The sequence below is a fragment of the Agrobacterium sp. LEGMi-208b genome, from assembly GCF_059511785.1.
On the sequence record NZ_CM183446.1, the window covers coordinates 1,287,216 to 1,401,984 of the forward strand.

The 114,769-nt window shown below is 60.1% G+C and carries 101 protein-coding genes and 1 tRNA gene (2 of these 102 only partly in view); 43 read left to right on the forward strand and 59 right to left on the reverse strand.

The window, feature by feature from the left end:
* Positions 1-692: the 3' portion of an MFS transporter gene (locus tag AC5YUO_RS20485; protein WP_496156532.1), read on the forward strand. 613 nt of this gene lie to the left of the window's left edge; 692 of the gene's 1,305 nt are visible here — the last part of the coding sequence; its start codon lies beyond the left edge, outside the window; the stop codon is at positions 690-692.
* Between the two features lie 61 nt (positions 693-753).
* Here the strand turns inward: AC5YUO_RS20485 and AC5YUO_RS20490 are convergent, their stop codons facing one another.
* From AC5YUO_RS20490 to AC5YUO_RS20510, 5 genes are all read right to left on the reverse strand, one after another.
* The gene (locus tag AC5YUO_RS20490; protein WP_496154966.1) at positions 754-2,091 is read right to left on the reverse strand and encodes a sensor histidine kinase; all 1,338 of its coding nucleotides are present in this window, start codon (positions 2,089-2,091) and stop codon (positions 754-756) included.
* Between the two features lie 22 nt (positions 2,092-2,113).
* Positions 2,114-2,767 carry a response regulator transcription factor gene (locus tag AC5YUO_RS20495; protein ID WP_496154967.1) on the reverse strand — a complete coding sequence of 218 codons (654 nt, stop codon included), beginning with the start codon at positions 2,765-2,767 and terminating at the stop codon, positions 2,114-2,116.
* Positions 2,768-2,832: 65 nt separating this feature from the next.
* On the reverse strand, positions 2,833-4,500 hold the full coding sequence (locus AC5YUO_RS20500; protein ID WP_496154969.1) for a phosphoethanolamine transferase: 1,668 nt from the start codon (positions 4,498-4,500) through the stop codon (positions 2,833-2,835).
* Positions 4,501-4,696: 196 nt separating this feature from the next.
* Positions 4,697-4,960: a spike base protein, RCAP_Rcc01079 family gene (locus AC5YUO_RS20505; RefSeq protein WP_496154970.1), complete on the reverse strand. Its 264-nt coding sequence runs from the start codon at positions 4,958-4,960 to the stop codon at positions 4,697-4,699.
* Positions 4,961-5,226: 266 nt separating this feature from the next.
* Positions 5,227-6,138, reverse strand: coding sequence for a LysR family transcriptional regulator (locus AC5YUO_RS20510; RefSeq protein ID WP_496154971.1), 912 nt, complete (start codon positions 6,136-6,138; stop codon positions 5,227-5,229).
* 173 nt (positions 6,139-6,311) lie between these two features.
* Here AC5YUO_RS20510 and AC5YUO_RS20515 point away from each other — a divergent pair, with 173 nt between their 5' ends.
* From AC5YUO_RS20515 to AC5YUO_RS20540, 6 genes are all read left to right on the forward strand, one after another.
* Positions 6,312-8,459, forward strand: a complete 2,148-nt coding sequence (locus AC5YUO_RS20515; RefSeq protein ID WP_496154972.1) for a TonB-dependent siderophore receptor — start codon at positions 6,312-6,314, stop codon at positions 8,457-8,459.
* Positions 8,460-8,487: 28 nt separating this feature from the next.
* Positions 8,488-9,390, forward strand: coding sequence for an iron-siderophore ABC transporter substrate-binding protein (locus AC5YUO_RS20520; RefSeq protein ID WP_496154973.1), 903 nt, complete (start codon positions 8,488-8,490; stop codon positions 9,388-9,390).
* Positions 9,387-11,351: a Fe(3+)-hydroxamate ABC transporter permease FhuB gene (gene fhuB, locus AC5YUO_RS20525; RefSeq protein ID WP_496154974.1), complete on the forward strand. Its 1,965-nt coding sequence runs from the start codon at positions 9,387-9,389 to the stop codon at positions 11,349-11,351. The genes AC5YUO_RS20520 and fhuB overlap by 4 nt, the downstream gene beginning before the upstream one ends.
* A gap of 34 nt (positions 11,352-11,385) precedes the next feature.
* The gene (locus AC5YUO_RS20530; RefSeq protein ID WP_496154975.1) at positions 11,386-12,195 is read left to right on the forward strand and encodes an ATP-binding cassette domain-containing protein; all 810 of its coding nucleotides are present in this window, start codon (positions 11,386-11,388) and stop codon (positions 12,193-12,195) included.
* A gap of 248 nt (positions 12,196-12,443) precedes the next feature.
* Entirely contained in the window at positions 12,444-12,971 is a 528-nt protein-coding gene (locus AC5YUO_RS20535) for a DUF992 domain-containing protein (RefSeq protein ID WP_003522107.1), read from the forward strand.
* Between the two features lie 95 nt (positions 12,972-13,066).
* Positions 13,067-13,465 carry a c-type cytochrome gene (locus tag AC5YUO_RS20540; RefSeq protein ID WP_400819410.1) on the forward strand — a complete coding sequence of 133 codons (399 nt, stop codon included), beginning with the start codon at positions 13,067-13,069 and terminating at the stop codon, positions 13,463-13,465.
* A gap of 3 nt (positions 13,466-13,468) precedes the next feature.
* Here AC5YUO_RS20540 and recX read toward each other — a convergent pair whose 3' ends face one another.
* From recX to AC5YUO_RS20570, 6 genes are all read right to left on the reverse strand, one after another.
* On the reverse strand, positions 13,469-14,059 hold the full coding sequence (gene recX, locus AC5YUO_RS20545; protein WP_496154976.1) for a recombination regulator RecX: 591 nt from the start codon (positions 14,057-14,059) through the stop codon (positions 13,469-13,471).
* 88 nt (positions 14,060-14,147) lie between these two features.
* Positions 14,148-15,068: an SMP-30/gluconolactonase/LRE family protein gene (locus AC5YUO_RS20550; protein ID WP_496154977.1), complete on the reverse strand. Its 921-nt coding sequence runs from the start codon at positions 15,066-15,068 to the stop codon at positions 14,148-14,150.
* Positions 15,069-15,101: 33 nt separating this feature from the next.
* Positions 15,102-16,049 (reverse strand): ABC transporter permease, encoded by a 948-nt coding sequence (locus AC5YUO_RS20555; RefSeq protein WP_496154978.1) that lies wholly within the window; start codon positions 16,047-16,049, stop codon positions 15,102-15,104.
* Positions 16,046-16,987, reverse strand: coding sequence for an ABC transporter permease (locus tag AC5YUO_RS20560; RefSeq protein ID WP_035263606.1), 942 nt, complete (start codon positions 16,985-16,987; stop codon positions 16,046-16,048). Before AC5YUO_RS20560 ends, AC5YUO_RS20555 begins: the two co-directional genes overlap by 4 nt.
* The gene (locus AC5YUO_RS20565) at positions 16,984-18,447 is read right to left on the reverse strand and encodes an ATP-binding cassette domain-containing protein (protein ID WP_496154979.1); all 1,464 of its coding nucleotides are present in this window, start codon (positions 18,445-18,447) and stop codon (positions 16,984-16,986) included. The genes AC5YUO_RS20560 and AC5YUO_RS20565 overlap by 4 nt, the downstream gene beginning before the upstream one ends.
* Before the next feature lie 112 nt (positions 18,448-18,559).
* The gene (locus tag AC5YUO_RS20570; protein ID WP_003522114.1) at positions 18,560-19,576 is read right to left on the reverse strand and encodes an ABC transporter substrate-binding protein; all 1,017 of its coding nucleotides are present in this window, start codon (positions 19,574-19,576) and stop codon (positions 18,560-18,562) included.
* Between the two features lie 304 nt (positions 19,577-19,880).
* Between AC5YUO_RS20570 and AC5YUO_RS20575 the strand changes: the two genes are divergently transcribed.
* Entirely contained in the window at positions 19,881-21,116 is a 1,236-nt protein-coding gene (locus tag AC5YUO_RS20575) for a GAF domain-containing sensor histidine kinase (RefSeq protein ID WP_496154980.1), read from the forward strand.
* A gap of 1 nt (position 21,117) precedes the next feature.
* A complete protein-coding gene (locus tag AC5YUO_RS20580; RefSeq protein WP_149743370.1) occupies positions 21,118-21,840 on the forward strand; it encodes a response regulator transcription factor in 723 nt (240 codons plus the stop codon).
* Positions 21,841-21,843: 3 nt separating this feature from the next.
* On the opposite strand, the gene AC5YUO_RS20585 is transcribed toward AC5YUO_RS20580, so the two are convergent.
* Both AC5YUO_RS20585 and AC5YUO_RS20590 read right to left on the reverse strand, forming a co-directional pair.
* The gene (locus AC5YUO_RS20585) at positions 21,844-22,860 is read right to left on the reverse strand and encodes a DNA topoisomerase IB (protein ID WP_496154981.1); all 1,017 of its coding nucleotides are present in this window, start codon (positions 22,858-22,860) and stop codon (positions 21,844-21,846) included.
* 87 nt (positions 22,861-22,947) lie between these two features.
* The gene (locus tag AC5YUO_RS20590) at positions 22,948-24,177 is read right to left on the reverse strand and encodes a PQQ-dependent sugar dehydrogenase (protein ID WP_496154982.1); all 1,230 of its coding nucleotides are present in this window, start codon (positions 24,175-24,177) and stop codon (positions 22,948-22,950) included.
* Between the two features lie 185 nt (positions 24,178-24,362).
* Here AC5YUO_RS20590 and AC5YUO_RS20595 point away from each other — a divergent pair, with 185 nt between their 5' ends.
* On the forward strand, positions 24,363-24,548 hold the full coding sequence (locus tag AC5YUO_RS20595) for a hypothetical protein (protein ID WP_496154983.1): 186 nt from the start codon (positions 24,363-24,365) through the stop codon (positions 24,546-24,548).
* Here AC5YUO_RS20595 and AC5YUO_RS20600 read toward each other — a convergent pair whose 3' ends face one another.
* The 3 genes from AC5YUO_RS20600 to AC5YUO_RS20610 are packed head-to-tail and all read right to left on the reverse strand — an operon-like array spanning position 24,549 to position 26,489.
* Positions 24,549-25,175 (reverse strand): class I SAM-dependent methyltransferase, encoded by a 627-nt coding sequence (locus AC5YUO_RS20600; protein ID WP_496154984.1) that lies wholly within the window; start codon positions 25,173-25,175, stop codon positions 24,549-24,551. It abuts the gene before it with no gap.
* Positions 25,176-25,183: 8 nt separating this feature from the next.
* Positions 25,184-25,852: a pseudouridine synthase gene (locus AC5YUO_RS20605; protein ID WP_496154985.1), complete on the reverse strand. Its 669-nt coding sequence runs from the start codon at positions 25,850-25,852 to the stop codon at positions 25,184-25,186.
* A gap of 49 nt (positions 25,853-25,901) precedes the next feature.
* Positions 25,902-26,489 carry an IMPACT family protein gene (locus tag AC5YUO_RS20610; RefSeq protein ID WP_496154986.1) on the reverse strand — a complete coding sequence of 196 codons (588 nt, stop codon included), beginning with the start codon at positions 26,487-26,489 and terminating at the stop codon, positions 25,902-25,904.
* A 132-nt stretch (positions 26,490-26,621) separates the two neighbouring features.
* Between AC5YUO_RS20610 and AC5YUO_RS20615 the strand changes: the two genes are divergently transcribed.
* A complete protein-coding gene (locus AC5YUO_RS20615) occupies positions 26,622-27,788 on the forward strand; it encodes a TIGR03862 family flavoprotein (protein ID WP_496156533.1) in 1,167 nt (388 codons plus the stop codon).
* Here the strand turns inward: AC5YUO_RS20615 and AC5YUO_RS20620 are convergent.
* The 3 genes from AC5YUO_RS20620 to AC5YUO_RS20630 all read right to left on the reverse strand — a co-directional run bounded on the left by AC5YUO_RS20620 (position 27,780) and on the right by AC5YUO_RS20630 (position 30,941).
* A complete protein-coding gene (locus AC5YUO_RS20620; protein WP_496154987.1) occupies positions 27,780-28,841 on the reverse strand; it encodes a quaternary amine ABC transporter ATP-binding protein in 1,062 nt (353 codons plus the stop codon). The two genes, AC5YUO_RS20615 and AC5YUO_RS20620, sit on opposite strands and share 9 nt — an antisense overlap.
* Positions 28,834-29,721 carry an ABC transporter permease gene (locus tag AC5YUO_RS20625; protein WP_496154988.1) on the reverse strand — a complete coding sequence of 296 codons (888 nt, stop codon included), beginning with the start codon at positions 29,719-29,721 and terminating at the stop codon, positions 28,834-28,836. Before AC5YUO_RS20625 ends, AC5YUO_RS20620 begins: the two co-directional genes overlap by 8 nt.
* 221 nt (positions 29,722-29,942) lie before the next feature.
* Positions 29,943-30,941, reverse strand: coding sequence for an ABC transporter substrate-binding protein (locus AC5YUO_RS20630; RefSeq protein ID WP_400819368.1), 999 nt, complete (start codon positions 30,939-30,941; stop codon positions 29,943-29,945).
* Between AC5YUO_RS20630 and AC5YUO_RS20635 the strand changes: the two genes are divergently transcribed.
* Both AC5YUO_RS20635 and AC5YUO_RS20640 read left to right on the forward strand, forming a co-directional pair.
* Positions 30,919-31,140, forward strand: a complete 222-nt coding sequence (locus tag AC5YUO_RS20635) for a hypothetical protein (RefSeq protein WP_496154989.1) — start codon at positions 30,919-30,921, stop codon at positions 31,138-31,140. The two genes, AC5YUO_RS20630 and AC5YUO_RS20635, sit on opposite strands and share 23 nt — an antisense overlap.
* Before the next feature lie 165 nt (positions 31,141-31,305).
* Positions 31,306-34,281, forward strand: a complete 2,976-nt coding sequence (locus AC5YUO_RS20640) for a hybrid sensor histidine kinase/response regulator (protein ID WP_496154990.1) — start codon at positions 31,306-31,308, stop codon at positions 34,279-34,281.
* A 17-nt stretch (positions 34,282-34,298) separates the two neighbouring features.
* Here the strand turns inward: AC5YUO_RS20640 and AC5YUO_RS20645 are convergent, their stop codons facing one another.
* From AC5YUO_RS20645 to AC5YUO_RS20690, 10 genes are all read right to left on the reverse strand, one after another.
* Complete coding sequence (locus tag AC5YUO_RS20645; RefSeq protein ID WP_496154991.1) at positions 34,299-35,243, reverse strand: 2-hydroxyacid dehydrogenase; 945 nt, start codon at positions 35,241-35,243, stop codon at positions 34,299-34,301.
* Between the two features lie 264 nt (positions 35,244-35,507).
* Positions 35,508-37,856, reverse strand: a complete 2,349-nt coding sequence (locus tag AC5YUO_RS20650; protein WP_496154992.1) for a polysaccharide biosynthesis tyrosine autokinase — start codon at positions 37,854-37,856, stop codon at positions 35,508-35,510.
* Between the two features lie 108 nt (positions 37,857-37,964).
* Positions 37,965-38,870: a UTP--glucose-1-phosphate uridylyltransferase gene (locus AC5YUO_RS20655; protein WP_400819356.1), complete on the reverse strand. Its 906-nt coding sequence runs from the start codon at positions 38,868-38,870 to the stop codon at positions 37,965-37,967.
* Positions 38,871-38,937: 67 nt separating this feature from the next.
* Positions 38,938-39,933, reverse strand: a complete 996-nt coding sequence (locus tag AC5YUO_RS20660; protein WP_496154993.1) for a glycosyltransferase family 2 protein — start codon at positions 39,931-39,933, stop codon at positions 38,938-38,940.
* Positions 39,933-40,877: a glycosyltransferase family 2 protein gene (locus tag AC5YUO_RS20665; RefSeq protein WP_496154994.1), complete on the reverse strand. Its 945-nt coding sequence runs from the start codon at positions 40,875-40,877 to the stop codon at positions 39,933-39,935. The genes AC5YUO_RS20660 and AC5YUO_RS20665 overlap by 1 nt, the downstream gene beginning before the upstream one ends.
* Positions 40,874-41,872 carry a glycosyltransferase family 2 protein gene (locus tag AC5YUO_RS20670; protein WP_496154995.1) on the reverse strand — a complete coding sequence of 333 codons (999 nt, stop codon included), beginning with the start codon at positions 41,870-41,872 and terminating at the stop codon, positions 40,874-40,876. Before AC5YUO_RS20670 ends, AC5YUO_RS20665 begins: the two co-directional genes overlap by 4 nt.
* A 17-nt stretch (positions 41,873-41,889) precedes the next feature.
* Positions 41,890-43,071, reverse strand: coding sequence for a glycosyltransferase family protein (locus AC5YUO_RS20675; RefSeq protein ID WP_496154996.1), 1,182 nt, complete (start codon positions 43,069-43,071; stop codon positions 41,890-41,892).
* An 84-nt stretch (positions 43,072-43,155) separates the two neighbouring features.
* The gene (gene exoK, locus AC5YUO_RS20680; RefSeq protein WP_496154997.1) at positions 43,156-43,947 is read right to left on the reverse strand and encodes an endo-1,3-1,4-beta-glycanase ExoK; all 792 of its coding nucleotides are present in this window, start codon (positions 43,945-43,947) and stop codon (positions 43,156-43,158) included.
* A gap of 4 nt (positions 43,948-43,951) precedes the next feature.
* Positions 43,952-45,100, reverse strand: coding sequence for an acyltransferase family protein (locus AC5YUO_RS20685; RefSeq protein WP_496154998.1), 1,149 nt, complete (start codon positions 45,098-45,100; stop codon positions 43,952-43,954).
* Between the two features lie 371 nt (positions 45,101-45,471).
* Positions 45,472-46,950: a lipopolysaccharide biosynthesis protein gene (locus AC5YUO_RS20690; RefSeq protein ID WP_496154999.1), complete on the reverse strand. Its 1,479-nt coding sequence runs from the start codon at positions 46,948-46,950 to the stop codon at positions 45,472-45,474.
* Between the two features lie 117 nt (positions 46,951-47,067).
* Here AC5YUO_RS20690 and AC5YUO_RS20695 point away from each other — a divergent pair, with 117 nt between their 5' ends.
* Together AC5YUO_RS20695 and AC5YUO_RS20700 are read left to right on the forward strand one after the other, a co-directional pair.
* Positions 47,068-48,033, forward strand: coding sequence for a glycosyltransferase family 2 protein (locus tag AC5YUO_RS20695; protein ID WP_496155000.1), 966 nt, complete (start codon positions 47,068-47,070; stop codon positions 48,031-48,033).
* Positions 48,034-48,086: 53 nt separating this feature from the next.
* Positions 48,087-49,055, forward strand: a complete 969-nt coding sequence (locus tag AC5YUO_RS20700; RefSeq protein ID WP_496155001.1) for a polysaccharide pyruvyl transferase family protein — start codon at positions 48,087-48,089, stop codon at positions 49,053-49,055.
* A 443-nt stretch (positions 49,056-49,498) separates the two neighbouring features.
* Here the strand turns inward: AC5YUO_RS20700 and AC5YUO_RS20705 are convergent, their stop codons facing one another.
* Both AC5YUO_RS20705 and AC5YUO_RS20710 read right to left on the reverse strand, forming a co-directional pair.
* Positions 49,499-50,488, reverse strand: coding sequence for a glycosyltransferase family 2 protein (locus AC5YUO_RS20705; RefSeq protein WP_496155002.1), 990 nt, complete (start codon positions 50,486-50,488; stop codon positions 49,499-49,501).
* A gap of 110 nt (positions 50,489-50,598) precedes the next feature.
* The gene (locus tag AC5YUO_RS20710; RefSeq protein ID WP_496156534.1) at positions 50,599-50,877 is read right to left on the reverse strand and encodes an exopolysaccharide production repressor protein; all 279 of its coding nucleotides are present in this window, start codon (positions 50,875-50,877) and stop codon (positions 50,599-50,601) included.
* 340 nt (positions 50,878-51,217) lie between these two features.
* Here AC5YUO_RS20710 and AC5YUO_RS20715 point away from each other — a divergent pair, with 340 nt between their 5' ends.
* On the forward strand, positions 51,218-51,484 hold the full coding sequence (locus AC5YUO_RS20715) for a DUF6074 family protein (RefSeq protein WP_020812422.1): 267 nt from the start codon (positions 51,218-51,220) through the stop codon (positions 51,482-51,484).
* Positions 51,485-51,556: 72 nt separating this feature from the next.
* Here the strand turns inward: AC5YUO_RS20715 and AC5YUO_RS20720 are convergent, their stop codons facing one another.
* Together AC5YUO_RS20720 and rpsU are read right to left on the reverse strand one after the other, a co-directional pair.
* Positions 51,557-52,453 (reverse strand): tetratricopeptide repeat protein, encoded by an 897-nt coding sequence (locus AC5YUO_RS20720; RefSeq protein ID WP_496155003.1) that lies wholly within the window; start codon positions 52,451-52,453, stop codon positions 51,557-51,559.
* Positions 52,454-52,586: 133 nt separating this feature from the next.
* Positions 52,587-52,814, reverse strand: coding sequence for a 30S ribosomal protein S21 (gene rpsU / locus AC5YUO_RS20725; protein WP_003508541.1), 228 nt, complete (start codon positions 52,812-52,814; stop codon positions 52,587-52,589).
* 317 nt (positions 52,815-53,131) lie between these two features.
* Here rpsU and AC5YUO_RS20730 point away from each other — a divergent pair, with 317 nt between their 5' ends.
* From AC5YUO_RS20730 to AC5YUO_RS20750, 5 genes are read left to right on the forward strand one after another with little or no spacing between them, the layout of a single operon-like run.
* Positions 53,132-54,385, forward strand: a complete 1,254-nt coding sequence (locus AC5YUO_RS20730) for a sarcosine oxidase subunit beta family protein (protein WP_059756984.1) — start codon at positions 53,132-53,134, stop codon at positions 54,383-54,385.
* Positions 54,385-54,795 carry a hypothetical protein gene (locus AC5YUO_RS20735; protein WP_496155004.1) on the forward strand — a complete coding sequence of 137 codons (411 nt, stop codon included), beginning with the start codon at positions 54,385-54,387 and terminating at the stop codon, positions 54,793-54,795. Before AC5YUO_RS20730 ends, AC5YUO_RS20735 begins: the two co-directional genes overlap by 1 nt.
* Before the next feature lie 11 nt (positions 54,796-54,806).
* Positions 54,807-55,121, forward strand: coding sequence for a sarcosine oxidase subunit delta (locus tag AC5YUO_RS20740; protein WP_400819319.1), 315 nt, complete (start codon positions 54,807-54,809; stop codon positions 55,119-55,121).
* A complete protein-coding gene (locus AC5YUO_RS20745; RefSeq protein ID WP_496155005.1) occupies positions 55,118-58,078 on the forward strand; it encodes a sarcosine oxidase subunit alpha in 2,961 nt (986 codons plus the stop codon). Before AC5YUO_RS20740 ends, AC5YUO_RS20745 begins: the two co-directional genes overlap by 4 nt.
* Complete coding sequence (locus AC5YUO_RS20750; protein WP_496155006.1) at positions 58,071-58,625, forward strand: sarcosine oxidase subunit gamma; 555 nt, start codon at positions 58,071-58,073, stop codon at positions 58,623-58,625. Before AC5YUO_RS20745 ends, AC5YUO_RS20750 begins: the two co-directional genes overlap by 8 nt.
* Here AC5YUO_RS20750 and AC5YUO_RS20755 read toward each other — a convergent pair.
* The 10 genes from AC5YUO_RS20755 to AC5YUO_RS20800 form a co-directional block, all read right to left on the reverse strand.
* The gene (locus AC5YUO_RS20755) at positions 58,622-59,662 is read right to left on the reverse strand and encodes a DUF2332 domain-containing protein (protein WP_496155007.1); all 1,041 of its coding nucleotides are present in this window, start codon (positions 59,660-59,662) and stop codon (positions 58,622-58,624) included. The two genes, AC5YUO_RS20750 and AC5YUO_RS20755, sit on opposite strands and share 4 nt — an antisense overlap.
* 22 nt (positions 59,663-59,684) lie before the next feature.
* On the reverse strand, positions 59,685-60,173 hold the full coding sequence (locus AC5YUO_RS20760) for a MaoC family dehydratase (RefSeq protein ID WP_496155008.1): 489 nt from the start codon (positions 60,171-60,173) through the stop codon (positions 59,685-59,687).
* A gap of 54 nt (positions 60,174-60,227) precedes the next feature.
* Positions 60,228-62,183 carry a glycogen debranching protein GlgX gene (gene glgX, locus AC5YUO_RS20765; protein WP_496155009.1) on the reverse strand — a complete coding sequence of 652 codons (1,956 nt, stop codon included), beginning with the start codon at positions 62,181-62,183 and terminating at the stop codon, positions 60,228-60,230.
* 310 nt (positions 62,184-62,493) lie between these two features.
* Entirely contained in the window at positions 62,494-64,122 is a 1,629-nt protein-coding gene (locus tag AC5YUO_RS20770) for an alpha-D-glucose phosphate-specific phosphoglucomutase (RefSeq protein WP_496155010.1), read from the reverse strand.
* A 4-nt stretch (positions 64,123-64,126) separates the two neighbouring features.
* On the reverse strand, positions 64,127-65,569 hold the full coding sequence (glgA, locus tag AC5YUO_RS20775; RefSeq protein WP_496155011.1) for a glycogen synthase GlgA: 1,443 nt from the start codon (positions 65,567-65,569) through the stop codon (positions 64,127-64,129).
* 5 nt (positions 65,570-65,574) lie between these two features.
* Complete coding sequence (gene glgC, locus AC5YUO_RS20780) at positions 65,575-66,837, reverse strand: glucose-1-phosphate adenylyltransferase (RefSeq protein WP_400819300.1); 1,263 nt, start codon at positions 66,835-66,837, stop codon at positions 65,575-65,577.
* Positions 66,838-66,858: 21 nt separating this feature from the next.
* Complete coding sequence (gene glgB / locus AC5YUO_RS20785) at positions 66,859-69,066, reverse strand: 1,4-alpha-glucan branching protein GlgB (protein ID WP_496155012.1); 2,208 nt, start codon at positions 69,064-69,066, stop codon at positions 66,859-66,861.
* Positions 69,066-71,528, reverse strand: a complete 2,463-nt coding sequence (locus tag AC5YUO_RS20790) for a glycogen/starch/alpha-glucan phosphorylase (RefSeq protein WP_496155013.1) — start codon at positions 71,526-71,528, stop codon at positions 69,066-69,068. The genes glgB and AC5YUO_RS20790 overlap by 1 nt, the downstream gene beginning before the upstream one ends.
* A 493-nt stretch (positions 71,529-72,021) precedes the next feature.
* Entirely contained in the window at positions 72,022-72,792 is a 771-nt protein-coding gene (locus AC5YUO_RS20795; RefSeq protein ID WP_496155014.1) for a class II glutamine amidotransferase, read from the reverse strand.
* Complete coding sequence (locus AC5YUO_RS20800; RefSeq protein ID WP_496155015.1) at positions 72,793-73,506, reverse strand: aspartate/glutamate racemase family protein; 714 nt, start codon at positions 73,504-73,506, stop codon at positions 72,793-72,795. It lies immediately after the preceding gene.
* A 167-nt stretch (positions 73,507-73,673) separates the two neighbouring features.
* Here AC5YUO_RS20800 and AC5YUO_RS20805 point away from each other — a divergent pair, with 167 nt between their 5' ends.
* A complete protein-coding gene (locus tag AC5YUO_RS20805; protein ID WP_110759078.1) occupies positions 73,674-74,135 on the forward strand; it encodes an Lrp/AsnC family transcriptional regulator in 462 nt (153 codons plus the stop codon).
* Positions 74,136-74,153: 18 nt separating this feature from the next.
* On the opposite strand, the gene AC5YUO_RS20810 is transcribed toward AC5YUO_RS20805, so the two are convergent.
* The 3 genes from AC5YUO_RS20810 to AC5YUO_RS20820 all read right to left on the reverse strand — a co-directional run bounded on the left by AC5YUO_RS20810 (position 74,154) and on the right by AC5YUO_RS20820 (position 77,025).
* Positions 74,154-75,137, reverse strand: a complete 984-nt coding sequence (locus AC5YUO_RS20810; protein ID WP_496155016.1) for an aldose 1-epimerase — start codon at positions 75,135-75,137, stop codon at positions 74,154-74,156.
* Between the two features lie 150 nt (positions 75,138-75,287).
* Entirely contained in the window at positions 75,288-76,181 is an 894-nt protein-coding gene (locus AC5YUO_RS20815) for an NAD(P)-dependent oxidoreductase (RefSeq protein WP_496156535.1), read from the reverse strand.
* A gap of 88 nt (positions 76,182-76,269) precedes the next feature.
* Positions 76,270-77,025, reverse strand: a complete 756-nt coding sequence (locus AC5YUO_RS20820; RefSeq protein WP_046801696.1) for an SDR family oxidoreductase — start codon at positions 77,023-77,025, stop codon at positions 76,270-76,272.
* Between the two features lie 220 nt (positions 77,026-77,245).
* On the opposite strand from AC5YUO_RS20820, the gene AC5YUO_RS20825 reads away from it, so the two are divergent.
* The 7 genes from AC5YUO_RS20825 (at position 77,246) to cydX (ending at position 85,771) form a co-directional block, all read left to right on the forward strand.
* Positions 77,246-78,277, forward strand: a complete 1,032-nt coding sequence (locus AC5YUO_RS20825) for an L-idonate 5-dehydrogenase (RefSeq protein WP_496155017.1) — start codon at positions 77,246-77,248, stop codon at positions 78,275-78,277.
* A gap of 458 nt (positions 78,278-78,735) precedes the next feature.
* A complete protein-coding gene (locus AC5YUO_RS20830; protein ID WP_400819280.1) occupies positions 78,736-79,314 on the forward strand; it encodes a GbsR/MarR family transcriptional regulator in 579 nt (192 codons plus the stop codon).
* Positions 79,315-79,331: 17 nt separating this feature from the next.
* Positions 79,332-81,128, forward strand: coding sequence for a thiol reductant ABC exporter subunit CydD (cydD, locus tag AC5YUO_RS20835; protein WP_496156536.1), 1,797 nt, complete (start codon positions 79,332-79,334; stop codon positions 81,126-81,128).
* On the forward strand, positions 81,125-82,816 hold the full coding sequence (cydC, locus tag AC5YUO_RS20840) for a thiol reductant ABC exporter subunit CydC (protein WP_496155018.1): 1,692 nt from the start codon (positions 81,125-81,127) through the stop codon (positions 82,814-82,816). The genes cydD and cydC overlap by 4 nt, the downstream gene beginning before the upstream one ends.
* Positions 82,817-82,884: 68 nt before the next feature.
* Positions 82,885-84,462, forward strand: a complete 1,578-nt coding sequence (locus AC5YUO_RS20845; RefSeq protein WP_496155019.1) for a cytochrome ubiquinol oxidase subunit I — start codon at positions 82,885-82,887, stop codon at positions 84,460-84,462.
* A gap of 6 nt (positions 84,463-84,468) precedes the next feature.
* Positions 84,469-85,626, forward strand: coding sequence for a cytochrome d ubiquinol oxidase subunit II (cydB, locus tag AC5YUO_RS20850; RefSeq protein ID WP_496155020.1), 1,158 nt, complete (start codon positions 84,469-84,471; stop codon positions 85,624-85,626).
* A 22-nt stretch (positions 85,627-85,648) separates the two neighbouring features.
* A complete protein-coding gene (cydX, locus tag AC5YUO_RS20855; protein WP_045015706.1) occupies positions 85,649-85,771 on the forward strand; it encodes a cytochrome bd-I oxidase subunit CydX in 123 nt (40 codons plus the stop codon).
* 235 nt (positions 85,772-86,006) lie between these two features.
* Here the strand turns inward: cydX and AC5YUO_RS20860 are convergent, their stop codons facing one another.
* The 7 genes from AC5YUO_RS20860 to AC5YUO_RS20890 all read right to left on the reverse strand — a co-directional run bounded on the left by AC5YUO_RS20860 (position 86,007) and on the right by AC5YUO_RS20890 (position 91,413).
* Complete coding sequence (locus tag AC5YUO_RS20860; protein WP_496155021.1) at positions 86,007-86,195, reverse strand: hypothetical protein; 189 nt, start codon at positions 86,193-86,195, stop codon at positions 86,007-86,009.
* A gap of 22 nt (positions 86,196-86,217) precedes the next feature.
* The gene (locus AC5YUO_RS20865) at positions 86,218-86,628 is read right to left on the reverse strand and encodes a DUF3597 domain-containing protein (RefSeq protein ID WP_496155022.1); all 411 of its coding nucleotides are present in this window, start codon (positions 86,626-86,628) and stop codon (positions 86,218-86,220) included.
* A 12-nt stretch (positions 86,629-86,640) separates the two neighbouring features.
* On the reverse strand, positions 86,641-86,892 hold the full coding sequence (locus AC5YUO_RS20870) for a GlsB/YeaQ/YmgE family stress response membrane protein (protein WP_004437812.1): 252 nt from the start codon (positions 86,890-86,892) through the stop codon (positions 86,641-86,643).
* Positions 86,893-87,042: 150 nt separating this feature from the next.
* A complete protein-coding gene (gene nadC, locus AC5YUO_RS20875) occupies positions 87,043-87,900 on the reverse strand; it encodes a carboxylating nicotinate-nucleotide diphosphorylase (RefSeq protein WP_496155023.1) in 858 nt (285 codons plus the stop codon).
* Position 87,901: 1 nt separating this feature from the next.
* The gene (locus tag AC5YUO_RS20880; protein WP_496155024.1) at positions 87,902-89,473 is read right to left on the reverse strand and encodes an L-aspartate oxidase; all 1,572 of its coding nucleotides are present in this window, start codon (positions 89,471-89,473) and stop codon (positions 87,902-87,904) included.
* On the reverse strand, positions 89,470-90,441 hold the full coding sequence (nadA, locus tag AC5YUO_RS20885; RefSeq protein ID WP_400819259.1) for a quinolinate synthase NadA: 972 nt from the start codon (positions 90,439-90,441) through the stop codon (positions 89,470-89,472). Before nadA ends, AC5YUO_RS20880 begins: the two co-directional genes overlap by 4 nt.
* 69 nt (positions 90,442-90,510) lie before the next feature.
* On the reverse strand, positions 90,511-91,413 hold the full coding sequence (locus AC5YUO_RS20890) for an NUDIX hydrolase (protein ID WP_496155025.1): 903 nt from the start codon (positions 91,411-91,413) through the stop codon (positions 90,511-90,513).
* 208 nt (positions 91,414-91,621) lie between these two features.
* Here AC5YUO_RS20890 and AC5YUO_RS20895 point away from each other — a divergent pair, with 208 nt between their 5' ends.
* The 5 genes from AC5YUO_RS20895 (at position 91,622) to AC5YUO_RS20915 (ending at position 96,629) form a co-directional block, all read left to right on the forward strand.
* Complete coding sequence (locus AC5YUO_RS20895) at positions 91,622-91,996, forward strand: PAS domain-containing protein (protein ID WP_496155026.1); 375 nt, start codon at positions 91,622-91,624, stop codon at positions 91,994-91,996.
* 74 nt (positions 91,997-92,070) lie between these two features.
* The gene (locus AC5YUO_RS20900; RefSeq protein WP_496155027.1) at positions 92,071-92,574 is read left to right on the forward strand and encodes a thermonuclease family protein; all 504 of its coding nucleotides are present in this window, start codon (positions 92,071-92,073) and stop codon (positions 92,572-92,574) included.
* A 212-nt stretch (positions 92,575-92,786) separates the two neighbouring features.
* Positions 92,787-94,217 (forward strand): site-specific integrase, encoded by a 1,431-nt coding sequence (locus AC5YUO_RS20905; protein WP_496155028.1) that lies wholly within the window; start codon positions 92,787-92,789, stop codon positions 94,215-94,217.
* A 127-nt stretch (positions 94,218-94,344) separates the two neighbouring features.
* Positions 94,345-95,385, forward strand: a complete 1,041-nt coding sequence (locus AC5YUO_RS20910) for a hypothetical protein (protein ID WP_496155029.1) — start codon at positions 94,345-94,347, stop codon at positions 95,383-95,385.
* Positions 95,386-95,543: 158 nt separating this feature from the next.
* Positions 95,544-96,629 (forward strand): hypothetical protein, encoded by a 1,086-nt coding sequence (locus AC5YUO_RS20915; protein ID WP_496155030.1) that lies wholly within the window; start codon positions 95,544-95,546, stop codon positions 96,627-96,629.
* Positions 96,630-96,639: 10 nt separating this feature from the next.
* On the opposite strand, the gene AC5YUO_RS20920 is transcribed toward AC5YUO_RS20915, so the two are convergent.
* Both AC5YUO_RS20920 and AC5YUO_RS20925 read right to left on the reverse strand, forming a co-directional pair.
* Positions 96,640-97,194 carry a hypothetical protein gene (locus tag AC5YUO_RS20920; protein WP_496155031.1) on the reverse strand — a complete coding sequence of 185 codons (555 nt, stop codon included), beginning with the start codon at positions 97,192-97,194 and terminating at the stop codon, positions 96,640-96,642.
* A 154-nt stretch (positions 97,195-97,348) separates the two neighbouring features.
* A complete protein-coding gene (locus AC5YUO_RS20925) occupies positions 97,349-97,846 on the reverse strand; it encodes a hypothetical protein (RefSeq protein ID WP_496155032.1) in 498 nt (165 codons plus the stop codon).
* A 474-nt stretch (positions 97,847-98,320) separates the two neighbouring features.
* On the opposite strand from AC5YUO_RS20925, the gene AC5YUO_RS20930 reads away from it, so the two are divergent.
* Entirely contained in the window at positions 98,321-99,082 is a 762-nt protein-coding gene (locus AC5YUO_RS20930; protein ID WP_496155033.1) for an MltR family transcriptional regulator, read from the forward strand.
* Between the two features lie 96 nt (positions 99,083-99,178).
* Positions 99,179-99,838, forward strand: coding sequence for a recombinase family protein (locus tag AC5YUO_RS20935; protein ID WP_496155034.1), 660 nt, complete (start codon positions 99,179-99,181; stop codon positions 99,836-99,838).
* Positions 99,839-99,963: 125 nt separating this feature from the next.
* Here the strand turns inward: AC5YUO_RS20935 and AC5YUO_RS20940 are convergent, their stop codons facing one another.
* Positions 99,964-100,695: a nucleotide-binding protein gene (locus tag AC5YUO_RS20940; protein ID WP_496155035.1), complete on the reverse strand. Its 732-nt coding sequence runs from the start codon at positions 100,693-100,695 to the stop codon at positions 99,964-99,966.
* Between the two features lie 1,237 nt (positions 100,696-101,932).
* On the opposite strand from AC5YUO_RS20940, the gene AC5YUO_RS20945 reads away from it, so the two are divergent.
* From AC5YUO_RS20945 to AC5YUO_RS20960, 4 genes are read left to right on the forward strand one after another with little or no spacing between them, the layout of a single operon-like run.
* The gene (locus AC5YUO_RS20945; RefSeq protein WP_496155036.1) at positions 101,933-104,734 is read left to right on the forward strand and encodes a D-Ala-D-Ala carboxypeptidase family metallohydrolase; all 2,802 of its coding nucleotides are present in this window, start codon (positions 101,933-101,935) and stop codon (positions 104,732-104,734) included.
* Between the two features lie 10 nt (positions 104,735-104,744).
* Positions 104,745-108,485 (forward strand): hypothetical protein, encoded by a 3,741-nt coding sequence (locus AC5YUO_RS20950; protein ID WP_496155037.1) that lies wholly within the window; start codon positions 104,745-104,747, stop codon positions 108,483-108,485.
* Positions 108,486-108,505: 20 nt separating this feature from the next.
* Positions 108,506-109,120 (forward strand): hypothetical protein, encoded by a 615-nt coding sequence (locus tag AC5YUO_RS20955; RefSeq protein ID WP_496155038.1) that lies wholly within the window; start codon positions 108,506-108,508, stop codon positions 109,118-109,120.
* Positions 109,121-109,122: 2 nt separating this feature from the next.
* Positions 109,123-110,472 (forward strand): hypothetical protein, encoded by a 1,350-nt coding sequence (locus AC5YUO_RS20960; RefSeq protein WP_496155039.1) that lies wholly within the window; start codon positions 109,123-109,125, stop codon positions 110,470-110,472.
* 343 nt (positions 110,473-110,815) lie between these two features.
* On the opposite strand, the gene AC5YUO_RS20965 is transcribed toward AC5YUO_RS20960, so the two are convergent.
* Entirely contained in the window at positions 110,816-111,007 is a 192-nt protein-coding gene (locus tag AC5YUO_RS20965) for a hypothetical protein (protein ID WP_496155040.1), read from the reverse strand.
* 573 nt (positions 111,008-111,580) lie between these two features.
* On the opposite strand from AC5YUO_RS20965, the gene AC5YUO_RS20970 reads away from it, so the two are divergent.
* Positions 111,581-112,009 carry a hypothetical protein gene (locus AC5YUO_RS20970; protein ID WP_496155041.1) on the forward strand — a complete coding sequence of 143 codons (429 nt, stop codon included), beginning with the start codon at positions 111,581-111,583 and terminating at the stop codon, positions 112,007-112,009.
* A gap of 110 nt (positions 112,010-112,119) precedes the next feature.
* Here the strand turns inward: AC5YUO_RS20970 and AC5YUO_RS20975 are convergent.
* Positions 112,120-112,195 (reverse strand) — tRNA-Ala (locus AC5YUO_RS20975).
* A 152-nt stretch (positions 112,196-112,347) separates the two neighbouring features.
* A complete protein-coding gene (locus AC5YUO_RS20980; protein ID WP_400819247.1) occupies positions 112,348-112,734 on the reverse strand; it encodes a TIGR02300 family protein in 387 nt (128 codons plus the stop codon).
* 199 nt (positions 112,735-112,933) lie between these two features.
* Here AC5YUO_RS20980 and cmk point away from each other — a divergent pair, with 199 nt between their 5' ends.
* Together cmk and rpsA are read left to right on the forward strand one after the other, a co-directional pair.
* Positions 112,934-113,614 (forward strand): (d)CMP kinase, encoded by a 681-nt coding sequence (cmk, locus tag AC5YUO_RS20985; RefSeq protein ID WP_496155042.1) that lies wholly within the window; start codon positions 112,934-112,936, stop codon positions 113,612-113,614.
* 231 nt (positions 113,615-113,845) lie between these two features.
* Positions 113,846-114,769: the 5' portion of a 30S ribosomal protein S1 gene (rpsA, locus tag AC5YUO_RS20990; RefSeq protein WP_400819243.1), read on the forward strand. Its footprint extends 777 nt past the window's final position; 924 of the gene's 1,701 nt are visible here — the first part of the coding sequence; its start codon is at positions 113,846-113,848; the stop codon falls past the right edge of the window.

The window sequence follows — 114,769 nt, forward strand, 5'->3', positions numbered from 1 at the left end:
TGTTTTATATCCGTCGCGGCCTTGTCGAGACGCAGTCCTTCGAAAATGCCAAAGCCGGTGAGGCCGACAAACCGAAGTCCAGCGGATGGGCGCTGTTCAAGCACTATCCAAGGGAAGCGCTGATGGTGATGGCGCTCACATCAGGCGGCACGCTCGCCTTTTATGCCTATACGACCTATCTGCAGAAATTCCTCGTCAACACGTCAGGTTTCAGCAAGGAAAGCGCCACCGAAATCACCACGGCGGCGCTCTTCGTCTTCATGTTGTGCCAGCCGATTGCCGGCGCGCTGTCCGACAAGATCGGCCGCAAGCCGCTGATGGTGGGCTTCGGCATTCTCGGCACGCTGTTCACCTATGCGATCTTCAGCACGCTTTCGACGACGACCGATCCGATCATGGCTTTCGCCCTCGTTTTGGTTGGCCTGCTGATCGTCACCGGCTATACCTCCATCAATGCGGTGGTGAAGGCGGAAATGTTCCCCGCCCATATCCGCGCGCTTGGCGTGGCTCTGCCCTATGCGCTGGCGAACACCATATTCGGCGGAACGGCGGAATTCGTGGCCCTGAAGTTCAAGCAGATCGGCCACGAAAACTGGTTCTTCTGGTATGTGACGATCATGATCGCCCTGTCGCTGGTGGTCTATGTAAAGATGCGCGATACGCGCGATCACAGCCATATCCACGAGGATTGAGCGACCGCCATCCAGGTCAGCGAAAGCCCCGTCCTTCCGGCGGGGCTTTTTCTTTTGGCATTCAGGCAGCTTCGGCGGGAAGCACCACGCGGGCCTCAAAACCATCCTGCCGGCCCGGTGCCGGAGAGGAAAGCACCAGCTCTCCGCCGGCCTGCTCCACCAGGCTCTTGACGATGGCAAGGCCAAGCCCGGTACCATCGGCCGTGGTCTGGCCCCTGGTAAAACGTGTCGTCAGCTTGGGCAGTAGCGCCGCGTCGATCGCCGGACCGGAATTGACGACGCGGATCGTACCGTCCGCTTCGGCAACGACCTGCACCGGGCTTTCCGCCGGGCTGTGGATCAGCGCGTTTTCGAGCAGGTTACGGATGATGATGCCGAAGGCATCCGCGCCGATCCTGCAGGACAGACTGCCCTCACAGCGATTGGTGAAGCGGATGCGGGATGAACCGATGGCCGTTCTCATCATGTCGTCGATGACAAGCTCGAGAACGGGAATGAGATCGTTTGCCGTGTCGGTGACCCCGATTCTTGCTTCCGCGCGCGACATCTGCAGCAGTTTTTCGGCGAGATGGGCGAGATGCTGCAGGGATTTTTCGATGTTTTCCACACGCGGCGCAAGTTCCGGCGGAATGTCGGCATGCAGCCGCTGCGCCTGCGCCAGCGCGCCGGCAATCGGCGTGCGCAATTCATGGGCGCTGTTGGCGGTGAATTCCCGCTCCGCCTCGATTGCCGAGCGCAAACGTCCGAGCAGCAGATTGACCGAACGGGCGATGGGATGGAGTTCGCCCGGAAAGGGCTGCGTTGGCAGCGGCGCGAGATTGCCGCCGTCCTTTTTGCCGATGTCGTCGCGCAGGGTCTGTATCGGTCGCAGCGTCCTGCGCACCACGACAATGACGGCGAAAATGCTGGCGGGAATGAGGATGAGAACGGGAAGCAGCAGCGCGGTGCCAGCCTCTACGATCGCCTCGCGGCGATTGGCGAAGGCATCGGCGACCTGCAGGAAATAATTGCCGTCCGGCGTCGCGACCGTAAAGATGCGCTGGGTCGCGGTTTCGGAAAAACCGGGTTCGAGCGAGACCTCAAAGGGCTCCGTCGAACTGTCATGCGAATGCAGCACCACCTGTCCTTCCCGGTCGCGAACCTGATAGGTCAGATATTCCGCCCGTTCCGACGTCTGGTTGAGCTTTTGCGCGGCAGGCGCGGTGTTGTTTTCCCTGAGATCGTCCACCAGCAGCGGCAGCAGTCTTTCGGCGGTTTCCTCAACGCCGGCATCGAAAATCTCGGCGAATTCGTCCTGCATCACCATGACGCCCAGCCCGCAGGCGAGAAGCCAGGATATGGCGACAACGCTCGTCAGCGCCGTCACGAGCTTGCGGGTCATGCTGGTCGGTCTGGCCATTTCTGCCTGCTTGTAATTCTGATTACCTGATGGTGTAACCCACGCCGCGCACGGTCTCGACGCGGTCATGGCCGATTTTCTTGCGCAGCCGGCTGATATAGACCTCGACCGTGTTGCTTTCTATTTCCGCGCCGAATTCGTAAAGCGTGTCGTGCAATTGCGCTTTCGAGATGACCGCGCCGGGATGTTCGACGAGTTTTTCCAGCACGGCCCATTCCCGGGCGCTCAGCGTCTGTGCCGTTCCATCGACCGTGATATTGCGCGCCACCTGGTTGATCTCGATGCCGGGCAGACGGATGACGGGAGCAGAACGCCCTTCGTAACGGCGCGAGACCGCCAGCATGCGCGCTGAAAGCTCGTTGAGATCGAAGGGCTTGACCAGATAGTCGTCGGCCCCGGCATTCAGCCCGGCAATCCGGTCGGAGACCTGGTCATGGGCCGTCAGAATGATCACGGGCGTTGCGTCATCGCGCTGGCGCAGGCCTTGTAGCAGGGTGATGCCCTCGCCATCCGGCAGGCGCATGTCGAGCAGGATCAGGCCATAGGCCATGGTCAACGTCGCCGCCATGGCGTCGCCCAGTGTCTTGAACCAGTCGACAGCATGACCCGCCGCCGCGACATGGTCCCGCAGCGCTTCGCCCAGCACATGATCGTCTTCAACAAGCAGAACCCGCAAGACAGCTCCCTCTATCGCTTCGTCCTGCGTATCTCTTTCTCCGGATAAGCGTCAAGCACAGTGTTTCAGCTGTTCTGACGCTGGGTGCAGCCGCCGAACACATCGAGCGAGGGATCGTAGACCGATGTGGAGACGTTCATCATGCCGAGGATGCTGTGGAAATAATTGTCGTGCGAGCGCCCGCCCTCCGCCGCGGTTTTTGCCAGGCAGGCTTTATCGAGACCCATGGATTTGGCGAAGTCGTCGTCGAACCAGACGAGAAACGGCACGTGGGTCTGCTGATCGGGCGCCAGCAGATAGGGCGCGCCATGCAGGTAGACACCGTTCTCGCCAAGCGATTCGCCGTGGTCCGACGCATAGATCATGCCCGTCGCCAGCCTGTCGGAACGCGCCTTCAGCTTGTCGATCACGGTGGAGAGGAAGTGGTCGGTATAAAGCAGCGTGTTGTCGTAGGAGTTGACGATCTCCGCGTCGGAGCAGTTGCCAAGCTCGGCCGTGCGGCAATCCGGGGTGAATTTGCGGAATTCGTCGGTGTAGCGCAGATAATAGGTCGGCCCATGGCTGCCCATCTGGTGCAGCACGATGACACTGTCCTTGGTGACGTTATTGAGCCAGGCGTCGAGCTTGTCGAAGAAGATATCGTCGCGGCATTCCCCGCCGGTGCAGAAGCGGCTGTCATTGGTGGAGGGCAGATCGAAATAGGCGATGCGGTCGGCGACGTTCTTGCTGCCGGTATTGTTGTCCAGCCATGTCGCGCCCACCCCTGCATGGACGAGAACATCCATGACGTTTTCATTGGCGAGCGCCTTGTTGTGGCTATATTGCGAGCGCGGAAACTTCGAGAACATGCAGGGAATGGAAATCGCCGTCGCTGTGCCGCAGCTCGTCGTGTTCGGAAAATAGACCACGCCGCGTTTTGCGAGTTCGGGATTGGTATCACGCCCGTAGCCATTCAGGGAAAAATTTGCGGCCCGCGCGGTCTCGCCCGCCACGATGACGGTGATGCGGGGCTTGTGGACCCCGCCCAATGCGGGCAGAACCTTCGCATCCCTGCCGACCGGGCTTACCTGTATATCGACTTCCTTGCCAGCCAGCGTGAAATAATGAATGGCCGACATGATCGGCGACAAGGGATTGACGCTTTTGACGATATCCTTGTGCTGGCGCACGGCGGTGGTGAAGGTCTTGGAATTGGCGAAGCTGATGATGCCGGCAATGGAAAGACAGATCAGGATGCTGATCGTGTTCCACAACAGCTTGTCGAGGATCGGCCGGTGCCGCACACGCACGGTGACGATGAGGAGGGACGGCACCAGCCCGTAAATCGCCATATGCCAGAGAAAGCCGGGCGTTATCAGATTGCCGGCCTCCGCCTGCGTCGTTTCCATGGCGTTGCGGATCATGTCGCTGTCGATGACGATGCCGTAGCGATCCATGAACCAGGAGCCGGCCGCCGCCGCGAAGACCAGGAAGATCAAAAACGGCTTGATGAGATATTTGGCGGAAAAAATGATGATGAGCGCGCCGAAAAGGGCGGCCATAGCGGCATAAAGCGCGACGATGGCAACCGGATAGGCGGAAAGATAGGTGTGCACCTTCGACCAGAATGTCCGGTTCGTGAAAAACAGCAGATAGGCCGCCGTCAGCAGGCTGAGCGGCACGCTGCCGATTTCCGGACGATATGTTATTGTTCCCGTCGATTTCGCGGTAAAAAGAGCCACTGTCAGATCCACCAGATTTCCGATAGGCCGGCGGCAACGAAGAAGGGGCGAAAACGCCGCCGTCCAGACTGCCGCATGGGCCGGTCAATGGCGGATGCGTCATTTTGCTGACATCAACCTGAAAGCTTGTCATGAAAGTGTCACACTCCGTGGTGGCCGTTGGTGGTGGTGGCGTTTCACATCGTTTATCGGACAACGATACAGCCCTTTAATTGAGGCCCACGATGCCTGTGGCGGTGGTGCGTGTTGAAAATATGCGCGTGGCCCTGACCGGCAGCAGGCTACCTGCGGGCAGGTTCTGGAAGGTCACCGTCGCCCCGGAAAGCAGGGTCAGGCAGAGGTGACCGGCATTGCCCACATAAACGGCGCGTGTTGGGGAAGGAAGCGGGTTCGTATCATGCGGAACGACCTCAAAAGCGTGGGATGCCGGGGATTCGAGGCCGGCGGCGTGGTGTTCGTAAGTCTCAGCCATTGCTGTCTCCCGTAAATCGAAATCTGCCGCGATTATGCGCTGCGCCGGGGCCATGGGGAAAATCGGGGGACAGGAAATATCCGGACGGGATTTCGGCCTTGCTTTCGGCTTGCCGGGGAGAGCGCCATTCTTTTGCAATCTCATGCGGTTGCCTCGCACCGGGCCGTTGCCGTCGATGCCGCCCCAGCGGATACTGACGGATTTGTCGTCCACGGCTCCGGCAGGTGGGCGGGGGAGATTCAGCGGAAGGGGCGGGTGCCGCCGCTTCAATTGCGGGCGTGGAGAATAAAGGCCCTGACGGCGGGCGAGGCTTCCGTTTTCCGGTGGGCGATGGCGAGGTCCGAGGTCGTGGCGCTTGCCGCAAGCGGCACGTAGCGCACACCGGGCACCCTCAGGCAATCGAGCGAGCGCGGCACCAGCGCGACGCCGAGGCCGATCGCCACCATGCTGGCAATGGTGGTGTAATCCCGGCCTTCCGGGCTGATCGCCGGCTGGAACCCGGCTTCATTGCAGGCCTCTATCGTATTGTAATGAAAGCCGACATCCGGCGGCTGCCGCGGGGTAATGAAAGTCTCGCCAGCAAGGTTCCTGAGATCAAGCTGAAGCGCATAGGCCAGGGGATGGTTCTCCGGCAGGGCGGCCATCAGCGGTTCGCGCAGAACCACATGGGTCGTAACCCCTTCCGGAATGGGGGCCGGCGGGCGAATGAAGGCGAAATCCAGATTGCCATCGGCAATCTTGGCCAGTTGCAGCCGCATCTCCATCTCGATCAATTGCAGTTCCACATCGGGATGGGAGGCGCGGAAACTGGCGATGGAGCGGATCATCAGGCCGGAATAGGCCGCCGAGGCGACATAACCGATGGAGATGCGGCCCGTCTCGCCGCGGTCCACACGTTTGAGCGCCGCAAGCGTTGCTTCGGCATTGGCGAGAATTTTCCGGGCATCCTCATAGAGCAGCTGGCCGGGCGTCGTCAGCTTCACCGACCGGCGTGTCCGGTCGAGCAGCGGCATGCCGACAATATCCTCTAGCGCCATGATCTGCTGGCTCAAACCCGGCTGGGCAATGCCGAGGCGGGCGGCGGCGCGCTCGAAATTGCGCTCATCCACCAGCGTGGTGAAATAGCGCAGGTGCCGCAACTCGAATGTGTCCGCCCGGCCTGCCGGTTTCCTGCCCATCGTCTCGACCCCTTCCCGGTAGATTTGAATAATTCCAAGCTATTATCGATGCGAATTTTCATAATCAATAATTATGAAAAAAACCGGCTGCACTTATTGGATCACAATCCGTACCTTGCGTAATAAGATGACTTAAATTCTCCAGAAAAATAACCGCTTCATAGAGGCGGGTGATGAAGGGTCTTGGCGTGCAGGGAAAAACCAAACACATTTCCGTTCTGGCGGGCGGTTGCGCCGTCATCGCCTATGTGGCGTTTTTGGCCCCGGTTTCCGCCCTTGCGCAGGAGGCCGGCACGACGGTGCTGCAGACCATCACCGTCGACGGCGCCAAAAATCAGGATCCCAAGGCGCCGGTGAAGGGCTATGTGGCGAAAACCAGCGCCAGCGCCACCAAGACGGGGCGATCCCTGATCGAGACGCCGCAATCGGTCTCCGTCATCACCAAGGATCAGATGGATGCGCAGAATGTTCGCAATCTCAGCGAGGCGCTGAATTATGTTCCGGGCGTGGTCGCGCAGCCGTTCGGCGCCGATCCGCGTTTCGATGCGCCGCGCATTCGCGGGTTCCAGGGAAACCAGCTGCAGTTCCTGAATGGTCTGCGGCTGATGCGCACGGCCGGCGCGCCCTCCTATGAGGTTTACGGACTGGAGCGCGTGGAAGTCATTCGCGGGCCTGCTTCCGTTCTTTTCGGGCAGGGCAATCCAGGCGGCCTCATCAATCTCATCAGCAAGCGGCCGACTTTCGAGCGGTTCGGCGAAGTCGGTGCGCAGATCGGCAGCTTCGATTATTACCAGTCGATGTTCGATATTGGCGGCCCGGTGGCGGATAGCGACAGTTTCGCCTATCGCCTGACCGGTCTTGCGCGCAACGCCCATGCCCAGACGGACAATCTGCAGAACGACCGTTATTTCATCGCCCCGGCGCTCACCTGGCAGCCCGATGAAGATACGAAGCTGACGGTTCTTGCCTCCTATCAGCGCGATAACCCCAGTTCGCCCTCCGGCCTGCCGCCGGCGCTGACCTATCTCAGACCCGGCAATATGCTGGACCGCAGCTTTTATGTCGGCGATCCGTCCTTCGATACGTCGAACCGCAAATTCACCAATATCGGCTATGAATTCGAGCACCGTTTCGACGAGACCTTCACCTTCCGGCAGAATGCGCGTTATTCCAATTTCGACTGGTCCTACCGCGCGCTCGGCATGTCTTCGACCAGCGGCGGCATGATCGGCAATCTCATCCGCCGCAATGCGACGTTCCAGGACGAACTGCTGAACACCTTCAACATCGACAACAGCCTGCAGGCGGATTTCTCCACGGGGCCAATCGATCACACCCTGCTTGTCGGGCTGGACTACCGTTATTTCGACAATAACGTCAAAACCGAATTCTGGGCCGCGACGCCGCTCAATCCCGTCAACCCGGTCTATGGCGGGCCGATCAGCCTCACGTCGCGCACGCTTTATGCCGATGTGAAGACGGATATTTCCCAGATCGGTCTTTATGCGCAGGACGAGATGGCCTTCGAGAACTGGCGCGTCACCGCCGGCCTGCGGCAGGACTGGGCAAGCACCAGCGGCACGACCTTCAACGGCACCACCTACCGCTCGCTCGACAAGGACGATCACAAGCTGACCGGTCGCGTCGGCGTCAGCTATCTGTTCGATGGCGGTATTGCGCCCTATGTCAGCTACGCGACCTCCTTCGAGCCGGTGCCGCAGCCCGCTGTCGGCGATGCGCCGAAACCGACCACCGGCGAACAATGGGAAGCGGGCGTCAAATACCAGCCCGAAGGTTTCGACGGTTTCTTCTCCGCCGCGATCTACGATCTGAAACAGAAAAACGTCACGACGACGGTGGGCGGCGTGACGCAGCAGATGGACGAGGCGCATGTGAAAGGCCTCGAGCTTGAAGGCGTTGCAAGCCTTGCCGACGGGCTCGACCTGCGCGCGGCCTACACCTACATGGACAGCGAGGTCTCCGGCCGTGTGAATGACGGCAAGGAGCTGGATAGCACGCCCCGGCACGCCGCAAGCCTATGGCTGGATTATACTTTCCCGGAAGATACCGCACTTGAGGGTTTCGGTATCGGCGGCGGGGTCCGTTATGTCGGAAAACGTTATGGCGATGCCGCCAATACCTTCGAGATGAAGGGCCTCGCTTTGCTCGATCTCGGTGTGCATTACGAAAAGAACGGCTACCGCGCCTCGCTTCTGGTGCAAAACTTGACTGATAAAGAATATATTTCTAGTTGCTCCACTTTCGGATGCTATTACGGTGACGGAAGAACGGTTATGGGCAAGCTGACCTATCGTTGGTGACGCCATATCAAAGTGAAGCAGCAGGGGCATGACGCGCAAGGATCGATGGATGTCCCCCCTTTGGGGGCGGCGGGAATTTTTAGGCCTGCTCGCTGCTTCGGCTCTTGCTGGCAAGGCGCGCGCGGCGGTCACGCCACGCATTGCCGCCATCGACTGGGCGATGCTCGAAACCTCGGTGGCGCTCGGCATCATGCCGGTGGCGGCGACCGAGCTCATCCAGTTCCGGTTGGACGCGGTCGAACCGGAAATCCCTGCAACCGTCGCCGATCTCGGCCTGCGCGGTGCGCCGAATTTCGAGCTTCTGCAGCTGACCCGGCCCGATCTCATTCTGATTTCGCCCTTCTATACCCGTTATACCGGCAGGCTGGAAGCGATCGCCCCGGTCTTCTCGCTGCCCTTTTACGTGAAGGGCGAGCCGCCTTTCGCAAAGGCGCTGGCGGCGGTCTCAGCCCTTGGCGACAAGCTCGGCAGGGCAGACGAAGCGCGCAGGGTTCTGGACGAAACGGAAGCGGCGCTGCAAGCCATGCGGACCCGCCTTGCCGGTTTTTCGGCGCGGCCGACCTATGTGATCAATATCGGCGACGCCCGGCATTTTCGCGCTTTCGGTGCGGACAGCATGTTCGGGGATGTTCTTGGCCGGCTGGGGCTTGCCAATGCCTGGGTGGATCGTTCGCAATTCACCTTCGCGGCCCCGGTGCCGCTTGAAAACCTCGCCGCTTCGCCCGATGCGCGCATCGTCATCGTCTCCGATATTCCGGTCGAGGCGCGGGAAACCTTGCGCAGCAGCGCCATCTGGCGCGCGCTGCCTGCCGTGCGGGAAAACCGGGTGGTCACGCTCGGCAATATCGGCCCCTATGGTGGCATCATCGCCGGCATGCGTTTTGCGCGGCTTCTGACCGAAGCGCTCTCGGCGCAAGGAGAAGCCCTGTGACGGCGCGGCCTCTTCAGCTTTTCTTCGGGCTGCTGTTCGTTTTGGCCTGCGGGCTTTCCCTGCATGCCGGGCTGCTGCGGCTGCCTTTCGGTGCATGGCCCGGCCTGCCGTTCAATGCCGCTGCCATGTCGATGGATCAGGTGATTTTCGCCTTCAGCCTGATGCCGCGCGTGGCGGTCGCCATTCTGGCGGGGGCGATGCTCGGCCTTTCGGGTGCGCTTTTCCAGCAATTGCTGCGCAACCCGATTGCCGATCCTTCGACGCTCGGCATCTCGGCCGGCGCTCAACTGTCCATCGTCATCGCCACCCTGTTCTTTCCGTCGGTGCTGGATGGCAACCGCGCTCTGGTGGCGCTCGCCGGCGCGGCCGGTGCGGCCGGCATCGTGTTCCTTCTCGGCTGGCGACGCTCCTTCGAGCCCGTGACCATGGTGGTGTCAGGGCTGCTGGTCGGCATCACCGCCGCGTCCGTTTCCGCCGCGCTGACGCTGGCGCAGGGCGAATATCTGATGTCGCTGGTCGTCTGGAACGGCGGTTCGCTCAGCCAGCAGGACTGGTCGAATGCCTTGTTCCTCGCTTTCCAGCTTGTTGCCGGGCTCGTCCTGACCGGTCTGCTGATAAGGCCGCTGACGGTGCTTGGTCTCGGCGATGCCGGTGCGCGATCGCTCGGCGTCTCGCTGTTTTCGATCAGGCTGGCGGTCGCCGCCGTCGCGGTCATGCTGGCCGCCTTCGTTGCTTCGGCGGTCGGTCTCGTCAGCTTCATCGGCCTTGCAGCGCCGGCGCTCACCCGGGCGCTCGGCGTCAGGCGTTCGTCGTCGGTGCTCTTGGTTTCGCCGCTTCTGGGCGGCCTGCTCCTGTGGTTCTGCGACGGTCTCGTGCAGCTTCTGGCAAGCACGACGGCCGAAGTGTTTCCAACCGGCGCGGTAACGGCCCTGATCGGCGGGCCGCTGCTTCTGTGGCTGCTGCCGAAAATCCGGCCGACCGATGTGCAGCGCGGTGAAGGCGTCGAGCTCGCGACAAGACGCCGGCTTACGGCCCTGCTGCCGATACTGGCCATCATGGCGGGGCTGGTTTTTGCGGCACTCGCCATCGGCAAGGGGCCGGATGGCTGGACGGTGCTGAAGGCTGGCGATCTGCAGAGCCTGCTGCCGTTCCGCTGGCCGCGGCTGGTGGCGGCCGTGGCCGCGGGCGGTCTTCTGGCCATGGCGGGCGCGCTTCTCCAGCGGCTTACCGGCAATCCCATGGCAAGCCCGGAGGTGATCGGCGTCAGCGGCGGTGCAGGCCTCGGTTTTGCCGCCGCCATCACGATTTTTCCGGCCGCCGGTCTTTTCGAACTGTTTTGCGGCGCCGGCATCGGTTCTGCGGCCGTCATGATCCTCGTCCTGTTCTTTTCCATGCGCCGGCACCTCGCGCCGGAAAAAATCCTGCTCGCGGGCATTGCCATCAGTTCGCTCTGCTCGGCCGTTCTCTCGGCGCTGCTTGCCATCGGCGACCAGCGGGCATGGCAGATCCTCGCCTGGCTCAGCGGCTCGGGTTCGACGGCGACGCCGGCTTCGGCGATCTTTCTCGCCATTCTTTCCATCGTGCTGCTGGCGGGCGCGCTATCGATCACGCGCTGGCTGACGATCCTGCCGCTCGGGCGGGATGTGCCGCTCTCCCTCGGCCTGCCGCTCAGCGCGGCGCGCATCGCCGTCATCGTGGTGGCGGGCGTTGCCACCGGGGCCGCGTCGCTTTTGGTCGGGCCCTTGAGTTTCGTCGGCTTGATGGCGCCGCATATTGCGCTTCGCGCCGGGTTCACCACGCCGCGCGACCATCTCTTCGCCTCCTTCCTGTTCGGCGCGGTGCTGATGGCGCTTTCCGATCTCGGCGCACGGACAGTCACCTTTCCCTATGAACTGCCGCTTGGGCTTTTTGCGGCGCTTGCCGGCGCGCCCTATCTGATCTGGCTCTCAGGCAGGCGGTGATGAATTTTTTGAACGATGTACGGAGATGAGAACAATGGGTCAGGCAGCACTTGCCGTCGATTACGACGATATTCCGCTTTTTTCTCTCGCCGGCGTTACGATGGAAGTGCCGGGCAGGACATTGCTGCAGCCGCTGACGGCCAGTTTCGCGGCCGGCAAAACCATCGGCCTGATCGGCCATAATGGTTCGGGAAAATCCACGCTGCTCAAGATTCTCGCACGGATTCAGGAGCCGACGGCGGGCAGGGTCTCCTTCGAAGGTAAGACGCTCGGGGCCTGGGGCAATCGTGAATTTGCGCGAAAGCTCGCTTATCTGCCGCAATATACCCCGGCCGCCTCCGGCATGCTGGCCAAGGAACTGGTGGCGCTCGGCCGTTATCCCTGGCACGGCGCGCTTGGGCAGTTCACCAAAGCGGACCAGGAGAAGGTGGATGAAGCCATCGAACTCACCGACACCGTCGCCTTCCGCGACCGGCTTGTGGATACGCTTTCGGGCGGCGAGCGTCAGCGCGTGTGGCTTGCCATGCTGGTGGCCCAGAATGCCGAAAGCCTGCTTCTCGACGAACCCATCTCCGCACTCGACATGGCGCACCAGATCGAAGTGCTTTCGCTGGTGCAGAGACTGTCGCGCGAAAAGGGGCTCGGCGTCATCGTCGTGCTGCACGACGTCAACATGGCGGCGCGGTTCTGCGATGAGATCGTCGCGCTTCATTCCGGCCAGCTGATCGCACGGGGAACGCCGCAGGAGATCATGACGCCGGAGACGCTGCAGCGCATCTACGGCGTTCGCATGGATGTCATGACCCATGCCGCCACCGGCTTTCCCGTCGCCCTGCCGCTCTGAGGTTGTTGCAGCAAAACAACGACCGTCAACGCTGGCTGTTGACGGCGATTCCGCACGCATTTCCCGCCCTAACAATGTCTTAATGGCGTCCTACCGCCATCAGACATTGTTAACCGTTCCGCTTTCATCGCCTCCAATTAAGTTGTTTTGGATCGATTTCTGGGAACAAACGTTAACAGTGCGGAATTCAATATCCGGAGAGGGCAAGAAGGGCTGCTGCGGGTAGGAATAAAACAGGAGAAAATCAGATGAAAAAGGCTGTTGCCGTAACTTTTGCCGCATTGACGATGGGCCTCGGCGGAACCGCATCCGCGCTTGCTGCCGACCTTGCAAGATATGAGCCGGCTCCGCAGGAGCAGGACGATCGCAACGGCGTCAAGATCGGTTACCTCACCTGCGATATCGGCGGCGGCGTCGGTTACGTTCTCGGCTCGGCCAAGGAACTGGATTGCACCTTCCAGTCCACCATGGGCGCCCGTCGTACCGACCATTACACCGGCGCCATCCGCAAGATGGGTGTCGACCTCGGTTTCACCACGCAGGGCCGTCTGGTCTGGGCCGTTTTCGCCCCGACCGCCGGTTACCACCGCGGTTCGCTCGGCGGCCTCTATCAGGGCGCAACGGCTGAAGTCACCGTCGGTCTCGGCGTCGGCACCAACGTTCTCGTTGGCGGCACCTCCGGCTCCATCCAGCTTCAGACGGTCAGCGTGACGGGCCAGGTTGGTCTCAACCTTGCCGCCACCGGCACCTCCGTGACGCTGACGGCCATGAACTGATCGGCGAATTGCCCGGCTGAGGCCGGGCATTCTGTCGCATGTCAAAAAACGCCCTCTTCGTTGTCAGACGGAGAGGGCGTTGTATTATCCGGACCATGATTTCCGTGTCTCGACAAATTGCGGCCGCGACCGCTTTTTTCCTCCTGCTTGCGGCCTCTGCCCTTGCCGAAGGCGATGCGGCCCATGGCGAAAAGGTCTTCAGCCGTTGTTCCACCTGTCACAGCGTCGATGCGCCGCGCACCCGCATGGGGCCGCATCTGATGGGCGTGGTCGGCAGGCCGATGGCTTCCGTGGCCGATTATGGCCATTATTCGCAGGCGCTGAAGGATGCCGGCGCGGCTGGCCGGGTCTGGACGGAAGACGAGTTGCAGAAGTTCATCGCCAGCCCGAAGAAGGCGATCCCGGGAAATGCGATGCGCTTTTTCGGTCTGTGGAGCGAAACCGATATTGCGGACCTGATCGCCTATCTGAAAACGCATCCCCTGCCGCAATAGCTGTCAGAGCGGCGCTTCGGCGATAATCTCTTCGGCTTCTTCGAAGGTCATCGCCATGACTTTCGCGCCGATCTCGAAGCTGAAGCCGTTGCGGGCGAAGGCGGAGAATTCCTTCGCCTTGCGCTTCTCGTTCAGTTCGACACGGCGAAACGGCCCGAAGGCGCGCTTGCGCGCGAAGATGACGGCGGCGACGAGATCGTTGGTTTCCTGCAACGCGGCCGTTGCCGTTTCGCGGGCTATGCCCTTGACCTGAAGTTTCTGCGCGAGCCCGCGTTTCGACTTGCCGCTGCGCTGGCCGCTTCGCACGGTTATTTCCGCATAAGCGGTGTCATCGAGCGCCTTGATGCCATAAGCGAAGGTCACGGCAAAGTCGCCGAGCGCCTTCACCTGTTGCCGGCTGATATCCTCGAATTTTTCCCGCGCCTTGCGGGTGATGGCGTCGCGCAGCTGCTTTTCCGTCATCATGCGCTGTTCCAGCCGGTAGAGCGCGGAGTTGCGCGCCCAGGAAAGCATCCGGCTGGTGGGCTCAACGGCCGGCGTGTCGCCGTCTTCGGCCATGTCGTCGGTCAGGAAGGGGCTGGAATCGTCGTTCATTCCGCTTTTATAGCGCGGCGAAGCCGTCTTGCCAGTTCCTTCCCGGCCTGGGTCCTCCGGTTTCTGGGTCCTCCGGTTTTTCAGCACCTCAAGGCGTTTGCGCGCCGGTTGCGGCGACATAGACCGAATAAAGCGATTTCGTCGCGGTGATGAACAGCCGGTTCTTTTTCGGCCCGCCGAAGGTGAGGTTCGCGACCGTCTGCGGCACCCTGATCTTGCCGAGAAGCGTGCCTTCGGGGGAAAAGCAGTGAACGCCGTCACCGGCGCTGGTCCAGAGGTTGCCGGCCGTATCCAGGCGAAAGCCATCCGGCAGGCCATTGTCGAGATTGCAGAATTCCCGGCCATTGGCGAGCTTCACGCCATCCACCACGTCGAAGACGCGGATATGGCGCGGGCGGGAGACGTCGTGGCTATAGGAACTGTCGGCGACGTAGAGCTTCGTTTCATCCGGTGAGAAGGCAAGCCCGTTCGGCTGCACGAAGTCGTCGATGGCGATGTCGATTTTTCCGGTTGCGGGGTCGAGCCGATAGACGTTGCGCGTCTTCTGCTCCGGTTCGGCCTTGTATCCCTCATAGTCGGAAAGAATGCCGTAGGTCGGATCGGTGAACCAGACGCTGCCATCGGATTTCACCACCACGTCATTGGGTGAGTTCAATCTTTTCCCGCCGTAGCTGTCGGCAAGAACGGTGATCGAGCCGTCGACCTCGGTGCGGGTGACGCGGCGGCCGCCATGTTCGCAGGAGACAAGCCGCCCCTGCCGGTCGCGGGTATTGCCGTTGGTGAAATTGGAGGGCTGGCGGAACACCGAAATCCCGCCATCCGGCACCCAGCGCAACATGCGCTGATTGGGAATATCGCTGAACAGCAGGCAGTTGAGATCGGCGAACCACACCGGGCCTTCGGCCCAGCGGCAGCCGGAATAGAGCTCTTCCAGTTCGGCATTGCCGACGATCAGATGGCGGAAGCGGTCATCGTGGATTTCGTAAGGGGAGGTCTTGTCTATGGTCATGAGCGTGGTCCGCTTGAGGCTTGTCGTTTGGGGTCAGCGCGTGGCCTTGGGGCCGCTTGCCAGAAGAATGACTGATATGATGATGAGGCCGGTGAGGATGAGGCGGATGCCGGCGCCGAAACCATAGGTGTTCAGCATCGACACCACCAGGAACATGAAGAGCGAAGCGCCCCAGATGCCGGGGACGTTGGAATCGCCGCCCGCCACCGCCGTGCCGCCGATGACGACGACGGCGATGGACATCAGCAGATATTCCGAGCCCATGTTGAGCGCAGCACCTCCGGAAAAGCTGGCGAGCAGGTAACCGGCAATGGCCGCCAGCACCCCACAGAGCACATAGGTGACGAAACGGGCGCCATCCACGGGAATGCCGGTCATGCGGGCGGCAAAGGTGCTCTGGCCGATGGCGGAAATCCAGCGTCCGTAAAACGAGCGGTCGAGCAGCAGCCAGGCGATGACCGAGAGCAGCAGGGCGACGAGCGCCACGTTCGGGATGCCGAAAGAGCTCGATATCGCGAATGTCGCCAATGTTTCCGGCGGCTTGATGCGCAGGCCGCGGTTCGACCAGATGGCGACGGACTGCACGATAAAGCTCATGGAAAGCGTCGCGATGATGGGCGGGATGCGCAGGAGCTTGATCAGCGCATAATTGCCGATGCCGATGGCAATGCCGATCAGGATGGCGATCAGCAGTCCGGGCAGGATGAGGCTGTCCGACACATCCATGAATTTCAGGGCCAGAGTGCCCGATAGTGTCATTGTGGCGGGAACGCAGAGGTCGATATTACCGGGCCCGAGCGTGATGACGAACATCTGGCCGATGCCGACGATGACCGAAAAGGCCGCGAAGGTGAGTGCGGCATGGGACAGGCCGAAGGAGCTTGCGCCGCCGGTGAAGAGCACGGTGACGATCCAGACCGCAGCCGTTGCGGCAAAAGACCACATCCATGGTTTTTTGGTGAGCGACGAAAGCCCGTTCATTGGTTTTTCTCCCGCTTTTCGAGACGGTTGAGCAGGATGCGCAGTGCCAGCACGATGATGAGGATCGCCCCCTGTGCTCCGATCTGCCAGTCCGGCGAAATACGCATGAAGGACAGGAACGAGCCGGCAAGGGTGAGCGTCAGCGCGCCGATGACGGCACCGATGGGCGATACCCTTCCGCCGACGAATTCACCGCCGCCGAGGATGACGCCGGCAATCGACAGCAATGTGTAACGCAGGGCGATATTGGCGTCGGCCGATGTCGTCAGCCCGACAAGGGCGATACCGGACAGCACCGCGAAGAAACCGGCGAGCGCAAAGGTGGCGGCGCGAATGCCGACCACCGACCAGCCGGAGCGCTCGACCGAGCGGAAATTGCCGCCGACGCCGCGCATCAGCACACCGAAGGAAGAGCGCATGACGATATAGTGCGCGACGACCGCGATCAGGATGCTGGCGACGATGGCGATTGGCACGAGCGGTGGCTTCGCCGTCATCAGCGCCCGGATGAAGGCGGGGGCCTGGCCACCGGGCGAGGGGAGAATGAGGACGGCGAGGCCGCCCCAGACGAAGCTCATGCCGAGCGTGACGACGATGGATGGCAGGGCGCGGATATGGATGATGGCGCCCAGCAATGCATAAACCGCAATCGCACCGGCAAAAATCGCAATTCCGAGGATGGGCGTGGTTTGCAGGAAAGTGGCGGTCACACAGGCGCAGAAACTGACGAAGGTGCCCATCGACAGGTCGAGATCGTTGACCGACATGATCAGCATCTGCGCAATGGTGGCGAGCGCGATCGGCACCGCCAGATTGAACAGCAGGTTCATGCCGGTATAGCTCATGGCGCGCGGCTGCATGTAGAAGACGGCGGCGAGCAGGAAGGCGAGCGAGGCGGCGGGAATGATGAGGCGGAGCGCGTTTGCCGAGAGTTTCATGCGTGATCTTCTCCGGCAAAGGAAGCGGCCAGCACATTCTGCTCGGTAATATCGTCGCCGACGAGTTCCGCCTGGATGGCGCCGTCGCGGAACACATAGACCCGGTCGCAGAGGCGGATTTCGTCCATTTCGGTGGAGTACCAGATGAAGGTGCGGCCGTGGGAGGCTTCGGTTCTCAAGATGTCATAGACCTCCTGTTTGGTGCCGATATCGACGCCGCGCATCGGGTCGTCCATCAAAACGGTGCTGGCGGTGGTGGCGAGCGCGCGGGCGAAAAGCACCTTCTGCTGGTTGCCGCCGGAGAGGGAGAGGATCTTGTTGCCCATATCGGGCGTGCGGATTTCGATGCGCTTTTTCCATTGCGCCCCAAGCTCGGTTTCCTTGGCTCTGTCCACCATGCCTGCGGATGAAATATCCCTGAGCGAGGCGACGGACAGGTTTTTGAGGATGCTCCACAGCGGAAAGGTGCCGTTCAGGCTGCGATCGCCCGCCACGAAGGCGATATCGATCTTGCGCGCGGGCAGCCAGCTGTTGTTCTGCGCGAGATAAAGATCGAGCAGCGCTTCGGTCTGGCCATGGCCGCCGAGACCGGCAAGGCCGATGATCTCGCCGCGAAAGGCTTCGAAGGCAAGGCCTTCGCCCCGGCGCGCCGGCATGGAAAGCACTTTTTCGCCTGCCTTGCGGCTTTGACCCCGTCGCCCGTCCTGTTCCTTGACGACGCTGCCCATGGCTTCCACCAGCGATCGGGTGGTGAAGTCGGCGGCCTTCCGGTCGGCCACCACCCGGCCATCCTTCATCACCACGATACGGGTGGCGGTAGACAGGATTTCTCCGAGAATATGCGAGATCAGCAGAACCGAGCCGCCCTCACGCACGAAACGGCGAACATAATCCATCAGCTGCTCGGCGAGACCGGCATCCAGCGAAGAGGTGGGCTCATCGAGGATCACCAGTCTCGGCGCGTCCGGTATGCGGCAGAAATTGATGGCGATTTCCACCATCTGCCGCTCGGCGATGGAAAGTTCGGCGACGGTCAACTCGCAATCGATACCGTGGCCGGGAAAAATCTCGTCCAGTGTCTGCCGGATCGTCGTCAGCGCACGGCCACGCCAGTTTCGCCCACCCGTGGCGGCATGCATGATGCGGAGATTTTCGCTGATCGTCAGGTTCGGGCAGAGCGACAGTTCCTGAAACACGCAGCGAACGCCGTTCGCGCGCGCGGCGGCAATGCCGTGGCGGCTGTCGTTGCCGCCATAGGAAACGGAACCCTCGTGCGGCGTCAGCCCGCCATTGATGACGTTGACGATGGTGGATTTTCCCGCGCCGTTATGGCCGACGAGCCCGAGGCATTCCCCCGTGCGGATGACGAGATCGGCCCCGTCAAGCGCTCGTACCGCGCCGAACACGACCTTCACGCCGCGTGCCGCGACGACCTCTTCCGCCTCGATGATGTCATTCATGAGCAATTACGCCATTGATGTGAAAAAGTGATCTGAAAATCGGATATATCGGTGATTATTGCGGCGCCCGTTCCGGGAGCGCCGCAATAGTCAGGCTTAAAGCCGATCTGGCCTATTTGGCCGATGCGATGGCCTTCTGGGCGTCTTCCTGCGAATATTCCACATTCGCCACGCCGCCCTTCTGGGTCGTCTTCAGATTTTCTTCAAGGTTGGCCTGGTCGATGCGCAGGAAGGGCACGGTCAGGTCCTTCTTCACATCCTTGCCGTCGAGGATTTGCTGCGCCACCCAGAAAGCGAGCGTCGAGACGCCGGGAGCGATGGAGACGGACATGGTCTCGTAACCGCTTGCGTCCTTCTGCTGTTTCCACCATTGCAGCTCGTCTTCACGGTTGCCCATGACGATGGTGGGTGTCGGGCGCTTGGCGGCGGCGAAAGCCTGTGCCGCGCCGTAACCGTCGCCGCCCTGCGTCACGACGGCCGCGACTTCGGGAAGGCTCGGCAGGATGCCGGCGACGGCGCGTTGCGCGACATCCTGCGCCCAGTCGCCATTGACGGAACCGACTATCTTGAACTGCGGGTTCTTGGCGACGCCTGCGGCAATGCCGGCGTGGATTTCGTCATCCACCGAAACCCCGGCGAGACCGCGGATTTCAAGCAGGTTGCCGCCCTTCGGCATGGCCTTGGCGAGATAGTCGATCTGGCTTTCGCCCATCGCCTTGAAATCGACAGCGATGCGCCATGCGCAGGGCTCGGTGACAATACCATCGAAGGACACGACGGTGATGCCGGCATCGCAGGCTTCCTTCACCGCGCCGTTAAGCGCGGTGGGCGAAGCGGCGTTGATGACGATGGCGTCGTAACCCTGAAGAATGAGGTTCTGGATCTGTGCCGCCTGTTCGGTCGCCTGGTTTTCGGCCGTCGTGAAGGCGTCAGCGGCGGCGACCTGCTTGTCGGCCACGGCCTGCTTGGTGATCTTGTCCCAGCTCGTCAGCATTGCCTGACGCCAGGAATTGCCGGCATAATTGTTTGAAAGCGCAATTTTTTTGGCCGACGTGTCGGCATGAGCGGTGATCGGCAGAGCTGCGCATGCGACAGCGGCCGATGCCAGAAGCATCTTCCTGAAAGCCATTTGATTTCCTCCCTCGTGGCTTGCCCTTTTCGAGCCCGGAATTCCGGCGTGCCGCAAATCTCCTCGGCGGCAGGTGGAATTCCTTTGCACTGGAGCTCCTTTCCCCAGTAGAAGCGAGAATGACCAAGAAGATTTGGCTTGTACAGGCGGATCGCGGCAATCTTCCTGCGGGTTTCCGCAGAAAGCTTGCGGGAACCCGCAGGACGAAACGCCACCGTCGGGCGCAGAATGGATGATGCGGCACCAAACGGGTTGAATCTTCGCCGCAATGGTTGAAGGCTGGCGCTTGGGAGGGCGTCCGCACATGCTGGATACGCCGAAAAGCGCTCTTTTTCACCATTATATGGGCATTTCGCGGCTGCTTGCCGGGCAGCTGGAATTTAACGCCATCATCCAGGCGGTCGCCACCGAGATCAGCCACATCATTCCGCATGACCATATGGATGTCTGCATCAAGCAGCTGGATGACAAATATCACATCGCCTATGAGAGCGGCCTCGTCAGCGCCTGGAGCCGGCAGCCGCCCGCCCTTCTGACGGGTAGTCCGATCCGTTCTCTGCTGTCAGGCGCGGTCGAATATCTTCTGAGCGGTGACGCCTGCTCTGATCCTCGCTTCCACTTCGAGGGGTCGTTTTCGAGCCCGATCATCGAGCTTAATCTGCATAGCCGCCTGCATGTGCCGATGAAGGTGCACGGTGACATTATCGGCGCGCTCAGTTGTTCCTCCCATCAGTCGAACGCCTATACGATGGAGGATGTGACGAACGCCCGCGCGGTCGCCGATCTGCTGGCGCCTTATTTCTACGCTATCCGCGCCGCCGAACAGGCCAAACGCTCGGCCATCGAGGAAGCGCGCGCCAATGCCCGCGAGGAGGGCCTGCGTTTAGGCGCGCTGCAATTGACCGAGGCGCTGGAGGCCGAACGGCAGCGCATTGGCATGGATCTGCATGACCAGACGCTGGCGGACCTGACGCGGCTGGCGCGGCGCATCGAGCGCATGAGCCACACCCCCGACCTGTCAGGCGAGATGCTGGAGCCGGTGGTGCGCAGCCTGCAATATTGCATGCAGGATCTGCGCGAGATCATCGAGGAGGCGAAACCCTCGATCCTGCAACTGTTCGGCGTCGTTGAGGCCATCGAGACCTATGTGGACCGTTCCGTGCGCGACAGCGGCTCGGCAATCGACTGGTCGGTGACGGATGAGACGGACGGGCTGGTGGAGACGCTCGACAAGACGGTCGCCATATCGCTGTTCCGCATCGTGCAGGAGGCCGTCAATAACGCCATTCGCCATGCCCAGCCCGAAGCGATTGCCGTGAAATTGACCGCAATCGACGGCGGGCTGCGGGTGACGGTCAGCGACGACGGCAGCGGCGGTGGTGAAGGCGGGGCCTCCGGCGGCCTCGGCATCGGCAACATGAAGACGCGGGCGCGGCTGATTTCGGCCAGATTCGATATTGGCGGCAATGGCAAAGGGGCTGGAACCCGCATCACCGTGACCCTGCCGGCAAGTGCTTTCGACCGGCGGGAGGAGTTGTGACATGGACGTGCTGATCGTCGAGGACGATGCGCTGCATCGCGCCTATCTGAACGAGGCGGTAAGAGCCGCCCTCCCGGAATGCGACAAGGTGCTGGAGGCGGCAAACGGCAGAACCGGCGAGAAGCTCGCGCGGGAAAACCGGGCCGCCCACATCGTCATGGATTTGCAGATGAATGAGCGCAACGGCATCGAGGCGGCGCGCACCATCTGGAAGGAAAGACCGGATACCCGCATCCTGTTCTGGTCCAACTATTCCGACGAAGCCTATGTGCGCGGTGTCTCCCGCATCGTGCCTGAAGGCGCCGCTTATGGTTATGTGCTGAAATCGGCCTCCGATGACCGCCTGCGGCTGGCGCTGCGCAGCATCTTCATCGAGGCGCAATGCGTGATCGACCGGGAAGTGCGCGGGTTGCAGGAAAAGAGCCTCGGCAAGGCGCATGGTTTTACCGATTCCGAATATGAAATCCTCGTCGATGTCGCGCTCGGCCTTACTGACAAGGCGATTGCGCGCCGCCGTAACCTGTCGCTGCGCAGCGTGCAGAACCGGCTGCAAAGTCTCTATGAGAAACTGAACGTGCATCAGGCGGCCGGCGATGACGAGGCGGAAGGCCGGTATAATCTCAGAACCCGCGCGGTTACCGTCGCTTTCCTGCGCAAGCTGTTGAATTACAGCGCGCTGGAAAGGGCCGAGCGGGAACTGGCGGAATGGGCGGCAAGCCGCTGATCTCTAGGGCAGGAAGGCAAGCAACCGTCTTTCATCCGCCCTGAGGCCGGAGACGGGTTTTGCCCCGACCTTCAGGATGCGGCCAAGCTTTTTCTGCGCTTTTTCCTCCGTCGCTATGTCGAGGACGGCCGGGTGCACATAGCTCTTGCGGCAGATGGCGGGCGTGTTGGAAAGCTCTGCGGCCGCTGCCTGGCACATGCCCTTTATGCTCGGTTTTTCACCCGCCGCCACATGTTCCATCGCGTTGCAGAAGGCTGCGAGCGTCCCGCCCCAGGTGCGGAAGGTCTTGGCGGAAATGCCTTGCCCGCCGATGCGCGAGAGATAGGCGTTGAGGTCGCTGGAATCGACGGAATGGACCCGGTTTTCGCTATCCTGCCAGACGAAGAGTTCCTTGCCGGGCAGATCGGCGATCTCCTCAAGGATTTTCTGGAGGCGCGGGTGGCGCAATTGCCGTTTCACCTTCTGCCCGCCCTTGGCGGCAAACCGCAGCTCGATGGTTTCACCGAAGGACACATGCCGCTTGAGCAATGTCGTTGCGCCATAGGTGCCGTTGGTTTCGAGATAGGAGCGGTTGCCGACGCGCAGATAGGCGGCGTCGAGCAGCAGCGTGAGTGCCGCAAGCGTCATCTCCTGCCCGTGATCCTGCTTTTCGATATCGGCAATGGCGCGGCGGCGGATGGCGGGCAGCGCCTTGCCGAAGCTCTTGAGCTGGAAGAATTTCGTCTCGCCCCGGAGCGCGTGCCAGTCGGGGTGATAACGATATTGTTTGCGCCCGCGCGCATCGAAACCCGTGGCCTGCAGATGGCCCGATGGGTCGATGCATATCCAGACATCTTTATAGGCGGGCGGCACGCCGAGCGACTTGATGCGCTTCAGTTCGACGCTGTCGGAGAGGAGATCGCCGCCCGGCAGACGGTAACAGAAACCGCGCCCGCGCTTTTCGCGGGCAATACCCGGCTCCTGATCATTGACATAGGCAAGTCCGATTTTGGCAAGAAGGCGGGTCGGCGGTTGTGGCATTGTTTTTCCCGGCAGGTTTCACGCTGCGGCAAACGAAAAACAGGCCGCCTTCGTTCCGGCGGCCTGTCATTCCGATCATGGGTTTTCTTAAACAGCCTTGGCGATCCGCAGAATCTGCGATTCACCGCCGCCCCGCTCTTCCGTCACGGCATAAACCGCGCCATCCGGCCCGATCTTCACGTCGCGGATGCGTGCCTCGAGCGGCAGGCGGCTCTCGGTCGCGACCCTGTCACCATCGATGTGCAGGATAACGAGGCCCTGGCTCACCAGACCACCAACGATGAAGGCGCCTTTCCATTCGGGAATCTGGTCGTCGTCATAATAGGCCATGCCGGAGGGGCCGATGACCGGGTCCCAATAATAGACTGGCTGCTCCATGCCTTCCCTGGCGGTGACACCGTCGCCGACGGACCGGCCGCTATATTCGACGCCATAGGTGATGACGGGCCAGCCGTAGTTCAGGCCCGCTTTCGGCAGGTTCAGCTCATCGCCGCCCTTGGGGCCATGTTCCACGGTCCAGAGCCTGCCCTGACCATCGAGCGCTGCTGCTTGCAGGTTGCGGTGGCCGTAGCTCCAGATTTCGGGGAGAGCATTCTGCTGGCTGGCGAAGGGGTTGCCTTCAAAGGCCTTGCCTTCGGTATCGATGCGGAAAACCTTGCCGAGGCCGCTCGACAGGTCCTGCGCCTGCACGCGCGGCTTTGCGTCCGAACGTTCGCCGACGGTAACGTAAAGCTCGTTGTTCGGGCCAAAAACGAGGCGGGAGCCGAAATGTTTGTCGCCGTCATAGGTCGGCATCTGGCGGAAAATCACCGAGACGTCTTCCAGCTTCGCCGTGCCTCCCTCTTCGGTCAGTTTGGCCGAGGCCACGGAGGTGCCGTTGCCGCCATCACGCGGTTCGGAGAAGGAGAAGAATATCTTGCGCGATGTCTCGAAATCCGGCGCGAGCGCTATGTCGAGAAGGCCGCCCTGCCCATCGGAGGCGACCTCAGGCACGCCTTCTATCGCCGGGCTGGCCTTGCCATCGGCGACGATATGCATGGCACCTTCCTTGGCGGCGACGATCATGCGGCCATCGGGCAGGAATTCCATGGACCACAGATGGGGCAGACCCTCGGCGATAACGGTTTTTTCGACGTTCGGCTGGGCAGCGGCCTGCGGCGCGCGGGTCTGGCCCTCAAAAGCCGGTTTCTGATCCGGCGCATTCGGCCGTTTCGTTTCGGCAGCCGGGGCGGTCTGGGCGTGCGCTGCGCCGGAAAGCGGCACGGCAAGCAGCGCGCACAGGATCGTCGAATTCAGAAATCGGTTGTTATGGAACATGGGTCTCCCTTCCTTCGTTAAGGTCACGCAGGAAACCATTTGGGGAGGATTTCGTTTCCTTCGAGAGTTTCAAGAAAACTTGATCATTGCGTGTGCAGGTGCCACGCTCTTTTCTCATCCATGCGAATTCATAAGGAACCGCATGCATGCAATCACGTTTTCCCCTTTGTTACACGGAGGGCGCCATGCAGATCATCGACAACAAGGCGATAGACGGGAACAGACCGAAGCCGATCCTCAACGTCGCGGAATTCTGCCGGCGTTACCGGCTGGATAAGGCCGAGGAGGTCAGGCTCAGAAAGCTGTTCGGCGAGTTTGCCTCGAGGCACGAGCTTTTGATGAATGCGCAGCGCAAGCCGAGCTTCCGCTGATCATTCATCCTGATCGAGAGATTTTCCGAAGATCATGAAGACATCATAACGGGTATTTTTGCCCATTATCTGATGCGAAGGCTTGCGAATACCCGGCAGTGGCTCGGCCCGCAGCGGCCATTTCAGCACCACCCGCTTTGTTGCATGGGCAAGCGCCACCTCCATCAGCTCCACCTGATCGGGATCGGAGCCCACCAGTTCCCGCAGCACCCGCATTTCCTTTTTCACCAGCGCCGTATTATGGCGGGGCGGATGCATGGGGTCGATGACCACCACTTCGGGTGAAAGCTCTTTCAGCAACTGACGGGAATCACCATGCAACAGCGTCATGCGCGACGCCGCCTCGGCATAAGCGCCGCCTGCTTCCAAGGCGCGGCTGATACCATCGGCGAGATGGGCATGCATGGCAGGCGAACGTTCGATGAGGGTAACGTCAGCCCCGAGCGATGCGAGCAGGAAGGCATCCCGCCCCAGCCCGGCCGTGGCATCGACGATTTTCGGCGTGCGGCCTTTGGTGAAACCGGCGGCTTTCGGCAGGGCCTGTCCGCGTCCTTCGCCGGAACGGAAACGGTGGCCGACGGCGCCGCCGACAAAATCCACCACCAAACTCTCGTTTTCTTCCTTCATCTGCGACCTCAGAACGGGCAGGGCACGGTATAGGTGACGTCACGGCCATCCGGATGGCGAAAGCCCACCTCCTGCGCATGCAGCATCAGGCGCGGCGCGGCGGCGAGCGCTTCGCCCTCGGCATAAAATTCATCGCCGAGAATGGGGTGGCCCAGCGCCTTCATATGCACCCGCAATTGGTGGGTACGGCCGGTGAGGGGCGTAAGCGCCAACCTCGTCGCGGGAAGCGGCAATCGCTCCATGACGCGCCAAAGGCTTTGCGCCGGTTTGCCGTTTTCATGGTCCACGCGGTGGCGGGGTTTGTTTTCGGGATCGATGGCCAGCGGCAGGTCCACTTCGCCCTCTTCGCCCGCGACCGTTCCCCACACGACGGCCACATAGGATTTGCGCGTTTCACGCTTCTCGAACTGCGCGGCGATCATCGCATGTGCCTTGCGGTTCAGGGACATCAGCACGATGCCTGACGTATCCTTGTCCAGCCGGTTGATCATCAGCGCTTTCGGGAACTGTTGCTGCACCCGCGTCATCAGGCTGTCGGAAAGCGCCGGATCGCGCCCCGGCACGGAGAGAAGCCCGCTCGGCTTGTCCAGAACCAACAGGTCGTCATCGCGGTGCACGATGGTGAGCCAGGGGTCGAGCGGCGGATTATAGATGGGGTTGGAAAGCTCAAGTGACATATCGCTTCCTTAGCACGAATTGCGCATTCGGACAGTCGCTGGAGATGTTCTAGTCCGGAATGTGAAGACTGACGCGCCCGCTGGTCAGGTCGCTCAGAAGCCGGGTCAGCCGTTCGGCTTCTTCGGCCGGAACGGAGAGCAGCATATCCGCGCCGGTGCCGGTGAAATCTTCCCTCTCCAGCCGCAGGTTCGGCGTGGCGGAGAGCCGCGATTTCACCAGCGCCAGATCGGAGAAGGGGCAGCTCAAGGTCGCGCTGACATAGGCGATGACGGGCGAGGTTTCGCCGAGCCGAAGGCAGGCCGCCGCCGTGCCGCCATAGGCGCGCATCAGCCCGCCACTGCCGAGCAGGATGCCGCCGAACCAGCGGATGACGAGAACCGCGACATTATCCAGCGCCTGACCGTCTATCGCCTGAAGGATCGGTTTGCCGGCCGTGCCGGAAGGCTCGCCGTCATCGCTGAAACGATAGGTCTGGCCTGTTCGCCACGCCCAGCAATTATGGTTGGCGTCCGGGTCGGAATGCGCCGCGAGGAAATTTTTCGCATCTTCCTCGCCGGTCACCGGTGCGGCGAAGGCGATGAAGCGGCTTTTTTTGATATCCTGCGAAAAGGTAACGGGGCGGTCGAGCGTGAACATCCGCGTTCAATATCGCATATATTCGCGCCCGGAAATCGGTATAAGGCTCTCAACGGCAAAGATGGCTAAGGAGAGAGGGTTTTGAGCGAGGCGAGGCAGGTCGCGATTATCGGCGGCGGGCCGGCGGGGCTGATGGCGGCCGAGGTGCTCTCGGCGGCGGGCCATGCCGTGACGGTGTTCGAGGCGATGCCGACCGTGGCGCGCAAATTGCTGATGGCCGGAAAATCCGGCCTCAACATCACCCATGCCGAAGATTACGACAGTTTCCGCCACCGTTTTGGCGAGGCGGAACCGCGGCTGCGTGTGGCTCTCGATGATTTCACGCCTGATATGCTGCGCGACTGGGCGCAAGGGCTGGGACAGGAAACCTTCATCGGCACCTCGGGCCGGGTGTTTCCCACCGTCATGAAGGCCTCGCCGCTGCTGCGGGCGTGGCTCGCCCGGCTGGAGACGCAGGGTGTGACCATCAGGACGCGGCATCGCTGGACGGGCTTCTCGGGCGAGCGGCTGGTTTTCGCGACCCCGGAGGGTGAAGTCGCCGTCGAAAGAGATGCCGTTCTCCTGGCGTTCGGCGGCGCAAGCTGGCCGCGTCTGGGTTCCGATGCCGCATGGGTTCCGGCGCTTGTGGCCAGAGGCGTGGAGATTGCCCCGTTCCGCCCGGCCAATTGTGGTTTCGATGTCGATTGGAGCGATATATTCCGCCAGCGTTTCGCAGGCGAAGCGGTGAAATCCACCGTGACCATTTCTCCGGCCGGGGCCTTCCAGGGCGAGTTCGTGATAACGAAACACGGCATTGAAGGCAGCGTCATCTATGCCCATTCCGCCGCGCTGCGTGACCGGCTGGAACAGGCGGGCGGAGCAGCGCTTGCCGTTGATCTTGCGCCCGGACGCACGGTGGAACGGCTCAGCCGCGACCTTGCGAAGCTGGGCCGGAAGGAGAGTTTCGCAAACCGCATGCGCAAGGCCGCCGGTCTCTCCGCCGTCAAGGTCGGGTTGCTGCGGGAGATATTCTCCGATATTGCGGCCATGCCGGATGATTTCGTCGCAGCGAGAATAAAACACACGGAGATACCGCTTGTGCGGCCGCGGCCGATTGCCGAGGCGATTTCGGCAGCCGGCGGCGTCGCCTGGAGCGGTGTTGATGGCAACCACATGCTGAAAAACATCCCCGGTATATTCGTTGCCGGGGAAATGCTGGACTGGGAAGCCCCGACAGGCGGTTATCTCCTGACCGCCTGTTTCGCCACCGGCAAGGCGGCGGCGAAGGGCATGAACCGCTGGCTTGAGGGTTCAGCCTGAAAGCCGTTCCGCCATGCCACCGTCTTCACCATGCGCGGTCCTGACGAGGCAGCGCATGATTGCATCGGTGGTGACAGCGCCGAGCGACTTGCCGTTTTCTCCGACAACCGTGGCGCTGCCGACATCTTCCCGGACCAGCGCCCGCAGGCCCTCCTCGACCGTCATATCCGCATCGAGCTGAAGCCGCGACTGGCCGGAAAATTCCGGCTGCACGATGGCGCCGAGGCGGATGACCCTGCCGCGATTGACCTCTTCGACAAAGGCCTCGATATAGCTGTCGGCCGGCGACATGACGATTTCGGCCGCCGTGCCCTGCTGGATGATTTCACCATCACGCAGAATGGCGATCTTGTCGCCGAGCCGCAACGCCTCGTCGAGATCGTGGGTGATGAAGACCACGGTCTTCTTCAGCTCCTTCTGCAGTTCCAGCAGCACCGTCTGCATGTCGACGCGGATGAGCGGATCGAGCGCCGAATAGGCTTCGTCCATCAGCAGAATTTCGGCATTGTTGGTCAAGGCGCGCGCCAGACCCACACGCTGCTGCATGCCGCCGGAAAGCTGGTTGGGGTAATGGCTGGAGAAGCCCTCCAGCCCCACGCGCCTGATCCAGACTTCCGCCCGCTCCTCACGCTCGCGTTTGTCGATGCCCTGCACCTCAAGGCCGTAGACGACATTCTGCAGCACGTTGCGATGGGGCAGGAGGCCGAACTTCTGGAACACCATCGCCGTCTTGTGGCGGCGGAATTCCAGAAGATCCGCTTCGTTGAGGCGACAGACATCGGTACCGCCATAGAGAATTTCGCCGGCGGTCGGGTCGATAAGCCGATTGACGTGGCGGATCAGCGTCGATTTGCCCGAGCCGGAAAGGCCCATGATGACGGTGATCTGCCCGCCCGGCATGGTGATGTTGATATCCCGCAGGCCGAGCACATGGCCATGTTTGGCGTTGAGCTCAGCCTTGGACATGCCGGCCTTGACGGCTTCGACGTGATCGGCCGCCTTGGAGCCGAAAATCTTGTAGAGACTGCGGATTTCGATCGATTGACTAGCCATGCGCCACTTCCCGGTGTTTTTGCAGGCGAAGGCCATAGGCCTGGCTGATGCGGTCGAAGATGATGGCGATGCCGACAATGGCAAGCCCGTTGAACACGCCGAGCGTGAAATACTGGTTGGCGATGGCCTTCAGCACCGGCTGTCCAAGGCCCTGCACGCCGATCATGGAGGCGATGACGACCATGGCGAGCGCCATCATGATGGTCTGGTTGATGCCGGCCATGATGGTGGGGAGTGCCAGCGGCAGCTGCACCTTGAAAAGCTTCTGGCGCTTGGATGAGCCGAAAGCATCGGCCGCCTCCAGCACGTCGCGGTCAACCATGCGGATGCCGAGATTGGTGAGCCGGATCATCGGTGGAATGGCGTAGATGACGACGGCGATGACACCGGGCACGCGGCCGATGCCGAGCAGCATGACGACGGGAATGAGATAGACGAAACTCGGCATCGTCTGCATCACGTCGAGAATGGGGTTGACCACGTTCTGCAGGCGGTTGGAGCGCGCCATGGCGATGCCGATGGGCAGGCCGATGACGATGGACAGCACGGCGCAGACGAAGATCATCGAAATCGTCTTCATCGTGTCTTCCCACATGCCGAACCAGCCGATGGCGAAGAGAATGCCGCAACAGAGGGCTACAATGGTGGCGCTGCGGCTGGCGAACCAGGCGAGCGCGCCGACAATAAGAATAACGACCGGCCAGGGTGCGCCGATCAAAAGCCTTTCCGCCCAGATGAGAAAGCCCTGCAGGGGCGTGAACAGCCCCTCTATCGCGCCGCCATAGGTTCGGGTGAATGCCCGGAATCCCTCGTCGATGACTTTTTTCAAGCCGCGCAGAGCATCGTCATTCATGGTCGGAAATTTGAAAAGCCATTCCATATCCTGTTCTCCATGACGAACCGGAGGCGGGGATCGATATCCTCCGCGCTCCGGGAGTAAAATCGCCAGAGCGCCGCGCATCCTTCCGGACGAAAAAGCGGAACGCTCCGTTGAACTGGCGCATCGTCACCGGAAAGCCGGAAGGCATTCAGGAGCCGATGCGGGCACGGCGTCGCCGCTGGCGGACGCCGTTTGCCGGGCAGATATGCGATGACCGGCCTTTAAAGGGCGGCCTTGACCTTTTCAGCGACCTCTGGAGATACCCAGCCCGTCCACAGCGCTTCGTTTTCCTTCAGGAAGTGCTTGGCGCCATCTTCACCGGTCGCCTGGTTGTCCGTCATCCAGGCTATCAGCTTGTTGACGGTGTCGTTGGTCCAGGCGCGCTTGTTCAGATAGTCCATGGCCGGGCCGGCACGGTCGGCAAAGGTCTTGCTCACCAGCGTCTGCACGTCATCCACCTGCCATGCGTTCGGCTTTGGGTCCGCGCAGTCGGCGACGGATGTGCAGCGCTTCCATTCCGCCGCGTCATAATCCGCGCCGAAACCGAGCTTCACCATCTCATATTTGCCGAGCAGCGAGGTGGGAGCCCAATAATAGCCGACCCAAGGCTGCTTGGCTTCGTAAGCCTTGGCGATGGAGCCATCGAGGCCCGCGGCAGAGCCGGTGTCGACAAGGGTGAAGCCGGCTTTTTCACCGCCGAAGGCCTTGAACAATTGCGCGGTGACGACGGTGCCGCCCCAGCCCTGCGGGCCGTTGAACACGGCGCCCTTGGATTTGTCTTCCGGCGAAGGGAAAAGTTCGGGATGTTTGAAGAGGTCCGGAATGGTCTTGAGATCGGGATTGGCGTCGGCGACATATTTCGGGATCCACCAGCCCTGCACAGCCCCGTCGGAGAGGATTTTTGCGGCCGCGACCACTTTGCCGCCTTCCAGCCCCTGCTTGACGATTTCCGGTTGCAGGCTCACCCAGGCTTCCGGGGCGATATCCGGCTGGCCCTTTTCGGCCATGGAGGTCAAGGTCGGCACGGTGTCGCCGGTGACGATTTCGGCGGAGCAACCATAGCCCTTTTCGAGAATGAGCTTGTCCAGATTGGCGGCGACTTCGGCGGATTGCCAGTTCATGCTGGCGATCGTCACGTTTCCACAGTCGGCGGCATAGGCGGCACCGCCTGAAAAGGCGAAGCCGGCGGAAAGAATTGTGGCACCCAAAAGTATTTTCATTGTTGTTCCCTCTGGTCGCGGTGTGGCGAAGACCCGGGTGCTGGCGGCACCGCGACCGCCAGCACCCGTATTGAGGCTTAATAATTCCTTTGTGGCCGTTCCGTTTGCGGCAGATTCTGGCGTATTGAGGATGGCAATTATCAATCAATTACCCGATCCGGCGGATGGGATTTCCAAATTTGTGATGCCGGGATACTGAATGCGCGTGACCGATCCGGCAAGGCATCCGAATATTTCCCGAGAATGGAACTTTTTCGAAATTTGAAAAAGGCCGGGAACAATAAACGGAAGTTTTTGTTTTCTTGGACTTTTATCCTGTTCTGTATTACGGGAGATTTTCTCTCGATTTTTGTGGTGATGTTGAATGACCAATCTTCGTGCTGCCCCGGTATGGCCGATCGGTGGCGGTGAAACGGGTGAGCTTGTGCGCCGCTTCGACTGGTCGAAGACATCGCTCGGTCCTATTTGCGACTGGCCGCAAAATCTGAGGCAGAAAGCCAATTCCGTCGTCAATTCCCCCATTCCGCAGGTGCTGATGTGGGGCAAGGATCATGTGATGATCTATAATGACGGCTATTCGGAAATCGCCGGCAATTATCACCCGCGGGCGCTGGGCGGAACGGTGCCCGGCATCTGGCCGGAAATATGGGACTGGAACAGCCGCATTCTCGAAGCCGGTTTTCGCGGTGAGGTCATGGCCTATCGCGATCAGCCGATGACGCTGATGCGACATGGCCTGCCCGAAGAGGTGATCTTCGATCTGTTCTACACGCCGATCTATAACGAGGGCGGCACGGTGGACGGTGTTTTATGCACCGTGCTTGAAAATACCGACAAGGTGAAGGCCGTGGAGGCGCTGGAGCAGAGCCGCAAGGAGCTTACCCGGCTTACCAATGCCCTGCCGATTCTGGTCGGATATGTCGACCGCGATTACGTTTATAAATTCGCCAATGATGGCTATCTGGAATGGTTCGGCCGCCGCGCGGAGGAAGTGATCGGCCGCAGTGTTCCCGAAATCGTCGGCGAGGCATTTTTCGAGGCCCGCAGGGCCTATCTCGACCGCGCACTCAGCGGTGAGAAAATCGTTTCGGATACCATGGTCAGCAGGCCTGACGGCACCACGCGCGCCGCCGAAATCCGTTATGTTCCGCGTTACATTGCCGACGGCTCCATCGACGGCATCTATGTGCTGATCATCGATATCGAGGAGCGCAAGCGCTCGGAGCGGGAAATCCTCATCAGCAACAATCGTTTCCGCGCCGCGGTGGATGCCGTGCACGGCGTGCTGTGGACCAATAGCGCCGACGGCAGGATGATGGGCGAACAGCCGGCCTGGGCCGCGCTGACGGGACAGACTCCGGAAGAATATCGGGGTTTTGGCTGGGCGGATGCCGTTCATCCCGAGGACAGGCAGGGATCTGTCGACAGCTGGAACAAGGCGGTTGCGGAAAAGTCGACCTATATCTGGGAACATCGGGTGCGTCGTCATGACGGCGTCTACCGCACTTTTTCGATCCGTGGCGTACCGATTTTCGACAAGTCGGGTGCTATTGCCGAATGGGTTGGCGTTCACACCGATATCACCGAACAGCGGCGGGCCGAAAACACCCTCAAGGAACATGCGAGCAATCTCGAGCGCGAGATCCGCCACCGCATCCGGGCGGAGGAGCAGCTTCGGCAATTGAACGAGAGCCTCGAAGCCCGTGTCGAGGCGGAAATGGCCGAGCGCCGCCAGACCGAAAAGGCGCTGCAGCAGGCGCAGAAAATGGAATCCATCGGCCAGCTTACCGGCGGCGTGGCGCATGATTTCAACAATCTGCTGCAGGTGATCGCCGGCAATCTGCAATTGCTGTCGAAGGATGTGATCGGCAATGAACGTGCGGAGCGGCGGCTGGAGAACGCGCTTGCGGGCGTTCACCGCGGCGCAAAGCTGGCCAGCCAACTGCTTGCCTTCGGTCGCCGGCAGGCGCTTGAGCCGCGCGTCATCAACATCGCCCGTTTCGTGACCGGCATGGACGATCTGCTGCGCCGTTCGCTCGGCGAGGCAATCGAGGTGGAGGTCATTACATCGGGCGGCCTCTGGAACACCTATGCCGACCCTAATCAGGTGGAGAACGCGCTCCTCAATCTGGCCATCAATGCGCGCGACGCCATGGAAGGACACGGCAAGCTGACCATCGAAGTGGGCAATGCGGTTCTCGACCGCGATTATGCCCGCAAGCACTCGGAGGTCTCGGCGGGGCAATATGTGATGCTCGCCGTCACCGATACCGGCTCCGGCATGTCGCCGGAGATTCTCGAAAAGGTTTTCGAGCCGTTCTTTTCGACGAAGCCGGAGGGCAAGGGCACCGGCCTCGGCCTGTCGATGGTCTATGGTTTCGCAAAACAGTCCAGCGGCCACGTCAACATCTATAGCGAGCTGGGGCAGGGCACGACGGTGAAGATGTATCTGCCCCGCTCCGCCGCCGATGAGGACAGGGAAGTGGTGATGCCGACCGGCCCCGTGGAGGGCGGAACGGAAACCATTCTTGTGGTGGAGGATGACGAGGAAGTGCGCAACACCGTCGTCGAGACCTTGAGCGACCTCGGTTACCGCGTGCTCACCGCCCGTGATGCGCAGGCTGGGCTGACGGTGGTGGAAAGCGGCATTCCGATCGATGTCATCTTCACTGACGTGGTGATGCCGGGGCCTTTGAAAAGCCGGGAAATGGCGCGCCGAGCGCAGGAACGGCTGCCTAATCTCGCCGTTCTCTTCACCTCGGGTTATACGGAAAACTCCATCGTGCATGGCGGCAAGCTGGATGCCGGGGTGGAACTGCTTTCCAAACCCTATACGCGTGAAGCGCTGGCGCGGCGCATCCGCCATGTGATCGCCAACCGCAAACAGGTCTCGCTGTCGCGCGCGCGGCCGGCATCTGCGCCGGGTTCTTCGAAATCTTCCGAACCGGTCAGGGCGGTCGAAAATCAAAACCGGTCCATACGTGTCCTTCTGGTCGAGGATGACGAGTTGATCCGGATGAATTCGACGGAGATGTTGTCGGAGAGCGGCTTTGCGGTCGTCGAGGCCGGCAATGCGGCGCAGGCGCTGAAGGTTATCGAGGCAGGCCAGATCGACGTTCTCGTCACCGATATCGGCCTGCCCGACATGAAGGGCGGCGAGCTGGCGGTGGAGGCCCTGCGCCGCAAGCCGGGGCTTGCCATTGTTTTTGCGACGGGCGACAGCCATCTGCCGGAGGGCGCACCGGAAAGCGCGGTGCTGCTGACCAAGCCCTATGACGAACAGCAGATCATCTCGGCCGTTGAACAGGCTCATACGGGCAGGTCTGTGGCGGCCGAATAGGCCGCCCTGTCGCCGGTTCAGTAACCGCGGGCCATATCGACCGTTTCCGGCAGCTTGCCCGTTTCCCGCCATGTGCGGACATTGCCGGCAACGATCCGGGCGGAACTTTCCCGGCTTGTCGGCGCGGAAATATGCGGCAGGACGGTGACGCCGGGATGCTGCCAGAATGGCGAAGCCGCAGGTAGCGGTTCCTGTTCGAAGACATCGAGAACGGCATGCGAAAGCCTGCCGGAATCGAGTGCTGCGATCAGGTCGTCGGCGACGATGACCGCGCCGCGGGCGAAATTGATGAGTGCGGCCCCCTGCTTCATCGTGGCGAGACGGCCGGCATTCAGAAGACCGCGTGTCGCATCGGTGAGCGGCACGAGGCAGACGAGGATGTCGCTCTTTTCCAGCAATGCCCGCAGCCCGTCGTCACCGGTCAGCGTTTCCACGCCCCCGATTGCCTTGGCCGAGCGGCTCCAGCCGGCGACGTTGAACCCGGCATGGGTGAGGCGTTCCGCTGCGGCCGTGCCGAGCGCCCCAAGGCCGAGAAGACCGATGGTCATCTCGCCGGGATGGCGGTAGTCCAGCTCTTGCCACAGCGCCTTTTCTTGGTTGGCGCGATAGGCGGGCATGTCCCTCTGCAGATAATAGGTCCATGCCAGCACCGCCTCCGCCATCACGCGGGAAAGCTCGGGATCCTTCAATCGAACGATGGGCGGAGCTTTCTCACCCAGTTCCAGCACCAGCCGCTCGACGCCGGCCCACAGGCTGTGGATCCACGTCAGGCCCGGCAATGCGGCAATATCGGCAGGATCGGGATTGGCGACGATGGCGAAATCCACTGCCTGTTTCTGGTCGGCGGACAATTCAGAAAAGGAGAGGATTTCCTCCCGCGGCATGGCGGCGCGCAGCGCCTCTTTCCAGACGGCTTCCGCTTCCGCATTCATCCGTGAAACAAAGGCGATGGGTGATGGCATGGGACTGATCCTGCTTGCGATTTTAGCTTCGCGCCATCAATGCGCAATTTCGGCGGGCAATACCATGGGTGGAATGGGGGAATTTGTGATTCTTCCGTCATGCCGGTCCCCGGAACAAGTCCGAGGATGATCCGGCATCCAGCCGTCGCGCGTCTGCGCGGCGCCAAGACTTCTTTTCCGCCCAAGGACTTGGGCTGGCTGGACCCCGGCTCGGGGGCCGGGGTGACGGAGTGTGGATGCAACCGGCCTGTTAAATCTCCACCATTACGCATCTTCCTTCACCGGCGGCTTCGCATCGCCGTAATAGGCCGAGAAGCTCTCATGATAGTGCTCCGAACCGCCCGGGCCGGCATAGCGCTGCAGTTCCGTCATGTCGGTCTTGTTGAGCACGATGCCGAGCGTCTTGTTGGCGATCTGCGGTTCGTTGGCCATCAGGTTCTGCACCATCTGGATCGGCGTCTTGCCCCATTCGGTGACGAAGACGAAGCCGTCCACCTGCGGCGCAAAGGCCTTGGCATCGATGACGGGAACCACGGGCGCGAGGTCGACGATGATGTAATCGCAGGCTTCGCGGGCGGAATCGATGAATTTGCGCATGCCGGAGGACGAGAGGAGTTCGCTCGAATGGGCGAACTGATTGCTGGTGGAAACCGGCAGGATACCCATCTTCGTGCGCGTATCGACCTTCACCGCCTGCGTCCACGGAACTTCATCAAGCACCACTTCGACGAGGCCGGCGGATTGCCGTGTCGTCAGCATGCGGCTGAGGCCGGGATTGCGGATATCCGCATCCACCACCAGCGTGCGTTTGCCGGTCGAGGCGATCAGCCCGGCGAGATTGAGCGCCACGACCGATTTGCCTTCGTTCGGCAGGCAGGAAATCACACCGATGACCCGGCACTGGCGTTCCTGAATGACGACATCCGCCGTCAGTTTCACGTTGCGCAGCGTTTCCGCAAAGCTGGAGCGCGGGCTGTCGACGGCAAGGCGCAGCATTTTCTGGAACGAGACCTGTCCGCTTTCGTCAAGCGTGGCGTTCTCGCCGCCGGGGGTGGCGGCGCTGTTGCCCGCCTTGGCGTTTTCGACGCCCCTTTCACCGATGAAGGGCAGGTAACCGAGAAACCGCATGCGCAGATTGTCGCGCACATCGTTGCCGGTGTGGAAGAAGCGATCCCGGAATTCAAGAAGTGCGGCAATACCCCCACCCAGCATCAGGCCGAGAACGACCGAAAGCGCCATGGTCATGGTCTTTTTCGGGCTGGAAGGCGATGTCGGCAGGCCCGCTTCGGAGATGATACGCGCCTTGGCGATGGGCAGCGACTGCTTCTGTGAAGCCTCCTCGAAGCGACCGAGATAGGACTGGTAGAGGGTGCGCAGCGCCGTTGCCCGCTGCTCGAGTTCGCGCAGCTGGACCATGGTGATGTTGGCCTCGGAATTGCGGCCTGCCACACGGTCGATATTGTCGCGCAGCGACTGCACGCGGGAATTGGTGACGTCGTATTCGTTTTTCAGACTGCCGGTCAGCTGCTGCAGTTCCTGATAGATCTGCCGCGAAACCTCTTTCTTTTCGGCGTCCAGCGCCACCGCCTGCGGGTGGTCGGCGCCAAATTGCTGGACGATGCCCTGCTGCCGGTCGGAAATGGTGATGTAGCGCTTGCGCAGATCCTGAATGACCGAGTTGTCGGTGTCGCGCGCCGAAACGACGGCGTTGTCGACAGCCGCCTCAGGGCCCCGGTCGATGATCGATTTATACTGGTTGTAACGGGCAGACGCCGTCGCGGCATCGGCCTGCGCGGCGATCAGCTGGCCGTTCAGGTCGGCAAGCTGGCCTTCGGACATCAGCTCGCCGCGCGAGGAAACGATGTTGTTGTCCGACTTGAATTTCTGCACCGCCAGTTCAGCCGCCTGGGCGCGCTGGTTGAGGTCGGTCATGCGCTCCTGCAACCATACCGAGGCGCGCTCGCTGGCATCGAAATTGGCGTTCAGCTGTTCGGTGAGATAGGCCTGCGCATAGGTCTTGGCGATCTGCGCGGCAAGCTGGCGGTCGGTCGAACGGGTGGAGATGGCGATGACCGAGCTGCGGCCGACACGTTCCACCGTCAGCGACTGCTGCAGCACGGCTGCGGCCTTTTCACGGCGTCCGGCGCGGATTGCGGCTTCTGAGACCGGCGGATCGCCCGGCAGGACGAGGTTGAGGATACCGCGCACGGAGGTCTTGACGAGTTCCACCGGCGACATCGGCGGATTGACGATGGTGTCGTTCTCATCGAGCTTGGCCTTGTCGACCACGGTCAGCGCCATTTCCTTGGATTTCAGGATTTCCACGGCGCTGGCGATGCGGTTGTCGACGATCTGCGCGGCGGGCACCGGCGATTCCTCTTCCGCGTAGCGGGAAAGGCTTTCATCCAGAAGCACCTGCGTCATCGCGGTGTAAACGGGGGTCGCAAGCACCAGATAAAGGCCGGCCAGCACCACGGCGGCGATGACCGCGGCGGCAATGACATTGGCGCGGCGCACCACGGCGGCCCACAGGCGGTCGAGGTCGATGAACGTGTCGGAATCCTTGCCGGACTCCGGAAAACCGATATTGGATTTAAAGGTCTTGTGGTGCATGGACCTACCTTGTGAACTAAAAATGGTACGCGGGAAGCCGAACAATGCTCGCCTTCCCGCCTCCCGTTATTGGTGCGCCGGCCGCCTCCCCCGGCGGCGCGATGAAAGTCAGGCCGCCTGAACGCGGCTTTCGTGGTTTGCCACCAGCTCCTTCACGGAAGCGAGAACCTGCGCCTCCATGTCGGCGCGCAGCAGCGAAAAGGCGACGTTGGCGGCGATGAAACCCTGCTTGCTGCCGCAGTCGAAGGTGCGACCGGTGTATTTCTGCGCATGGAAAGACTGCTTTTCGGCAAGCCGCTTCATGCCGTCGGTCAGCTGGATTTCATTGCCCGCGCCGCGTTCCTGCCTGGCGAGAATATCGAAGATTTCCGGCTGCAGGATGTAACGGCCGTTCAGGTAATAATTCGAAGGCGCCTTGGATGGTTCCGGCTTTTCGACCATTTCGGTGACGGCAAAGCCGTGATTGACCTTCTGGCCGACACCAACGACGCCATAGGACGACACTTCTTCCGGCAGGCATTCCTCGACACCGAGAATATTGCCGCCAACCTCGTCGTAAAGTTCCATCAGGCCGGCAATGCAGCCGCGCGCGCCATAGGACACCATGTCAGGCAGAAGCAGGGCGAAAGGTTCCTTGCCCACCAGTTCGCGTGCGCACCAGACGGCGTGGCCGAGACCGAGCGGCACCTGCTGGCGTGTGTAGCTCACCGTGCCGGCAACCGGCAGCATCTTTTCCAACTGAAGCACCTGCACGGTCTTGCCGGAGCGGGTGAGCGTATTGATGAGTTCAGGCGCGCTGTCGAAATAGTCCTCGATGGCGGTCTTGTTGCGGCTCGTGACGAAAATAATGTGTTCGATGCCGGCCTGCATGGCCTCGTCAACGGCATATTGCACGACCGGTCGGTCGACGATCGTCAGCATTTCCTTTGGCATCGCCTTGGTGGCGGGCAAAAACCGCGTGCCGTTGCCGGCTACCGGAATGACGGCTTTTCTGACAGTTTTGTTCAGGTCCATCGCGTTCTCCTTCATCAAGGTTTGATCTGTCCCCAGTCCCCGCGCAGATTTCGTCCACGCGTCGATTTCACGAAATCTGTCTTTTCACCCCTGTATTCGCCGCGGGCGCAAACATCGCGTCCCGCAGCCTCCTCAGCCGCACTGCAATGGGCATTCTTAAGTGTCCCAGCACGGCAGGATCCCTTATCGTGGTCTTCAAGGCGCCGAGTACCGAACGGCGCTTGATGTTTTCCACCAATGTCAAAAAATTATGCGCCAGCCGCAGGCTGCGGCTTCTCGCCTGCTGCGCATCCATGGCGGCGGGCAGCAAAGTGTAATGGCTCAGGAATTCCTGATCCGCCCGCATCATCGCCTCGACGTGATGAAGTTCGAGCACACGCGAAATCGAGCCCTCGCGGATATTGTAGATATAACCCGGCTTCGGTTCGATGACGCAGAGGCCGCCGGCGGCAAGTGCCGAGGCGAGCAGGATGTAATCCTCGCCGATGCGGATATCCTCGCGGAAGCGCAATCCCTCATCGTTCAGGAAATCGCGCCGGAACATCGGTTTCATGTAGCCGAAATTGAAGGTGGAGCGGAACAGGATGTTGGAGGAAATGAAGTCCTCAAGGGTGAGAACCGCTCGTTCCTCCAGAAATTCTTGTGGAAACATCGTCTCCATCGGCCTGCCGTCGGTATAGACGACATCGAGATTATCGACGGCAATCGCCGCACTGGCGGCTTCCGCCCGGCACATCATGCAGGCGGAGCGCTCCGGGCGAATGACATCGTCGGAATCGAGCACGGCGATCCAGCGCCCGGTCGCGGCTTCGATGCCGGCATTGCGCGCACCGCCCGGACCGCGGTTTTCGGCAAGAGCAAGCAGGCGTACACGCGGATCGATGGCGGCAATCGCCTCCACGAAGGGGACGGTGTCATCGGCGGAACGGTCGTCGACGACGATCACCTCCAGCGTCACACCCCGCTGGTCGAGCGCACTTTGGATGGCCGCTTCAATGGTGTCGGCGGCATTATAGGCGGCGATGACGAAGCTGATATCGGGCGGTGAGGTGAGATTCTCCATCAGGTCGCCTCCACCGCACCATATTGGCGGATTTCACGCACGCCAAAGGCGCCGCTCATCGAGCCCATATGCAGCGCGCCACGCAGCGCATAACGATTGCGGCGCACGGCGTTGAAGCCATTGAGTGCGGCAAAAACGCCGCAATAAAGCACCTTCGAGCCGGCCTTGATGACCTGAACCACGCGGCGAGCACCGGGCTTCTTTTCCGCCAGCACGCGGCCATGGGTCTGGCCGGAACGGAAGCGGCGCTTGGCAAGCCACATGAAGCTTGCCCGATTTTCAGGCACCGGTTCGGAAAGCATGGCATCTTCCGCAAAGACGATACGGCCGCCTGCGGCGTGAAGATGCGAGAAGAAATGCGTATCTTCGCCGCCGCTCTGGCCGAGCGCCAGCGCAAAACGCCGGCCCTTCACCGAGGGCGCTTCCATCCTGAGCAGCGTATTGCAGGTATAGCCGGTGATGATTTCGCCATTCACCCAGACGGGGACTGTCGAGTGGAAATCACCGCGTTTCATCCAGCCCGGTGCATTATCCCGGTAAACTGCCGTCACCGGGCCGAGAACGGTTTCCGCACCCGTCTCGTCGGCTTTTTCCAGAAGCGCGGCCAGCCAGTGCGGCGGGGCGGTTTCGTCATCGTCGATGAAGGCCAGATAATCCGCTTTGCATTCCGACAGGCAGGCATTGCGGGCAATCGAAATATTCGACTTCGGGCAATGGACATAGGTGATGTCGAAGGGGGCGGTTTCGCGCAGGCGGTCCACACTGGCCTTGGCGCTCGGCTCCTCGTCATTATCGGCGACGATCAGGCGAACTTTCACACCTTCCGGCACGTCCAGCTCGAAGAGTGACAGAAGTGTGGCAACCAGCGCCGGGCGTCTGTAGGTGCAGATGCCGATATCGACGGTTTTCGAATCATGCGGGCGGGTGACGGTGTTGTCGGTCATGAGACAGCCTTTCTTCCCCGGAATTTCAGGAGTTCCAGCCAGAAGCCGGTGGACCAGGCCAGATGCATCACCATTGCCGAAAAGGCGGCGAGCGGGCCGTATGGGTTTTTCTGACCTATTGCCATCCACAAGCCATAACCCACACATGCGGCGATCCAGAGGCCAAGCGGAATAAGTGCGGCCCAGTGCACAAGCGACAGCAAGGCGAAGATGAAGACCGGCAACACGGCGAGCGGAATCATCTGGCGGATTTTCGGGATCGAGCGATGTTTCAAAAGGTTCTTCGCGCGGCCGCGGCCATAAGCGAGATATTGCCGGAAGAGCGGCATGACGCTGGCGCGCGGATAATAGGTCATGCGGGTCTTGTCGGTCATCCAGATGCGGAAACCGGATTTGCGCAGCCGGAAGTCCAGCTCGGCATCCTCATTGTGGCTGAAGCTCTCGTCATAACCGCCGACCGCATCGAAAGCGGCGATCCGCATCAATGCGTGGTGGCCATGGTCGATCCAGTGACCCTTTGAACCTTCGCGGTGCTTGGAGCCGCCATTGCCGAGCTTGGAATTCTGGGCGATGGCCGTCGCCTTTTGAAACAGGCCGTGGCCGACCGTATCCATGGCGACGACGACGGAATCCGCGCCGGTGCGCTCGGCATCCTCGACCAGCCGCTGGCAATAATCATCGGGATAATCGCCATGGGCGTCGATGCGGATGAGATAATCGTAATCCTCGCCGAAGGTGGCGACGGCAAGGTTGATGCCAGCGCTCTGAATGCGCTTCGGATTGGCAAGAAGCGTGACGCGCTCGTCCTTCGCCGCAAAGGCGGAAACGATATCGCGGGTTCCATCCGTACTGCCGCCATCGGCAACGACGATGCGGAAAAGACGCCCATCCATTGCGCCGGTGAATTTGACAAGCAGTCCTTCGATCGTCTTTGCCTCATTGAGGCAGGGAATGACGATCAGCGTTCTGATGCCGGAATTGCTACGACCTTCCATGATTTGCCCCCTACGCGCTACACGGGTGAAAACTGCGCTTCGCGGGCATGGCCGGAGGCGGATTTGGCAAGCGAGGACAAGTGCTGGACCAGCTGACGGCAATCGTCGCGGTCAGTCAGCCATTGTTTCCTGTCTGTTGCCGAGAGGGTGTTGAAGGCATCCGCATAGGTTTGCGGGTTCATCTGGCTAAACAGGGCGACGAGATCCTCCGGACGGGCATTCGGGAGGACGAAGCCGATATCGCGCCTTTCGATGAAGCGGGCGGTTTCCGTGCCGGCAAGCGCAATTGGCAGGGTGCCATAAAGGCAGCCTTCGTAGAGCCGGTTGGGCAGCAGCCAGCTGGAATTCTGACCTTCCTCGAAAAAATCGATCGCCCAGGTGAACTGCACCTCGTTATAGATAGCGGCAAGGTCCTCGGGGTTCTTATATGGCCCATGGAAATGCACATGCGGGGCGGCGGCTACGAAGCCGTCGAAATCGGTAAATTCCGAATAGGCCGGCCGGCCGCGCAGGATGATTTCGACCTTGCCTTCCATGCGCTTTGCAAAATCGGCGAGGATTTCGAGCGACTTGCGGCAGCGAAGCGCACCGAACCAGCCGATCTTCCATGGCTCACCGGGGGCGGGTGCGCGCGGTTGCGGCGTGGCGGCAACGGTGGCGTCGAGTGCCAGCACCTTGTTTTCCTGCAGCAGGACTGGAAGGTCGAGGCCGGATACGGGCTTGAAATAATGCTCCACGAAAGCGGGGGAACTCGTCACCAGCAGCTTGGCGTCGCGGGCGAAATAACGCTGCGCGGCATTCAGCAGCTGTCCGGGCCTGCCCGTGTTGAGAAGCAGGCGGTGAATGTCGAGACATTCGTAAACCAGCGCCGGCTGCCCGGCATAGATCGACATGGCGCGCTTTGCCAGCGCCAGCATCTCCAGGTTTCTGGCAAGAATGACATCGGGTGCGGAGATGCCGCTCAAGAGCTTGCCCAGCGAGAGGCTCGCTTTCGCCACCGCCGCCATACGCTGCAGAAACTGCCCGTCGGCGGTTTCCCCGAGCACGACGGGTACGACGCCTTCGATCTCTGCCAGCCGGTTCTGTCCGCGCCGGAAACCCGCCAGCGTGACGCGCGCGCCACCCGCAAGCAGGGTCAGCACCCGCCGGCGAATGGCGGGGTCCGACAGATCATGCGCGAGATAAAGAACATGGGTCATGCAGGGTTCCGGTTGTTTTCACGCGTCAAAGACGCAGCAGATTCCGTTTGGTTCAAAAAAAAGCGGATCGATTCAGAAATGCTGTCAGTTAAGCGCGCAGGCGATGGATTCCGGGAACTGGCATTTGTCGCCGAGCGCCGTGAAGGCAAACCGGTCGACGATCATCTGCGTTGCGCCGGAATAGGAAAAGGCGCCCATCCAGTCCTTCAGCGTATCGGTGCCCCACAGGCTGAAGAAAATCTTCTGGGCACTCTGCGGGATTTTCGACTCATCCGTCACTTCATGGACGAGCTTGCCGTTGACGTAATAACGCAGGCGCTGCGGCTCCCAGACGAAGGCGTAATCGTTGAAGCCGGCATCCGCGCCGCCTTCCACCGGCACCAGCTTCTCATTGCCGCCCTTGGCGGAAATATACTGGTTGAGCTGCACCTTGCCGGTATTTTTGCCCAGCACTTCGAAGTCGATTTCATCGTGCGGTTTCTTGTCGGTCGGGCCGATATAGGTGAAGAAGGCGGAGTTCAGGCCAGAGCCGGTGGCGGCCTTCATGCGCGCTTCATAGGTGCCGTAGCGATAACGCCCCTTGGTCTGGATTTCACCGCAGGCGAATTTGCGGTCGCCGGCCTTGGCTTCTTCGAAACCGAGTGTCAGCTGGCCATTTTCCACCGTCGCCAGTTTCTTCGACCAGGTGCAATTCTGATGCGCGCCATTGTTCCAGCCGTCGGAAACGTACCAGAAGCTTCTGTCCATGGAATCGAAGTTCTCGATGAAGGATGCGCCATTGCCTTCCTGCGCCTGGCCCGGAGTGGCAAAAGGGGCGGCCAGAAGGGCCGCGGCGAGAAGAATGCGTGTCTGAACGCGGGTGACAAATGTTGTCATTGGTTCACCTCTGTCGTTGCGAATAAAGCGTTTCGGATGTCGGCGGGCCGATCATGGCGGCCCGTTTTGCAGCAAAATCGGCCTTCGCCTTGCCTTTGCCGCTGCGGCTTCCGGTCAGCACGGCATAAACGGCCGGCAGGTATTTGCGGGTCTGGGCATTGCTGACCACCAGAATGACGAAGGCGGAAAGCGTCGCGCTGATATAGAAAGCCGGGTAAAAATCCGGCCCGCCCTTGTTCCACACCATCCACATGATCACGAGCAGCGGATAATGGGCGCAGAAAATCCAGAAGCTCAGGCTGCCGGTTTCGGCAAGCCGCTGGCCAAGCCTGCTGCGGATCAACAGCGCGGAAGATGCCCAGAAACCGAGCGCGCCGAAGACGGCAAGCAGGTTGCGTGACATGTTGAGCCAGAAGGTGAATTCCGGACCGGTGAAATAAAGCCCGGTCGCCAACATGGCCGAGGCCGCAAAGGTCAGCGCCATGATCGGCACGGCGTAGGGATCGAGAGCCTTGACGTCGACGCGGTGGAGCGCAAGCGCAATGCCGAGCGAGAAGCTGAAAAGAATGGATTTCTTCTGGACGATGAAAATCGTCAGATCAGGCATGGCGGTGATGAAGAGCAGGATGGCGAGCGTCGGCAGGGCGAAACGGCGCATCAGAAAGGCGAGCACCGGCGACAGCAGGATGCAGACGAAGAGATCGCGCAGGAAATACAGCGGCACATTCACCGGCAGCTCTTCAAGCGCCGTTCCATGGCTGATGATTTCACGCGGGCTGGCGTTCCAGAGGTCAGGAAAATAACCGACGCCGACATCGAAAAGCTGGATCAGCAGCACGGCGGCAAACAGCGCGCCATTCCACAGCAGGAAGGGCAGCAGCACGGTTTTCGACTTGGAACGGATCGTCGCCGGATAATCGAAACCGCTCATGCCGCGACGAAACAGCAGGTAACCGGAAATGGCGCTGAGACAGGGCACACCGATGCGAAAGAGCGCATCGCCCAGAAAAACCCGCAGCCAGTCAAAGAAGCCATAAAGGCCAAGAAACGGGCTGGTTTCGGCATCGTGCGGCACATGGACGAACACGATCCCTGATATCAGCAATATGCGCATCAAGTTGATACGGGAGGATAGGTTCTGATCGACAGTCACATCAGTCACCCCTATTGGGCGGCGTCTCCCCACGCCGCGTTGCAACCAGAGCGAACTTAAGCCCGCACTGGAAAGTCTGGTTTCGACTTTGGGATAAAATGTGGCGACGCGGGAAAAACACAAGCTTAGATTTTGCGGGTGAATGTCTGGCGTTCGCTACATTTCCGCGCCCATGAAAAATCAAGATGTTGAAATTAATGTATTTTTTCTAAATTTGCGCGTCGTTAAAAATCGCAGAAGCGTGTGAATTTGTCATTTGTCGTGATGCTGCATCGCAAAAAAGATAGGTGACGCGACCTTGCCGCGGTGAAGGAAAACACCGTGGCAAGGCCGCTTAACGGCGGAAATGAGGCGCATTTTCCGCGAGATTTCTAACCTTGGGTTGCAGTATCCCGCATACGCCGCGATTTGACCATGCCGAAGATTTTCGCAAGCAAGGCGCGTTCGGTCAGCAGGATCAGCACCGCATAGATGACGCCACCCACGGCAGCACCGATGAGAACCTGAAGGGTGGCATTGGGAATGCGCTCGGCCAGAACGTGAAGCAGGTAGCGCACCGCAACGGCCATAACCAGCGCCGCGATCATCGGCCTGCTGCTGACATAGAGGCCGCGGAAAAACGGTGTGTCGCTTGCCTTGAACACGGCCCAGGAATAGGCGACCAGCGTTACCGCATTGACGATGCAGAGCCACACCATCGCGTCGATCAGGGTGCCATAAAGTGCTGCGAGCCAGACTGCGACCGTGGTGACGATGGCGCGGATCGTCGCGGACCAGAACAATACGCGGCCGTAACCCGCACCTTTTAGATAAGGGATGAAGGTGCTGCACGGTGTCAGAATGGCCTTCGATAGCGCCAGCAGCCCGAGAACCGGCCAGGCATAGGCCCAGTTCTGCCCGAAAATGACAAGCATGGCCGGTTCGGCCACGGCCCAGAGGCCGAACATCATCGGTGCAAGCAGCACGGTCAGCACCTGCGTGCTGAACATCAGCGCGTCGCGACGGCGCTGCGGATCGTCCATCATGCGGCTGAAGGCGGGAAACAGGACACCCATGACGGCGGACAGAACCACCTGGTTGGGAATGCTGGCAAAACGGTTGGAGGCGGAATAGGCGCCGGCATCCGCCAGACCGAGATGCCGGGCAATGACCACCATCGGCGACTGGAAGGTAACGAAATTGGCGATTTCCGAACCCATCAACCCGGAGCTGAAGCCGAGGAGCGGCACCAGCCGGCGCGGTTTCATGACGAAGCGTGGGCAATAACGCGAAACCGCGTAAAGCCCGACAAGCCGGATGAGGGCGGCGGCAAAAAGCTGGATGATGAGCGCCCAGACGCCGAAGCCCATAAAGGCGAGCGCCACCGCGACGATGGCCGCAATGCTTTCCGACGCCATGCTCCAGAGGGCGTCCTTGCTGAAATTCATGCGCCGGGCGAGCAGCGAATAGGCGACATCGCCGGCAAGCTGCAGCGGAATGAGGAAGGCCATGATGCGCAGCAGGTAGGCGCTTTCCACCGCGCCCAGCAGCCCGCCGAAAAATTCCGCGAAGATGTAGAGAACGGCGGCCATGGTGCAGGAGATCGCGAGATTGGCCCAGAAGACGGTATGGATCGTATCCATATCCTCTTCCTTCTCGACGATCAGCGCAGAGGTGAGCCCCGCGCCGGCGATCATCGTCAGAAACTGTACAACCGTTAGTCCTACTGCCACCACCCCGAATTCCTCCGGGGAAAGCAGTCTTGCGAGAATCGGGACCGTGACAAATTTAAGCCCGAATGTCCCTGTTTTTGATAAAACGCTCCAGCCGACATTCGTGGTGATGGTCTTTACATTTGGCGCTGGGGGCATACAAGCATCCTGTTTCTGGAGGCCGGCGGGAGGAAGCCGGTTGGGAGTTGCCGATACCATCGGGGCCGCTTTTAGGATCGGGCCCGACACTTCTTGATCAACGCAAGGGGCGAAACAATGGCAAGATTTACTGTCGTCATTCCCTACTACCAAAAGCAGCACGGTGTCCTGGGACGTGCACTCGCATCGGTTTTTGCGCAGACTTACCAGGATTTCGATCTTGTCATCGTCGATGACGAATCGCCATACCCGATCGATCAGGAACTTGCGGAACTTTCGCAGGTTGAGAAAGACCGGATTATCGTCATTAAACAGGCCAATGCCGGCCCGGGCGGTGCCCGCAACACCGGTCTCGACCATGTGCCCGACGGCAGCGACTATGTCGCCTTTCTCGATTCCGACGATATCTGGACACCCGATCATCTCCAGAATGCGGCCTTCGCGCTAGAGACTTACGGCGGCGAGTGCTATTGGGCCTCCATGCAGGCAAGTGACGAATTTTATTATCATTTCGCCATTTCCGAGCTGGAGAAGAATGAGGGTGCGGCACGGCTTTCCGAGAAACCTCTGGTGATCGAGCTGCCGGATCTGGCCAGTGTGATGCTGCGCAACTGGAGCTTCCTGCATCTCTCCTGCATGGTGATCGGCCGTCCTCTTTTTGAAAAGATCCGCTTCGACCCGGCGCTTCGTCTGGCGGCGGAAGACGTGCTGTTTTTCTGTGATTCCATCCTTGCGTCGAAGCGCACGCTTCTGTGTGACGACGCCGGCGCGATGCGTGGAATGGGCGTCAATATCTTCCACAGCATCGACAATACCTCGCCGGAGTTCCTGCGCCAGCAGTTCAATACCTGGGTGGCGCTCGATACGCTGGAGGGGCGTTTTTCACGCCGGCCGGACGATGTCGCCTCCATCGCTTCCTATAAAAACACGGCGCGCAAACAGGCGCTGTGGAGCCAGGCGGGCAATCTGAAACGGCGCAAGGCACCCGAATTCGGGCTGCTCCTGAAATGGGCGATGCGCGATCCCGCACTGCTGCGCGCCGCTTTCGAACTCGGCGCAGGAAAAATCGTCCGCTCCAGATGAGCGAATTCTCGCCCGCAAGAATTTATATGTTTTTTTCACCCAGGAGTGACCTCATGAAACCTTACCACTGGGAATCTCATCACGGAAATTTCGGTGACGATCTCAACCTGTGGCTGTGGGATTTTCTGCTTCCGGGCCTGCGCGATGTGCATGACGACGTCATGCTGGTCGGCGTCGGCACAGTGTTGAACGACGTTCTTTTGCCCGCAAAGCAGCGCAAGCTGGTGATTGGCAGCGGTTATGGTTATGGCGCGGTGCCGGATACCAGCACCGAGTTCTGGGATATTCGCTGCGTGCGCGGCGAAAAAACCGCCGCCAAGCTCGGGCTCGCCCCCGAAAAGGGTATTGTCGATCCGGCTGTGATGGTCACGGAGATGCCTGACTTCAAGGGCCTGCCTAAGCTCTACAAGAAGACCTTCGTTCCGCATTGGGAATCGGCGGAATTCGGCATGTGGGAAACGGTGTGCGAACCGGCGGGGCTGACCTATCTCGACCCGCGCGGCGAGGCGAAAGCGGTCATCCGCGCCATCGCCCAGTCGGAATTCATCGTTGCCGAATCCATGCATGGCGCGATCCTTGCCGATGCCTTCCGCGTGCCGTGGGTCGCGGTCAGCACCTCGCCCTCGATCAACAGCTTTAAATGGAGCGACTGGGCCGGCAGCGTGGGTGTCGACTATCAGCCGCGTTATGTGCCGGTTTCGACACGCGCCGAGGCGGCAAAAAAAGGCTCGCGCTTCTGGGGCATGAGCTTCCCGCCGCCGCCCGGCCCCGTCATTGCCGAGACCGGTTCCGTTCCGGCGCATGAGGGCCCGACGCATGAGGGTGACGTGCTGGTGCGGCCGCAGGAAACGCAGTCCCGGTCATTGCGCAAACTGGCCAAGCAGGTGCTGGCCGCGCCTTCCACACTGGCGCTCTGGCAGGCAAGCCGCGCGGAGCCGCGTCTCAGCCCGGATGGTCGGCTGGAAGAGCGCAAGGAGCGCTTCGCCGCCGTTCTGGAAACGGTGAAGCGGGATTATCTCTGAGCGTGAGAAGTGGATGCGGCAGGGAGTTTTCTGCCGCCTTCTCTTGAGGATGGCCATCCTCTAAGGTTTCTATCGTCATGCTCGGGCCTGTCCCACTGGTGTCCGGTTTAAATTTCTGGACAAGGTTTGCGACATTGATTCTACTTGTTTTTAGCTGTTTTTCCGCGATTTGGACATGAATTGGGAATGGCGTCGTCAGGTGAATAGCGAAGGGCGCCAAACACTCTAACGTCATCCTCGGGCTTGTCCCGAGGATCTACAACCGATTGATTTTATTCAACGTGATTAGATCCTCGGCACAGGGCCGAGGATGACGTCGAGGGGATGCGCATCCTTCGCAACCGGCTTCAGGGGCATTGCCGCCGGTATGAAAATTCAAATCGGACAGTAGTGGGCCTGCCCCGAGGATGACGGCGAGGAATTGGCTGAAGTCGTCTTTTCTCTTACGAAACCGGCGTACCGTCCAGCAGATAACGCACATCCCGCACCGGCGGCGCTTTACGGAATCGGGCGGTCTTGTCGCTCCAGATGCCGCGCGTGATGGCGGGCAGGGCGGGGAGCCGTGCGAGGGCATGGCTCAGCGCGCCGCCCATGCCCTTCTGCTTTTTCGTATCGAGAAAATGGCGAAGCTCGAATTTGGCGCGGATGTGTTTTTCATGTTCGCGCAGGATCGTCGTTTCCTCTGCCGAGAGCCGGCAGCCGGCGAGAATGGCCTTGTCCGCCTCGTATAAACGGCGAAGATCTTCGGTGCGGTGGCGGCCGCTCAGCGAATTGCCGCGCACGATCGCGCCGTATCCGCAATGGCGGATGACCTTGTAACGCGCGCCGGCGGCCAGCGCCCGCACGTAAAGCTCGTAATCTTCGCCGAGCCGCAGGCCGTCATCGTAACGCAGCGCATGTTTATCCAGAAAAGCGCGGCGTATGACCGGCTTCAGAAACCCGGTTTCCCCGCGTTCGACGCCGGGCCTGGAAATATTACCCTCCACGAATTCCGTAAGCGACAGAAACCGTGCCTGCGGTTCGAAGCGGGCCGGCTGCATGGAGGAGGCGCCGGGAACCGATTGCTGGATGAAGGCGATGTTGTCGGCCACCAGATCCCAGTCGTCATCGGCCAGCATGGCGGCGAAACGGCCCCTGAAAAAGAAGTCGTCCGCATCGAGAATGGCGATGAGCGGCGCCGATGAAATCGAGATGGCGTGGTTGCGCGCAGCCGAAGGGCCTCGATTGACCTCGAATCGCACGACCCGCAGACGGCCCGTGCCGTCATCCGCCGCATGCGCCACATCGCTCGTCGTGTCGGTGGAACCATCGTCGATCACCACGACTTCGCCGACCTCCGGCTCCACAAGGGCGGAACGTATGGCGATATCGATCGTCTCGGATGCATTTTTCGCAGCGATGATGACGCAAATGGGCTGTGAACCGCTCACCATGGATTGTCCTTCTGCTTTGACCAACCGTCAGGATTTGGCCAGCAGAAAGTGTCACGGGTGTGGATGCAAGCGATTTTTTTGCGACGCAATAAATGAAGCTGCGTGAAAGCTTACATATCGGTCAGTTTGGCGCCATGTGGCGGCGGGCTTTTTACGGCGTCCGTCTGGATTGCCTCGGCGCCACGGTCCCGCGCGAAGGTTTCGCGCATACGCCGCTTTTCGCGGGCGACCAGAACGAGAATCCCAATAAAATAACCGACTTGCAGAATGACCGCGCAGATGAGGGTCTGGATGAATGCCGTATAGAACGAGCCGTGGATGAAATATGTGGCAACCGCAAAGGTAAGCAATGCACCGATCATGCTGAAAAAAACACGAGGTGCATACATGGTGCTCTCCTCCCGAGAACGATTTCTCCATTTTTGACTGCGCTGCGGCATTTTTCTTCTTTGCAAGAAATATACGATGAGACCGGTGCTGTTTCAACACACATATACTTCTTCTAACGGTTGCGGCATGAAATTTCGGTAATCTTGATTGGTAAATTCCTCGGTAATCGATGACTTCCCCCAATAGGGGCTGCCTTACCAGACGATTTCATGCTTTTGAGAGGCGTAAAATCATTCTCTTGCAGCCATTGCCGGCTGTCTTACGCCCTCTGCAGACTTCGTTAACCATCTCGCCTTTAAAAAGTCGGTATTGATTCCTCAGCAAGAGCAGGGTGCCCGCGTGACAACGAGTTCAGAAGTAATCGCCTTTCCGGCAAAGAACCGTATTGCCGACGTCAAAAGATGTGCAACGATGCTTGACCGGCTGCATGGTGTGGAGGCGAATGATTTCTGGCGCAGGGAGTGCCGCGAGCTGGCCGCCTATCTGACAGAGCTTGGTTATGAGGACGCCGCCATGCGGCGTGAAGTCATGGAATTTCAAAACGCCGTGCAGGCGGAATTATGGGCGGGTGACGCCACGCCCGAGGCGCGCCGCGACAGCCATTGAAGGCTTAAGGGTTTCCATTAAAAAAGCCGGCGGGTGTCTAACCTGCCGGCTTTTTTGTTCATGCCTGTTTTATCAGGAAGCGCTGGCGCCGCGTGTGCGGGCGACGCCGTCAAGTGCCGGCTTGTATTTCGGGTCGAGCCGGGCCGCATGCCCATAGGACTTGGCGGCCTTGGCCATCTCGCCGCGACGCTCATAAACAAGCGCCTGGTTGGCCCAGGATTCCGCCACATTGCCGTCAAGCGAAATGGCGTGGTTGAAATCGGCAAAGGCGTTTTCATCGTCATTCAGCGCGACATAAGAAAGGCCGCGGCCGTTATAGGGCTCGGGCGAGGTCGACGACAGCGAGATTGCCTTGGAGAAGTCCTCGATGGCCTGGGCATGCTGGTTGCGCAGCTGGTAGATCAGGCCGCGATTGTGCCAGGCGCGTCCATCGGTGGTTTCAAGTTCGATGGCGCGGGAGAAATCGTTGAAGGCTTCGTTCACACGGCCGGACTGGCGGTAAAGATTGCCACGACCGATCAGCGCTACATCATAGCTCGGATTGATCTGCAGAGCGGCGTTGTAATCCTGCAGGGCCTGCTGCTGCTGCCCGGAGTTGCGGTAGACCAGCGCGCGGTTGGCGTAGGCCTGGTAAAAGCGCGGGTTGAGCTGCAGCGCCTTGTTGAAATCCTCGATGGCACGGCGCGAATCGCCGGCGCGGCCGTAAGCCGAGCCACGGACGTTATAGCCTTCGGGATCCTGCGGATTGGCGTTGATGACCGAGGTGAGCGAGGCGATGTTTTCCTGCGAGCCCTGGGCACGGTCGATCCTGAACACATCTTCCGTCTGGTTGGATGTCGCGCAGCCGGAAAGACCGGCAAGCACGGTGCAGATGACCAGAGAAGCGCGGAACCCTCTGTTGTTTTTTAATAGCACCCGGCGCTTGGAGGCATCGGCGTTTTTCACAACACAGGCGTCGACAGCGATCATTCGGTGTGGGTTCCCTCGCAGGCCGGTCTCACGGTCGTTCTCAAGAACATTCTCCGGCCACAAACACAAAGAGCGGCGGCGAATTGATCGCCCCCGCCCAACAAGCATTCAAAAACGTCCAAAAGACGGCCTATTAACGGCCTGCGCGGGGGCCTGCAACCAGACCTTCGCGCTGTGCACGCTTGCGTGCCAGCTTGCGAACGCGGCGAACGGCTTCAGCCTTTTCGCGAGCGCGCTTCTGGGAGGGCTTTTCGTAATAATCGCGCATTTTCATTTCACGGAAAATGCCTTCGCGCTGCATCTTTTTCTTCAGGGCGCGGAGCGCCTGATCAACGTTATTGTCGCGGACTAGTACCTGCACGTGAATCCCGTTCCTTTAGTTTGGTTATCTTGCTGCGCGAATAAAGGCATTCGCACGCAAACAAAAAATGGTCCGTCCGGCTGTCGAGCTGGGCGATTGGTGACGTGCAATAACAGATCATTTGCAGCAAGTCCAGCCGCTAGCGCATAATCAGCCTGCAAAATGCAGCGTGTCCCCCATTCTTCCCGCAATGTCGAAACAAAATCATTGCGACGTCGCAAAATGGATATTGCCTCCCATCCCGATTTGCCATGTGTATGATACGGGCCGGGCGTATGTTTACGGCCTCTGGCCGGTTCTTGAGGAGCAGATTGCGAATGCGCAAATATTCCGTTTTTGCCGTGGCGCGTGAGGCGCTCAGGGGTCATAAAGGGTGGGATGCGCAATGGGCCTCACCCGAGCCGCGCAAGGATTATGATGTCATCATCATCGGCGGCGGCGGCCACGGGCTGGGCGCTGCCTATTATCTGGCCAAGGAACACGGCATCACCAATGTCGCGGTTCTGGAAAAAGGCTGGCTCGGGGGCGGCAATACCGGCCGCAACACCACCATCATCCGCTCCAACTATCTCTATGAAGAGAGCATGGATATTTACGAGCATTCCCTGAAGCTGTGGGAAGGCTTGAGCCAGGATCTCAATTATAACGTCATGTATTCGGCGCGCGGCGTGATGATGCTGTCGCACAATATCCATGACCGGCAATCCTTCAGCCGCCATATCAATGCCAATCGTCTCTATGGCATCGACAATGAGTGGCTGACGCCGGAGCAGGCGAAGGCCTATTGCCCGCCACTCGATATATCGGGCAATGCGCGCTATCCCATTAATGGCGCGGCCCTTCAGCGCCGCGGCGGCACGGCGCGCCACGATGCGGTGGCCTGGGGTTATGCGCGCGCGGCCTCAGATCGGGGCGTGCACATCATCCAGAACTGCGAAGTCACCGGCATTCGCCGCGGACCTGATGGCGCGGTGACGGGTGTGGAGACCAATCGCGGTTTCATTGGTGCCAAGAAAATCGGCGTTTCCGCCGCCGGCCACTCCTCCGTCATCATGAAAATGGCTGACGTGCGCGTTCCCCTGCATTCCAATCCGTTGCAGGCGCTGGTGTCGGAACCGCTGAAGCCGATCTTCCCCTGCGTCGTCATGTCCAACACGGTACATGCCTATATTTCCCAATCCGACAAGGGCGAGCTAGTTATCGGTGCGGGTACGGACCAGTATAATTCCTATTCCCAGACCGGTGGTCTACAGATCATCACCCACACGCTGGACGCCATCTGCGAGCTTTTCCCAATCTTCCGCCGCGTGAAGATGATGCGCCAGTGGGGCGGCATCACCGACAACACGCCTGATCGTTCCGCCATTCAGAGCGTGACGCCGGTGCAAAACCTCTTCGTCAATTGCGGCTGGGGCACGGGCGGCTTCAAGGCAACGCCGGGTTCGGCCAATCTTTTCGCGCATCTCATCGCCCGTGGCGAACCGCATCGTCTGGCGGCGGGGCTGACGCTCGACCGGTTCCGCACCGGCCGTCTTATCGACGAGGCTGCCGCTGCCGCGGTGGCGCATTGATGCTGGCGGCGGCCATGCTTGCTATCACCATATCAGGTGCGGCCGCGGCCGTGCCCGTCGGCAGCGTCATTCCCGAGGCCAGGGATTTTCGCAGCCAGAAGATTGCGAAAATGCAGGGCGAGAAAGACTGGCCCTTCATGGCGGAAAAAGGCCTGCTTCTCTGCGCGCCCAGCCTTACGACGAAGATGGTTTATTTCGTCGGCGAGAAGGAGGATGGCGAGCAGGATTACCCCTTCGCGATCGACACCGACATGATGGCGGTTGCCATCGTCAATATGGGGCGGGCCTCGGCGCTGCGTCCTTTCGATAATTTCGAGCAGCTTTTAAAGCGGCTTTCCCCCTTCGTAGCCATGGGGAAGCGGCTGTGTGACCAACCCGCCGGAACAGCACTTCCGGAAAATTCTCTCTAGGTGGAGCGACGATGCTTCTGATCCATTGCCCCTATTGCGGGGAAGACCGTTCCGAACTGGAATTCCGCTGGGCGGGCGAAGCCCATATCGCCCGGCCGGAAAACATCGCCGATATCTCCGACGAGGCCTTCGCGGAATATTTCTTCATTCGCGACAATGACAAGGGCCTCGTTTTCGAGCGTTGGCGGCATATTCACGGCTGCGGCCGTTTCTTCAACGCTGCCCGCGATTCCGTCAGCGACAAATTCCTGATGACCTACAAGGCCGGCGAACCGAAGCCGGATACTGAGGCGGTCCTTTCCGCAGAAAAGGGAGCCGGGCAATGAGCGGCGACTATCGTATCAAGGGTGCCGGCCGCCTCACGCCGGCCAGAACCGCGCGTTTTACCTTCGACGACAAGATCTATCCGGCGCTGGAGGGCGACACCGTCGCGTCAGCGCTTCTGGCCAATGGCGTGCATCTGATTGGCCGCTCGTTCAAATATCATCGCCCGCGTGGTTTCCTGTCCGCCGGGCCGGAAGAGCCCAACGCGCTGATCGACGTGTCGCGAGACAGCCTGCGCAAGCAGCCCAATGTGCGCGCCACGGTGCAGGAAGTGTTCGACGGCGCCATCATTGCCTCGCAGAATCGTTTTCCGTCGCTGTCCTTCGATCTCAGCGCCATTAACGACCTCCTGTCGCCGATGTTCGCGGCCGGCTTTTATTATAAGACCTTCATGTGGCCGAAGGCCGCCTGGCACAAGATTTACGAACCGCTGATCCGCCGCGCCGCCGGTCTCGGCAAGGCGCCGAGCGAGCCGGATGCGGATCATTATTCCGGCCGTTATGCCCATTGCGACGTGCTGGTGGCCGGTGCCGGCGTTGCCGGCCTGACGGCCGCGCTGTCGGCGGCGAAAACCGGGGCAAGCGTCATTCTGGTGGATGAAAATGCCGAAGTCGGCGGCGTGCTGCGCTTCGATACCGGTGCAATCATCGATGGTCTGCCCGGTTACGAGTGGGCGCAGAAGGTTCTCGCCGAGCTGCAATCCATGCCGAATGTGCGGGTTCTGACGCGCACGACGGCCTTCGGTTATTACAACCACAATTTCGTCGCGCTGGCGGAGCGCGTTACCGATCATCTCGCCACGCCGGCCAGACACCAGCCGCGCGAGCGGCTGTGGCAGGTGCGCGCGAAAAAGGTCGTGCTGGCGGCGGGCGCAATCGAGCGCCACATGGTCTTCGCTAACAACGACCGGCCGGGCATCATGCTGGCTGCGGCGGCCCGCACGTATCTCAACCAGTACGGCGTTGCGGTGGGCCATAATGTCGGTGTCTACACCGCCCATGATTCGGCCTATGAGACGGCCTTCGACCTCAAGAAGGCCGGCGTGAAGATCGCCGCCATCGTCGATTGCCGCGAAAACCCGGATCAGCGCCTGCTGGACGAAGCGCGGGTGCTCGGCATCGAAGTGCTGGCGGGCCACAGCGTTTACAACACCGCCGGCCGCCTGCGCGTTTCTTCCATGACGGTTGGCCGCAATGGCGGCTCCAACAAGCGCAAGATCGCCATCGATGCGCTGGTCGTTTCGGCCGGCTGGACGCCATCCGTGCATCTCTTCTCGCAATCGCGCGGCAAGCTGAAGTTTGACGCGGCTAACCAGCGTTTCCTGCCTGATATCCATGTGCAGAACTGCGTTTCCATCGGCGCCTGCAACGGCACGGATGATCTTGCCGCGATCATTGCCGAAGCGGCCGCTGCCGGCGGCGGTTCGGTGGAATTCTCCGGCGAAAATGCCCGGGCCTGGACGGGCGGCATGATCGGTGAGGCCGAAGGCGCGGGTGAGGGCACCGGGGTCAAGGCCTTCATCGATTTCCAGCACGATGTCTGCGCCAAGGATATCCGCCTTGCCGTGCGTGAAGGCATGCATTCCGTCGAGCATATCAAGCGCTTCACCACCAATGGCATGGCGTCGGATCAGGGCAAGATGTCGAACATGCATGGTCTTGCCATCGCATCGGAAGCGCTCGGCCGGGATTTGCCCAAGGTCGGTCTCACCACCTTCCGCCAGCCCTATACGCCGGTCACCTTCGGCACGCTCATCAACCATTCGCGCGGCGCGCTGTTCGACCCGGCCCGCAAGACGCCGATGCACGAGGAAGAACTGGCAGCCGGTGCGGTGTTCGAGGATGTCGGCAACTGGAAGCGCGCCTGGTTCTTCCCCCGCGCTGGCGAGGACATGCATGAGGCGATCAACCGTGAATGCAAGACGGTTCGGACAAGCGTCGGCGTGTTCGATGCCTCGACCCTCGGCAAGATCGAAGTGGTCGGCCCGGATGCGGCGAAGTTCCTGAACCTCATCTACACCAACGCCTGGGACACGCTGAAGCCCGGCCGCTGCCGTTATGGCATCATGACCCGCGAAGACGGTTTCGTTTACGATGACGGCGTTGTCGGGCGTCTGGCCGAAGACCGTTTCCATGTGACGACGACCACGGGCGGCGCGCCGCGTGTTCTCCAGCATATGGAAGATTATCTCCAGACCGAATTCCCCGATCTCAATGTCTGGCTCACATCGGCGACCGAACAATGGGCTGTCATTGCTGTGCAGGGCCCGAAGGCACGCGAGGTGATCGCGCCTTTCGTCGAGGGCATCGATCTTTCGCCGGAAGCCTTTCCGCATATGGCGGTGGCCGAGGGCAAGTTCTGCGGCGTGCCGACGCGACTTTTCCGCGTCTCTTTCACCGGCGAACTCGGTTTCGAAATCAATGTGCCTGCCGATTATGGCGCTGCCGTCTGGTCCGCGATCCGCGATAGGGCGGAAGCCGTGGGCGGTTGCCTTTACGGCACGGAGACCATGCACATTCTCCGTGCGGAAAAGGGCTATATTATCGTCGGTCAGGATACGGACGGCACGGTGACGCCTGACGATGCTGGGCTCGCCTGGGCCGTTTCCAAGACGAAGACGGATTTCGTCGGCATTCGTGGCCTGAAACGCATCGATCTGACGCGCAGCGGCCGCAAGCAGCTCGTCGGTCTGAAAACGAAGGACAGGCTGACCGTGCCCGACGAAGGCGGCCAGATCGTCGCCGACCCGAACCAGCCGAAGCCCATGACCATGCTCGGCCATGTGACCTCAGCCTATTGGTCGGAAAATCTCGGCCATTCCATCGCCTTTGCGCTGGTGGCGGATGGCAGGGCGCGCATGGGCGAAACGCTCTACATTCCGCTTGCCGATAAAACCATTGCCGTCGAAGTGACCGACATGGTCTTCCTCGACAAGGAAGGAGCCCGTCTCAATGGCTGACATGCTGCACGCAAAACGCAAATCCGTGCTTGAGGATTTCCACGGCGGCTCGCCCTTCGTTTCGCTGAAACCCGCCGCTTCCGCCTCGCGGCTGTCGCTGCGGGCGCGGGAAAGCGCCGTACCGGCGCTCTCGGAAGCGCTGGGCCTTGCTTTGCCCACCAGCCCGAAAGGCTCCGTCACATCGGGTCTGCGCTCGGCCCTGTGGCTTGGTCCGGACGAATGGCTGGTGATCGATCAGGGCGAAAGCGACCTGGTGGCGGCGCTTGCCGGCGTCTCCGGGCTGTTTTCCGCAACCGATGTTTCCCACCGCAACACGGCGGTCATCGTTTCCGGCCCGGGCGCGGAGGCTGCACTCAATGCCGGCTGCCCGCAGGATCTGTCTCCGGCGCGGTTCCCGGTGGGTGCCTGCTCGCGCACGGTTTTCGGCAAAGCGGAAGTGGTGCTGTTGCGCACGGCGGATGATACGTTCCGGGTGGAATGCTGGCGCTCCTTTGCCGAATATGTCGGTGGGCTATTGCAGGAAGCGGCGGCCGACGTGGCGGTTTAGCGCCTCCACCCCCGCCATTCGACCCATCGCCCATGGAAATCGGCACGGCCGATCTCCTGTTTCTCGCCGGTGGGCCAGATTTGCAGGGTAATGGCGGCACCACCCGGTGTCGCATCCGCCTCCATCTGCAGGCGGGCAAGCGGGGCATCCAGCGTGGCGCGGGCGCCGGCCTCGGCGATCAATGCCTCGCCCGCTTGTTTCAGGGCATCCGGCAGATATTGCCAGGCGATGGAGTGATAAACGACATGGGCCGCGCCGGGATATTGCGTGGAAAGGCGGCATTTCAGCCAGTCGATCGCATCGGCTTTTTCCACCCGCAGGCCGTTCTCCACCGCGATCCGTAACGCAGCAGCGGTGCGCTCCAGCCTGTCGGTCTGGTCGGCCCAGATATAGGACATCAGCCGCAGGCGATCCTCGGTCGAAGAGGGGTCGAGCGGGTTGAGATCGCATCCGGCGCGTTCGATGACCTCGATCCGCCCATCCGGCGGTGCGCTGCCGCGCCATTCCGGCGACTGGAAGACATCGGATTGTTCGCCCCATGCAAAATCACCGAGGCGATACCGGTATCGGTCGAATTGCAGGTTGAGCCCGGCGCTCGCTCCCACCTCGGACAGCACGAGCGGCTTGCCGGTGCGCTCTGCTATCGAAAGAAAGCCCGGTAACAGCACGGCTGAACGGCGGACCTCGTTGGTCTGCGGCGGTGATTTCAGCCTTTCGAGGATGAAGACCTGATGGAACCGCAGGGCGCTGGCACAGGCCTGCCACAGCGCTTCCTCGTCATCGGGCGCGATATCGACAAGCGGCGCGATTTTTTCCTTGATGGCCAGCGCATGCAGGGCACCCGCGAGCCGCAGGGGAACGGAATCACCGGAGGGGCCGACATCGCCGGGCCAGGACAAGATTGTCTCGCCGACTTCCGTCTGGCGGTCGAGCCTTGCGGCCACAGCGCGACAAAGCCGTGCGGTAAAGGGAGAGCCGAGGCTGTCGCAGGCCTTTGCCTGCACGAGAAACGCATTCCTTACGGCTTCGTCATGCATGCGATCTCTCCCTTGCCATATCTCAGGCGTCTTCCGGCCTGTCTTCCGGGTTGAACTGGCTGATGGTGATCCAGCGCGCGGTGAGCGCCGGCTTTTTCTCGTTTTCGATTTCCACCGCCACGTCATAGGTCGTCATCAGCATCGCCGCGCCGCGAAAACGCGCTTCCGCCAGCGTAAAACGGCCGCGCACCCGCGCACCGCTTTTTACCGGCGTGACGAAACGGACGGCATCGAAACCGTAATTGATGCCCATGGTCTGCTCACGAATGCGCGGCAGGGCGTCGTAATTCAGCGCCGAAAGCAGCGAGAGCGTCAGGAAGCCATGGGCGATGGTGCCACCGAAGGGGCTTTCCGCCTTGGCGCGCTCCGGGTCCGTGTGGATGAACTGTTCATCCAGTGTCGCTTTCGCGAAGGCGTTAATCATCGTCTGGTCAACGGTGATCCAGTCGGAAACACCCATTTCCGTGCCGACGCGGTCCTTCATCTCCGCCAGCGCAATTTCTTTTGTCATGGTACCTCGTCCGCATTATTTCCAGCGACTTATACGGCTCGTGACGCGAAGGGATCAACCGCGCAGATAAAACACCACGGAACGGGCGGGCAGGAAGGCGGGATTGCCGAAATCCGTGCCGATGGCGCTCCAGCCATCGCCGGGCAGGGTGAAGGGAACGATCCCGCGGCCGCGATTGATGAGAATGGCAAGCTCGGCGTCTTTGCCGGTCTCCTGGTCCGGGGTGGAAAGCAGCATGGCGAAGGCCTGTCCATCCGGCCTTTCCCAGTCCGCAACCGTCATCGGTTCTCCGCCCGGGGCAAGCCATGTCACGTCGCCTTTGCCGGAAAAGAATCCTGTCTGCGAAAACAAGCTGAAACGTTTGCGCAGTGCGGCGAGAAATGCGGTGTGGTCAATCAGTTCCGGGACAAGCGATGACCAGTCGATCCAGTTGATTTCATTGTCCTGGCAATAGGCATTGTTGTTGCCCTGCTGGCTACGGCCGCCCTCGTCGCCAGCCGTCAGCATCAGGGTGCCGCGGCTGACGAAGAGCGTGGAAAGCAGCGCTTTTACATCCGCAAGGCGGGCGGCGACAATTGTGGGGTCGTTGGTCAAGCCTTCAAAACCATTGTTCCAGGAATGGTTGTCATTATGGCCATCGCGATTGTTCTCGCCGTTCTTTTCATTGTGCTTGCGTTCATGGCTGACGAGATCGAACAGGGTGAAACCATCATGGGCGGCAAGGAAATTGACGCTGCGGCTTTTTAGGCGGCCATGCCGGGAAAAGATCGGCGAGGAGCCGGACAGCGCATTGGCCAGCGCCCCGGTCGTGCCGGCATCGCCACGCCAGAAACGGCGCAGGTCATCGCGGGCGCGGTCGTTCCACTCCAGGAAGCTTTCGGGGAAATTGCCGAGCTGATAACCGCCGGGGCCGATATCCCAGGGTTCGGCAATCAATACCCGGTCGTAAAGTACCGGGTCCGAATGCATGGCGGCAAGCGTTTCGCTCGCCATGTCGAAACCCGCAGCCGTTCTCCCGAGCACGGGCGCGAGATCGAAACGGAAGCCATCCACGCCGGCATGGAGAACGAAATGCCGCAGCGAATCGATGATGAGCTGGCGAATATAGGGGTGGTCGCAGGCGACCGTATTGCCGGTGCCTGTGTCATTGACCAGCACACCCGGCTTTCCCGGCGGGTGGCGGAAGGCGGTGAGATTATCGAGCCCGCGCAGCGACAGGATCGAGCCTTCGATATCGCTTTCACCCGTATGGTTGAAGACCAGATCGAGAATGACGCCGATGCCTTGTGCATGCAGCGCTGCAACCGTGTCGCGCAGTTCCCGCACCCCGCCGGGGCAGAGGCGCGGATCGAGCGCCATGAAACCGACCGGATTGTAACCCCAGGCATTGGAAAGCCCGAGCGGCGGCAGGTGGCGTTCGTCGATCCAGGCGGTGATGGGCATTAATTCCACCGCATCGACGCCGATTTTTTTCAGATGCGCGAGAATGGCGGGATGAGCAAGTGCGGCGACGGTGCCCCTGATATCTTCAGGCACGTCAGGATGCCGTTCAGTGAAGGATTTGACGGCGAGCTCGTAAATCAGCCCGCCTTCGGCAAAAAGCGGCGCCTGGCGTTTGACCGGCTCATGCTCGCAAAGGATTGCCTTCGGCATGATCGCGCCAGTCTCCGCACCAAAGGCATAAAGCGAGGGATCATGCCGGAAGGGGCGGTCGATTTCGGTGGCATAGGGGTCGAGCAGCAACTTTGCGGGATCGAACCAGAGGCCGTGTTCGGGGGCGTAAATGCCGTGGGCGCGAAAGCCGTATCGCGTGCCGGGGCCGGCCTCGGCGTGCGTCAGCCGATGAACATCGTCTTCGCCGCGGACCATCGGCAGGCGCGCCGTCTCTTTCTCGCCGGTGTCATCGAAGAGGCAGAGATCGATGTGGGAGGCATGCCGGGAATAGACCGTGAACTCCATTCCGTTTTCCGTTCGGGTTGCGCCTTTGGGGAAAACGGGTGGTGTCTGCATGGTCTGTCTCCGATAGACTATTGTTTCTTCTCAAAGGCATCGCAGGCTTGGAGCATGCTGCTCCGGTCACCCCAAACTTCGAAAAGGGCTGAAACCTCTCCTCCGTCATCCTCGGGCTTGACCCGAGGACCCACAACCCGGCCGCACCATGGATCCTCGGGTCAAGCCCGAGGATGACGCCAGGTTTGGCGGGGGTTGCGTCACACCGACAAGCTGCCCTGCAAACGCAGATACCTTGCTAGCGCCGATGCCTTGCAAGCGCATTGTATGCGCGTCACGTCTCTCCAGACGAAACCAACGCGCGACAACCTCACGTAATAACGCTCGGTTCGCTGCGGCCGGTATGGGCCTTGATGCCGGCGATCGTATCGGCAACGGCAATCAGGTCGGCGAGTGCCGTCTGCGTTTCGATGCCGTGACGGGCTGCATCCGGCTCGTAACGCTCGACATAAAGGCGAAGCGTGGCGCCCGCCGTGCCGGTGCCGGAAAGGCGCAGCACGATGCGCGAGCCGCCCTCGAACAGGATGCGGATACCCTGGTTCTTGCTGACCGACTGATCGACCGGGTCGTTATAGGCAAAATCATCCGCCGCCGCGACCTTCAGATTGCCGTAGCTGGTGCCCGGCAGCGTCGCGAGCTTTTCGCGCAGGGCGGCGACCAGCGTGTTGGCGGCGTCCGAATCCACTTCTTCATAGTCGTGGCGGGAATAATAGTTGCGGCCATATTCGGCCCAGTGCTTGGTGACGATGTCCTTCACGCTTTCCTTGCGCGCCGCGACGATGTTCAGCCAATAAAGCACGGCCCACAGGCCATCCTTTTCACGCACATGGTTCGAGCCGGTGCCGAAGCTTTCTTCGCCGCAGATGGTAACCTTGCCGGCATCCATGAGATTGCCGAAGAATTTCCAGCCGGTCGGCGTCTCGTACATGCCAAGGCCGAGCTTTTCGGCGACACGATCCGCTGCCGCACTTGTCGGCATGGAGCGGGCGATGCCGGAAATGCCGGCGGCATAACCGGGCGCCAGTCTGGCATTGGCGGCGATGATCGCGAGGCTGTCGGAAGGCGTGACGAACATGCCCTTGCCGACCACCATGTTGCGGTCGCCATCGCCATCGGAAGCCGCGCCGAAATCGGGGCCTTCAGGGCTCATGACGTCGTCATAAAGCTCCTTGGCATGAACCAGGTTCGGATCGGGATGGTGGCCGCCGAAATCCGGCAGCGGTGTTGCGTTGCGGACAGAACCCTTGGGAGCGCCGAGGCGCTTTTCGAGAATCTCGACGGCATAGGGGCCAGTGACCGCGCTCATGGAATCGATGACGACCTTGAAGCCGCCGGCGATGAGGGCACGAATGGCGTCGAAATCGAACAACTCTTCCATCAGGGCGGCATAATCGGCAACCGGGTCGATCACCTCGACCGTCAGCTCGTCCACCTTGAAGCTGCCGATCTTGTCGAGATCGATATCGGCGGCATCGGAAATTTTATAGCTGTCGATGACCTTCGAGCGGGCATAGATCGCATCGGTGATCTTTTCCGGCGCGGGGCCGCCATTGCCGATATTGTATTTGATGCCGAAATCTTCGTTCGGGCCGCCGGGATTGTGGCTGGCGGAAAGCACGATGCCGCCGAAGGCCTTGTATTTGCGGATGACGTTGGAGGCGGCAGGCGTGGAAAGAATGCCGCCCTGGCCGACCAGCACCTTGCCGAAACCGGCAGCGGCGGCCATCTTGATCGCCTTCTGGATGACTTCGCGGTTGTAATAACGGCCGTCGCCGCCGATCACCAGCGTCTGGCCCTCAAAGCCCTCAAGCGCGTCGAAGATCGACTGGATGAAGTTCTCGGCGTAATTTTCCTGGGCGAAAACCGGCACCTTCTTGCGCAGGCCGGATGTGCCCGGCTTCTGGTCCTGATAGGGCTTGGTCTGAACGGTCTTGATCATTGTTTCAATGGCCTTTCGAAATAAGCTGGCTGTAAAGCGCGGCGTAAAGACCGGCGCTCTTTTCCCAGGAAACATCGGATTTCATTCCGAGTTTCTGCATTTGTGTCCATAGTTTCGGGTCGTGGTAATAACGGACGGTCCGGCGGATCGCCTGTTTCAGACCATCAAGCGTGACGGGCGAAAATTGCACGCCGGTTGCCGATTTACTGGCGATGGCAGCGTGGTTGGCGTCGATCACGGTGTCGGCAAGGCCGCCGGTGCGGGCAACCACCGGAATGCAGCCATAGCGCAGCGCATAAAGCTGGGTGAGGCCACAGGGTTCGAAGCGCGAGGGAATGATGATCGCGTCGCAACCCGCCTGCATCAGATGCGACAGCGGTTCGTTGTAACCGATGGCGACACCGACACGGCCATGGTGGCGGGATGCCGCCGCCAGAAGCGCGCCTTCCAGCGCCACATCGCCGGCTCCCAGCACCACCAGACGGCCGCCGAGGGAAACGATCTCGTCCACGGCTTCGGCCATGAGGTCGATGCCCTTTTGCCAGGTGAGGCGGGAGATGACGCAGAATAGCGGGCTGTCATCGTCATCGATGCGGAAATGCTCGGCGACCGCCTTCTTGTTCAGGGCGCGGTTCTTGAGATTGGCGGCGGAATAATTGTCGTGGATCAGGTGATCGGTGGCCGGGTTCCAGACGTCCGCATCGATGCCGTTGACGATGCCGTGCAGCACATGGGCGCGGCTGCCGATGACGCCGTGCAGGCCCATGCCGAATTGCGGCGTGAGGATTTCCTCGGCATAGGACGGGCTGACGGTGCTGAGCGCCCATGCCGTCTGCAGGCCACCCTTGAGGAAACTCACATCGTTATAATATTCGACGCCCTCCATGCCGAAGGCATGGGCGGGAAGGCCAAGCTTGCTGAAGATATTGGCGCCGAACTGGCCCTGAAAAGCGATGTTGTGAATGGTGAGAAGGCTCGGAATCTCCGGCGTTTCGGCATAACGCATATAGACCGGCGCGAGCGCAGCCTGCCAGTCATGCGCATGCACCATGTCCGGCCGCCAGCCGGGAAGGGCACCGGCGGCAATGCGGGCGGCCGCCAGCGACAATGCCGCAAAGCGCTTCCAGTTGTCAGGATAATCCTTGCCGGTCTGGTCGAGATAGGGGCCGCCGGAGCGCTCGTAATAGGCGGGCGCATCCAGAATGAGGAGGTCGAGCCCCTCATGCCTCACTTCGAGAACATCAGCTTTTTCGCCGAGCAGATCGGTGAATTCGAAACATTTGACGGGGTCCGTCACGGCGGCTTTCACCGCCGGATATCCGGGTATCAATGTGCGCGTCGTGACGCCATGGGCTTCGAGCGCGATGGGGAGCGCGCCGGCAACGTCGGCGAGCCCTCCGGTCTTGATCAGGGGATAGATTTCGGATGAAACCGAAAGGACATTCATGGGCTCTACAGGTCCAGCTTGTCGATCATCGATTGGGTGATAAGGCAAATGCCGTTTTCAGTGCGGCGGAAACGTTTGGCATCCAGTTCTGGGTCTTCTCCTACAATCAGTCCTTCCGGAATGACCACGCCATGGTCGATGACGACATTGCTGAGCTGGGCATGACGCCCGATCTTCACACTCGGCAGTACTACGGCATTCTCAAGGCGGGAGTATGAATTGGCGCGCACGCCTGTGAACAAGAGGCTGCGATTGAGCGACGCGCCGGAAATGATGCAGTCGCCGGAGACGACCGAAGACACGGCCGAACCGCGACGGTTCTCGTCATCATGCACGAATTTCGCCGGCGGGGTGATTTCCGCATAGGTCCAGATTGGCCAGGACTTGTCGTAAATGTCGAGGTCAGGCACCACATCCGTGAGGTCGATATTGGCCTGCCAATAGGCATCGATGGTGCCGACGTCGCGCCAGTAAGGGCCATGCTCGAAATCCGAACGCACGCAGGAATCAGCGAAGCGGTGGGCAACGGCCTTACCGTGCTCAACGATATAGGGAATGATGTCCTTGCCGAAATCGCGGCTGGAGGTCGGGTCGGCGGCGTCGCGGCGCAGCGCTTCCATCAGGAACTTCGTGTGGAAGACATAAATGCCCATGGAGGCGAGCGCAAAACCTTCGTTGCCGGGAATGCCGGGCGGATCGGCCGGCTTTTCGATGAAATCGATGATCTCGTCTTTTTCGTTCACATGCATCACACCGAAGCCGGTCGCTTCCATGCGCGGCACTTCCAGGCAACCGATCGTCACGTCGGCGCCGGAATCGACATGCTGCTGCAGCATGTATTCGTAATCCATCTTATAAATATGATCGCCGGCCAGAATGACCATATATTCCGGCGCATAGGGCTCGATGATGTCGATATTCTGGTAGACGGCGTCGGCGGTACCTTCATACCATTGCGTTTCGGAAACGCGCTGGGAGGCCGGCAGAATGTCGAAACTCTCGTTACGTTCAGGGCGGAAGAAATCCCAACCGCGCTGCAGGTGGCGGATGAGGGAGTGCGCCTTGTATTGCGTGGCGACGCCGATGCGGCGAATCCCGGAATTGAGCGCGTTGGAAAGCGCGAAATCGATGATGCGCGCCTTACCGCCGAAATAGACGGCGGGTTTTGCCCGGCGGTCCGTCAGCTCCTTCAGGCGGCTTCCTCTGCCGCCCGCGAGGACATAGGCCATTGCATCACGCGCCAAAGGCTGAACTCTTTTTTCCGACATGGTGTCCTCCCTTTCTGTCTGTCAGTTTTCCGGCTCGAGCATGATCGTTGCGAGCGGCGGCAGGACGAGCATCGTGCCGATTTCTCCTCCGGCATCGACCGCCTGAACGCGTCCGCCATTTCCCTTGCCGCTGCCGCCGTAAATTTCGGCATCGGTGTTGAGAATCTCCCGCCACCGCCCGGCAATGGGAAGCGGCACATAATAATTTTCCCTGTAAACCGGGGTGAGATTGCAGATGACGGCCACGGGCTTTTCACCCGGCGCCATGCGCAGCCAGGCGAAGACCGAATTGTCGTGGTCATCCACCACCAGCCAGCGGAAACCCTCCGGCTCGCAATCGCGGGCATGCAGGGCGGCTTTGGATCGATAGGTGAGGTTGAGATCGCGCACGAGGCGGCGCATGCCCTCATGCATCGGATATTGGCGCAGGTTCCAGTCGAGAGCGCCCTTTTCGCTCCATTCGCTCCATTGCGCGAATTCCTGGCCCATGAACAGCAGCTTCTTGCCGGGATAACCCCACATGAAGGCGTAGTAGGAACGCAGATTGGCGAATTTCTGCCAGTCGTCGCCGGCCATCTTGGCGATCAGCGATCCCTTGCCGTGCACCACCTCATCATGGGAGAGCGGCAGCACGAAATTTTCGCTGAAGGCGTAAAGCAGGCCGAAGGTCAGCTCCTGATGGTGGAACTTCCTATGCACAGGCTCGCGCGAGAAATAACTCAGCGTGTCGTGCATGAAACCCATGTTCCATTTGAAACCGAAACCGAGGCCGCCTTCGTGGACCGGTTGCGATACTTTCGGCCAGGAGGTGGATTCCTCGGCAATCGTCATGACGCCCGGATGGGTGCCGTAGACGAGGGAATTCATCTTCTGCAGGAAACGAACGGATTCGAGATTTTCCCGCCCGCCATATTCGTTGGGGATCCACTCACCTTCCTTGCGGGAATAGTCGAGATAGAGCATCGAGGCGACCGCATCCACGCGCAGGCCGTCGAGATGGAATTTCTCGGCCCAATAGAGCGCATTGTTGATGAGATAGGACATCACCTCGATGCGGCCGAAATTGTAGATGGCCGTGTTCCAGTCGGGGTGGAAACCCTGGCGCGGATCGGCATGTTCGTAAAGCGCAGTGCCATCGAACCAGCGCAGCCCGTGCTCGTCAGTGGGGAAATGCGCGGGAACCCAGTCAAGCAGAACGCCGATGCCGACCTTGTGGGCGCCGTTGACGAAACGGGCAAAACCCTCCGGATCGCCGAAACGGGCGGATGGCGCATAAAGCCCCGTCGTCTGGTAACCCCAGGAGGGATCATAGGGATGTTCGGTGACCGGCAGGAATTCGATATGGGTGAAGCCCATATCCGTACAATAGGGAATGAGCTGGGCGGCGAGTTCATCCCAGCTGAGGAAGGTGCCGTCCTCGCGGCGCTGCCAGGAACCGGCATGCACCTCGTAAATGCTGATCGGCTGGCGGCGCTGGTCCACCTGCGCCCAATGTTCGCGGTGGGCCTGATCTTCCCATTTCTGCGTCAGTTCCGGCGCGGTGACGGAAGCGTTCTTCGGCCGCAACTCGGCACGGCGGGCATAGGGATCGGCCTTCAGCGGCAGAATCTCGCCGTTCGCACCGAGGATTTCGAATTTATAAGCGCAGCCGGCATAGACGTCAGGCGCGAAGATTTCCCAGATGCCGGTATCCTTGCGGAACCGCATGACATGCCGGCGGCCATCCCAATTGTTGAAATCGCCGACGACCGAGACGCGCCGGGCGTTGGGCGCCCAGACGGCGAAGTGGAAACCTTCGACGCCCTCGAGCTTCAGCGGATGCGCGCCCATCCTGTCGAAGAGCCGCAGATGCGATCCTTCTCGGACGAAATAATCGTCCATGGGACCGAGAACCGGGCCGAAACTGTAAGGGTCGGTCACCGCCCATTCCGCATCATCGCGAGCCGCGCGGTAACGCACCGGCTGGCGCTTTGAAAGATCGATCCGGCCTTCGAAAAAGCCGTCCGGATCGAGCCGCTTCAACTCGCCCACGAAATTTCCGTCCAGCGTCAGGACGGAAACCTCTTCGGCGCCGGGAATGAAACAGCGGGCGGAAAACCCTTCCGGCGTTTCGTGAACGCCGAGAAGGGCAAAGGGATTGGAATGCAAACCGCTCTTGATCGCCTCGATTTCAGCCTTCGTGATGTCGCCAGTCTTTTTCTCTTCGGCCGAATTGAGCGGTTTTTTCATCAGGCTCTCCAGATATCGGTGGCATATTGGCGGATCGTCCTGTCGGACGAGAACCAGCCCATACGCGCCGTGTTGCGCACTGTCTTGGCATACCAGCTATCCGGATCGCTCCAGATCGTGTCCACTTCGCGCTGCGCATTGGCATAGGCGTCGAAGTCGGCGGCGACCATGAACCAGTCGCTGTTGTAAATACCGTCGATCAGCCCGGCGAAACGGGAGCGGTCATCCGGCGAGAAGACGCCGGAAGCGATGGAAGACAGCGCCTGCGACAGCTCGGCCGATCCTTCGATGATCGCGCGGGGATTATGGCCTTCGGCACGCGCCTTGGCCACTTCATCCGCCGTCATGCCGAAGATGACGATGTTGTCAGCGCCGACATGTTCGAGCATTTCCACATTGGCGCCATCGAGCGTGCCGATGGTCAGCGCGCCGTTGAGCGCGAATTTCATGTTGCCGGTGCCGGAAGCTTCCATCCCGGCCGTCGAAATCTGTTCCGAAAGATCGGCGGCGGGAACCATGATTTCCGCAAGCGAAACGTTGTAGTTCGGAATAAACACCACCTTCAGAAGCCCGCGCACGGCCGGGTCGTTGTTGATGACCCGGGCAATATCGTTGGCAAGCTTGATGATCAGCTTCGCGTTGTGATAACTCGGCGCCGCCTTGCCTGCGAAGAACTTAACGCGCGGTACCCAATCCAGTTCCGGATGGGAACGGATCTGGTCGTAAAGCGCCACCGTTTCCACGAGGTTCAGAAGCTGGCGCTTATATTCGTGGATACGCTTGATCTGGATGTCGAACATGGCCGAGGGATCGACGCGGATACCCATGCGCTGCGCCACGGTGTTCGCCAACCGCACCTTGTTCAGACGCTTCACCTCGGCGAATTTTTCGCGGAAACCGGCATCGTCGGCAAAACGGTCGAGTGCTGTCAGTTTTTCCGCATCATCGAGGAAATCGTCGCCGATTGCTTCGCGCAGCAGGCTGGTGAGACCCGGATTGCACTGCATCAGCCAGCGGCGCGGTGTGATGCCATTGGTCTTGTTGTTGATGCGCTCGGGATAGAGGCTGTGCAGGTCGGCAAAGACCGTTTCCTTCATCAGATCCGTATGAAGGGCGGAAACGCCGTTGATGGAATGCGAGCCGATGAAGGCGAGATTGCCCATGCGCACGCGCCGCTCGCCGCCTTCATCGATCAGCGAGATCGAGCGGATCTGCTGATCCGCCATCTTCTTTTCCTTGCGGGCATAAACCAGCGTATTGGCGTTGATGGCGTAAACGATCTGCATATGTCTTGGCAGAAGACGTTCCAGCAGCGGCACCGGCCAGCTTTCCAGCGCCTCCGGCAGCAGCGTGTGGTTGGTATAGGAGAAGGTGCCCTGCGTGATCTTCCACGCTTCCTCGAATTCCAGGCCGTGTACATCGCAGAGAAGACGCATCATTTCGGCGATGGAAATGGCGGGATGCGTATCGTTGAGCTGGATCGAGACCTTCTCGGGCAGCGAGGTGAAGTCAGGATATTGCTGCAGATGGCGGCGCAGAATGTCCTGCAGCGAGGCGGAGGAGAAGAAGAACTCCTGTCTGAGGCGCAGTTCCTGACCGGCGGGTGTGGCGTCCGCAGGGTAGAGAACGCGTGTCAGGCTTTCCGCCTTGTTGCTCTCGCGCAGGGCGCCGATATGGTCGCCGGCGTTGAAGGCGGCCAGAAGAATGGGGTCGATCGGCTGTGCCGACCAGAGGCGGAGCGTGTTGACGCGGGTGCCGCGCCAGCCGACCACCGGCGTGTCGTAAGCCATGGCGATGACGCGTTCGGCCGGTTTCCAGACGAAACGCTGCGGATCTTCATAACCGCCGATGGTCTCCACCGATCCGCCGAAGCCGATTTCATAGGAGCTTTCGCGGCGCTCGAATTCCCAGGGGTTGCCGTGCGCCAGCCAGGTCTCCGGCAGTTCCACCTGCCATCCATCCGCCATCTGCTGGCGGAAGAGGCCGTGTACGTAACGGATGCCGTAACCATAGGCGGGAATATCGACGGTCGCCATGGATTCCATGAAGCAGGCGGCGAGACGGCCAAGGCCGCCATTGCCAAGCGCGGCATCCGGCTCCAGCCCGGCGATGACGTCAAGGTCGACGCCGAGCGAAGACAGCGCGTCGCGGATTTCGTGCATCAGGCCGATATTGGAGATGGCGTCGCGCATCAGGCGGCCGATCAGGAATTCCAGCGACAGGTAATAAACGCGCTTGGAATTGTTGGCATAGGCCTTGCGGGTGGATTCCATCCACTTGTCGATGATGCGGTCGCGCACGACGAGGATGGTTGCGGTCAGCCAGTCGTGCGGTTTTGCAACCTTGACGTCCTTGCCGATGCGGTAGGTGAGGCGTTCGATGATTTCCGACGCCATGATTTCCGGGTTGGAACTGCGCGGGGCGGGGCGGGGAAGATCGGCGGCGTTGAGATTATTGATCATTGGTCGGTCAGCACCTTGGTGGGAGGAGAGGGTCTGAGAGGTCGATCCGTGTTGCCTTTGCTGATGCCAGTTTATGCATCGATATGGAGGTGTGGCAACAGCAATTTTTCCGGAAAGTTGAAGAGCGTAGGTTTATGAAAAATAAGACTTTTTCTTCTGCGTTCCAAGGATCGCCGAAGGCATTGCCGGCCCGTTATGCGCCGTTCCCGAACGGGTTTGCATGGTCGTTGCGATGGCGGGCATCGTTCAAGAAAGGGAAAGGGCTTGCAACACTTTTAAATGGTTCACCGGTCCTGAAATCTGTTTCGCTCTAATATTCTGTTTTCCACATCGAACCGAAGATCGCGCATATTTCGATCCGACGCCATGGATCACACACTAGCCTTCGCGGCTGCGAAAATTCAATGAAAATAAATGGGGCGTTGCCGCGACTGCACCGGTCGCGGTCTGTGGCGGTGTGAAAACCGGAAAATACGGTGGTGAAAGCGGATATTTACGGCAGGAAAAAAGGTTGCGTCGTCATTTCCCCGGCGCGGATCGTCACGCTGGTATTCGGCGGAACGGCGCACCAGGGAGCGCAATCGAAGGAAAAGGGTTCCGAACTCAATGCAATGCCGTCTTCCAGACCGCGCCAGTAGAGCGTCGGCGGCTTGTCATCGCTCGACCAGCGGAAGGCGTGCACGCAATCGCCATCCATCAGCACGGCGCTGAACCGCAGCGCGGAGGAGACGCCAGCTGCGATCATCTTTTCCTGACAGAGGCGAAGGGCGGTGGAAATGGCGCGTACCGGATCGGTATCGAGGCCAAGGCCGGCGGCGATGAGGAAGATCGCCTCGCTGTCGCCGGTGCCGCGCCGGGATGCATAGATATCGTCGGGAATAAGGGAATCGATATCGCGCCGGATCTGCTCATAACCGCCGATCTGGCCGTTATGCATGAACAGATACTGGCCATGGGAGAAGGGGTGGCAATTGGCGCGGGAAACCTCGCCTGACGTGGCGGAGCGGACATGGGCCATGAACATGCCCGAGCGGAGCTGATGGCAAAGTGCCGCCAGATTGGCGTCGGACCAAGCCGGCCTTGTGTCGCGAAAAACGCCGGGCGTTCCCCGTTCGCCATACCAGCCAAGGCCGCAACCATCGCCATTGACAACGGTTTTTGCTTCCCTTGCGGCCATGGACTGGCTGACCAGCGATGCTTCCGGCTCGATCAGCAGGCTGTCGAGCCAGACCGGTTTACCGGAATAGGCAAAGAGGCGGCACATTCATGCGGCTCTGTCGAATGCCTTGTTTCCGAGCGCGAAGCCGACGGCGGCCTTCGCGTGAATGGCGGTCGAATCGTAACCCGGCAACGGCAGGGCGTCGGGGTCGATCAGCAGGGAAATTTCGGTGCAGCCGAGAATGACGGAATCGACGCTGAGTGCGCGGGCCTTCTCGATGACCGCGAGATAACGCTCGCGCGAGCAGGACTTGATTTCGCCCTGGCAGAGTTCACCGAAGATGATGTCGTGGATCGCTGCCCGGTCTTCCGCATCGGGCACGACCACCTCGACACCGTGGCGACGCATGCGGTCGGTATAGAAGCCATGTTCCATCGTGTAGCGGGTGGCGAGCAGCAGCGGCTTGCGGCGTCCATCCGCCTTCAGGGCTGCGGCGGTTTCCTCGATGATGTCGATTAGCGCGACGCCCGACATTTTCGCCACTTGGTCAGCGACGAGATGCATGGTGTTGGTGCAGATCAGCACGCAATCGGCACCCGCATTGGCAAGGCGCGCACCGGCAGCACCCAGAAGCGCACCGGCTTCATCCCAGCGATCGGCCTTCTGCAGGGCGACGACTTCGGAAAAATCGAGCGAATGCATGACGATATCGGCCGAGACCAGCCCGCCGCGGCTGTCGCGCACGGCCTCGTTGATCATGCGGTAATAGGTGGCGGTGGATTCCCAGCTCATGCCGCCGATCAGGCCGATGCGTTTCATAAGAGTTCCCTTATCAAGTTTGATTGAAGACAAGAATGCCATCACGGGCGCGAAAACGGCATGCGTTTTTTAGAGGATTGCGCAGCAATAATGCAAAGATAACGCGCCTTATTGGGGAATATCGCAAATTTCTTGCGCCATCACGTTAACCGGTGCATTCTTGAGGGATGATTGACGACCGTGACCGCCGAATCCTTGCGATTCTCCAGGAAAATGCCGAAACGCCGCTCACTGACATCGCGGAGGAGGTTTCGCTGTCTTTGTCCGCCTGTTCGCGCCGCATCACGCGGCTGCGGGCGGAAGGTTATGTGACGGGCACGATGGCGTTGCTTGACCGGCGGAAGATCAACCTGCCGACCACGGTTTTCCTGCTGGTGAGAACCGGCCTGCATGCGGAGGACTGGCTGGACCAGTTCCATGCCGCCGTCAGCACGATACCGGAAATCGTCGAGGTTCATCGGCTGACCGGCAATTTCGATTATATTCTGAAACTCGTGCTGCCGAATGTCGAATATTACGACACGATCTACAAACAGATCCTGCGCCGCGTACAACTCTACGACATGTCGGCCTATATCTCCATGGAGACGGTGAAGCTGTCGTCCTCGCTGCCGACGACGCATATCTGAGGGCTTATCGAACCTTGATCAGCGTGCTGCCTGGAAACGAACGCCGAAGCGGAAGCTTCGCGTCTCGCCCGGTTGCAGGGTAATCGCATCCGCAAGTTCCTGATGGTTGAAGGCATTGGTGGGCGTTTCCACCGGTTCGAGCGCGATGGAGTGCCGCCTGTCGCGGGCCAGCGTGTCGCCGGTGAAGACATGCATGTGGCCACGCTCCTGCCAGACCGTGAGGCTCGAACCGTCATGACGGTTCTCCAGCCTCGTCTCGTAAAGCCCGTTTTCGGATGCGACCAGATCGGTGAAGCAGACATCGAGCACATGGCCCGATAGCGGCGCGTAGAGAAAGCGGGTGTCGTCCCGTTTGACCATCCCGCCCTGTGGGTCCCGAAGGGGGATCAGGTCTTCGTCTGTTTCAATCGCCGTTCGCGAGGGCAGAGCGAGAAGAAGATCGTCGATGGAGGTTATGCCGGGCAGGTGAAAATAGGGATGCCAGCCGGCGGCGAAAGGCAAGGAGCGGTCGCCGCAATTGATGCCGCGTATTTCGAGAGTAAGCTCATGTCCGGAGAAGCGATATTCCACCTCGATGGCGAGACGGTAAGGATAGCCGCTGAAATCCGCAGGCGATATTTCGGTGCGGAAGATGAGGATATGAGCGCCGTCTTCTTCGAAAGATTGCGCGAGGGCGAAGGGCAGGGCTCTGGCAAATCCGTGGAAGACGAGGGTTTCATGGGCAAGCACGGGTTCGATGCGGTGCATCTCCCCGCCAAAACTGAACCGGCCATCCGGGATGCGGTTGGTGAAGGGCGCGAGAATGCCGTTTCTGACGCCGTTTTGCGATTGCAGTTCGGCAGGCGTCGAATATCCGTCGACAAGATTTTCGCCTTCGCCGCCATCGGCGGAGAGCGGCCGCCAGCTTAGAAGCGTCGCGCCCTCATAAGCGATTTCGGCAGTAAAACCGTTTCCGGAAACGGTCAGACCGGCAATCCCCGTGCCTGTCGTGGAGGTAGTCATCGGGAAATTGTCCTTTGCATGCCTGCGTCTGCGGTCATCGGGGGCAATTGCCGTGCCGATTCGCCCGATCATCTGCGCTGAAGGACAATTTCGCAATGGCCCGTGGGAACTGTATCAACAGGCTCCTGCCATTCCATGTCTGCCGGGCGATCAGTCTGGAAAGGTACGTTTTGCGCCGCTGAAAAACTCCATCAGCGCGGCCTGATCCTCTCCGCCCAGCCCTGCCGCCGTCAGCATGCGGTGCACTTCGGCGCAAACCGCCGTCAGCGGCATGGCCGTGTTGGTGCGCCGGGCGAGATCCTGCGCACCGTTGAGGTCTTTCACCATATTGTCGATGCGGCCGGTGCGGCGGTAATCCTTCGCCACGTAACGCGGCATGTATTCCTGCAGGATGGCGCTGTCGGCGCGGCCACCCTTCAGCGCCTGCGGGATTTTGGCGGCATCGACGCCGGCATCCAGTGCAAGCTGCGTTGCTTCCGCCACGGCAAGGAAGTTCAGCCCGCACAGAACCTGGTTGATGAGTTTTGTTGTCTGCCCCGCGCCGCAGGGTCCCATATGTGTGTAGTTGCTGGCGACATGCTGCAGCACGCGGTGCGCATCGGCCACATCCTTTTCGCTGCCGCCGGCCATCAGCGTCAATTGCCCGATGAGCGCCTTGGGCGCACCGCCCGAAAGCGGGCTGTCCACCCAGCGCAGGCCCTTTTCGGCAGCATCGGCCGCCAGTTCCTTGGTCGCTTCCGGATCGATGGAGGACATGTCGATGATGAGCGTGCCGGGCTTCGCGCCGGCCGCGACACCATCCTTGCCGAAGACGGCGATGCGGACGATTTTCGGCGAATTGAGGCTGAGGATGACCACGTCGGAAACCGAAGCCGCCTCTGCGGCCGTACCGGCGCTCCGCGCGCCGAGGCTGGTCAGCGCCGCCACCTTTTCCGCATCCAGATCGAAAACCGTCAGATGATTGCCGGTTTCGATGAGCCGTGTGCCGATCGCCCCGCCCATGGCGCCGGCGCCGATCAGGGCGACTTTGTTCTTCTCGGTCATGGTGTTCACGGCCTCCTCCCAAAGTGTCGTGGTGTCGTCGGTTCAAAACCGGATGGCGGCCGCAGCCGGCCATCCGGTTTCGGCATTTTTAAAGCGAAGCGGTGATACCGCCGTCGACGTAGAGAATATGCCCGTTCACGAAGGACGAAGCATCGGACGACAGGAAAATGCAGGCGCCGACAAGCTCTTCGACCTTGCCCCAGCGACCGGCGGGCGTGCGCTTTTCAAGCCATGCCGAGAAGGTCTCGTCCGCCACCAGAGCCGCGTTGAGCGGCGTATCGAAATAGCCGGGTGCGATGGCGTTGCATTGCAGGCCATATTTGGCCCAGTCCGTCGCCATGCCTTTCGTCAGATTGCCGACGGCGCCCTTGGTGGCGGTGTAGGGTGCGATGCCGGGGCGGGCAAGGGCGGTCTGGACGCTGGCGATGTTGATGATCTTGCCGCGGCCGCGGCTGATCATATGGCGTGCGGCAGCCTGTCCGGCGTGGAATACCGAGGCTATGTTGGTCTGCAGCAGGCGCTCGAAGGCATCCGCCGGAAAATCCTCGAGCGGCGTGCGGTGTTGCATGCCGGCATTGTTGACCAGAATATCGATGGGGCCGACTTCCGCCTCGAAACCGTCGATAGCCTTGCGCACCGCCTCATGATCGGTGGCATCGAAGGCAAGCGTTTTCGCACCCTTGATGCCGGCGGCGGCGGCTTTCAGCTTGGCTTCGTCGCGCCCGTTCAGCACCACTTCCGCTCCTGCTTCCGCCAGCCCTTGCGCCAGCGCGAAGCCGATGCCCTGGGACGAACCCGTGATCAGGGCGCGGCGGCCGGAAAGATCGAACAAATTAAGGCCCACTGTTTCCTCCAGTCTCTCGACATTGCATTCATACGGGTTTATGTTATCGATAACATTCATCCCTTTCAGACGTGGATGTCAAGGCTTAAACGCCCGGTTTCGGTACGGATCGGGCGGGTGGGGAGGCCGCACGGCGTGCAAATGCATGGCAGGCGGCGGTGAGAGGGATGCGGATTATTTTGTCGCGCCGTTGAGGTGCGATGTCGAACGGGAGATATTTATGAGAGCGATTGTTGCCCATGGGGCAAAGGATGTGCGCATCGAGGAGCGGCCCGAGGAAGCGCCGGGGCCGGGAGAAGTGCGGCTTCGTCTGGTCCGGGGCGGAATTTGCGGCAGCGATCTGCATTATTACAACCATGGCGGCTTCGGTGCGGTGCGGCTTCGCGAGCCGATGGTGCTCGGCCATGAGGTTTCCGCCGTCATCGAAGAGCTGGGCGAAGGTGTGGAAGGGCTGAAGGTCGGCGGTCTGGTTGCCATTTCGCCGTCGCGCCCTTGCCGAACCTGCCGCTTCTGCCAGGAAGGCCTGCACAACCAGTGCCTGAACATGCGCTTTTATGGCAGCGCCATGCCTTTCCCGCATATTCAGGGCGCTTTCCGTGAGGTTCTGGTGGCCGATGCCCTGCAATGCGTGCCGGCCGACGGCCTGAGCGCTGGCGAGGCGGCCATGGCGGAGCCACTGGCGGTAACGCTGCATGCCACGCGCCGCGCCGGCGATTTGCTGGGAAAACGCGTGCTCGTCACGGGCTGCGGCCCGATCGGCATCCTCTCCATTCTGGCTGCCCGCCGTGCCGGTGCAGCCGAAATCGTCGCGACCGATCTTTCCGATTTCACGCTCGCCAAGGCGCGTGAGGCGGGGGCGGATCGCGTCATCAACAGCAAGGATGAGCCTGACGCGCTTGCCGCCTATGGCGCGAACAAGGGAACCTTCGACGTTCTCTATGAGTGCTCTGGCGCCGCCGTGGCGCTTGCCGGCGGCATTTCGGCGCTTCGTCCGCGCGGCATCATCGTCCAGCTCGGTCTCGGCGGCGACATGAGCCTGCCGATGATGGCGATCACCGCCAAGGAACTGGATCTGCGCGGCTCTTTCCGCTTCCACGAGGAATTCGCCACCGGCGTCGAATTGATGCGCAAGGGGCTGATCGACGTCAAGCCGTTCATCACCCAGACCGTCGATCTCGATGACGCCATCTCGGCCTTCGAATTCGCCTCGGACCGCAGCCGTGCCATGAAGGTCCAGATCGCTTTTTCGTAAGCGTTTTTGCCGCATGCGAATGTGCCGACGTTTCGATCGGCGGCGGGTCATTCCGCCGCCGATTTTTTTATGGGTGGATTTTTGCCCGTGGCGACGTGCGGTGATGTTATCGATATCATCAACGGCTTCGGGTACGTCATTCCGGCCTCGAGCCGGAATCCAGCCGTCGCGCGTCTGCGCGGCGAGAGAGTCCTTTCAGCCCAAGGACTTGGGCTGGCTGGATTCCGGCTCAAGGCCGGAATGACGAAGGAGGGTGACGGACCCGCAAACGCCAGGGCTGTCATAAAGCCCCAACACCACTGCTGCATTTTTACCTGGGCTGCACCCACGACGGTCTTTACCGGCGTCGTCTCTGCCCATTTGCACATTTTGACGCAGGTCAAAAAGGTGATTTGCCGCCTGCCGTTTTTTGCGTTATCGAAATTTCAGAAATTACTGAAAATTCAGGAAGTGAAGAAATGCCAACCAGCCTGTCCCCGCTCGTTCAGTCCTTCGTGCTGCATTTCGGTGAGATGGGCAGCCGCTGGGGCATCAACCGCACCGTCGGCCAAGTCTATGCTTTGCTTTACATATCGCCGCAGCCGCTCTGCGCGGACGAGATTGTCGAGGCGCTCGGCATTTCCCGTTCCAACGTCTCGATGAGCCTGAAGGAACTGCAGGCGTGGAACCTTGCAATTCTCAAGCATTTTCCCGGCGACCGGCGGGATTTTTTCACCACGCCCGACGATGTCTGGCAAATTCTCCGCACCCTTGCCGAAGAGCGCAAGAAGCGCGAGATCGATCCCACGCTCAGCGTGCTGCGTGAAATTCTGATGGAGACGCCGGAAAACGAAGATGAGCGGCATGCGCAACGGCGCATTGACGAGATGAAGACGCTGATCGAGCAGCTTACCGGCTGGTATGACGATGTGAAGCGGCTGGAGACCGAAAGGCTGGCCTCGCTTCTGGCACTCGGTTCCAAGGTCACGAAACTTCTGGAGGCGAAGGACAAGATCGTTTCCTTTGCCAGACCCCGTGGCACGAAGAAGGACGGGTGAGGAGATCGGCCGTGAGCATATCCGTGGAAATCCGCCAATCGGCCGATGGTGACGGCGCAGTCTGTCCCGGGCCAATTACGATCCCGCCCGATGCGACGCGGCGGCGCTTCTTCAGCAATGCCAACCGCAAAACCTCCCGCGGCAGGGTTGCCGGGCGGGTGAAAATGACACATGCGCCGGCGCTGGGGAGATCCGTGGCCCTGCTCCATGTCCTGGCGGCTTTGCTGTGGCTGCCGCAGGCGGGTTTGCTTGCCTTTTCCGTCGGAAGAATTGCCGCTGGCGCGCCGATGATGGCAATCGTGCCGGCCGCCGCCGCCGTTCTCGTCCTTGGCCTCATCAAGGCTTTCCTGGAAAAGATGGCGGCGCGGCTGTCGTTTCGCGCTGCCCGCACGGCGTTGTCGCAGCGGCGGCTGGAAGCGCTGCAGGCCGTGGCGAAGGTTTCCCCACTCGATCTGTCGCGCACCGCCTCCGGTGAGGCGGCAGGCGTCATCGCCGAGTCGGCGGAAGCGCTGGTGCCCTATCTTTCCCGTTTCCAGCCGGCGCGCATGAAGGCCACCATCGTGCCGCTGGTTTTCGTGCTGGCGGTCCTGCCCTTTACCTGGATTGCGGCGCTGGTGCTGCTGCTCTCCATGCCCACCATCCCGCTTTTCATGGCGCTCATCGGCTGGCAGGCCAAGGCCGCCAGTGAAAAGCAGCTTGCCGAGACGGGCAATATGAATGCCTTCCTGCTCGATCGCCTGCGCGGGTTGGAAACGATCCGCACGCTTGAAGCCGTCGATCTGACGGCGGAACGCCTGAGCGCCGATGCGCAGAACCTGAAGAAACGGACGATGGCGGTGCTCAGGATCGCCTTTCTCTCCTCAGCGGTGCTGGAGCTTTTCGCGGCGCTCGGCGTTGCCATGACCGCCGTTTATATCGGTTTTCATCTGCTCGGCTTTCTGGATTTCGGGGCCTGGGGTCACAAACTGACGCTTGCCGAAGGCCTCTTCATCCTGCTTCTGGCACCGGCCTTTTTCGAGCCGCTGCGGGAACTTTCCGCCGTCTGGCACGACCGCGCGGCCGGCGAAGCGGCGATTGATGCGCTCGGAAAATTGACGGAGGGCGGTGCGGCCATAGCAGGCGAGGGCGTGGATGTGGCGTCTTTCTCATGCCCGACGCCCGGCCTTCTGGAGATAAACAACCTCTCCTTCGCTTACCCGAACGCCCCGCCGGTCATCCAAAATCTCAACCTGACGGTTCAGCAGGGCGAGCGCGTTGCGATTCTTGGGCCTTCCGGTTGTGGCAAATCCACTATACTCTCCTTGATTGCCGGGTTGGCCGAGGCTGGAGAGGGCACGATCGGGATCGGCGGCGTAACGCTCGATAATGCGACGGCGGATGGACTGCGCAGGACGCTCGGCTGGGTCAGCCAGAAGCCGTTCTTTTTTGCCGGTTCGCTGAAGGCGAATGTTCGGTTTGGCCGTTCGGTCGTTAGCGACGGCATGGTGGAAGAGACGCTGCGCCGCACCGGGCTCGATGGCTTGACGCATGCGCGCCGGAATCTGCAGATCGGCGATGGCGGATATGGAGTCTCGGGCGGGGAGGCGGTGCGGCTTGCCATTGCGCGTGCTTTCGCAGACCCCGCGACGCAGCTTGTTCTGGCCGATGAGCCGACAGCCCATCTCGACCGGGAAACGGCGGCCCTCGTCACGGAAAACCTGCTGCAACTGGCAAATGGCAGGACATTGATCGTCGCGACCCATGATCCGGTGCTTGCGGCGCGCATGGACAGGATCGTGGATATGACGGCGATCCATTCGAGGGGGCAGCCATGATTACGCGTTTTGCGATATTGAGACCCATTATCGGCCTTTTCTGGTCGGCCCGGCGCGGCATGCTGCTGGCGGGTGCGGCTCTTGCAGTGACGACGGTGCTGGCGGGCATTGGCCTTCTCGGCGTTTCCGGCTGGTTCATCACCGCAACGGCGATCGCCGGTCTTCTGCCGGCGACGGCCTATGCCTTCGATGTCTTTGCGCCTTCGTCCGCCATTCGTCTTCTGGCGCTGGCGCGCACCGCCGCCCGTTACGGCGAACGCATGACGACGCATGAGGCAACACTTTCCGTGCTCGCCGCACTTCGCGAAAGGCTGTTTCGCGGCTTTGCCGCCCCGCAGGCTGCGAAATCCCTGGAGGCAAGGCCTGCCCGCCTGCTAAACCGGCTGACGGCGGATATCGACGCGCTGGATTCGCTTTATCTGCGCGTGCTGGTTCCCGCCGCCGTCGCGATCCTTGCCGCACTCGCGACAGGTTTCGGACTTGCTTTTCTCCACCCTCTGGCCGGCATTCTGGCGGCGGTTTTCCTCATCGCGGCGGGGCTTGGAATTTCGCTGCGCGCCGCCTTGCAGGCGGAAACATTCTCGCGCCGCCGGGCAGTCGGGCTCGAGGCCCTTCGTGCCCGCACGGCCGATCTCGTAAGCGGACAGACGGAGCTCTTAACCACCGGCCGCCTTTCCGCGCAGGTCGCGGCGGTGAAACGGGCAGATGACTACCTCTCCGCCTGCGACGGCACCCTGAACCGTATCGAGACCAATGCCGGTTTTTCCTTCGGGGTTTCAGCGGCCGTTCTTTTGAGCGCAGCCCTTCTCGGCATGGCCTGGCTTGCGGAGAAGGGGGCGGTGAGCGCGCCGGCTGCGGCGCTCGGGCTGCTGGTCTGTTTTGCCGCGCTGGAGCCGTTCGCGGCGCTGCGCCGTGGGGCGATGGAACTTGGGCGCACGCTGTTTTCCGCACGGCGCATAGCGCCGCGTCTTGCGGCAGCGGTGGAAACTCACTGTCCCGCTACGCCGGTCAGCGGCATGGCGGCAGAGCTCAAAAACGTGCGTCTGGAGCGGGAAGGGAACGACAATCCGGTCCTGACGAATATCAATCTCGCAATCGCCTCCGGAGAACGGGTTGCGATCATCGGCCAGAGCGGCGCGGGCAAGACGAGCCTCATCCAGCTTCTGGCGGGTGAATTGCGGCCGGCGGCCGGCACAGTCAGCGCCCTGCCGTCCACTCTCATGACGCAGCGAAGCCAGCTCTTCCGCGACAGTATCGCAGACAATCTGCGGCTGGCGAAACCCGCCGCAACCCGCGCCGAGTTATGGGATGCGCTCGAGGCGGCAGGCCTTGCCGAACACGTCAGATCCTTGGGCGCCGGGCTGGAGACGAGGCTTGGCGAGGCGGGCCAGGGGCTTTCCGGCGGCCAGTCTCGCCGGCTGGCGCTCGCCCGTTTCCTGCTGGCCGACCAGCCGCTCTGGCTTCTCGACGAGGTGACGGAAGGGCTGGATGGCGAGACCGCCCGTGATGTGCTCGCCCGGCTGTTTGCGAGGGCAGAGGAAAAGACTGTCGTGATGATCACCCATAATCGCCGCGAGGCGGAATTTGCCGATCGCATCATCGTGCTGAAAGAGGGGTGTCAATTTGATGAATGTCAAAGCGGCACCCCGGAATACGGCGTAGTGCTTGAGACATTGCGCCCGGACTGAGATTTTTTTGAGAGCCGGCGTCGTCTTTGAAATGGAAGGCCGGCCTTCCGGAAAAGGTGGATAGGACTATGGAACTCGACATAGTGGCGCTGTCGCGCCTGCAATTTGCAGTGACGGCTTTATATCACTTTCTGTTCGTTCCCCTGACGATCGGACTATCGGTGGTGATCGCCATCATGGAAACGGTTTATGTCATGACCGGCCGCACGGTCTGGCGGCAGATGACCAAATTCTGGGGCACATTGTTCGGCATCAATTTCGTGCTCGGCGTTTCCACCGGCATCGTCATGGAATTCCAGTTCGGCATGAACTGGAGTTATTACAGCCATTATGTCGGCGATATCTTCGGTGCGCCGCTGGCGATCGAGGGCATGATGGCCTTCTTCCTGGAAGCCACCTTCGTCGGGTTGTTTTTCTTTGGCTGGGACAAGCTGTCGAAACTCGGCCATCTCGTCGCGACATGGTGCGTGGCGCTCGGCTCGAATTTTTCGGCGCTGTGGATCTTGATCGCCAATGGCTGGATGCAGAACCCCACGGGCTCCGCCTTCAACCCCCAGACCATGCGCATGGAAGTGACTGATTTCTTCGAGGTTCTGTTCAACCCGGTGGCGCAGGCGAAGTTCGTGCACACGGTTTCCGCGGGTTATGTGACGGCCTCCATCTTCGTGCTCGGCGTTTCGGCCTGGTATGTGCTGAAGGGCCGCCATGTCGATCTCGCCAAGCGGTCGATGACGGTTGCCGCTTCCTTTGGTCTGGCGTCCGCGCTGTCGGTCGTCGTGCTGGGTGACGAAAGCGGTTATCTTTCCACCGAACACCAGAAAATGAAGCTCGCCTCCATCGAGGCCATGTGGGAAACCGAGCCGGCCCCGGCACCGTTCACGGCCATCGGTTTTCCAGACCAGGAAGCACGCGAAACGCATTTTGCCGTGAAGATCCCGTGGGTGATGGGCCTCATCGGCACCCGTTCGCTGGACACGCAAATCCCGGGTATCAACGATCTGGTCGAACAGGCCAAGACCCGCATCCGCGACGGCATCAAGGCCTATGACGCGCTGATGCAGATACGCGCCACCGGTAAAGGTGCGCAGCTGCCCGAAGAGGTGCGCGGCACCTTTGCGGAACTCGGCCATGAGCTTGGTTATGCCCTGCTGCTGAAACGATATGTCGACGATCCGCGCCAGGCGAATGAAGAGCAGATTGCAAAAGCGGCGGCGGATACTATCCCCCATGTGCCGACGCTGTTCTGGTCGTTCCGTATCATGGTCGGTCTCGGCATCTTCTTTATCCTGCTGACGGCGACGTTCTTTTATCTCTCGGCCCGCCGCCGGCTGGATCGCTATCCGTTGCTGCTGAAAGTGGCGGTCTTTGCCATTCCGCTGCCATGGATCGCGGCCGAAATGGGCTGGGTGGTGGCCGAATTCGGCCGTCAGCCATGGATCATCGAGGGCGTGCTGCCAACGGCCGCTGCCGTCTCCAGCCTCAGCGCCTCCACCGTCCTCATCACGCTCCTGTGTTTCATCGCCATCTATACGGTGCTGTTCATCGTTGAAATGGGGCTGATGCTGAAGGCGATCCGTAAGGGGCCAGAGCCGGACCATGAGCCGGAAGCGCCGCTCGTTCCTGAAAAACTCGTCGCTGCGGAGTAAACGATCATGATATTGCACCTACTCATCGACTACGAAATCCTTCGCGTCATCTGGTGGCTGCTGCTCGGCGTATTGCTTATCGGCTTTGCCGTGACGGGTGGCTTCGATCTCGGCACGGGCGCGCTGCTGCCCTTCGTGGCGAAAACGGATATCGAGCGACGTGTCGTCATCAATTCCATCGGCCCGGTCTGGGAAGGCAACCAGGTCTGGCTGATCCTCGGTGCCGGCGCGATCTTCGCTGCCTGGCCACCGCTTTATGCGGTTTCGTTCTCAGGATTTTACCTGGCAATGGCCGCCATCATGTTCGCGTTGATCCTGCGGCCGGTCGGTTTCAAATATCGCTCCAAGCGCGAGAGTACGGCATGGCGCAGCGGCTGGGACTGGGCCCTGTTCATTGGCGGCTTCGTGCCGGCGCTGATCTTTGGTGTGGCCATCGGCAATGTGCTGCAGGGTGTTCCTTTCCACTTTAACGACGACCTCAGGATTTTCTACGATGGCACGACGCTGTTCGAGCTTCTGAACCCCTACGCCCTTCTCTGCGGCCTCGTTTCCGTCGCCATGCTGGTAATGCATGGTGCGGCCTGGCTGGTGCTGAAGACCGAGGGTCCTGTGGCTGCCCGTGCGCGCAGTTTCGGCAGTGTCGCGGCTCTTTTCACAACCGTTCTCTTCGCGCTCGGCGGTGTCTTTCTGTGGCTCGGGGTTGATGGTTATCGCTTCACCTCGGAAGTCGTGACTGATGGTCCCTCCAACCCGCTGTCCAAGACCGTCGAGGTTGCGGGTGGTGTCTGGTTTGCCAATTATGCGGCACATCCGTGGATGATGCTGGCGCCCGCGCTCGGCCTTGTCTTCCCGCTCGTCGCCTTCATCCTGTTCAGGGCCCGCAGGGAAGTCCTGGCGCTGCTGTCCAGCTCGCTTGCGATTTTCGGCATCATCGCCACCGTCGGGCTTACGATGTTTCCCTTCATCCTGCCGTCCTCGGTCGATCCTAAGTCGAGCCTGACGGTGTGGGACGCCTCGTCCAGCCATATGACGCTGTTCAACATGCTGGTCGTCACGCTCATCTTCGTTCCGATGATCGTTGCCTACACCTCGTGGGTCTATCGGGTGCTGTGGGGCAAGGTGGATGAAAAGGCGATCCGCGACGACAGCGGCCACGCTTATTGATCAAAAAAGAAGGAGATCGAACATGTGGTATTTCGCCTGGCTGCTCGGCCTGCCTCTCGCTGCCATCTTCGCCGTCATGAACGCCATGTGGTATGAGTTGATGGAAGAAAACGCGAAAAAGGCCGAAGCGAAGCTGGAAAAATAGGGCTTTGGCGGAAGCCTCTCCTCCGTCATGCCGGACGAGATCCGGCATCCAGCTACGGCGCGAACGCGCCGTGAGAAGAGTCTTTTTTGCGATCAGAGACTTGATCGCGCTCGACCCCGGATCTGGTCCGGAGTGACGGAGTGCGGATGATGCAACTCTGTTAAATATAAAAGGGCGACATCCGGTTGGGATGCCGCCCTTTTTGGTAAACCAGCCACGCCTGCGACGCGTGGCGTCAGTGGATCGCGATACCGCGCTTGTCCGCTTCTTCCTTGATGATGTCTTCGACGATGGCTTTCTTGAGGTTCGGATTTCCCAGAAGGTAGTCGTCGGCGATCTCGAAGATCGACTTCGGATTCTCGGTCCTGTGCAGGGTGTCGAGATCCCGGCCGATCTGCTCCCGAAGGCTGGAATAGTCGTCCATCGCGGCGCTCCCGTTTATCGGTTCAGTCCAGAAGGTCGGCTGGAACCTTGCCGCCGTTTTCGGAGAGTTTCTTGATGACCGCCTTGTGCAGCCAGATGTTCATGGTCGCCGAATCCGAGGTGTCGCCGGTATAGCCGAGTTCTCCGGCCAGTTCCTTTCTGGCGGTGAGGCTGCTGTCGAGATTGAGGGCTTTCAGAAGGTCGACGATCGAATGTTTCCAGTCGAGTTTCTGTCCGTTCTGCTTGACCGCCGCATCCAGGATGGAAGCGACGTCGACAGTGCCGGCGGGGGCCGGAGCCGCTGCTGTCGGAGCGGGTGCCGCCGGGGCGGCCGGGCTTGCTGTGGCCGCCGGCGTGCCGGCCGGAGCCGAAGTTTGCGGTGCGGCCTCGGCCTTGCCGAAAATCGCGTTCTTGATCTTGTCGAAAAAGCTCATTGTGTCCTCCCCTTAGCGGCGAAATGCCCGCCCGACGGCGATGAGAATGCAGGCGCCGATGAAACCGGCGATGAGATAGCCAATCCAGCCTCCGAGCGAAACGCCCACGAGCCCCAGAAGGAAATTGGCGACGATGGCGCCGACAATGCCGAGGATAATGTTCATGAAAACACCCATATTGCTTTTCATGAACTGTTCGGCGAGCCACCCGGCTACGCCGCCGATGATGATTGCTGCAATCCAGCCAACTTGTGCGTCTTCCATAATAAGCCTTTCCTTTGTGAGAGAGGTCCTAAGGCATATGGACAGGCTTTTGCGCGCACTGATCCCCCCGCCTTGAATAGACCCCAGGCGGAGCAATAACGGCGATATGGCCGATTGGTTCCGTGCGGCGACCTGTGCGCCGCATATTCTTTAGCTCTGGCTTTGAAAGTCGAGGCCGATATCGAGAACCGGCGCGCTGTGGGTCAGCCAGCCGACGGAGATGAGATCGATGCCGGTTGCGGCGATGGCTGCGGCCGTCTGCGGATTGATGCGGCCGGACGCTTCGGTAATGGCACGGCCCCCAACGATCCCTACCGCTTCGCGTAACTGTTCCGGCGTCATATTATCGAGAAGAACCGCATCGACACCTTCGTCCATGACCTCGCGCAATTGCGCAAGCGTATCGACCTCCACCTCGATCTTGACGAGGTGCCCCACGCCCTGCCTTGCGCGGCGGATGGCGTCGCGCACGCCGCCGGCCACGGCGATATGGTTGTCCTTGATGAGAACGGCATCATAAAGGGCAAAACGGTGGTTCATGCCGCCGCCGGCGCGCACGGCATATTTTTCCAGCGCTCTCAGCCCCGGCGTCGTCTTGCGGGTGCAGGCGACCGAGGCTCTGGTGCCGGCAATGGCGGCAACGATTTTTGCGGTGACGGAAGCGATGCCCGAGAGGTGGCCGAGGAAATTCAGCGCCGTGCGTTCGCCGGTCAGGAGCCCGCGTGACGGCCCTTCGATGGTTGCGATGATATCGCCGGGGGCCACGGCCGCCCCATCCGGAATGTGCCGGGTCATCCGAATTGTCGGGTCCACGAGCTGGAAGGCGAGTTCCGCCGCGTCGAGCCCGGCGATGACACCCGGCTCCCGCGCCGCCATGACGACGACCGAGCGATGATCGGCGGGGATGACGGCGGCGGAGGTTATGTCGCCCGCCAGGCCCAGATCCTCCAGAAGGGCGTTACGTACAAGTGGCTCGATGATGAGGCGTGGCAGGGGAGATAGGGTCATGTCAGGCGCTCCGCGCGAAACCGGCTGTTGAAAGGCTGGAGCAAGAAAGCTCATGGGCGAGGGTGACGACGTTGCTCAGGCTCAGCTGGCGTCTCGTCGCCTTCGCATCCTTTTGCGGAAAATCGTCACGGAAATGCGCGCCGCGCGATTCCATCCGCAGGGCCGCGAAGACGGCGATGGAGAGTGCGACGACGGCCGGGTCGGATGCCGGGCCGTTCCGCTCGGCAAGCGGCAGCAAGTCCCTGACAGCTTCGGCAAGCCCCGCGGCATGTCTGATGATGCCGAGATGACGGGAAACGATGGGCCTGACAGCGGCGGGATCGGCGGGCGAAAAATCAGCCGTGATGTCGGGCGAGACGGCTGCTGTCGGTCTTGGCGCAGGCGCGGGCCGGCCGGCAATATCCTGAGCCGCTCTTATGCCCATGGCCGCCGCCTCCAGCAGGGAATTGCTGGCAAGCCGGTTCGCGCCATGAAGGCCCGTGCAGGCGGTTTCACCCGCAACCCAGAGGCCCGGCACCGAGCTTCGGCCCTTATCATCAGTGGCGACGCCGCCCATGTGGTAATGCACCGCCGGGCGGACCGGAACAAGCTCGCGGGCGGGGTCTATGCCCGCCTCGCGGCAAAGCAGGTCGATTGACGGAAAACGGGTAGAGAACCCGGAGCCTAGCGCCTGCCGGGCATCGAGAAAGACCTTGCCGCCGCGCAGGATTTCGCGATCGATGGCGCGGGCGACAATATCGCGCGACGCCAGTTCCGCGCCCGGCACCGCGGCCATGAACCTTTCGCCGTTTTCATTGAGAAGCAGCGCGCCTTCACCCCGCACCGCCTCGCTGACGAGCGCCAGCGGCCGGCGGGGGGAGGAAAGCGCCGTCGGGTGAAACTGCACGAATTCCATGTCGGCGAGGATGGCGCCGGCGCGGGCGGCGAGCATGATGCCCTGCCCGAAATTGCCGGAGGGATTGGTCGTGGCGTCGTAAAGCCCGCCGAGGCCGCCGGTGGCGAGAACGACCCGGCCTGCCGGCAGGAGGAAGCCGCCGTCCGGGCCCTCGCAGGCGAGACCGGCGATCACGCCATCTTCCGTCAACAGCCGGCGTACTTCCGTGCCCTCCAGAACCGTAATCGAAGGCGTGCGGCGAACGGCAGCAGCAAGAGCCCTGACGATCGCGGCACCCGATCCGTCTCCTTCGGCATGGAGAATGCGCCGCCGGCTGTGGGCGGCCTCCAGCCCGAAGATATAGTTGCCCCTGGCGTCTCGGTCGAAGCGAACGCCCGCCTGCTCCAGCGCACCGATAACGGTGGGGGCCGAGGAGACGATAACGACCGCCAGATCTTCATCGCAAAGGCCATCGCCTGCGGCGAGCGTATCGGCGAGATGCAGGGCTGCGCGATCATCCGGTGCAAGGCTGGCCGCGATGCCGCCCTGCGCCCAGGCGCTGGAGGTTTCGCCGCCGAGCGCGCCGCGCGTTACAAGCAGCACGGGCTGCGGGGCCAGAGTCAGCGCCGCCATCAGCCCGGCAATGCCGCTGCCGACGATGACCGTGCAGTCCTGCGGCGGCGAAAGGCGCCCGCTCATATCTGCAGCATCCTCTCCACAGCGCGGCGGGCGGCATCGGCGATGGCCGGATCGACCGTCACCTCATGGCGGTTTTCCTCAAGTGCGGCGCGGATATTGCCAAGCGTGATGCGCTTCATGTGTGGGCAGAGATTGCAGGGGCGGATGAATTCGACATCGGGATGATGCACGGCGACATTGTCGCTCATCGAACATTCCGTCAGAAGCACCACGCGGGCGGGGCGCTCGCGGCCGACATAGTCGGACATGACGGCGGTGGATCCGGAAAAATCCGCAGCCTCGACGACATCGGGCGGGCATTCGGGATGCGCCAGCACGGTGACGCCCGGATGGCTTTCCCTAAGTTCTCGAATATCGTCGGCGGTGAAAAGCTCATGCACCTCGCAATGGCCGCGCCAGGCGATCAGCTCGACATTGGTTTCCTTCGCGACGTTCTTCGCAAGATATTCATCCGGCAGCATGAGCACGCGCGGCACGCCAAGCGATTCCACCACCTGGCGGGCATTGCCTGACGTGCAGCAGATGTCGGATGCCGCTTTCACCGCCGCAGACGTGTTCACATAGGTGACAACAGGGACGCCGGGATAAGCCTTGCGCAGAAGTGCGATGTCCTCCGGCGTAATGGAATCGGCGAGCGAACAGCCCGCACCCATATCCGGAATGAGCACGGTTTTTTCCGGATTGAGCAACTTCGCCGTCTCGGCCATGAAATGCACGCCGGCGAGAACGATCACATCCGCCTCCACCTCCATTGCCTTGCGGGCAAGCGCGAGGCTGTCGCCGACAATATCGGCGACGCCGTGGAAGATTTCCGGCGTCTGGTAATTATGGGCGAGGATGACGGCGTTGCGCTTGCGCTTCAACTCGAGGATCGCCTCCACATCGTCCTGAAAGCCCATCCATTCCGCCCTGGGAATGACGCGGCTGACGCGGTCGTAGAGGCTTGCGGCGGAAATCTGCTCGTTCACGATACTCTCCCATTTATACTCTATTTGAGTATATCTAGGGCAAAGACATATTCTCATTGTGAGCATATGTCAATTGCGGGAGAGGGGCAGTTTCGTTCCGGAAAGGGCGCGTTCATCGAGAACGGTCTGGCGGAAGCGGAAAAGCTTTGCCGGGCGTCCGCCGGTTTCGGTCGCCACGTCGCCGGTTTCTTCCACCAGCTGCTGCTGTTCGATCAGCCGGCGGAAATTCTGCTTGTGCAGCGTCAGTCCCGCCAGCGCCTCGATGGCGCGCTGCAGCTGCAGGAGCGTGAAGGCATCGGCCATCAGTTCGAACACCACGGGGCGATATTTGATCTTGGCCCGCAGGCGGGCGATGCCGGTGGCGAGAATGCGGCGGTGATCGGCAAACATCGGCCTGCCGAAATTGATCCGCGGTTCGCCCTGCGCTTCCTCGACCAGCCCGGCTTCATACAGCAACTCGTAACGCTGCAGGGTCAGTTCCTCGTTCCAGCCGCCGCCATCGAGGCCGAAGGTGAAATCGGCCCGCAAATGACGCTGGCTTTTGGAGGCGGGATCGGAATCCGCCCAGGCGCGCAGCCTGTCGATGATGCTGTCCAGAACCTCAGGGCGTCCCTGGCGATGATCCTCCCAGGGGAAATATTCGTACCAGCCGTGCCAGAGGGGGCGCTTGCCGCCTGATGCTTCCTGTTCGCGAACCAGCCCGAGATAACCGATGGAGATGGTTCTGCCGCCTAAAATGTCGTTGTTGCGGTCGCGATCGGCGAAGGTATAGAGCTGTTCGAGATAACCGACGGGGTGATGGGTCTGTTCGTGAATCCATTCCCGCAAGCCGCTCTGGAGCGTTCTGTGCCCGAATTCGAACGGTCCCGACGGAAGTGCGGCGCCTTGCCGAACGGTCATGACCCGAGGCTCATCCGTGGTGATGGCGGTGACGACGGCGATGAGTTCGGCATGGGCAAGCCCGATGGTCACGGCGGCTCCTCTGGTCGTTGGCTCTAGGGATCAACCTTCTTTGGCACAGGAAGATTGGTTCGCCAACATGGCGGCCGAAAAGGGCTGTCGATAATCTGCCGTTCACAAAACCGCTTCTCATCAGACAAAAGGATGAATTCTTGTGGTTAGCCGTCTATCGTCTGGTATGTTACAGACCCGCACAAGCATTTCAGACTGTAGAAGGCCGATGTTGGAAAACATATCTCTGGAAGAGACACTTGTGGGTTACTACACTTGGAACGTCGGGCAAAATCTGGTCTATCTGGATGCCGTGGCCGCCCAATTGCGCGAGTTTTCGCCGGAAAAAGCCGCCTGCGGCATTCCGGTCGAAGATTTCATCGCCCAGATTGAAAGCGGCTCGCGGGCGCGCGTCGCCAAGGCGGTTTATAATTCGCTGACAAATGGCGTGTTCTATGATCAGGAATACCGCATCCAGCTCAAATGCGGCGCTTTTCGCTGGCTGCGGACAACGGGAAGAGTGATCCTGGATGGCGACCGGATCCCGATCATGGCCATGGGTACGGTGCGGGATGTCAGCGCGGGTAAGGTTTTATTGATGTGATAGCCGGCGGCGCCTCTTCGCAAGGCGGCGGCCGATCGATTTCGTATCGTTCATTGTTTTGATGTTGCGGTGACATGGCCCGGCAGATCGCAATTTTGCTGTTTCAGATCGTCCTGGCCGTTGGCCTTGGCATATCAGGCATCCGCATCGCGTCGCTCGTTAATGGCGAGGCGACCTCCGCCCCGACAGGCCTCGCCGCCAATACCGAACTGCTGTGGACGACCGCGCCCGTGCGGGTGGATCCTCGCAGCCAGACTTACGAGCGTATTCCGATACCGCCCGATCTTTATCCGCTGAAAATGCACGCCGACCAGCGCCTGCGGGTGATTTCCAGCAGCCGCTTCACCTTCAAGGGCGAGGAATTCCATCTCTCCGGCGTGGAGGAGATCGAACGCAACCGCGTCTGCACCGGCCCCGACGGCCGCCGTTACGCCTGCGGCCTCAACGCCTTCAAGGCGCTGCAGAACCTTCTGCGGGGGCGATATCTTGAATGTCGCGAGATGGGGGAGGAGGGCCGCGTGCCGCGGTCCGTGGAGTGCCGGATCAACGGGCAGGATGTGCGGGCTTTGCTGCAATAACGCATTGCTTCTGGGGTCGTTGCGCAACATGACAAACCGGTTGGTCTGATTGGAGATATTTTTGTCTGGGAAGGTTTGGTGGAGCTAAGCGGGTTCTCCTGAAGGCGATAATTCGACGGAAAAAGCATCTTTAATTCCAAAAAGTTATTGAATTTGTGTGTCTTTCGGGACTAGGGTTTGGGACTTTCTTTGGGACTAAATGGGTCTTTTCCATGCCTTCACCCTCTACATTGGATAAGCGATACCTAGAACTGCATGGCAGCAAGTGGCGTGTCGTGGTGAATGTGCCTAAAGCGCTTCACAGCCAGCTGGGCTCTAAGCTCCGGCACCAGCTTGAGACTGACAGCCTGCGAGAAGCCAACCGGAAGAAGTGGGACATTGTGGCCCGCCTCAAGCAGCAGATACAGGACGCCCTCTACCCTGAGGCCCCCCAGCCCGCAAAGCAGCGCCATGTTGCTCCTGACCGACAAACAATCATCATGGAGGCTGAGGGGCTCCGTGAGTGGCTGCGGGATGCAAAAGACCCAGAAGAGCGTCAGCAAACCCTTGACTCTGTGGGTCTCCGCGCTGAGCAAATTCTCGGGAAGGCTACAGACTATGACCCTGAGCACCATGTGTATACGTATGACCCTGACAGGGTAGCGAAGGCTCAGGAATTCGTAGGGATAGCCCGTGGGGAACTGACACCGCTTGATGCCTTCCATGAGAAATATCTTGACCAAGCTGGGGTCAAAAAGCGTACTCGCGATGATGACGTTAGGGCGCTGGCATTGCTGACGAGCTGGTGCCACCAATCCAAAACGCCGCCCTATATTCAGAGCATTACCAAGAAGGTTGCCGTTGGCTTTTGTGACGCGCTGCCGAGCCTCAAGCCCGGCCATTCGCCAGTCACTTTGAACAAGACGATAAGCCGCCTCAGCACCTACTGGGCATGGCTTGAGAGTCGGCATGAGGCTGAGGACAATGTGTGGCTTGGCAGGCGCTTGCGGGAGCCACAACAGACCGATGAGACCAAAGAGCGGCCCTTCACTGATGACGAAATTAAAGCTCTGCTGCTGGGCCCAGCGCCACAGGAGATGCAGGATGTCATGCGTATGGGTGCCTTAACGGGTGCCCGGCTGGATGTCTTGGTGTGCCTGAAGGTGAAGGATTGTGTTGATGGGGTCTTTGTCTTCAAGCCTCAAAAGCGGGAGCCAGGCAAGAGGCTCTGCCCCATACACCCAGACCTTATGGAAATCGTGCAGCGACGGTCTGAGGGTAAGGAGCCCGAAGACGATCTATTCCCCGAATGGCCCGGCCCTCAGGATGAGGAGTCCCTGCGGGAGCGCTCCTTCAAGACATCCAATCACTTCACGGAGTACCGCCGCAGTGTTGGCGTTGATGATGTTATCCCCGGCCACCGCAGGAGCCGAGTGAATTTCCACAGCTTCCGCCGCTGGTTCATCACAAAGGCAGAGCAAGCAGACCAGCCAGAAAGCCTCATTGCGGCTGTAGTCGGGCACAAGCGAAACGGGATGACACTGGGCACCTATTCAGCAGGCCCGCTCATTGCTCAGGCTCGGCGCGTGGTAGAGGCCGTGAAGCTGCCCACCCTAGAACAAAGCAAAGTGGAGGAGCTGGATGCCACCAAGGACGCTGCATAAGGTTGGGGAATTTTGGCTGGAGCGTAAAGGGGGGTGCAGCGGATTATCTCCAGGGAGCGTTAGGGAAACAAGCATCCTCACAAAGAGCCGGTGGGAAGGGAAGAACGAACCAGCGGGGAACGTACAGATGGCTTATCGGGAGCGGAAGCCTCACTTCCAGTTCCCACGGCTCTTTCCAGATATGGCAGGTGGAAGCCTTGAGATTCGGCTCTTGGTAGCGCAGCGCCTAGCCCAGCTAAAGGAGGCAGGCGTGGGTCCTAGGCCTGAAGACCTCATAAGGATTGGCATTCGCCCCGCTAAATCTGGAGGTTTTTGGGTGCGGGCAGAATTCACGGATTGGCTCTCAGATCAGCGCCTAGCTGATTACGATGAGAAGACCATTGAGGTGCCACTCACGGCTGAAATCAGCACAATCATTATGCAACCCGTCGCCTATGGGAAGAAGTGGGATGGTGAGAGCGCATCTTGGCGCTTGCTTGAGCAGGGTTTGCAAGCAAGCCCCGAGGACTTTCAGCGTTCACGCAGGCAGCTACTCCTCAGGCAGTATGAGGACCACATTAGGAAAGGGGACCGGCTTGGGCCTCAGCTGGTAGCACACCTTAACGAGCTCAAACGCGAGGAAGCTGTTTTTAGAGCCGGGGAGGAGGCAATTGAAGCCCGGTGGGCAGAGCTTTCTGCGGACTTTCAGAGGGCAGCTCAGCAGAAACGGGCTGTCAAAGAGCTGGGCATGCTGATGCCTCCTATGCCTGAAGGCTGGGACCAGATGATTGAAGAGTGCGACGAGACACAGTTACTAACCCAGCGCATGGCAGAAAGGCTGCGAAAGGTAGGACGCCACGACACCCTGAAGCCACACCGTTTCGTTTGGGATGGCATTGACAGGCATTGGCTTGTTGGAGGGCTTTTTGGGATTATCTTCAATCATGAGGGTGGTCTGTTTGAGTCTGACGTGTTCCCCTCATACGCCACCCCCATACGAGCCCGCATCGCGCCAGAGAAAGCGCTAGCGGAGTGGCAGGCCGCAGAAGACTACCGGCAGGAATGGCGTGAAGTCGAGATGATGGAGGACAGGGTGCCCATGCAGGAGCTGACAACGGAAACGCTCCACGAAGTTTTGGGAGGCTTTAAGCGGAAGCCTCTGAACTTTACGGGCGTTCCCCTAGAGTAGCGCTTCTCGACTACAATATGGGTCACATATCTCAGAGGTATTCACGTAGGGGCGGCTCTGAGCTTTTCCCCCGGTGCCTCCGGCTTATTTCGTGGGGCTAATATTGAAGCAATAAATGCTCTATACTTGGTCAAGGAAGTGATTCTTGGAGAAGCCGCGTGGTCAAACTCAAGGTAGCGTACTCGGGCAAGCTTAGCGTTAAGCAATATAGCGATGTGGAGCTACGGAATGTCACACTTAGTACTCAAGACCCCCTAAGTCTTGGTAAGGTCTCAGACAGCCCGCCGCGTCATGACGAAAACCTGGAGTTTGTGTCCCAGTACACATCCCCCGAGACACTGATGTGTGCTTTTGGTCACCGCCACAAGCGCGGCTTTTTGTTAAAAGACGGTTCGGGCAATCACCACCTTATTGGCAAGGACTGTGCCGCTGAGCACTACGGACTTGAGTGGGACCGTTTCGTGAAGTCAGTAGCCACACAGGTCGACAGGCAGCAATCACTTACCTGGCTGCATGAGGTCTCAGGACGCATCCTTGATGCCGGGCCTGAGATGGAAGCGCTTGCGGCATCCCCATCGGTCACAGCATTTGACGCCTTAAGGCTCAAAGTCAAGGAGATGCCCACGTCCATCTATGAGGCGTTCTTTTTCTCGGCAAAACAATTAGACACTTGGATGCGATCAACGTTCTTAGAGCGTGACTACGGCGAGGAGCGGCGGCGGAAAGAGAAATGCTATGAGAGGTGGCAGGCGAGTCTCAAGGATAAGGATTCAACGACAGCTCAGCGCCAACACCTAAAAAGTGAATGGCGGCGTGCGGAGCGAGATGTGATCTACAACAGGTGCTTGAAGCCCATCCTTCGCTGTCCCGCTCCGACATTGTTCGTTGGTGGCAAGATGGCTGTGCGCCTAGAGGCAATACGCCGAGACCTTATGGCGCAAGCTGCTAATCTACAAAACGCTCAACGCTACCACCCCGACCAAGTTGCTAAGTCGCTCGCAGAGACCGCAAGGAAGTTTGACGCGATTCTTGCCGAAGTCCATTCCGCAGCGGCGCTCTTCTCGTCAGGCACACTAGACAACCTTGCGCACCTTTTCAGCGGAGAAGAGTACAAGGCGATAAAAGTCGAGCGAATATCTAACGGGCTACGTTTTGAAGCGCCCCAACGCGAGCCATTTGTGCTTGAGAAGCCCGCCGACCTTCAGCCTATTGAATTCAGTTTGTATAGCCTGATACGTCCGTAAGAGTTGGCGGCTAATCCATCGAATAGAAAGCCTTAGGCGGAGACCCGATGCACTCCTCAAGCTGCTCTTTTGTGTCGTCGGGATAACCATTGAAGCCGTAGTATTGTCGGAAGCTCCCGGAAGCACTGAGAGCCGCAAGCCCCATTTTGCCGCAGCCTGTGTAACAGTCGTCAAAGGCGTTCTCGACCTCGCCCAAGTCCTGAACCCAGAAGTTCAAGCCCGAGTTGATACTCTCCGCATCCGCCTTCAGACGAAACGCCCTGTCCAAGATTTGAGGGTTTACATTCCGCCACCCCTCAGGATCATCTGGAAAGTCTGGGAAGGGTGGCAGGTAGCAATGCAGTCGCCCAACATTGCCCCTAGACGACATGTAGTTCTTGGTATCCTGCATGTGCGAAAGGCAGGCTCGTGCGTAGCCCTCCAGTTGGACCGCAAGGCGGAACGCGAGGAATGCCCCGTGGCTTCGGCCAGTCTTCATAAACTGGAAAAGCGAGATGCCGCCCTCCACAATTGCTGTCCCTACGCCAGCTCCAAGCATCACCTTCAAAATATCCGACCAGTCCATACCTACCACTCACCACCAGCTTTGCTTATAGGCCGTCACCCCCGTGCAGCATAGACCACATCTCCTCCCCGACTACACTAGGGGTCAGACATGTGAAAGGTAATACGTGACAGCGGCGGCGAGCGTTTCCCCCCCGGTGGCCCTAAGGGGTCCCTCAAAGAGGCGGAGCATCCCACCCCCTGTCCCGTTTCGGCAACGTGGGCTGCGCTGGCGGAGACGCATAGGTTTGCTCGGTGGCTGTCAGCAGGTCTTCATACCGCTTGATGATCGCCTCTGTATGTGGGCGCAACATGGACGCCGTAGACCTCCACTCGTGCAGCTTCCTCAACACCTGCTCCCAGTCTGCCCAGCTGCTGCCGTTCTCGATGGTGGGCTTGTAGCTCTCAGCCATGTGGTAGAGTTGCCTAGACTGCTCTAGCATCGTGGTCAGCGTATTGGAGCAGCTGGCGTGCAGCTCGGGTTGATCCGGGTAGAGGGCTTGAAGCCGCAGCATAATGCCCGGCATCGCCATTGCCACCATGTTGCCAGCCTGAGCAGCCTCTACGGCCACCTCAGAGACAAGGCGATAGGCTTCTATCTTTCGGTCGCTGGCCTTGTTGGCCCGCTCTCTCTGGATGCCCAACGCTGCTAGGATGATTGATAGGAAGTCCATCGGGCACTCCTCAAGCCTTGGGCTACTTCAGCTCACCGATAACGTCTTCTGCCTCGCATTTTGCATAAGCCTTGGCGTCCTCCGCAAAGCTAATTGCCTCGTTCGCTGCCTCAACGGCCTCGTTGGCGAAGGTGCGGAGCTTGCTGATATATTCCTCTATCTCGTTCTGATACCGAGAGATTTCCCAATCCGAGCAAGTATGTGTGCGGGAAAACTTGTAGCCTGAGAGACAAAAGGGTGCCGATGGACGATGATAGCTACCGGGCGTATCGGGCAGCGTAACGTCTCCGCTTGGTGTAGAGCAGAACGCCAAGGCCGATGATGGCAATGCTGAGAAAAGTAGAAACCCAATGAGCCGCCCCACGATAACCCCTCCGTGTTTCCGTGTGGACACCATACTCAAGGTTGATATCGCTGGGAAGTCCAGCAGGCCGGTGCCATAATCAAATAAGCTTAGAGGGGGCGTTGCTTACAATGACCGGTGACAACAAATTTGGTTTGGATGCAGACGACACGTTTGGAAACCTAAATAAACTTAATCGAATAATTAACGACCTAGATGACAGAGCGTTGGTTCTGTCACTGGCCGCGTTTGCAGAAGAGTCCCTTGGCGAGCTTCTCAAAGCATTCTTGCTTCAGGGCGATTCGGCGCAAAAACTATTAAGTGGGTTCAACGCTCCATTGGGCACGTTCTCTGCGCGGGTTAAGATGTGCCATGCTCTGGGTCTTATCACCCAGCACCAATTTGAGGACCTTGAGCGCCTACGGAAGATTCGGAATGAGTTTGCGCACAGCTGGGACCGGATCGCATTCACTGACCAAAGGATAAAGGATCATATTCGAGCGCTACACTTCCACTCACTGGATGATGTTTTCCCCGAAGAGCCGCGCCTCAAGATAAAGAAAACAATTGGGCTTCTGCTGGTTGAGCTGCAAGTCACAGCGCGAGGCATTGTCAAGCTGGGTAAGCGGGCGTCCGTAATTGGACAGCACGTCATCGCTGGTGTGGCTGGGACGTTTGATGAGCAGCGTGCTGAATGCCGTCAGCGTATAACCGAAATTCGTTCTGAGCTGCCCGCTGCTTCAGGTGACCGCAGGCGTTACCTTTTAGCTGCAAAGCACCGGTGGCAAGGGAAGCTTGAAATAGTACGGCTCAACGCACCGACAGGCCGAAGGGCCGAAGCAGCCGCTTTGCAGGCAGAACTGGACGCGTGGAATACAGGGCCCGACTACTAAGGCGGTCTAGCCCCCAAGGCTTTGTAACAATCACAACCAACGTTGACATTAGATATAGCCTCCGTTTAGACTCCTCCCATCACAGGAGGCGCTGCCATGAAGCGATACGTTGTCTACACGCGGGTAAGTACGGCTGACCAAGGCAAGAGTGGTCTGGGCCTTGAGGCACAAGAGCGGGACATTGAGCTCTTTTTAAAGACCTACCACGGTCCCGACACCCCATATGAGTGCCTTGCCGCCTTCCGTGATGTCCAGTCCGGTGGGGATGACGACAGGCCCGAGCTCGCAAAAGCCTTGGCGCTTGCCCGTAAAGAGAAAGCTGAGGTGTTGGTGGCGAAGCTGGACCGCCTTAGTCGTGACGTTGCATTCATCGCCCAGACCATGAAGCAGGCCACTATCCGGGTAGCCTCCATGCCTCACGCCGATAACTTCCAGCTTCACATTTACGCTGCCCTTGCTGAGCAGGAGCGGGAATTCATCTCCAAACGCACCAAGGCGGCACTTAAGGTTGCCAGTGATCGTGGCGTTAAGCTGGGTGGCATGAGAGACAAGACGATGCAGCGGAATGCCGCCATTCAGGCCAAAGCCAACAAGGAGGCCGAAAAGCTCATCAAGCTGATTGGCCCAATGCGAAAGGGCGGCAAGTCTCTAGGCGCTATCGCTGAGGCGCTGAATGGGATGAGCGTGCCTACATCAAGGGGAGGCTCTTGGACCGCCATGCAGGTGAGTCGCGTGCTGGACCGGGCGGCGGCTTGAGACGATACCCTTAGTACCGGATAACGATTCCCTCCGTACAGGAAAGAAGCCTTTCAATTTGACGCTCAGTGCTCGGCCCTCAAGCCGGGCATTTTGCGTTTTTCCGCCGCGCCTGTTTCAACGAGTTAAGTGAAGGTAATGATATCTTCGCCTACTCGGCTTGGAGCGTAGTTCCAGCGTCGTGCCGCCGTGATGATATACTTTTTTGCAGAGCCGGGCTTCATGCCAAGCTCGCGGTCTACTGCGCTGTAGCGTAGCGCTTTTGTGTTTTCACTCGATGGACGGCCACCCATCCAAGCTTCGATTAGTCCGAGGCAGTCCGTTTCTGCTTCAATAAGTTTCTCGGCATCACTGGCCTCTTCAAGCGCCACGCTGACTGTGGGAGCCGGCTCAACGACTGGGCCCAAAGTCTTCAGGGCTCTTCTAATCTTATTTGTTGCCGGACCAAGAGCCGCCACGAGGTTGTTATCTGTGCGGTCAGCATCGTAGAGACCCGGCGTTATCCCTAGGAGGTCAGTCGGAAGGTGCAGCTCCTCCGCCTTACGGGGGACCACAATGAAAGAACGCTCACGCCCTAAGCGGCCAATAAACATGCCGAGCTCAAACACCACGTTGTCCCTTACGGTCCTCATGCTTTGGTCCCGCATAGTCGTGATGTCGCTTGGGGTTAAAACGAAAAGCCCGAAATCCACCTCATCAAGGAGGTCAACCAATGCATCCAGCGTGTACTTGGATAAGTCAAAGATGCCCTGACTCCACACAGTTACCTCCGCATCGTGCTCAAGCGCCTCCTGTGCTGCATAGGCAATATCTAGGCTTTCGGTTGCTGAGCCGATGAAAAGTCTGGGACGCGCCAATTACATTTCCCTCAAGTGTGATTCCGTAGTCGCTAAAATACTACTCAGCAATTTCCTGTATGCAAACCAATGTTGCGGCGGGCTGGCACTGCTGAGGGAGCCATGCGCAAATCTCCTCGAAACTCCCGCCCAGATGTGCTATTAGGAGCCCGTGACTAACGATAAGCCGTCCGTTTCGGACATTCATACAGGTGCCCCGGCAAGCTCCCGTGAGGTTGAGCAGCCGAAGAAAAGTCAAGTTGTCGCCACTCGTCGCAGGAAGCCTCAGGCCCCGCTTGGTGGTCTGCCGCCAGAACAGCGCTCAGGCGCAAGCGAGAAGCTGAGCATACGGGAAACCATTCTGGAAGCGCGGCTAGGGGCGCTACCTCCTCGTGCCCCACTCTCAGCCGCCGCCATTGAGCACCTCGCCGCACTTGGTGGGCGAACGCTAGAAGGCCCTGCCGCTAGTGCCCTTCAGCTCTCAGCCGCCCGAAAGCTTCTTGCGAGGCAACAGTACGCGGCTAAACGTGATGGCAAGTGCCCGGCTATCGTCAAGGAGCGGAATACAAGCTGGCCAAATGAGCCCAAGAAGCGGTGCTGCGGTGCGGTCGCAACACGAATGGGGCTGTGCAGACGGCACTACAATAAGAAGTTTCTCCACATCCGCACTAACCAAGCGGGGGGCCTATGGGGGAACACGCGGCATTTTGCAGAATGGCAGCTTCCGGGGAACATGTCGGATAAGCAGCATGAGTGCCTTATGGCCTTGCCGCTTGCTACGGCCTATGAGGACTGTATTGCAGCCATGAACTCCGCCGATCCGGCCAACATTTTGACGCCGATCTACGAGAAACCGGCCTCAAGGAAATCAAAGAGTTGCGAATAACCATCCTTTAGGTAGGAGAAGCTCGAAAACTCTCTTCGTTCGTCATCAGGGGGCTGCTCGAAGCATTCCCTTAGTGATGGCCAAGAGGCTTCCATTGGCTTCTCATCTTCAAGACAACTGCCCGCTATTAGGAGCATTTCGCTCCGCGCTGCACGTTGGTCTCATGTCTTTGACCACATCGGTTGAGCGCTACGCGGTCACTGACTTTTCGCTTTCTCTCCATCAATTCCACCCACCATCAAGGAGCACCCCTAATGCCCCATCCCATCCGCTATTCCCATAAGGCCCCCACCTGCCATGGCTAGGGCACCAGTCCAGCAGATACCCCTCAACGCTCAGCTCCGGCCCGTAGCCACCACAGTGGATACCTATGTGCGTCCTGCCCAGTCACCTCTGCGGCAGCTCAGTGAAGCACTAGGCACGGCCAACAAGGGCATCCAGACCCTCATTGAAACCCGCGATAAGAAGGCTGAGGATGAGCAGGAACTTAAGGGGCGTGCAGCATTCTACACCGATCATGCCGGAGAGCTTGCACAGGCCATCACAGACGGCACCCTCCCAGCCCACTACTCGCCCTTCTATTTGCGTGGCTACAAGAACGCTCAAGGTGCAGCAGCAGGCCAGAACCTCAGAACCAAGTGGCAAGATGCATGGGACAACTGGGGTGGAAAGGGCAGTGAGGATCCTGAAGCCTTCAACGTGTTTTTCCAGACGTTCGTAAAGGACAACGTAGGGACAGAGGACCCAGATGTGTTGCGTGGGGTCTTGCCAGCAGTGGAGGCCCTCCAAGCCAACGCCACAACGCAATACACCCAGTATCGGCATGATCAAACCGTGCGGGGTAGCCTTACGAGCAACGGGGCCGTCATCTCGGGCACCGTACAGGAAGGGCTTGAGGATGGCCTAGTGCAGGAGAAGGGGGCCGACTATCCCGCCATCTTCAACAGGGTCAACAAGGTGGTGGCCGACAGCTTGGCTAAGGGTGACCCCTCAGGCAAAGCGGTGGACACCTTCATTGATGTGATGTCTGCCAAGATACTGGAGACCCAAGACCCCAAGCTGCTCGACTGGTTTAACCAGAAGGTGCCGGGGCAGAGCTACACATACGGCCAGACACCTCATGGTCTGGAGGTCAAGAACGCCACAGTCAATAGCCTTGAGACGGAAGCCCGGCAGCAGGCCAATGCGCTTTCCACCAAGCAGAAGGCCGAGCAGGAACGCCTCAAGGATGCAGCGCAAACCGGCATCATCAATAGCATCATTGACACCCCGGATGCCCCGCTCAGTGAGGAACTCCTGAAGCAGGCCGAAAAGAACGGGGACCCAACGATACGCGTAAAGGCGCGGCAGTGGCGCGAGGACCTAACCAAGGGTGTCAGCAACCCCAAGGATGTAGCCCGCTTCTATGATGACGTTGTGTCGGGCCGTGTGCCACCCAAGAGGGCACTACGTGAGGCGTTGGCTAACGGCGTATTCGGGACGGCGGAAGACATGCGTGCGGCCAGCACCTTTGTGCAGAGCTTTGAGGATGGCGAAGACCGTATAGGCAAGGCGATGGGTGGGCAGGTCTCCAAGCAAATCCTTGATGCCATCCGTCAGCGCACCTTGGCCAAGAATGAGCTCGATACGAACCCGCTGCTTGGCATCTCGGATGAAGGCTTTGAAGCACAGGCTGACTTCCGCCAACTGTTGACCCGCTGGATTATCAGCAACCCCGATGCCACTCAGCTCGAAATCGATGAGCAGGCGAGTAAGATTGGCAAGAGCATCACCGACCGTTTTGTATATCCAGAGCTTGGAGACACAGAGCCAGCAGCCTACAACCGTGACCCCGCCCTCCCATTCGATAACCCATACAGCACACCAGCCCCAGCCGAGCAGGAAGGTGGGGACCCTGAGGTGCGGGCGTGGGAAAAGGCGCAGGGTGTCACCCCGGAGTACCGAGCACGGATTGAAGAGCAAGCCAAACAGAAAGGGATGGGCTATGATGAGTATATCCGCTCTCGTGTATTGCAGCCCAAAGCCACGCCACAGGCCAACCCCACGGCCCCCAAGCCAATCTCATACAGCCCCGATGAGGAAGACCTAGGAGGCGGCGACAGGGCGGCACAGGGCATCACCCAAGAGCAGGCATCGGCTTATATCGATCAAGCTTTCTCTCAGGCCGAGCAGGCTGGCATGGGGGAGGATGACCAGACGCTGCTGCTCCTAGACCTCATCGGCAAGGGCGAGAGTGACGGCAACTACAACGCGGTATACGGTAACCCCGGCAACACAAGGGACCTTAGCAGCTATTCCCTTGATGACATCATTGGGCACCAGCAGGAGGCACGGCGTAGGGGCATTCCCAGCACGGCCATAGGCAGGTACGGCTTCCTGTATAAGACGCTGAGGGGCCTCAAAGCGGAGATGGGTCTATCCGGTTCAGAGCCATTCACCCCTGAGCTTCAGGACAAGATGGGCCGTATGCTACTCAATCGGCGTGGGCTTCAAGCCTACCGTGCTGGCCGTATCTCCAAGGGAACCTTTGCGCTTGCCCTCAGCCAGGAATTCGCTAGCCTCCCCGACCCAACCACTGGACGTAGCTTTTACCACGGAGACAAGCTCAACCGTAGCCGTGTGCCGCGCTCTGCGGTCTACCGGGCATTGGGCTTTGCCGCTCAGCCAGCCACCTATAGCCCCAACCCGGCAGCACATGGTCTGGCCCGCTTGGTTCGCCCCGACCCTACCTTTCCGCAGGGCACAGGCGGCAACCTCAACTTTGTCCATAAAGGGCAGGAGACCATAAGCCCCACACTGCGCACTACCCTTACGGCAGCATCGCAGCAGCTTGGCAGGGACCTCACTATCAGCTCAGGCTACCGCAGTGGAAACCATCCGGTTGAACGCCGCAAGCGTAGTGGCGGTGGGGAACACACACGGGGCAACGCGGCGGATATCAGCATGGCAGGCATGAACGATAGCCAGCGGGCTGACTTGGTACGTGCCCTCATGGCTCAGGGTGTTACCCGCTTCATCACCTACACAGGCTCCCCGGACATGCTGCACGTCGATCTTAAGAAGCAGAGGGGCAGTAACGGCCTGCCGTACTTCATGCATGACAAGAGCGCTCGTAACATCCAGCGGGCACCAGCGTGGCTTAGAGCCATAGCTGAGGAAAGCACCTCCATCTAAGGACACCCATTTGACCGAAGAAGAATTTAACCGGCTATTCCCCAGCGGAGAGCAGGAACAACCAACCGTGCCCAATGCCCAGCAACCTGCCCAGACACAGGAGCAGGGCCTTGAGTTTGACCCTCAAGCTACAGCGGAGCTGCTGGGGTCTCTCGTTGAGCAGCAAGCACCTAGCCTCACCCCCGAGCAAATACAGCAAGCCCGCTCCTCTGGCGTGCTAGGCGCAATCAGTGATGCCCTATCACCCCCGGATGTTGTTGATGCCTTCACATCGGGTGGCATGCGGGCAGTCTTTGAGACAAAGGACTTCCTGTTTGGCGACACGCCACCCGAAGAGCAATCCTCTGTACGCCGTGGCATAGAGCTCCAGAATGACCAGCTTAAAGAGGAAGCGCCAATCATCAATGGTCTCTCCTCAGGCATCGGCCAATTCGCCGTAGCCATGATTGGCATCGGGAAGCTCGGCAAGGTGGCTCAGGCCATCCCCAAAGTTGGCGAGGCGCTCACCATGGTGGAAGGCGTAAAGGGTGGCGCTGTTGCCCTTGAGTCTGGCAAGGCGGCACTCGCCGGGGCTATCGCATTCGATCCGCATGAAGCCCGCCTCAGCAACCTGCTTCAGGACACCCCTCTGGCCAACCCCGTTACGGCATGGCTTGCAGCCGACCCTAACGATAGCGCTGCATGGGGCCGTGTGAAAAGCGCCATGGAAAGCATCGGGCTGGATGCGGCTATCATCGGCTCCCTCAAACTGGGTGGAACCGTATGGAAGAAGCTTAAGGCCGGTGACACAGCGGGGGCATCAAGGACCATCACGGACTTTGAGAGGAAGCGTGCCGCCGAGCCTGAGGCTGGCATAGAGGTGGATGAGGTCGAGCCCATCCCGGCACAATCGGCCACAGGGACTCAGCCAGTTGCAACAGCAACCGATGAGGTGAATGGTGGGGCTGTTCCCGTTAAGGCTGCTGAGGGCCAGCCTGAAGCCCAGCAGGTGGCAGTAACCCCAGAGCCGAGCTTGGAGCCGCAACCCGTCAAGCTGTCCACTGAGTTCTCCGCTGAGGACTTGGCAGGAAATCCCGCAAGGCCCGGCTTTCAGGACATCGCCCGGCCCGGTTTATTGGACGATGTGGATGTGTACCTTGAAAATGCGGAGAAGGATTGGGATGCTATCCGCACCTATGGCGATACGGGAAAGGCGTTAGCATCCGGCAAGCAGTTCCGCGACATGGGCTCTTTGTGGTCTCGGTTCCGCACGGACACGGATGTGCAGCAGTACATGGAGCTGGCTGTTGCCCACAAGGCCGAGAAGCTTGAGGCGGATGGCTTTAAGGTACGGCTCACAGACCGCGAATTGCAGAAGCAGGTTGAGGGGTTCGCGGAACTTGCCGGAGAAGACCCAGCCCAGCTCTATGGTTTGCTGCAAAGCGCAGGTGAGGCTGCCCGAACACTGACGGCCAAAATGCAGGTGGCCGGCTCTCTGGCTGGCAAGGCTTTCACGGATGCTTCCCTTTTGGCTCTCAGGCGGCGCATAGGTGACTTCTCCGAGTTCGGCAGCTTGGCTGAGATGGAGGCCGAGATTGCCCGGCGCTTCCAATTGGCCACAGAGTTCCTGAAGATCACCGACGATATCAGGGCGCAAGGCGGGCGTACCGTTCGGGCTAACCGGGGCAAGCCCTTTGACCCCAGTTTGTTTGAAGGTCTCTCCAAGGAACGGTTCTATGACCTGTTGGCAGAGAGCGGTGGCAGTCCTACCCAGCTCAAACGGTTAGCTGACCCCGGCCTGTACCGCAAGCTTATGGATACGGTGAATTATATGCGTATCTCCTCACTCGTTTCCGGCCCCAAGACCCAGCTCATCAACGTCCTCAGCAACGGCTATATGGTTGCCGCACGGCCCATGGAGCGTATCATTGGGTCTATTCCGGGCGCTGTCACCGGCAATCAGGCAAGCCGTATGCTCCTGAAGGAAAACCTACGGCAATACACCTACATGACATCCAGCTTTACGGATGGCTTTGGGCAGGCCGTCAAGGCGTTCACCCGTAATGACGGCTTGCTGTCCCCTCACGCCAGCGCAGAGCTTCGCGGGGAGGTCAGCACAGGCTGGCAGGTTCCCGGCACGCAGGCTTTCGGAAAGGGATACTTCCGCCCCTTTGATAGCTTTGGCAACATTCTTCACAATGCCCTTTCGATACCCCTCAGTGCTGCCGGTATGCCTACCCGCACGTTGGGCACCGTAGACGAAATGGTTAGGCAGACCGTGTACCGCAGCAAGGTAGCCGCACGGGCACATATGGAGGGCGTAGAGCAGGCCATAGAGCAAGGCTTGTCGGGGAAGGCATACAAGGAATACATCAAGCGCCACGTTGAGAAACGGCTTGATGATGCCTTTGATGCTGAGGGCCGTGGTCTGGATGCCGAAGCACTGCGTGAGGCCAACATTGCCACCTTCCAGCAGGAGCTCTTGCCGGGCACACTGGGCAAGGCCGTACAGGGAATTGTCAGCAACGAGAGCTCACAGTTTACCCGGCTGGTGCTGCCGTTCGTAAAGACACCTTCCAATGTGATTCGATACGCCTGGAAACTCACGCCGGGGCTTAACATGCTTCAGCAGGAGTACCGCCAGATGTTCTCCGGTGCGATGGGGCATGAGGCCAAGGCACAGGCCGTAGGACAGATGGCTATGGGCACGCTCTTCATGGGCGCGGCAGGAGCTTTGGCGTCGAGTGGCATGATAACAGGTGGTGGCCCTTCCAACCCACGCCTCAAGCAGCAGCTTCTAGCCACTGGATGGCAACCCTACAGCATCGTTGCCGCGAATGAGGATGGGACCAAAACCTACACCCCATTCAACCGCTATGACCCCATAGCCCTGCCATTCGGTATCATTGCGGATATCCAAGATGCCCTGCATGTGGCCCAGCAGTCGGGGGACGAGGAGCTTGAGGATACCATCCAGACGGCAATGGTAGGGCTGGGCATCTCGCTGGCCAAGCAGTTTACCTCAAGGTCCTATCTGCTCAGTCTCAACCAAGCATTGGAAGCCCTCAGTGACCCCGAACGTGCGGGCAAGGTGTTTGTTGGTGGGGTGGCACAGAGCATGGTGCCCTTCAGCGCGGCAACACGCCAGCTCAGTCAGGATAGCTATATGCGCGAGGCACGCACGGTTACCGACAAGATGTTGCAAGCGGTCCCCGGAATGAGCGAAACGCTACCCCCTAAGTTTAACTGGCTGGGTCAGCCTATCCTCAATCGACAGGGCCTATGGTCTGACGATAATGGCACTTTGGTTGACATTGAGACCGTGAGGCTCGGGCTTGAGGGTTCTAGCGTTATGGGACCCCCGAGCTACACCACGGGCTTCAAGGGCAGTGAGGTAGACCTACGGGACATTACCCTCACCACTGGAGAGAATGCCTACATCAAGCTACAGGAGCTCTCCGGCAAGCCCGGCCCAAATGCCAAGCCACTGCGGGATGTCATTGCCAAGGTTATGGCCTCTCCCGCCTATCAGCGTGCCCCGGATGGCAGCATAGAGACACCCCTCACACGGCCATGGATGCTAGCCCGCGTGGTCAGCAAGTACCGCACGGCAGCAGCCAAGCGTATCCAACAGGATGCGAATGTCCGTGAGGGTCTCCTGAAGGCCCAGCGCAAAGTCAAAGACCATTTCGCCCACCTCAAAGCCGAACCGACCGAAGAGCAGAAGGCTGGCCTTCAGGCCGTGCTTGAGGCGTTCGGCGCTGGCGACTGATTCACATAGGAACTATCAACATGACGACACAGGAAACCGTACAGGACGCCACGGACACCAAGCCGGGCGTGCTGCGGGACATGCGTATCTACTGCACGGCAAACGGCAATAACTCCATGTTCGGCGTCTTTGCCTCCACCTTCAGGCTTACGGACAGCGAGGGCACTACAATCCTCACCAACGTGGATGAGGAGGCCACTCTCCACAGCGGCAGCACCGATGTTGGGCACCATGCCGCCCTCTTGGAGGCGCTGCCAAGGATTAGCCCAGTGGTCATGAGTGGCATTGACACGTGGCTCACTGAAGAGAGTCCCGGCAGTGCTCGGCTTGTGGATGAGATAGGCGCACCCCGCACCCTTACCATCATCACCAGCAAAGGCGATGGCATCTTTAAGGCATACACGCACACGGCGGAAGAGCTTCTTGCTACCGGCTTCAAGCAGAAGAGCGGGCAGCTTTGGAGCAACGCCGCATGGATAGCCCGCGTGCTGGCCGATGCGGAAGACCTCAGGCTCACAGTGCGGTGCAGACCGGCAGAGAGCGTACAAGAAGTGGCCACCCTTGAGCTAACACGGAATGAAGGTAAGCGACGGTGGAGCAGAGCGCAGAAGCAACTGAGGGCCAAGTACCAGTAGGCATGTATGATGAGGCTGAGCACGGTGACACTCTCGCCGTGTTCGGCACTGAGGAGGGCGCAGAGGGCGGTGAGGGTGCCCGCCATTTCCACTATCAGCCGTGGCTTTCTGTTGCGGCTGGTGGCCCGCTCTGGGCGTTGGCCGAAGAGGTCTTTGCATCTATCCCCGCACCCAGCGTTACGCCCGGTAGGAGTCTGCGTAAGGATGCCACCGAACGGCGGCGGCTTGCGGTTTTTAGCCTCTTGGCCAACCTCACGGTGCTGGCATTGAGTCCGCTCCACTATGAAGGTCTTGTACTGGGTCTAGCCCGCGATGTCACCGACAGGTACAGCCGTGCGGCCTTCTCCGTGAAGGTGCTCCATCAAGCCACCCTGTCACTTGAGCTGCTCGGTATTGTAAGCGTTGAGCATGGTGTTGCCCATAAAACCCGCACCCGGCTTTCCGTATCGGATGGCTTCAAGCATCGACTCTCTGAGCTGGGCGTATCCCTTTCCGAGATAGTTACGTCATCTGCCCATCCGGGTGAAACAATCCAGCTCAAGCGTAGGCGTCCAGACGGCAAGAGCAGCGAGCTGTGCCAGTACAGTGACGACAGCCGAACGTGTGCTTTTCGCCACCGTATGGAGGAGCTGAACGCCTCTCTTTCGGGTGCTGATATTCGGCTGGACGGCCAGCCCATAGAGCCATTCCGCATGGTCCGTATCTTTCTGGACGATCCGACCGCCCCACCTTGGACACGGCATGGGCGGCTCTATCGTGGCCCCGTGCTCAATCTCAAAAAGGAGGAGCGCTACCGGGTGACAATTGCAGGGGAAGCCATTTGTGATTTGGATTGGCGGTCTAGCTTCATCAGCATTTGCTACGGGATAACGGGAGCTGCCATACCCGAAAGCGACCCATACGCCATTCCGGGGCTAGAATCTGCGGGCCGAGACACAGTGAAGCAAATCATGAGCGCTTTGCTTTCCCGCAAGCCGCCAAAGGTAGGCAGAAAGCTCGCACCCTTTCGCCTTCCTGTTGGCGTCGGTCCTTATCTGCCCGATGGCTGGAACGGGAAGCGGTTCCTTGAAGCGGCCAGAGCCTATCATGCTCCAATCGCCCACCTTTTTGATACGGCGGATGTTTGGGCATTGGCATCTTACCTGGAAAGCGAGATGATGCTTGATGTCTTGGAGGAGCTTCGGGCAACAGGCATCATCTGCATTCCGTTTCATGATGGTGTTCTGTGCAGGGTGAGCCATAAGGCCAGAGTTGCCGCCGCCATGGAGGCCGTCAGCTTGCGGCACATTGGCCAGACCATCCGGGTGAGCGAGAAGGTCATTTTGAGACCACAGAGGCCAAGTGCCCGCTAATGCCCCTCTTGGGTTTCCCTTGTGGTTTTTAAGCTAGTTGTTTCTGCTCATCTCTGGAGAGCTTGAAGCCGGTAACTTAAAAGCCCAGCTTTATGCCCTACCTTCATGCCAACCCTATGGTCTGCTGTCCAAGGCTCCTACTTGATGCCACCATATAGCAAAACACACAGCAGGCCATACGCCACCCATCACCGACAAGACCAGCATGCCCAGCTAGAAGGAAGGCATAGAGGTAGGGCATGCGGTACACCCCGATGAAGGGGATTAACAATGAGAAGGAGCAGAGCGTAGGGATACCCTCATGCCTTACCCGTTGAGGATAGCATATGCCTGTCAGGTGGGTCTATCCTTTGGCAGCGAGCCTCACGCCCGGCTGGCCGTGGTTGAGAAACTCAATGCCCTCAGCCTCCAGCACGCGCATCACGGATTGTATCTTGTCGAGGCCACTCGTCAGGACCTCAGCGCCCCGCTTCTCCATTGCCACGATGGTGTTCTTATTGAGCCCTGCCTTTGCGGCCAGCGTTACTTGGTCCATCCCGGCCAACGCACGGGCGGCTTTAAGTTGATTCCCTGTAGTAAGCACTGTGTCCCCTCAAAACTATCTAACTAGGATTTTTCACATTCCGCACTTGACGGCAAGCGCGAACCATAAGATTACTCCAATAGGATTAAATCCTAGTTAAGAGGACAAAATGGTTATCCAAGCAGCCCGAAAGTTACCTGCGCCATCCTTAAATCCTAATGGACTGCCGGAAAAATACGCCATGATCTGCGATGGGGATTGCATGTTTCCACTTTACGAGCATGGCCAGAAGCTCGTCTTCTCCAAGTCGGCACCCTTGAACCCCGGCCAGCCGGTGCTCCTTTTCAGGAAGCCTGAGGCCACTCCTCCCGGCGAAAACCCGATGCTATTCAAGCAGCTCGTCTCGGGCCCATCCAAGGCGTATTGGGAGGCAGGACGCCCACCCATGCGGGGGAACGTGCGGCCTGTGGTCACGGTGAGGATGCTCAATCCGCCCCGCACACTGTTCTTTCCAGCGGATGACCTTCTTGGCGTCCATACCTGCACAGGGGTCTTGCCCACGCAGACGCTGGAGGGCTGACCAATATGCCCCGAACCATCACATCCAGCTTCAAGACCACGGAAACGCTCTTCACCCTTAGCCCACTCGCGGCACGAAAGGGCCTGCCTGTGGGCTGGCTCTTGCGTATGCCTATCGGTCTTCAGCATGTTTCCGTTGAGCTGCATACTTTGCGGCCCGGCTTGCTGGGTGCCTATCGCATCAGGATGTCACAGAGCCTGCCGGTAGACGATTGGGAGGCCGCTGCGGTTGATGCATTGGGGGACCTTGCGGCCTTTGCTGTGATTGAGCTGAGTGACATAATGGAGGGTCAGGCCGGGCTCCTGGCATCGGCGTTCCATATGGTCTGGACAGGAGGAGAGCTTAACACGCTGCTGCCAGAGCTGAGGCGGCTCTACATCACCACGGAAGACCAAGCGGCTTTGCGTTGGGTTATGCCTAAGGGTATGGCCTGAGGTTTACTGCCATAATGGGACTAAACCTTGGGACTTTCTTTGGGACTTAGTTTTGGAAGGTATCCCGTAGCGCGTTGATATGTAATGTAAATTAGCGCTGGGTAAAATGATGGTGGAGCTAAGCGGGATCGAACCGCTGACCTCTTGCATGCCATGCAAGCGCTCTCCCAGCTGAGCTATAGCCCCATAAGGGTTCCGGCATTTCTTCCGGTTCCGGGAACCGAAGCGGTTGTTGTTCCGTTCGGTGGCGGCTTACTACTGCGGCTTTCCGACGAGTGCAAGCATAAAAAACGGCCCGGCGTCATTTTTTTGACGTCGGGCCGAATTATCAAGTAAAATCAAGCTTCTTCGTCGTCGCCCGATACGCCGATGATGCCGGACATGTCGTCGTCGTCATCTTCGTCGTCGGTTTCGAGGAAGGTGTCGTCATCGTCGTCGATTTCGACGTCGTCGTCATCGCCGAGATCCGGGATATCGTCGCCGCTGTTGTCGCCGTCGGCATCTTCGAGCGAGACGAGTTCGACTTCCGTGTTTTCGGTATCGACTTCCGCCACTTCCTCTTCTTCAGCCTGCTCCATCTTGGCCTGAGCCGTGCTTTCCTCGAAGAAAGAGAGCGGCCAGGATTTGCCGGTGTAGGGAGAGACGACCGGATCGCGGTTCAGATCGTAGAACTTCTTGCCGGTATCGGGGTCTGTGCGCTTGGTACCAAGTTCCGCTTTTGCCACTGTCTAAGCCTCAAATTGTCGAATGAGTTTCGGTGTGTACGCCGTAAAACCGGCATAGACGGTAAAATTTATAGCCGGTCCCCTTAATCGTTGCGCTCTTTCGTGTCAAAGACAAACTTCGGGTGCCGCCTCCCTCGGCGCAAGCCCTATGCGTGAATGCTGATATAAAAGGGGAGGCGTTGCACACTCTATTATATTGATGACGGATGCACAGACGGAACACTTCATGACCTTCACGATCGCCATAGACGGGCCGGCTGCGGCAGGCAAAGGAACTCTTTCGCGCAAGATCGCGGAGACCTATGGTTTTCATCATCTCGATACCGGGCTGACCTACAGGGCGACAGCCAAGGCGCTTCTCGATGCCGGCCTGCCGCTCGATGATGAGACGGTGGCGGAAAAAATGGCGCTGGAACTTGATCTTGCCGGGCTCGACCGCTCCGTTCTTTCCCGGCACGAAATTGGCGAGGCGGCGTCGAAAATCGCTGTCATGACGCGGGTGAGGCGCGCGCTCGTCAAGGCGCAGCAGCTTTTTGCCGCAAGGGAGCCCGGCACGGTGCTGGATGGGCGCGATATCGGAACGGTGGTGTGCCCTGAGGCGCCGGTGAAGCTTTACGTCACGGCCTCTGCCGACGTGCGGGCGCGGCGCCGTTACGATGAAATTCTGGCCAATGGCGGTAATGGCGATTATGATACGATTTTCGCCGAGGTGAAGAAACGCGACGAGCGCGACATGGGCCGCGCCGATAGCCCGTTGAGGCCTGCGGAAGACGCGCACTTGCTAGATACGTCGGAAATGAGTATAGAGGCGGCGTTTCAGGCCGCGCGCACGATTATCGACGCCGCCCTGGAGAAACAGGTTTCTCGCGGAACCGCTTGAATTCGGTCCGCGTTAGAGCATCGGACCGAAAAGTGTCATGCGGTTTTCGGAAAATCCGATGCTGAAATAAAAAGCTGGAGCGGCGTTCCGCCGATTCAGTCCGGAATTGCCTGAAGACATGTCCTTGCGCCGGAAAGCCTTTTGAAAAGGCGGGCATGGGTTCGGGTATCAACAACACTAGCCCACCGGCGCTTTGTATTCGCCTTCGCGCGGATGCATTCAGGAGATTTCATGTCAGTATCTACCCCCACGCGCGACGATTTCGCAGCGCTTCTCGAAGAATCCTTTGCCGCTAACGATCTTGCCGAAGGCTATGTTGCCAAGGGTATCGTCACGGCAATCGAGAAGGACGTCGCCATCGTTGACGTCGGCCTGAAGGTCGAAGGTCGCGTTCCGCTCAAGGAATTCGGCGCGAAGTCCAAGGACGGCACGCTGAAGGTCGGCGACGAAGTCGAAGTTTACGTCGAGCGCATCGAAAACGCTCTCGGCGAAGCCGTTCTGTCGCGCGAGAAGGCTCGCCGCGAAGAAAGCTGGGTCAAGCTCGAAGCCAAGTTCGAAGCTGGCGAGCGCGTCGAAGGCGTCATCTTCAACCAGGTCAAGGGTGGTTTCACCGTCGATCTGGACGGCGCTGTTGCCTTCCTTCCGCGTTCGCAGGTCGACATCCGTCCGATCCGCGACGTTACCCCGCTGATGCACAACCCGCAGCCCTTCGAAATCCTCAAGATGGACAAGCGTCGCGGCAACATCGTTGTTTCGCGCCGTACGGTTCTCGAAGAGTCGCGTGCCGAGCAGCGTTCTGAAATCGTTCAGAACCTCGAAGAAGGCCAGGTTGTTGACGGCGTCGTCAAGAACATCACCGATTACGGTGCGTTCGTTGACCTCGGCGGCATCGACGGCCTGCTGCACGTCACCGACATGGCATGGCGCCGCGTCAACCATCCTTCGGAAATCCTCAACATTGGCCAGCAGGTCAAGGTTCAGATCATCCGCATCAACCAGGAAACCCACCGTATCTCGCTCGGCATGAAGCAGCTCGAGTCCGATCCGTGGGATGGCATCTCCGCCAAGTACCCGGTTGGCAAGAAGATCTCCGGTACGGTCACGAACATCACCGACTACGGTGCATTCGTCGAGCTGGAGCCGGGCATCGAAGGC

What these genes read in the sequence shown, in the direction of transcription:
- AC5YUO_RS20705 (WP_496155002.1), bottom strand. Translation starts at nt 50,488, where the DNA reads ATGGTGAGCGGTTCACAGCCCATTTGCGTCATCATCGCTGCGAAAAAT.
- AC5YUO_RS20810 (WP_496155016.1), bottom strand. Translation starts at nt 75,137, where the DNA reads ATGACTACCTCCACGACAGGCACGGGGATTGCCGGTCTGACCGTTTCC.
- recX (WP_496154976.1), bottom strand. Translation starts at nt 14,059, where the DNA reads ATGAACGACGATTCCAGCCCCTTCCTGACCGACGACATGGCCGAAGAC.
- AC5YUO_RS20610 (WP_496154986.1), bottom strand. Translation starts at nt 26,489, where the DNA reads ATGTTCACGCTCGACCGCCCCGTTACCTTTTCGCAGGATATCAAAAAA.
- AC5YUO_RS20865 (WP_496155022.1), bottom strand. Translation starts at nt 86,628, where the DNA reads ATGAGCTTTTTCGACAAGATCAAGAACGCGATTTTCGGCAAGGCCGAG.
- AC5YUO_RS20690 (WP_496154999.1), bottom strand. Translation starts at nt 46,950, where the DNA reads ATGCCCCCAGCGCCAAATGTAAAGACCATCACCACGAATGTCGGCTGG.
- AC5YUO_RS20530 (WP_496154975.1), top strand. Translation starts at nt 11,386, where the DNA reads ATGGGTCAGGCAGCACTTGCCGTCGATTACGACGATATTCCGCTTTTT.
- AC5YUO_RS20650 (WP_496154992.1), bottom strand. Translation starts at nt 37,856, where the DNA reads ATGCACCACAAGACCTTTAAATCCAATATCGGTTTTCCGGAGTCCGGC.
- AC5YUO_RS20960 (WP_496155039.1), top strand. Translation starts at nt 109,123, where the DNA reads ATGTATGATGAGGCTGAGCACGGTGACACTCTCGCCGTGTTCGGCACT.
- AC5YUO_RS20590 (WP_496154982.1), bottom strand. Translation starts at nt 24,177, where the DNA reads ATGTTCCATAACAACCGATTTCTGAATTCGACGATCCTGTGCGCGCTG.
- AC5YUO_RS20630 (WP_400819368.1), bottom strand. Translation starts at nt 30,941, where the DNA reads ATGAAAATACTTTTGGGTGCCACAATTCTTTCCGCCGGCTTCGCCTTT.
- AC5YUO_RS20575 (WP_496154980.1), top strand. Translation starts at nt 19,881, where the DNA reads ATGCTGGATACGCCGAAAAGCGCTCTTTTTCACCATTATATGGGCATT.
- AC5YUO_RS20955 (WP_496155038.1), top strand. Translation starts at nt 108,506, where the DNA reads ATGACGACACAGGAAACCGTACAGGACGCCACGGACACCAAGCCGGGC.
- AC5YUO_RS20510 (WP_496154971.1), bottom strand. Translation starts at nt 6,138, where the DNA reads ATGGGCAGGAAACCGGCAGGCCGGGCGGACACATTCGAGTTGCGGCAC.
- AC5YUO_RS20675 (WP_496154996.1), bottom strand. Translation starts at nt 43,071, where the DNA reads ATGACCCATGTTCTTTATCTCGCGCATGATCTGTCGGACCCCGCCATT.
- AC5YUO_RS20560 (WP_035263606.1), bottom strand. Translation starts at nt 16,987, where the DNA reads ATGAAACTCTCGGCAAACGCGCTCCGCCTCATCATTCCCGCCGCCTCG.
- AC5YUO_RS20645 (WP_496154991.1), bottom strand. Translation starts at nt 35,243, where the DNA reads ATGCCATCACCCATCGCCTTTGTTTCACGGATGAATGCGGAAGCGGAA.
- AC5YUO_RS20880 (WP_496155024.1), bottom strand. Translation starts at nt 89,473, where the DNA reads ATGAGCGGGCGCCTTTCGCCGCCGCAGGACTGCACGGTCATCGTCGGC.
- AC5YUO_RS20920 (WP_496155031.1), bottom strand. Translation starts at nt 97,194, where the DNA reads ATGGACTGGTCGGATATTTTGAAGGTGATGCTTGGAGCTGGCGTAGGG.
- AC5YUO_RS20735 (WP_496155004.1), top strand. Translation starts at nt 54,385, where the DNA reads ATGCTGGCGGCGGCCATGCTTGCTATCACCATATCAGGTGCGGCCGCG.
- AC5YUO_RS20755 (WP_496155007.1), bottom strand. Translation starts at nt 59,662, where the DNA reads ATGCATGACGAAGCCGTAAGGAATGCGTTTCTCGTGCAGGCAAAGGCC.
- AC5YUO_RS20565 (WP_496154979.1), bottom strand. Translation starts at nt 18,447, where the DNA reads ATGAATGACATCATCGAGGCGGAAGAGGTCGTCGCGGCACGCGGCGTG.
- AC5YUO_RS20825 (WP_496155017.1), top strand. Translation starts at nt 77,246, where the DNA reads ATGAGAGCGATTGTTGCCCATGGGGCAAAGGATGTGCGCATCGAGGAG.
- glgB (WP_496155012.1), bottom strand. Translation starts at nt 69,066, where the DNA reads ATGAAAAAACCGCTCAATTCGGCCGAAGAGAAAAAGACTGGCGACATC.
- AC5YUO_RS20805 (WP_110759078.1), top strand. Translation starts at nt 73,674, where the DNA reads ATGATTGACGACCGTGACCGCCGAATCCTTGCGATTCTCCAGGAAAAT.
- AC5YUO_RS20695 (WP_496155000.1), top strand. Translation starts at nt 47,068, where the DNA reads ATGGCAAGATTTACTGTCGTCATTCCCTACTACCAAAAGCAGCACGGT.
- AC5YUO_RS20515 (WP_496154972.1), top strand. Translation starts at nt 6,312, where the DNA reads ATGAAGGGTCTTGGCGTGCAGGGAAAAACCAAACACATTTCCGTTCTG.
- AC5YUO_RS20540 (WP_400819410.1), top strand. Translation starts at nt 13,067, where the DNA reads ATGATTTCCGTGTCTCGACAAATTGCGGCCGCGACCGCTTTTTTCCTC.
- AC5YUO_RS20965 (WP_496155040.1), bottom strand. Translation starts at nt 111,007, where the DNA reads ATGGACCAAGTAACGCTGGCCGCAAAGGCAGGGCTCAATAAGAACACC.
- AC5YUO_RS20535 (WP_003522107.1), top strand. Translation starts at nt 12,444, where the DNA reads ATGAAAAAGGCTGTTGCCGTAACTTTTGCCGCATTGACGATGGGCCTC.
- cydC (WP_496155018.1), top strand. Translation starts at nt 81,125, where the DNA reads ATGATTACGCGTTTTGCGATATTGAGACCCATTATCGGCCTTTTCTGG.
- AC5YUO_RS20830 (WP_400819280.1), top strand. Translation starts at nt 78,736, where the DNA reads ATGCCAACCAGCCTGTCCCCGCTCGTTCAGTCCTTCGTGCTGCATTTC.
- AC5YUO_RS20970 (WP_496155041.1), top strand. Translation starts at nt 111,581, where the DNA reads ATGCCCCGAACCATCACATCCAGCTTCAAGACCACGGAAACGCTCTTC.
- glgX (WP_496155009.1), bottom strand. Translation starts at nt 62,183, where the DNA reads ATGCAGACACCACCCGTTTTCCCCAAAGGCGCAACCCGAACGGAAAAC.
- exoK (WP_496154997.1), bottom strand. Translation starts at nt 43,947, where the DNA reads ATGACAACATTTGTCACCCGCGTTCAGACACGCATTCTTCTCGCCGCG.
- AC5YUO_RS20925 (WP_496155032.1), bottom strand. Translation starts at nt 97,846, where the DNA reads ATGGACTTCCTATCAATCATCCTAGCAGCGTTGGGCATCCAGAGAGAG.
- AC5YUO_RS20660 (WP_496154993.1), bottom strand. Translation starts at nt 39,933, where the DNA reads ATGGAGAATCTCACCTCACCGCCCGATATCAGCTTCGTCATCGCCGCC.
- AC5YUO_RS20550 (WP_496154977.1), bottom strand. Translation starts at nt 15,068, where the DNA reads ATGACCATAGACAAGACCTCCCCTTACGAAATCCACGATGACCGCTTC.
- AC5YUO_RS20900 (WP_496155027.1), top strand. Translation starts at nt 92,071, where the DNA reads ATGGCCCGGCAGATCGCAATTTTGCTGTTTCAGATCGTCCTGGCCGTT.
- AC5YUO_RS20655 (WP_400819356.1), bottom strand. Translation starts at nt 38,870, where the DNA reads ATGGACCTGAACAAAACTGTCAGAAAAGCCGTCATTCCGGTAGCCGGC.
- AC5YUO_RS20930 (WP_496155033.1), top strand. Translation starts at nt 98,321, where the DNA reads ATGACCGGTGACAACAAATTTGGTTTGGATGCAGACGACACGTTTGGA.
- AC5YUO_RS20555 (WP_496154978.1), bottom strand. Translation starts at nt 16,049, where the DNA reads ATGAACGGGCTTTCGTCGCTCACCAAAAAACCATGGATGTGGTCTTTT.
- AC5YUO_RS20605 (WP_496154985.1), bottom strand. Translation starts at nt 25,852, where the DNA reads ATGTCACTTGAGCTTTCCAACCCCATCTATAATCCGCCGCTCGACCCC.
- AC5YUO_RS20700 (WP_496155001.1), top strand. Translation starts at nt 48,087, where the DNA reads ATGAAACCTTACCACTGGGAATCTCATCACGGAAATTTCGGTGACGAT.
- cydX (WP_045015706.1), top strand. Translation starts at nt 85,649, where the DNA reads ATGTGGTATTTCGCCTGGCTGCTCGGCCTGCCTCTCGCTGCCATCTTC.
- AC5YUO_RS20895 (WP_496155026.1), top strand. Translation starts at nt 91,622, where the DNA reads ATGTTGGAAAACATATCTCTGGAAGAGACACTTGTGGGTTACTACACT.
- AC5YUO_RS20720 (WP_496155003.1), bottom strand. Translation starts at nt 52,453, where the DNA reads ATGATCGCTGTCGACGCCTGTGTTGTGAAAAACGCCGATGCCTCCAAG.
- AC5YUO_RS20760 (WP_496155008.1), bottom strand. Translation starts at nt 60,173, where the DNA reads ATGACAAAAGAAATTGCGCTGGCGGAGATGAAGGACCGCGTCGGCACG.
- AC5YUO_RS20870 (WP_004437812.1), bottom strand. Translation starts at nt 86,892, where the DNA reads ATGGAAGACGCACAAGTTGGCTGGATTGCAGCAATCATCATCGGCGGC.
- AC5YUO_RS20910 (WP_496155029.1), top strand. Translation starts at nt 94,345, where the DNA reads ATGGCTTATCGGGAGCGGAAGCCTCACTTCCAGTTCCCACGGCTCTTT.
- AC5YUO_RS20505 (WP_496154970.1), bottom strand. Translation starts at nt 4,960, where the DNA reads ATGGCTGAGACTTACGAACACCACGCCGCCGGCCTCGAATCCCCGGCA.
- AC5YUO_RS20745 (WP_496155005.1), top strand. Translation starts at nt 55,118, where the DNA reads ATGAGCGGCGACTATCGTATCAAGGGTGCCGGCCGCCTCACGCCGGCC.
- AC5YUO_RS20520 (WP_496154973.1), top strand. Translation starts at nt 8,488, where the DNA reads ATGACGCGCAAGGATCGATGGATGTCCCCCCTTTGGGGGCGGCGGGAA.
- nadC (WP_496155023.1), bottom strand. Translation starts at nt 87,900, where the DNA reads ATGACCCTATCTCCCCTGCCACGCCTCATCATCGAGCCACTTGTACGT.
- AC5YUO_RS20600 (WP_496154984.1), bottom strand. Translation starts at nt 25,175, where the DNA reads ATGAAGGAAGAAAACGAGAGTTTGGTGGTGGATTTTGTCGGCGGCGCC.
- AC5YUO_RS20905 (WP_496155028.1), top strand. Translation starts at nt 92,787, where the DNA reads ATGCCTTCACCCTCTACATTGGATAAGCGATACCTAGAACTGCATGGC.
- AC5YUO_RS20770 (WP_496155010.1), bottom strand. Translation starts at nt 64,122, where the DNA reads ATGATCAAGACCGTTCAGACCAAGCCCTATCAGGACCAGAAGCCGGGC.
- AC5YUO_RS20815 (WP_496156535.1), bottom strand. Translation starts at nt 76,181, where the DNA reads ATGACCGAGAAGAACAAAGTCGCCCTGATCGGCGCCGGCGCCATGGGC.
- AC5YUO_RS20795 (WP_496155014.1), bottom strand. Translation starts at nt 72,792, where the DNA reads ATGTGCCGCCTCTTTGCCTATTCCGGTAAACCGGTCTGGCTCGACAGC.
- AC5YUO_RS20490 (WP_496154966.1), bottom strand. Translation starts at nt 2,091, where the DNA reads ATGGCCAGACCGACCAGCATGACCCGCAAGCTCGTGACGGCGCTGACG.
- AC5YUO_RS20860 (WP_496155021.1), bottom strand. Translation starts at nt 86,195, where the DNA reads ATGGACGACTATTCCAGCCTTCGGGAGCAGATCGGCCGGGATCTCGAC.
- AC5YUO_RS20750 (WP_496155006.1), top strand. Translation starts at nt 58,071, where the DNA reads ATGGCTGACATGCTGCACGCAAAACGCAAATCCGTGCTTGAGGATTTC.
- AC5YUO_RS20615 (WP_496156533.1), top strand. Translation starts at nt 26,622, where the DNA reads ATGGCGGCCGAGGTGCTCTCGGCGGCGGGCCATGCCGTGACGGTGTTC.
- AC5YUO_RS20595 (WP_496154983.1), top strand. Translation starts at nt 24,363, where the DNA reads ATGCAGATCATCGACAACAAGGCGATAGACGGGAACAGACCGAAGCCG.
- AC5YUO_RS20845 (WP_496155019.1), top strand. Translation starts at nt 82,885, where the DNA reads ATGGAACTCGACATAGTGGCGCTGTCGCGCCTGCAATTTGCAGTGACG.
- AC5YUO_RS20570 (WP_003522114.1), bottom strand. Translation starts at nt 19,576, where the DNA reads ATGGCTTTCAGGAAGATGCTTCTGGCATCGGCCGCTGTCGCATGCGCA.
- AC5YUO_RS20740 (WP_400819319.1), top strand. Translation starts at nt 54,807, where the DNA reads ATGCTTCTGATCCATTGCCCCTATTGCGGGGAAGACCGTTCCGAACTG.
- cydB (WP_496155020.1), top strand. Translation starts at nt 84,469, where the DNA reads ATGATATTGCACCTACTCATCGACTACGAAATCCTTCGCGTCATCTGG.
- AC5YUO_RS20790 (WP_496155013.1), bottom strand. Translation starts at nt 71,528, where the DNA reads ATGATCAATAATCTCAACGCCGCCGATCTTCCCCGCCCCGCCCCGCGC.
- AC5YUO_RS20710 (WP_496156534.1), bottom strand. Translation starts at nt 50,877, where the DNA reads ATGTATGCACCTCGTGTTTTTTTCAGCATGATCGGTGCATTGCTTACC.
- AC5YUO_RS20585 (WP_496154981.1), bottom strand. Translation starts at nt 22,860, where the DNA reads ATGCCACAACCGCCGACCCGCCTTCTTGCCAAAATCGGACTTGCCTAT.
- AC5YUO_RS20620 (WP_496154987.1), bottom strand. Translation starts at nt 28,841, where the DNA reads ATGGCTAGTCAATCGATCGAAATCCGCAGTCTCTACAAGATTTTCGGC.
- cmk (WP_496155042.1), top strand. Translation starts at nt 112,934, where the DNA reads ATGACGGATGCACAGACGGAACACTTCATGACCTTCACGATCGCCATA.
- AC5YUO_RS20800 (WP_496155015.1), bottom strand. Translation starts at nt 73,506, where the DNA reads ATGAAACGCATCGGCCTGATCGGCGGCATGAGCTGGGAATCCACCGCC.
- AC5YUO_RS20640 (WP_496154990.1), top strand. Translation starts at nt 31,306, where the DNA reads ATGACCAATCTTCGTGCTGCCCCGGTATGGCCGATCGGTGGCGGTGAA.
- AC5YUO_RS20665 (WP_496154994.1), bottom strand. Translation starts at nt 40,877, where the DNA reads ATGACCGACAACACCGTCACCCGCCCGCATGATTCGAAAACCGTCGAT.
- glgA (WP_496155011.1), bottom strand. Translation starts at nt 65,569, where the DNA reads ATGAATGTCCTTTCGGTTTCATCCGAAATCTATCCCCTGATCAAGACC.
- AC5YUO_RS20670 (WP_496154995.1), bottom strand. Translation starts at nt 41,872, where the DNA reads ATGGAAGGTCGTAGCAATTCCGGCATCAGAACGCTGATCGTCATTCCC.
- glgC (WP_400819300.1), bottom strand. Translation starts at nt 66,837, where the DNA reads ATGTCGGAAAAAAGAGTTCAGCCTTTGGCGCGTGATGCAATGGCCTAT.
- AC5YUO_RS20730 (WP_059756984.1), top strand. Translation starts at nt 53,132, where the DNA reads ATGCGCAAATATTCCGTTTTTGCCGTGGCGCGTGAGGCGCTCAGGGGT.
- AC5YUO_RS20625 (WP_496154988.1), bottom strand. Translation starts at nt 29,721, where the DNA reads ATGGAATGGCTTTTCAAATTTCCGACCATGAATGACGATGCTCTGCGC.
- AC5YUO_RS20580 (WP_149743370.1), top strand. Translation starts at nt 21,118, where the DNA reads ATGGACGTGCTGATCGTCGAGGACGATGCGCTGCATCGCGCCTATCTG.
- AC5YUO_RS20935 (WP_496155034.1), top strand. Translation starts at nt 99,179, where the DNA reads ATGAAGCGATACGTTGTCTACACGCGGGTAAGTACGGCTGACCAAGGC.